Source organism: Iodobacter sp. CM08 (genome assembly GCF_033446605.1).
Classification (GTDB): domain Bacteria; phylum Pseudomonadota; class Gammaproteobacteria; order Burkholderiales; family Chitinibacteraceae; genus Iodobacter.
In genome coordinates this window covers 1-84,883 of the sequence record NZ_JAWQUO010000022.1, presented here as the reverse complement: position 1 = coordinate 84,883, position 84,883 = coordinate 1, and the positions used below count along the sequence as shown (strand labels likewise).

Annotated in this window: 67 protein-coding genes, 3 tRNA genes, 1 rRNA gene and 1 pseudogene; 30 read left to right on the top strand and 42 right to left on the bottom strand. The window is 48.7% G+C overall.

Annotated features, from left to right (window positions below; genetic code table 11):
* Nucleotides 1-69, bottom strand: a 16S ribosomal RNA gene (locus R6242_RS13955); the annotation flags it as partial.
* A 451-nt stretch (nt 70-520) separates the two neighbouring features.
* Between R6242_RS13955 and hutI the strand changes: the two genes are divergently transcribed.
* The 4 genes from hutI to hutH all read left to right on the top strand — a co-directional run bounded on the left by hutI (nt 521) and on the right by hutH (nt 6,574).
* Entirely contained in the window at nt 521-1,759 is a 1,239-nt protein-coding gene (hutI, locus tag R6242_RS13950; protein WP_318427752.1) for an imidazolonepropionase, read from the top strand.
* 206 nt (nt 1,760-1,965) lie between these two features.
* Nucleotides 1,966-2,901: a formimidoylglutamase gene (hutG, locus tag R6242_RS13945; RefSeq protein ID WP_318427750.1), complete on the top strand. Its 936-nt coding sequence runs from the start codon at nt 1,966-1,968 to the stop codon at nt 2,899-2,901.
* 252 nt (nt 2,902-3,153) lie between these two features.
* The gene (hutU, locus tag R6242_RS13940; protein WP_318427748.1) at nt 3,154-4,824 is read left to right on the top strand and encodes a urocanate hydratase; all 1,671 of its coding nucleotides are present in this window, start codon (nt 3,154-3,156) and stop codon (nt 4,822-4,824) included.
* A 214-nt stretch (nt 4,825-5,038) separates the two neighbouring features.
* Nucleotides 5,039-6,574, top strand: a complete 1,536-nt coding sequence (gene hutH, locus R6242_RS13935; protein WP_318427746.1) for a histidine ammonia-lyase — start codon at nt 5,039-5,041, stop codon at nt 6,572-6,574.
* Between the two features lie 78 nt (nt 6,575-6,652).
* Here the strand turns inward: hutH and R6242_RS13930 are convergent, their stop codons facing one another.
* Nucleotides 6,653-7,246: an OmpA family protein gene (locus tag R6242_RS13930; protein WP_318427744.1), complete on the bottom strand. Its 594-nt coding sequence runs from the start codon at nt 7,244-7,246 to the stop codon at nt 6,653-6,655.
* Nucleotides 7,247-7,249: 3 nt separating this feature from the next.
* Nucleotides 7,250-7,684: a FecR domain-containing protein gene (locus R6242_RS13925; protein ID WP_293930778.1), complete on the bottom strand. Its 435-nt coding sequence runs from the start codon at nt 7,682-7,684 to the stop codon at nt 7,250-7,252.
* A gap of 332 nt (nt 7,685-8,016) precedes the next feature.
* On the opposite strand from R6242_RS13925, the gene R6242_RS13920 reads away from it, so the two are divergent.
* The gene (locus R6242_RS13920) at nt 8,017-10,143 is read left to right on the top strand and encodes an adenylate/guanylate cyclase domain-containing protein (protein ID WP_318427741.1); all 2,127 of its coding nucleotides are present in this window, start codon (nt 8,017-8,019) and stop codon (nt 10,141-10,143) included.
* Between the two features lie 9 nt (nt 10,144-10,152).
* The gene (locus R6242_RS13915; protein ID WP_318427739.1) at nt 10,153-11,532 is read left to right on the top strand and encodes a hypothetical protein; all 1,380 of its coding nucleotides are present in this window, start codon (nt 10,153-10,155) and stop codon (nt 11,530-11,532) included.
* Nucleotides 11,533-11,746: 214 nt separating this feature from the next.
* Here R6242_RS13915 and R6242_RS13910 read toward each other — a convergent pair.
* Nucleotides 11,747-11,980, bottom strand: a pseudogene (locus R6242_RS13910) (IS5/IS1182 family transposase); the annotation flags it as partial.
* Nucleotides 11,981-12,667: 687 nt separating this feature from the next.
* Between R6242_RS13910 and R6242_RS13905 the strand changes: the two are divergent.
* The gene (locus R6242_RS13905) at nt 12,668-13,459 is read left to right on the top strand and encodes a transporter substrate-binding domain-containing protein (RefSeq protein ID WP_293930770.1); all 792 of its coding nucleotides are present in this window, start codon (nt 12,668-12,670) and stop codon (nt 13,457-13,459) included.
* 174 nt (nt 13,460-13,633) lie between these two features.
* Here R6242_RS13905 and R6242_RS13900 read toward each other — a convergent pair whose 3' ends face one another.
* Nucleotides 13,634-15,643, bottom strand: coding sequence for a M13 family metallopeptidase (locus tag R6242_RS13900; protein ID WP_318427736.1), 2,010 nt, complete (start codon nt 15,641-15,643; stop codon nt 13,634-13,636).
* Between the two features lie 248 nt (nt 15,644-15,891).
* On the opposite strand from R6242_RS13900, the gene flgM reads away from it, so the two are divergent.
* Entirely contained in the window at nt 15,892-16,179 is a 288-nt protein-coding gene (flgM, locus tag R6242_RS13895) for a flagellar biosynthesis anti-sigma factor FlgM (RefSeq protein WP_293930764.1), read from the top strand.
* Nucleotide 16,180: 1 nt separating this feature from the next.
* Nucleotides 16,181-16,660: a flagella synthesis protein FlgN gene (locus tag R6242_RS13890; RefSeq protein ID WP_293930762.1), complete on the top strand. Its 480-nt coding sequence runs from the start codon at nt 16,181-16,183 to the stop codon at nt 16,658-16,660.
* Between the two features lie 14 nt (nt 16,661-16,674).
* Here R6242_RS13890 and R6242_RS13885 read toward each other — a convergent pair whose 3' ends face one another.
* The 6 genes from R6242_RS13885 to leuC form a co-directional block, all read right to left on the bottom strand.
* Nucleotides 16,675-17,163 (bottom strand): C40 family peptidase, encoded by a 489-nt coding sequence (locus R6242_RS13885; protein ID WP_293930797.1) that lies wholly within the window; start codon nt 17,161-17,163, stop codon nt 16,675-16,677.
* A gap of 27 nt (nt 17,164-17,190) precedes the next feature.
* Nucleotides 17,191-17,712 (bottom strand): GNAT family N-acetyltransferase, encoded by a 522-nt coding sequence (locus R6242_RS13880; RefSeq protein ID WP_293930760.1) that lies wholly within the window; start codon nt 17,710-17,712, stop codon nt 17,191-17,193.
* 82 nt (nt 17,713-17,794) lie between these two features.
* Complete coding sequence (nagB, locus tag R6242_RS13875) at nt 17,795-18,529, bottom strand: glucosamine-6-phosphate deaminase (protein WP_293930758.1); 735 nt, start codon at nt 18,527-18,529, stop codon at nt 17,795-17,797.
* Nucleotides 18,530-18,621: 92 nt separating this feature from the next.
* Nucleotides 18,622-19,260 (bottom strand): 3-isopropylmalate dehydratase small subunit, encoded by a 639-nt coding sequence (leuD, locus tag R6242_RS13870; RefSeq protein ID WP_318427730.1) that lies wholly within the window; start codon nt 19,258-19,260, stop codon nt 18,622-18,624.
* Nucleotides 19,257-19,385, bottom strand: a complete 129-nt coding sequence (locus R6242_RS13865; protein ID WP_293930752.1) for an entericidin A/B family lipoprotein — start codon at nt 19,383-19,385, stop codon at nt 19,257-19,259. Before R6242_RS13865 ends, leuD begins: the two co-directional genes overlap by 4 nt.
* A gap of 11 nt (nt 19,386-19,396) precedes the next feature.
* Entirely contained in the window at nt 19,397-20,812 is a 1,416-nt protein-coding gene (leuC, locus tag R6242_RS13860; RefSeq protein WP_318427755.1) for a 3-isopropylmalate dehydratase large subunit, read from the bottom strand.
* Between the two features lie 121 nt (nt 20,813-20,933).
* Here leuC and R6242_RS13855 point away from each other — a divergent pair, with 121 nt between their 5' ends.
* Nucleotides 20,934-21,365 (top strand): ribonuclease domain-containing protein, encoded by a 432-nt coding sequence (locus R6242_RS13855; protein ID WP_318427727.1) that lies wholly within the window; start codon nt 20,934-20,936, stop codon nt 21,363-21,365.
* Nucleotides 21,356-21,637 (top strand): barstar family protein, encoded by a 282-nt coding sequence (locus R6242_RS13850; protein ID WP_318427724.1) that lies wholly within the window; start codon nt 21,356-21,358, stop codon nt 21,635-21,637. Before R6242_RS13855 ends, R6242_RS13850 begins: the two co-directional genes overlap by 10 nt.
* A 249-nt stretch (nt 21,638-21,886) precedes the next feature.
* On the opposite strand, the gene R6242_RS13845 is transcribed toward R6242_RS13850, so the two are convergent.
* The 9 genes from R6242_RS13845 to R6242_RS13805 form a co-directional block, all read right to left on the bottom strand.
* Nucleotides 21,887-25,705: a translocation/assembly module TamB domain-containing protein gene (locus tag R6242_RS13845; protein ID WP_318427721.1), complete on the bottom strand. Its 3,819-nt coding sequence runs from the start codon at nt 25,703-25,705 to the stop codon at nt 21,887-21,889.
* A gap of 60 nt (nt 25,706-25,765) precedes the next feature.
* The gene (locus R6242_RS13840) at nt 25,766-27,538 is read right to left on the bottom strand and encodes an autotransporter assembly complex family protein (protein ID WP_318427718.1); all 1,773 of its coding nucleotides are present in this window, start codon (nt 27,536-27,538) and stop codon (nt 25,766-25,768) included.
* 822 nt (nt 27,539-28,360) lie between these two features.
* Nucleotides 28,361-28,924, bottom strand: coding sequence for a chalcone isomerase family protein (locus R6242_RS13835; protein WP_293930739.1), 564 nt, complete (start codon nt 28,922-28,924; stop codon nt 28,361-28,363).
* Between the two features lie 71 nt (nt 28,925-28,995).
* On the bottom strand, nt 28,996-30,201 hold the full coding sequence (locus tag R6242_RS13830) for an acetyl-CoA C-acyltransferase (protein WP_318427714.1): 1,206 nt from the start codon (nt 30,199-30,201) through the stop codon (nt 28,996-28,998).
* Between the two features lie 110 nt (nt 30,202-30,311).
* The gene (locus tag R6242_RS13825) at nt 30,312-32,681 is read right to left on the bottom strand and encodes a 3-hydroxyacyl-CoA dehydrogenase/enoyl-CoA hydratase family protein (protein ID WP_318427712.1); all 2,370 of its coding nucleotides are present in this window, start codon (nt 32,679-32,681) and stop codon (nt 30,312-30,314) included.
* A 90-nt stretch (nt 32,682-32,771) separates the two neighbouring features.
* Complete coding sequence (locus R6242_RS13820) at nt 32,772-34,076, bottom strand: OmpP1/FadL family transporter (protein WP_318427709.1); 1,305 nt, start codon at nt 34,074-34,076, stop codon at nt 32,772-32,774.
* Between the two features lie 231 nt (nt 34,077-34,307).
* Entirely contained in the window at nt 34,308-36,857 is a 2,550-nt protein-coding gene (locus R6242_RS13815) for an acyl-CoA dehydrogenase (protein WP_318427707.1), read from the bottom strand.
* An 11-nt stretch (nt 36,858-36,868) separates the two neighbouring features.
* Nucleotides 36,869-37,516 (bottom strand): TetR/AcrR family transcriptional regulator, encoded by a 648-nt coding sequence (locus R6242_RS13810; RefSeq protein WP_130104945.1) that lies wholly within the window; start codon nt 37,514-37,516, stop codon nt 36,869-36,871.
* 498 nt (nt 37,517-38,014) lie between these two features.
* The gene (locus R6242_RS13805) at nt 38,015-38,395 is read right to left on the bottom strand and encodes a YchJ family protein (RefSeq protein WP_318427705.1); all 381 of its coding nucleotides are present in this window, start codon (nt 38,393-38,395) and stop codon (nt 38,015-38,017) included.
* 83 nt (nt 38,396-38,478) lie between these two features.
* Here R6242_RS13805 and R6242_RS13800 point away from each other — a divergent pair, with 83 nt between their 5' ends.
* From R6242_RS13800 to R6242_RS13755, 10 genes are all read left to right on the top strand, one after another.
* Nucleotides 38,479-39,210 carry an HAD family phosphatase gene (locus tag R6242_RS13800; RefSeq protein ID WP_318427703.1) on the top strand — a complete coding sequence of 244 codons (732 nt, stop codon included), beginning with the start codon at nt 38,479-38,481 and terminating at the stop codon, nt 39,208-39,210.
* A 366-nt stretch (nt 39,211-39,576) separates the two neighbouring features.
* Nucleotides 39,577-40,716: a methyl-accepting chemotaxis protein gene (locus R6242_RS13795; RefSeq protein WP_318427701.1), complete on the top strand. Its 1,140-nt coding sequence runs from the start codon at nt 39,577-39,579 to the stop codon at nt 40,714-40,716.
* A 320-nt stretch (nt 40,717-41,036) separates the two neighbouring features.
* Complete coding sequence (locus R6242_RS13790) at nt 41,037-41,408, top strand: response regulator (protein ID WP_318427699.1); 372 nt, start codon at nt 41,037-41,039, stop codon at nt 41,406-41,408.
* An 11-nt stretch (nt 41,409-41,419) separates the two neighbouring features.
* Nucleotides 41,420-41,740, top strand: coding sequence for an STAS domain-containing protein (locus tag R6242_RS13785; protein ID WP_293932701.1), 321 nt, complete (start codon nt 41,420-41,422; stop codon nt 41,738-41,740).
* Nucleotides 41,727-43,922 carry a chemotaxis protein CheA gene (locus R6242_RS13780; protein WP_318427696.1) on the top strand — a complete coding sequence of 732 codons (2,196 nt, stop codon included), beginning with the start codon at nt 41,727-41,729 and terminating at the stop codon, nt 43,920-43,922. The genes R6242_RS13785 and R6242_RS13780 overlap by 14 nt, the downstream gene beginning before the upstream one ends.
* Before the next feature lie 40 nt (nt 43,923-43,962).
* Entirely contained in the window at nt 43,963-45,618 is a 1,656-nt protein-coding gene (locus R6242_RS13775) for a methyl-accepting chemotaxis protein (RefSeq protein ID WP_318427694.1), read from the top strand.
* A 45-nt stretch (nt 45,619-45,663) separates the two neighbouring features.
* The gene (locus R6242_RS13770) at nt 45,664-46,200 is read left to right on the top strand and encodes a chemotaxis protein CheW (protein WP_293932697.1); all 537 of its coding nucleotides are present in this window, start codon (nt 45,664-45,666) and stop codon (nt 46,198-46,200) included.
* Nucleotides 46,200-47,075, top strand: coding sequence for a CheR family methyltransferase (locus R6242_RS13765; RefSeq protein WP_318427692.1), 876 nt, complete (start codon nt 46,200-46,202; stop codon nt 47,073-47,075). The genes R6242_RS13770 and R6242_RS13765 overlap by 1 nt, the downstream gene beginning before the upstream one ends.
* A gap of 4 nt (nt 47,076-47,079) precedes the next feature.
* Nucleotides 47,080-48,150, top strand: a complete 1,071-nt coding sequence (locus R6242_RS13760; protein WP_318427690.1) for a chemotaxis response regulator protein-glutamate methylesterase — start codon at nt 47,080-47,082, stop codon at nt 48,148-48,150.
* A gap of 8 nt (nt 48,151-48,158) precedes the next feature.
* Entirely contained in the window at nt 48,159-49,361 is a 1,203-nt protein-coding gene (locus R6242_RS13755) for an EAL domain-containing response regulator (protein ID WP_318427687.1), read from the top strand.
* Between the two features lie 6 nt (nt 49,362-49,367).
* On the opposite strand, the gene R6242_RS13750 is transcribed toward R6242_RS13755, so the two are convergent.
* The gene (locus R6242_RS13750) at nt 49,368-50,318 is read right to left on the bottom strand and encodes a D-2-hydroxyacid dehydrogenase (protein WP_318427685.1); all 951 of its coding nucleotides are present in this window, start codon (nt 50,316-50,318) and stop codon (nt 49,368-49,370) included.
* A gap of 77 nt (nt 50,319-50,395) precedes the next feature.
* Between R6242_RS13750 and R6242_RS13745 the strand changes: the two genes are divergently transcribed.
* Nucleotides 50,396-50,947: a DJ-1 family glyoxalase III gene (locus R6242_RS13745; RefSeq protein WP_318427683.1), complete on the top strand. Its 552-nt coding sequence runs from the start codon at nt 50,396-50,398 to the stop codon at nt 50,945-50,947.
* Nucleotides 50,948-51,223: 276 nt separating this feature from the next.
* Here R6242_RS13745 and R6242_RS13740 read toward each other — a convergent pair whose 3' ends face one another.
* From R6242_RS13740 to R6242_RS13720, 5 genes are read right to left on the bottom strand one after another with little or no spacing between them, the layout of a single operon-like run.
* Nucleotides 51,224-52,039 carry a CheR family methyltransferase gene (locus R6242_RS13740; RefSeq protein WP_318427681.1) on the bottom strand — a complete coding sequence of 272 codons (816 nt, stop codon included), beginning with the start codon at nt 52,037-52,039 and terminating at the stop codon, nt 51,224-51,226.
* 51 nt (nt 52,040-52,090) lie between these two features.
* Nucleotides 52,091-53,614: a 4-hydroxy-3-polyprenylbenzoate decarboxylase gene (gene ubiD, locus R6242_RS13735; protein WP_293932684.1), complete on the bottom strand. Its 1,524-nt coding sequence runs from the start codon at nt 53,612-53,614 to the stop codon at nt 52,091-52,093.
* A gap of 26 nt (nt 53,615-53,640) precedes the next feature.
* Nucleotides 53,641-54,537, bottom strand: a complete 897-nt coding sequence (locus R6242_RS13730; RefSeq protein ID WP_293932682.1) for a D-hexose-6-phosphate mutarotase — start codon at nt 54,535-54,537, stop codon at nt 53,641-53,643.
* A 40-nt stretch (nt 54,538-54,577) separates the two neighbouring features.
* Nucleotides 54,578-55,000, bottom strand: coding sequence for a MaoC family dehydratase (locus R6242_RS13725; protein WP_318427678.1), 423 nt, complete (start codon nt 54,998-55,000; stop codon nt 54,578-54,580).
* 42 nt (nt 55,001-55,042) lie between these two features.
* Nucleotides 55,043-55,885, bottom strand: a complete 843-nt coding sequence (locus R6242_RS13720) for a dienelactone hydrolase family protein (RefSeq protein ID WP_293932678.1) — start codon at nt 55,883-55,885, stop codon at nt 55,043-55,045.
* 436 nt (nt 55,886-56,321) lie between these two features.
* Between R6242_RS13720 and R6242_RS13715 the strand changes: the two genes are divergently transcribed.
* The gene (locus R6242_RS13715; protein ID WP_293932676.1) at nt 56,322-57,134 is read left to right on the top strand and encodes an enoyl-CoA hydratase-related protein; all 813 of its coding nucleotides are present in this window, start codon (nt 56,322-56,324) and stop codon (nt 57,132-57,134) included.
* Here R6242_RS13715 and R6242_RS13710 read toward each other — a convergent pair.
* The 10 genes from R6242_RS13710 to R6242_RS13665 form a co-directional block, all read right to left on the bottom strand.
* Nucleotides 57,115-57,282, bottom strand: a complete 168-nt coding sequence (locus R6242_RS13710) for a hypothetical protein (protein ID WP_318427674.1) — start codon at nt 57,280-57,282, stop codon at nt 57,115-57,117. The genes R6242_RS13715 and R6242_RS13710 overlap by 20 nt on opposite strands.
* A gap of 138 nt (nt 57,283-57,420) precedes the next feature.
* Complete coding sequence (locus R6242_RS13705; RefSeq protein WP_318427672.1) at nt 57,421-59,253, bottom strand: peptidylprolyl isomerase; 1,833 nt, start codon at nt 59,251-59,253, stop codon at nt 57,421-57,423.
* Nucleotides 59,254-59,523: 270 nt separating this feature from the next.
* Nucleotides 59,524-59,600, bottom strand: a tRNA-Asp gene (locus R6242_RS13700).
* Between the two features lie 29 nt (nt 59,601-59,629).
* Nucleotides 59,630-59,705: transfer RNA gene (locus R6242_RS13695), tRNA-Val, on the bottom strand.
* A gap of 48 nt (nt 59,706-59,753) precedes the next feature.
* Nucleotides 59,754-60,026 (bottom strand): HU family DNA-binding protein, encoded by a 273-nt coding sequence (locus R6242_RS13690; protein ID WP_130104966.1) that lies wholly within the window; start codon nt 60,024-60,026, stop codon nt 59,754-59,756.
* An 84-nt stretch (nt 60,027-60,110) separates the two neighbouring features.
* Nucleotides 60,111-62,525 carry an endopeptidase La gene (gene lon / locus R6242_RS13685; protein ID WP_293932669.1) on the bottom strand — a complete coding sequence of 805 codons (2,415 nt, stop codon included), beginning with the start codon at nt 62,523-62,525 and terminating at the stop codon, nt 60,111-60,113.
* A gap of 167 nt (nt 62,526-62,692) precedes the next feature.
* On the bottom strand, nt 62,693-63,949 hold the full coding sequence (gene clpX / locus R6242_RS13680) for an ATP-dependent Clp protease ATP-binding subunit ClpX (protein WP_293932667.1): 1,257 nt from the start codon (nt 63,947-63,949) through the stop codon (nt 62,693-62,695).
* An 82-nt stretch (nt 63,950-64,031) separates the two neighbouring features.
* Nucleotides 64,032-64,664, bottom strand: coding sequence for an ATP-dependent Clp endopeptidase proteolytic subunit ClpP (gene clpP, locus R6242_RS13675; protein WP_293932666.1), 633 nt, complete (start codon nt 64,662-64,664; stop codon nt 64,032-64,034).
* A gap of 133 nt (nt 64,665-64,797) precedes the next feature.
* Nucleotides 64,798-66,105 (bottom strand): trigger factor, encoded by a 1,308-nt coding sequence (gene tig / locus R6242_RS13670; RefSeq protein ID WP_318427666.1) that lies wholly within the window; start codon nt 66,103-66,105, stop codon nt 64,798-64,800.
* A 419-nt stretch (nt 66,106-66,524) separates the two neighbouring features.
* Nucleotides 66,525-66,609, bottom strand: a tRNA-Leu gene (locus R6242_RS13665).
* 230 nt (nt 66,610-66,839) lie between these two features.
* On the opposite strand from R6242_RS13665, the gene gspL reads away from it, so the two are divergent.
* From gspL to R6242_RS13645, 4 genes are read left to right on the top strand one after another with little or no spacing between them, the layout of a single operon-like run.
* Nucleotides 66,840-67,898 (top strand): type II secretion system protein GspL, encoded by a 1,059-nt coding sequence (gene gspL, locus R6242_RS13660; protein WP_318427664.1) that lies wholly within the window; start codon nt 66,840-66,842, stop codon nt 67,896-67,898.
* A gap of 7 nt (nt 67,899-67,905) precedes the next feature.
* Complete coding sequence (gene gspM / locus R6242_RS13655) at nt 67,906-68,373, top strand: type II secretion system protein GspM (RefSeq protein WP_293932660.1); 468 nt, start codon at nt 67,906-67,908, stop codon at nt 68,371-68,373.
* Complete coding sequence (gene gspN, locus R6242_RS13650) at nt 68,370-69,089, top strand: type II secretion system protein N (RefSeq protein ID WP_318427662.1); 720 nt, start codon at nt 68,370-68,372, stop codon at nt 69,087-69,089. The genes gspM and gspN overlap by 4 nt, the downstream gene beginning before the upstream one ends.
* A 53-nt stretch (nt 69,090-69,142) precedes the next feature.
* Entirely contained in the window at nt 69,143-69,481 is a 339-nt protein-coding gene (locus tag R6242_RS13645; RefSeq protein ID WP_293932656.1) for a P-II family nitrogen regulator, read from the top strand.
* A gap of 68 nt (nt 69,482-69,549) precedes the next feature.
* Here R6242_RS13645 and R6242_RS13640 read toward each other — a convergent pair whose 3' ends face one another.
* The 6 genes from R6242_RS13640 to R6242_RS13615 form a co-directional block, all read right to left on the bottom strand.
* Nucleotides 69,550-71,088, bottom strand: coding sequence for a M28 family metallopeptidase (locus R6242_RS13640; protein ID WP_318427659.1), 1,539 nt, complete (start codon nt 71,086-71,088; stop codon nt 69,550-69,552).
* Between the two features lie 80 nt (nt 71,089-71,168).
* Nucleotides 71,169-72,980: a M4 family metallopeptidase gene (locus tag R6242_RS13635; RefSeq protein WP_318427657.1), complete on the bottom strand. Its 1,812-nt coding sequence runs from the start codon at nt 72,978-72,980 to the stop codon at nt 71,169-71,171.
* Between the two features lie 535 nt (nt 72,981-73,515).
* Nucleotides 73,516-74,742 carry a glycoside hydrolase family 18 protein gene (locus tag R6242_RS13630; RefSeq protein ID WP_318427655.1) on the bottom strand — a complete coding sequence of 409 codons (1,227 nt, stop codon included), beginning with the start codon at nt 74,740-74,742 and terminating at the stop codon, nt 73,516-73,518.
* An 81-nt stretch (nt 74,743-74,823) separates the two neighbouring features.
* Nucleotides 74,824-75,303, bottom strand: coding sequence for a tRNA adenosine(34) deaminase TadA (tadA, locus tag R6242_RS13625; RefSeq protein ID WP_293932648.1), 480 nt, complete (start codon nt 75,301-75,303; stop codon nt 74,824-74,826).
* 190 nt (nt 75,304-75,493) lie between these two features.
* Nucleotides 75,494-77,155 (bottom strand): DNA repair protein RecN, encoded by a 1,662-nt coding sequence (gene recN, locus R6242_RS13620; RefSeq protein ID WP_318427652.1) that lies wholly within the window; start codon nt 77,153-77,155, stop codon nt 75,494-75,496.
* Between the two features lie 287 nt (nt 77,156-77,442).
* On the bottom strand, nt 77,443-78,318 hold the full coding sequence (locus R6242_RS13615; RefSeq protein ID WP_318427650.1) for an NAD kinase: 876 nt from the start codon (nt 78,316-78,318) through the stop codon (nt 77,443-77,445).
* A gap of 147 nt (nt 78,319-78,465) precedes the next feature.
* Between R6242_RS13615 and hrcA the strand changes: the two genes are divergently transcribed.
* The 3 genes from hrcA to R6242_RS13600 all read left to right on the top strand — a co-directional run bounded on the left by hrcA (nt 78,466) and on the right by R6242_RS13600 (nt 84,649).
* Entirely contained in the window at nt 78,466-79,479 is a 1,014-nt protein-coding gene (gene hrcA / locus R6242_RS13610; RefSeq protein ID WP_293932642.1) for a heat-inducible transcriptional repressor HrcA, read from the top strand.
* 46 nt (nt 79,480-79,525) lie between these two features.
* On the top strand, nt 79,526-80,554 hold the full coding sequence (mltB, locus tag R6242_RS13605; RefSeq protein ID WP_318427647.1) for a lytic murein transglycosylase B: 1,029 nt from the start codon (nt 79,526-79,528) through the stop codon (nt 80,552-80,554).
* 366 nt (nt 80,555-80,920) lie between these two features.
* Nucleotides 80,921-84,649 (top strand): DUF2339 domain-containing protein, encoded by a 3,729-nt coding sequence (locus R6242_RS13600; RefSeq protein ID WP_318427644.1) that lies wholly within the window; start codon nt 80,921-80,923, stop codon nt 84,647-84,649.
* Nucleotides 84,650-84,883: the final 234 nt, after the last annotated feature.

Genomic DNA, 84,883 nt, shown 5'->3' with positions numbered 1-84,883 from the left:
CCGTTCGACTTGCATGTGTAAAGCATGCCGCCAGCGTTCAATCTGAGCCAGGATCAAACTCTTTAGTTTAATCTCTAAGCTAGTACTTACTGGCTTACTTTATTCTGAGCATCCATCGCTGAATACTCAATACTAATGCAAGCACTTGTTTCGCTTCCGAACCAAGCACTCACACTCATCGACTGTATTTTGTTAAAGATCGTCTCGCTGTGACATCACCGTGTTGCTGTGTGTGCTGCAGCGAGAGGCCGAAATATACGGGGCATCACTGAATAGGTCAAGCAAGGCTTAAGAATAAAAGACTAACTAATAGATAAGTCGCTGTTTTATATAAAAATCAAACTTATGCACTCCAGCACAGCGCAAGCAAATCACTAGCTGCGGCCCGATATATCCCATGCCACGCTAAGCTATTTTGCTTTTTATACTTTAGTAAATAGCGCAAACACGGCTTTCCCTGCTTGACATCAAGTCTAGAATGAGTAAATGTATATACAATTACTCACCATACAGAGTCCACATGAGCCAGCCTACCGAATCGCTATGGATTAATGCCCGTCTTGCCACCATGGATCCGCAACAGCCAGCGGCTTATGGCGTTTTAAATGATCACGCACTATGGATTCGGGGCGAAGAGATCTATGCCATCTTGCCGCAGGCAGAGGCGCTAGCTGAATTTGGCTTACGTGGCGAAGTGATTGATGTGGCTGGTCTATGGATTACCCCTGGCCTAATCGATTGCCACACTCATCTGGTGTACGGCGGCAACCGCGCCGCAGAATGGGAAAAACGCCTAACCGGCGTGCCCTACCAGCAGATTGCAGCCGAAGGTGGCGGCATTGTTTCTACCGTTAATGCCACGCGTGATTTATCGCAGGCCGATTTATGCGCAGCTAGCCTGCCACGGCTGCAGGCTCTAATGGATGAGGGCGTCACTACGCTGGAAATTAAATCTGGCTATGGGCTGCGCCTATATGACGAGCTAAAACAACTACGAGTCGCAAGATCCTTTGCGGACAACTATCCAGTTGAAATTGCTACCACTCTACTCGCCGCGCACGCCCTGCCGCCCGAATTTGCGGGCCGCAGCGATGCATATATCGATGAAGTGATTTCGCGCATCCTGCCTGCCGCCGTCAGCGAGGATCTGGCCGAAGCGGTGGATGTATTTTGTGAAGGCGTTGGCTTTAGCCCCGCGCAAACTCGCCGCGTGTTTGAAGCCGCAAAGAAACACGGCTTAAAAATAAAAGGCCATGTAGAGCAACTATCCAATCTGCACGGTGCAGCGCTAGTAGCCGAGTTTAACGGCCTATCCGCCGACCATATCGAACACCTCGACGATGCAGGCATTGCTGCGATGCAAGCCGCTGGTACGGTGGCGGTGCTGCTACCCGGTGCATTTTACTTTTTACGCGAAACTCAGAAACCACCAGTTGCCGCACTGCGGGAAGCTGGCGTACCGATGGCGGTATCAACCGACCTGAATCCCGGCACCAGCCCTTTCGCCTCTATCCGCCTTGCCATGAATCAGGCCTGTGTGTTGTTTGCCCTTACCCCAGAAGAAGCCCTCACCGGCACCACTCGCCACGCAGCTCAAGCACTGGGGCGCGAAGCGACACACGGCCAGCTAGCCGCAGGATTTGTCGCAGACTTTTTAGTCTGGAATATCGAACACCCCGCCGAAATAATTTACAGCCTAGGCACGCCGCTACTCAAACAGCGAGTATTCAGAGGGATTAGAAATATGGTTAAACCCTGAACCACAGAGGTCACAGAGAGCACAGAGTTACACAGAGAAAATCTGACCTACTTAATCGTCAGAACTACGAGAGCGTGTAAACCACCCGTTTCATCTATCAATTAGCGGGTCAGCCGTCTTTGTAGTTCTCTGTGAAACTCTGTGTCCTCTGCGCTCTCTGTGGTTCAAGATTTAGCACTCTTAATATTTTTTAACAGGATAAAACCATGACCGTTTGGACTGGGCGTATTGATGCTGCTGAAGGCGATGCGGCGCGGCGCTGGCATCAAGTGGTGCAGCCCTTAGCTGTAAATCAGCCTGCAGGTATTGCACTACTTGGCTTTGCCTGTGATGAAGGCGTACGCCGCAATCAGGGGCGCGTGGGAGCCGTGGCTGGGCCAGTGGCTTTACGCAAGGCGCTGGCTAATCTGGCTTATCACCCCACTCTACCGCTTTACGACGCTGGCGATGTGGCCTGTGAAGAGGGTGATTTAGATGCCGCCCACCAACGCCTTGCCACTGCGGTGAGCCAACATATTCAGGCCGGTCATCTATCACTTGTGCTGGGTGGCGGACATGAAACGGCTTACGGCCACTGGCTAGGGATTGCTAACGCTTACCCAAACCAGCGCATCGGCATTGTGAATTTCGACGCGCATTTTGATCTGCGAGAAGCGGCGGAACCCACATCCGGCACGCCCTTCGCCCAAATCGCCGCCGCATGCGCCAAACGTGGACAAGATTTTCACTACCTATGTATGGGGGTGGCCGAAACGGCTAATACCCAAGCACTGTTTGCCACAGCAGAACGGCTCAAAGCCACATGGCGGCTCGATACCGACATGACACCGTGGCAGCTAGCTGCAACACAGGCGCAGCTGCAAAGCTTTATCGATCAAGTCGACGTGGTATATCTAACGATTGATTTAGACGTATTGCCCGCAGCACAAATGCCCGCCGTCTCTGCCCCAGCAGGCTTTGGCGTGGAAATCAGCGTGATCGAACACCTTAGCCGACTGCTTGCCGCCAGCGGAAAACTCGTCGCAGCAGACTTAGTGGAATTCAACCCCCTATTTGACACCGACAGCCACGGAGCAAAAGCCGCCGCCAGATTGGCATGGAGCATTTGCAGAAGCTTTAAACCATTCGTTTCAAAAAATTAAAGAACCCACACCTTAAAACACGGAGGACACAGAGAACACGGAGTCTCACGGAGAAAAGCAACAAGTGCTTGTAGGGCAGATAAAATCAGCCGATTAAGTGGCGCTTCATGCCAAGCACGGCGGGTTCCACCCTACAAAATAAGCTTTAACACCCAAGCTAACGCTTGATTTTCTCCGTGTAACTCCGTGTTCTCTGTGCACTCCGTGGTTCAAGATTTAGGTTTTGTATACACACCAACCGGAGCCATTACCATGACTGACCCACGCCATGATCCTTCCCGCGTTATTCGCGCGCCACGCGGTAGCGAGTTGACTTGTAAAAGCTGGCTGACTGAAGCCGCTTTTCGCATGATTCAAAATAACCTTGATGCCGAAGTGGCCGAGTATCCGCAATCCTTAGTCGTTTACGGCGGGATTGGCCGTGCGGCGCGTAATTGGGAATGCTACGACAAGATTCTGGAGGTGCTGACTCGGCTGGAAGACGATCAAACGCTGCTGATTCAATCCGGCAAGCCGGTGGGCGTGTTTCCATCGCACCCTGATGCGCCGCGCGTGCTGCTGGCAAACTCCAATCTGGTGCCTCACTGGGCCAATTGGGAGCACTTTAATGAGTTAGATAAAAAAGGCCTGATGATGTACGGCCAAATGACCGCAGGCAGCTGGATTTACATCGGCAGCCAAGGCATTGTGCAAGGCACTTACGAGACTTTTGTGGCCATGGCCAAGCAGCATTTTGGCGGCGTTGCGCAGGGGCGCTGGGTCTTGACCGGCGGCTTGGGTGGCATGGGCGGCGCTCAGCCACTGGCTGCCACCATGGCTGGCTTTTCGATGATTGCCGTGGAATGCGATGAAACCCGCATCGATTTCCGCCTAAAAACGCGCTATGTAGACCGCAAAGCCACCACCTTGGACGAAGCGCTGGCCATCGTGGCCGATGCAAAAGAAGCTGGCAAGCCTGTATCCGTTGGCCTATTAGGCAATGCCGCCGATGTGTTTGCCGAGCTGGTGGCCCGAGGCATTACTCCGGATGTTGTGACTGACCAGACTTCCGCTCACGACCCAGTACACGGCTATCTGCCGCAGGGCTGGAGCGTGACCGACTGGCGTGAAAAGCAAAAAATAGATCCAGCAGGCGTGACCAAGGCCGCCAAAAAATCCATGGCCAAGCAAGTGCAAGCGATGCTGGATTTACAAGCGCGTGGCGCGGCCACCGTTGATTACGGCAATAACATCCGCCAGATGGCGCTGGAAGAAGGCGTAACAAACGCATTCGACTTCCCCGGCTTTGTGCCCGCCTATGTACGCCCGCTGTTTTGCGAAGGCATCGGCCCTTTCCGCTGGGTAGCGCTGTCTGGCGATCCGGAAGACATCTATAAAACCGACGCAAAAGTCAAAGAGCTAATCCCAGATAACCCGCATCTGCACAATTGGCTAGATATGGCGCGTGAACGCATCGCCTTCCAAGGCTTGCCAGCACGTATTTGCTGGGTAGGCCTGAAAGATCGCGCCCGCCTTGCGCTGGCCTTTAATGAAATGGTTAAAAATGGCGAGTTAAAAGCGCCGATTGTGATTGGCCGTGATCACCTCGACTCTGGCTCTGTGGCATCCCCAAATCGCGAAACCGAAGCCATGCTGGATGGATCGGACGCCGTATCCGACTGGCCGCTCTTGAACGCGCTGCTCAATACCGCAGGCGGCGCAACTTGGGTGTCGCTCCACCACGGTGGCGGCGTCGGCATGGGCTTTTCGCAGCATTCTGGCGTGGTCATTGTGGCTGACGGTACAGACGCCGCAGCCAAGCGCTTGGGCCGCGTATTGTGGAACGACCCCGGCACCGGCGTCATGCGCCACGCCGACGCAGGCTACGATATCGCCAAAAATTGCGCCAAAGAGCAAGGATTAGATTTGCCGATGCTGAAGTAAAAGGCAGCGTTGCAAACCCTAAGATCTGTAGACACAGAGCACATAAAAAAATGTAGGGTGGGCACGATTTTGTGCCCACGCGTGGCGAGAATTCGTGATGACGCGTGCCATGGATTCATCTCCATAAGCGGCAAATTTTGCCACCGCCCCGTGGGCACAGGTGCCCACCCTACATACCCTTGCCACATAAAATACAAACACACTGGATAAAGAAATGAGCACATTCACCATCAAACCAGGTCAGCTAACGCTGGCGGACTTACGCAAAATTGCCCGTAATGACATCACCACCCTAGCGCTGGATGTATCGGCCCATACAGGCATTGATGCCGCCGCCGCTACCGTGGCACGCGTTCTGACTGAAGGGCGCACGGTTTATGGCATTAACACCGGCTTTGGTTTACTGGCTAGTACCAAAATCGCGACGGAAGAGCTGGAGCTGCTGCAACGCTCCATCGTGCTTTCGCATGCAGCGGGCATTGGCAAGCCGATGGAAAACGGCACGGTGCGCTTGCTGATGGCGCTGAAAATCAACTCGCTGGCGCGTGGTTTTTCTGGCATTCGCCGCTCAGTGATTGAAGCGCTGATCACCCTGTTCAACCATCAAATTTATCCAGTGATTCCACAAAAAGGCTCGGTGGGTGCATCGGGCGATTTAGCGCCGCTATCGCATATGAGCGCCGTGCTGATCGGCGAAGGCGAAGCGTTTGTTGATGGCAATCGTGTAACAGGCGCAGCCGCGATGCAAGCTGCTGGCCTTGCCCCCATTGTACTCGCCCCAAAAGAAGGCTTGGCGCTACTTAATGGCACACAAGCCTCCACCGCTTTTGCACTAGAAGGCTTGTTTGCTGCGGAAGATTTATTTATTGCCGCCTCGGTAGCCGGTGGCTTATCAGTCGAAGCAGCTATGGGGAGCCGCACCCCATTTGATGCACGCATTCATGCGGTGCGCGGCCATCAAGGCCAGATTGATTCTGCTGCACTCTATCGCGATTTACTTGGAAGCAGCAGCGAAATCGCCGAAGCCCACGCCAATTGCGGCAAGGTACAAGACCCGTATTCATTACGTTGCCAGCCTCAAGTGATGGGCGCATGCCTTACGCAAATCCGCAACTCAGCCGATACGCTGCTAACCGAAGCCAACGCCGTTTCAGATAACCCGCTGGTGTTTGCTGACGACAATGTGATTTTATCTGGCGGTAATTTCCACGCCGAGCCAGTGGCCTTTGCTGCAGATAATTTAGCCTTGGCCATTGCAGAAATTGGCGCACTGTCTGAGCGCCGCATGGCGCTGTTGATCGACAGCCACTTATCCAAGCTACCTGCCTTCTTAGTGAATAACGGCGGGGTAAATTCAGGCTTTATGATTGCTCAGGTCACCGGCGCGGCACTGGCTTCAGAAAACAAATCACTGGCCCATCCAGCCAGCGTGGACAGCCTGCCTACATCGGCCAACCAAGAAGACCATGTGTCTATGGCTACTTTTGCTGCGCGCCGCTTAAAAGACATGAGTGAAAATACCGCAGGTATTCTGGCGGTTGAATTACTAGCCGCCTGCCAAGGCGTGGATTTTAGAGCGCCAGCAAAAGCATCGGCCAAGCTAGAAGCCGCCAAGGCCATCTTGCGCGCCGAGGTGACTTTCTACGATAAAGACCGCTTCTTTGCGCCAGATATCGAAAAAGCCGCCGCCATGATCAGCCGTGCTGCGTTTAATCACTTCAGCCTGCCAAACTTGCTGCCATCGGTTTAAGCACCCACCCACAAAAAAGCCCACTTTATAAAAGTGGGCTTTTTTTCAATTAATGCTTATTATTACTACAACACACTCTTAACGCACAGAAACCTCAACTCGCCTATTTTTAGGCTCGTACACCTCATCCGGTGTAGGGACTAGCAAATTACGCTCACCGTGCGATTCGATAGTCATATCGTGATACTTCATCCCTTTTTCTTTTAACAAATTAGCCACTACTGTGGCCCGCACCAGCGCCAGTGCTGTATTATCATCTGCCTTGCCCATCGTATCCGTATGGCCAACTACAGAAACATCCACAACAGGGCGGCCAGCGGCTTCGGCGATAATTGCTGGCAACTGCCCTTCTGACTCTATCGTTAAAGTAGCATCAGACTGAAAATACAAAATAAAACGCTTAGGGATTTGGGGCCTTGCTGCCATGGCTTCACCAAAGTCTTTACGGATTTTATCTGCTGCAACTGGAGCTGGAGCCTGTGATCCATCCAGTAATGCGCCATCCCCTGCCGTTTTAATCAGCTGTTTACCTTTTGCGCCACTCACCGTTACCGCACCAGTATGCCCATCCGGGTTTTCTAGCAGCACAATATAAGATTCAGATGCGCAGGCCTGCAGCAATAATGCCAGCACGCTAGGGATAATCAATGAGCGAAAAATTCCAGCCACCATGCCTTACTCCTCAACTTTCAGCACAAATTGTGTGCCGCGCACGCCAATAATGCCAACCGGAGTGCTCACAGCAACGGCATCGGGCTGTAATTTAGCAATAATTCCGGACACATAATTCATTGTGCCCTTTGCTAGTTTGCCAACAAGGCTAAGCTGCCCCTGTGCTGGGGCATACAGGTATTCATCAACACTCATTTGTGTATTTGGGCCAAAAGACATAATGGTTTCATCTTTAAAAGTAATGCCCATGCTGCTTTTAGCACCAGTACGCAACACACTACCCTGCAAGACCGCTGTACCTGGCTCCGCCTTTATCAACACGCCATTGCTACTGACCGTAGCATCGCCCGTGACATTTTTCACCCATCCTATCGGCACCTCCCCAGCCCATAGCGCCGAAGAAAGTACGCAACTACTTAACACCACATACTTAAACATGATTTGCTCCCACTCAATCTACACCCGTGATTTTAAACTTAGCATACAATTGTAAGCAATCGTGTAGTGATTTCCCCCACCTCTGATAACTGTCTCACCGCAGCGCGGAGTGTTTGTATTGAGCAGTCTATGACCGTTTAACTATGCGGTCTACGGCGCTAACAAGCCTAGTTGCTCGATAGTAAAAAAACACACAAACAAAGCCCTGTCTGCTGGTTTTATTAGCAATGGCTGTTAAAATCGTCAAGCTACCAGCCAATATAGATTTTATTAAGCAACTCGGCTAAAAATCAATAGACCTATGTAAGGATAGACTTAGCTCCATTAAAGCTATGCACAAATTCTCAATTCAGTCTGCCAATGTTTTTCTGCCTATTGCCGCGCTCATGCTAGCTCTGGCAATACTTTGGGCTGATTTCACTCCCTTACAAACATTACGCAATCAATTATTTGATCAGTATCAGCACGGGTCTGCTCGCCATAGCACTGGCTTAGCAGTGCAAATTATCGATATTGATGATGAAAGCCTAGCCCGCCTTGGGCAATGGCCGTGGCCGCGAACTCGGCTGGCGGCCATTATCAATAAGTTGCAAGAGGCCAAGGTGGCAGCGATTGGCTTTGACGTGGTTTTTGCTGAGGCAGATCACAGCTCGCCACAAGCAATGGCTGAGCTTTGGTCGCTACAAGAGCCCTTGAAAAGCGCGCTCACCGCGCTACCCAATCACGATACTATTTTTGCGCAGAGCATCAAAACCGCGCCGGTGGTTTTAGGACTTACCGTCAGACGTGAAACTGGGCCGGAGCCGCAAAGTACACCACAATATCGTTATGTCTATGCAGGCCCAGAGCCCAGCCGCTGGCTGCATTCTTTTCAAAGCGCCATTGTTGCACTGCCCGCATTTGAGCATGCAGCCAGCGGCAATGGCGCACTCAACTTTATTCCAGACCAAGACGGGGTAGTGCGCCGCATTCCATTGCTACTTAGACTTGGCAATAAGCTGGTGCCCTCGCTGGATGCAGAAGTCTTACGCGTTGCCCAAGGCGGGCAAAACTATATTATAAAAACGCTAGCAAATGGCCAGCCAGATACGCTGCGTATTGGCTCCTTTACCATTCCGCTAACAGAACACGGCGAGGCTTGGATTCATTATGCCAAGCCAGATCCTGCCCGCTACCTAAGTGCATGGAAGCTGCTAGCAGGGCAAATCCCAGCCCCAACACTTAAAGGGAAAATGATTTTAATTGGCAGCTCGGCTCAGGGGCTGATGGATTTACGTTTTAGCCCACTGGGGCAAATTATTCCTGGTGTTGAAGTACATGCCCAGATGCTGGAACAAATTAGCAGCGGCAGCGTTTTACAGCGCCCTGGTTGGGCTAGATCCACAGAAAGTATCATTAGCCTATTGGGAGCGCTCGCCATTGGCCTACTCACAATGAGATTTCGGGCGCTATTTGCGGCAAGCATCACACTGATTGGCTTACTGATCCTTCAACTACTTGGCTGGTATACCTTTCGCCAACACGCTTTACTACTGGATACGGTAACTCCAGCCTTGATCTTCATTACAACATTTACTCTAGGCAGCTTGATTCACCACTGGCAGAGCGAGCGTAAACAGCGCTGGATTAAGCAAGCTTTTTCCCGCTATGTATCCCCAAACCGAGTCAGCCATCTGATCGCCAACCCCGATTCAATGGCGCTGGGTGGGCGACGACAAGAATGCAGTTTTATATTTACCGACCTCGCCAATTTCACCGCGTTAATGGAAAAACTCGACCCAGCCGATGCCGTGGCCCTGCTTAATGATTATCTGGATCAAATGATCGCCATTGCTTTTAAATATGAAGGCACACTAGATCGGATTGTGGGCGATGCATTGGCGATCATGTTTTCTGCCCCCGTAACGCAGGCCGATCACCGAAGCCGAGCGTTAAATTGCGCACTAGAAATGGATCTTTTTGCCAGCGATTATTCTGCCGCGCTCAATGCCAGAGGCACCCCCTTTGGCATAACACGCATTGGCATCCATTCTGGTGAAGTGATCGTGGGTAATTTTGGAGGGCGTACTTTATTTGACTACCGTGCACTGGGCGACGCCGTAAATACCGCGTCGAGACTTGAAAGCGTGAATAAGCACCTTGGCACCACCATCTGCCTTTCGCAGGCTACTCTAAGTGGCTGCTCGCATGCAGAAGTTCGCCCTATAGGCCGGCTCATACTTAAAGGAAAAAGCCAACCACTACAGGTTTTTGAGCCAGTCACCAGCCAGCGAGTAGCCAACTATGCGCCGCTAGAGCAATACTGCAAGCTGTATCAGGCTATGGTTGATGGGGCCGCTACAGCGAATGATTTTAATCAGCTGGCACAGCAATATCCTCAGGATCCGCTACTCACCTTGCACCTTGATCGGCTTAGTAAGGGTGAGCAGAGCGATTTAATTGTCATGACGCAAAAGTAAGAGGCCAGAATGAGTAATTCAAAAATCAACCGCATTATCCATATCTTCAGCGAATCTTTTAAGCAAATGTCAGTTGATGTGCCGATGCCAGATATTGAACGGCTGGCTATTTTAGTGCACCGTGCAATGGAAAACACCACCCGCAAATATCACACCGCCGACCATGTATTCCAGCTTTGCGAAGGCCTACGGCCACGGGCACAACTTGCCGCACTGTTTCATGACTTAGTTTACTACCAGCTAGACTGGGGCTTCCCTCAGAACACCGGCGCACTTTTAAACAATATCTGCCAACTCAAAAACAATGAATTTACGCTGCCAGACCCGCTCCCCAATCAACTGGTCAGTATGTGTGCGGCACTATTTAGCTTTACCCCCGGCGGAGTGCTCCCTCCTCATGGTGGCATGAATGAATTTTTAAGCGCCGTGGTTGCCGTCAGCCTGCTTAAACCTTGGTTACCGCTCAGCGATCTAATCGCTATTGCGGCCTGTATTGAAGCCACCATTCCATTTAGGGATGATGCCGCAACCCAGCAACTCGCGGCACAAATCCACCAGCAAAGCCGCCAGCTGCTCGGCATGCACGATGTAGAAACCTACGGCCCTTATGTTAATGAAGTCATGCAAGATGCCATTAGCCTTAGCAACCAAGACGTTATGGAATTTGCCCAGAGCCGCCCCAGAGTGTTTTTATCCTCTACTTGGCTGCTGATAGAAGAATCAAATGTCCCACTTAATGCTGTTGGCGCTTACACCCTACAAGACTATCGCGCGGCACTACTGCGTATGGAAATATTTTTACAAGGACTAAAAGAGAAAGCCATTTTCCATCAGTATGAGCAGCAGCCCTCAAACGAAAATCTACAGCACTTACAAGCCGCCGCACGCCGCAACATTTATTTTTCTTGCGATTTCTTGGCAGCCAAGCTCACCACCATTGCAATGCTTGAAGCGATTGCAATGGCAACAGGCGGAGATGGGCCAATATCGATGTTTCTGGGCGATATACGTCATAGCAATGGCAAACCAGCGCGTGCCGAAGACTACCTACCAGAAGCCAACACCGCAGCGGATATCAATCAAGAGCTATTGCAAATCTTTGATCAAGGACGATCAGAAGAAGCCGCGCTAGACCTAAACGCCTCCCCTGTTACCGCCTTTCTTTACCGCTGCCTAGGCCATCAAGGCACCTTGCAAGCATGGGGAGAGGCGCAAAAAATGTTTAAAGGCGAACTATCACCTCAAATGTTTCTTAAAAGCCTTGACCCAACACTCGTCACATCCATGATCACCGCCTGTATGCATATCGCCCTATCTAGGCAAACAGCCATGCAGGCGCTACAAAACCACCTATTTCACCCTGATGCCATACCACTTGGTAAACCATAAAGGAATGATTCCTTTAAGCCGTACGCCTTACTTACCAAGCTTACCCGCAAAAAAATCATCCCAGAACCACCATAGCAGCGCTGCTTGCTGCACCTTGTTCACTATTGAGCGCAGCAAGCAGCTACCCCTAGAATATTTTCCTTAGTATTTTTTATGCTCAGACTGGCATCAAATATTGAAAATGAGGGGCCCCAAACTAGGGCCTGCTAGCGCTTCACATTGGCAACCCTAAATACGCACATGCCATGGCGATAACGCTTTCCTCATTCAGTTTTAATTTATCGTATAGACATGCCGCTGCTTAGTAATGTTTCAGTCATGCAAATGCACTCTCGACCCAATGTCGGCAACAATATAATCCTCGATCTAAATCCGCATGGCCTTTGATTGAATTACCTTTGCTGGGAGTCACAGACCACGCTCCCTGTGCCTCAATCTGCTGCCGGATAGACTTACTGCCCGCTCTAAAGCTGGGATCCACCAATAAAGCTTTGAAAATATTAATTGAGCTAAAAATTGCTCACGCCCAGTATGCTTTTTCTCAAGCGCTTGCTCGCTATCAACAAAACTGAGTTGGCCTGACTTTTTTATAGGCGGCCCAGTGTTTGAAGCTTTAACTATTCTAGCCGCTGGCTTTGATCAGAGGCTTCTTAAACAAACAGTATTAATTAAGATCAATTATAAGGGGGATATCTCCTTATCAATATTAAAAAATTTATTTAAATATGCCATTTAAATAAATTTGGAGCAGCATGATGGAAGATGCATCCATTACGTGCCACACTAATCAATATTAACTATATATGTCGTTCATCATCACTGAATAGCTATACACTATTGCCCTAGGATGGATAAGTAGACAAAGGATAAACAAAACGTATTATTTATGTTTTACATATAAATAAGCGCAGCTAGATGGATTAAAAATAAAATGTGCATCAAAGAAAAAATATAAACCTTCATTTTTACGCCGGTTCACGTATAAAATGACTGAGTTCTCGGAGGATAAGCAAGCCGTCATTTCTAATGACTTGCTGTTTTTCTAAATAAATAAGGCCATTTTATCTGACATTGGCCCATTCAACTTTTGAAAAATATCATCGCTGATTCAAATAAACGGTGATCAAGGTTATTTATGCTACGTATATTTATCGCAAGTTTATTAAGCGCTATCAGTCTGATGGCCCATGCCGATGTACTCGACACCGTTAAAGCACGGGGAGTTTTGATCGTAGGTATATTACCTGACAACCCACCCTTTGCCAGACGAAATGACAATCAAACCTTTTCAGGTTACGACATTGATTATGCATCATTCATTGCAAAAAGAATGGGCGTTAAACTACAAGTGCTGGACTTACACCCTGGCGAACGTATTGCAAGCTTGAAAGCTGGCAAAGTTGACATTTTAGTCGCCGCTTTTACCAAAACCCCAGAGCGTGAGCGCGAAGTCAGCTGCAGCCTTGGCTATTTTGTTGCAGCACAAAAAGCATTAAGCCGTAAAGGCCGTTACCCAACGTCCGAATCCCTTGCCAATGCCCGCCTTGGTGCATCCAAAGGGACAACAGGCGAAAGCGCCTCTCGTAAGCTTTACCCTAAGGCCAGCATCACCACGTTTGCAGACATCCCTGATGCAACACGCGCACTGGATCAAGGCATTATCGACGCAGTCATGAATGACGAGCCAACTTTGGCTGCGGCATTGAACAAAATGCCAAACAAATCACAGTACGAGATTTCTAATTTCTCTAACACCACCGAAATTCTGGCCATCGCTACTAAATTAGGTGAAAAACGCCTAATGAACATCGTTAATGAATCATTAATTGAATCAGAAAAAACCGGTGAAGCAGAGCAAATATTTAATCGCTGGTTTGGGCCACAAACCAACACATCATTCCCACGCACCTTCCGTATTCAAGGCTGATCAATTGTAAAAAACCGCTGCCAGCACTAGCACACTAATGCACTGCACCTTTGCGAAAAACAATTGAAAACCAGCGGCAGACCATCTCTTTGAGGAATGATCTGCCGCCGCAATAACTATCTATGCCCCGAATAAATAAGGCATCTAAAACCCTGATGCCTTATTTCACCACGCTTACCAGATACGAATACGCTCCGAGCTTGGCTTATACATCGCGTCGCCTTCTTTTACACCAAAAGCCTCATAGAAAGCATCACTATTTACCGCCGCACCATTAGCCCTAAATTCACCAGGGCTATGTGGATCACTCAAGAGTAATTGCAAAGTCATCGGCTCGCGCATTTTGCTAGCCCAAACTTGGCTCCAGCCCAAGAAAAAGCGCTGCTCACCCGTACGCCCCTCAAGTTTAACTGCAGGCTTACCGCCCAAAGACAATTGATAAGCCTTATAAGCCACCGCCAAGCCAGATAGATCAGCGATATTTTCACCCAAGGTAAGTTGCCCATTCACATGCTTACCTGCAATAGGTTCATAGGCATCGTATTGAGCAACCAATTTACTTGTGAGTGCTTTAAAAGCTACGCCGTCTTGCTTACCCCACCAATTCACTAAATTACCATCGCCATCAAATTGGCTGCCTTGATCATCAAAACCATGTGAAATTTCATGACCAATTACGCCACCAATGGCACCGTAATTCACTGCATCATCGGCCAAAGGATTAAAAAATGGCGCTTGTAAAATAGCGGCAGGAAATACAATTTCATTCATGCTTGGATTGTAATAAGCATTCACCGTTTGCGGCGTCATTCCCCATTCTTTACGATCAATAGGCTTGCCTAGTTTTGCCACTTCACGCGCGAATTCAAAGCGCTGCGAGCGCTGTAAATTACCCAGCAAATCATCGGGTTTAATCTCTAGCGTAGAGTAATCGATCCATTTTTCTGGATAGCCAATTTTCACTGTAAATTTAGCCAATTTTTCCTGAGCCTTAACCTTTGTTTCTGGGCTCATCCAAGTTAGATCTTTAATGGAATGACGATAAGCAGCTAATAAATTATTAACCATCACATCCATTTTAACTTTGGCATCAGGTGTAAAGTATTTGGCGACGTATAGCTCCCCCACGGCCTCACCTAAACTACTATTGGTAGCCGCAATGGCTTTTTTCCAACGCGGCTTTTGCTCCGGCACACCTGACAATGCTTTGCCATGAAAATCAAAGGCCAAATCAGCATAAGCCTTTGGCAAGGCATTGGCATATTGATCTAAAGCCTTAAACTTTAACCAAGCCTTTAAAGTGGATATGGGTGTTTTAGCTAAAATATCACCCACCGCCTTAAGATAACTTGGCTGAGAAACAATGACGGGCTCCGCTTTATCTGCCAAACCCATCGCCTGCCAATAATCAGCCCATGCAAAATTAGGCGCAAGGAGATTTAATTCAAGCTGTGTTTTTTTATTATAGGTTTTATGCGGATCGCGATTATCAACCTTAGTCCATTGCACTTGCGCTAGTTCAGTTTCAAACGCCAGCAAGGCTGCGGCATCTACAGCGGATTCACCCGACAGTTTCAGCAGCTTCTCAAAATAAAGATTTAATGCCGCGCGTGCCGCAACAAACTTAGCATCTGGCTTTGAATAATAATCACGGTCTGGCAGGCTTAATCCAGACTGATGGATATTAACAATATAACTCGTTGAGTTTTTTTCATCTTGCCCAATATAGGCAGCAAAAGGAGTGTGAATACCTAAAGACGTAAATGACGCCAATACTGCCGCCAGCCCTTTATTATTTTTAACACCATCAACCATGGATAAGGTTGCTTGTAATGGGGCCAAGCCGCGCTGCTCGATAAGCCCTTCATTCATATAACTTTGATATAAATCGCCCACTTTTTTAACTGCAGAACCGGCTGCGCCCTTTTGGCCTGCTGCGGTTTCTACAATAGTGCGCACCTGTGATTCAGCAAGGTCTCTTAAAATTAAAAAAGAGCCGTGTGATGGTTTATCTGCAGGAATTTCAGTGTTTTTTAACCAATTACCATTTACGGCAAGATACAAATCATCTTGCACACGAACATTTTTATCAAAACGTTCAACATCCAAACCAGAACGAGATGCCGCGTGCGCCCCTAATGCCAAAGCAGCGCTAATAAGGGTTAAAACAAATTTTTGCTTCATTCAGAATCCCCATTGATGATTGCATCGCTTATTTAAAAGCGTTGCATGATAATTAGTTTAAGCAATCTGTGGCATATAATGCCCTAAGCCTGTCCGAGCGTGAAAGAAAATCAATAAAAAGCAATAAAAACACATCAGAGACGCCTTATATGCAGACAGATTGCTAAAGTTTTTACGATTTGCGTCGATACTTGGCATAATGACAGTAATAGCAAGTCACACTGGCCGGTGACGAAGGAAGACATACCATGAAAATCGACTCATCAAAACCACTCAACCCAACGCTCAGCCGCAACAATGATCGTGTTCCGAGCAACGGCGCGGCAAGTGCGGAGCGCAGCTCAAGCGTGGATAGCGTAACCATTAACCCACTGGCAGCTAAACTGAGCCAGCTAGAACAAAGTACTAAGCCCACTTTTGATGCGGAGCGTGTTGAATCGCTTAAAAAAGCAATTAGTGAAGGGCGTTTTACCGTGCGTACCGAGGCAATTGCTGGCAAAATCATCCAGAGCGCACAAGAACTACTAGGCAAGTAAAATGATATCAAGCACGGCACTGCCGTTGAGTACTTTGCCACCGCTACTGGATCAGGCAAAATGCAGCATGCAAAACTTACTCAGCTTACTCAAAGAAGAGCAAGAGTATTTAATTGCCAATCAGCTAGATCAGTTGGTAAGCATCACACAAAAGAAACAAAGCACCGCGTTAGATGCTGAACAAGCGGGCTTAGCACTAAGCCTCTTTTTTGCCGAACAAGGCCTTAGCCCAAATAGTGATATAAGCGCATGGTTTAGTGCAGAGCTGCCTAGCTCTCTCATTGAATGGCAAGCTTTGCTAGAAGCCTCACGCCAAGCTGCAGCATTTAATAGCAGCAATGGCAAGCTTATAGAAACCCGTCAGCATCTCATCAATGCCTTTATGCAGCAGCTGCTAGAGGCCAGCCACAACAGCCCGCTGTATGCACCAGATGGTAAGCTTACCGCCTTACCCCAAGGCCAACGGCGCGACACGGCGTAGTAGCCTTGCTAATGCTAGTTTTGCGCCAGCAAACTACGCCCACCTTCAAAGCGCTGAGCAAAATACGGGCTAGCTAAAGATTCCACTCTAATTTTCCCCTTGGATGATGGCGCATGAATAAAGCGCCCATCCCCCAAGTAAATCCCCATATGTGAAAAAGATTTTCCTAAGGTATTAAAAAACACCAAATCCCCTGCTTGCAATTGATCCATTGCAACTGGCCGCGCTAAATTAGCAATTTGCGCCGCATTATGGGGCAGTACGGCTCCCACGGCGTTTTTATACACAAAACTCACCATGCCACTGCAATCCAAGCCCGCTTCTGGATTATTCCCGCCAAATTGATAATTCACATCCAATAAGCCCAAGGCATACATCACCACTTCCAGCCCTGCGCCCTGCGCTTGGATATTATTCAATGATTTAGAGACGGGATAAGGCGTTTTATTTTTGGGTGGCGTGCTACTACACGCGCTTAAAAAGATAATCCCCAGCAATAGCATCTTTTTCAAACTCAACCCCTCCTTTGATTAACCATCAACAGGATATTCCGGTGTTGCCAAAATAAGTTGGTAAAATGCCAGATCTAGCCAACGACCAAACTTAAAACCTGATTCTTTAATCGTACCCGCATGGATAAAACCATGCTGCACATGCAGTGCAATGCTAGCGGTATTATCGCTATCGATTCCACCAATCAAAGTGTGATATCCCTGAGCCTTAGCTTGTTCAATAATAAGCAGCAATAGTTTTTTGCCTAGGCCTTGGCCTCTATGCTCTGGGTGGATATAAATAGAATGCTCAACCGAGTATTTATAGGCAGGACGCACACGAAATGCTCCATAAGATGCGAATCCAACTAAAACACCCGCATCATTTTCAATTCCCACCACGGGCAATTGATTGCTTTGTTTATCCTCAAACCAAGCCACCATGCTGGCCAATGGCCTTGGCGTGTAATCATACAGCGCCGTAGAGTTTGCAATAGCCTCGTTAAAAATATAAAGAATTTGCTCTGCATGTTGAGCAAAAGTGCAAGAAACGACCCGCATATTTTATTCCAATCACTATTTAATCAAAAAAAAACACCTCGGGCCTAAACCTTTGGTGTTTTTATACCAGACTACAATAAAATTAAGAATGTGAACGCTTATAATCCACGTCGCAATCCGTTAATACGATCACCCTTGGGTGCGTCTGCAAAAATGAAGCAGGCACTTGGGTAGTAATTGGGCCATTTAATGTGCGATCAAGGATCTCCGCTTTTTCAGCACCTTTTACAACGAGTAGAATTGATTTAGCGTGCAAAATAGAGCCCATACCCATCGTTAATGCGTGAGTTGGCACTTCATCAATGCTGTTGAAAAAGCGTTTATTTGCTTCGCGAGTTTCAGGCTTTAAAGTCACTTTATGGGTAAAACGGGATAGGGCTTCATCTGGCTCATTAAAGCCAATATGCCCATTATGCCCAATACCCAAGATTTGCATATCAACCAAGCCTTTTTGATAAATCAGCTCATCATAACGACGGCCTTCTTCATCTAAATCTTCGGCATTCCCATTAGGCACATAGGTGTTTTCTGGCTTAATGTCGATATGATTAAATAAATGGCTTTGCATAAAACTGCGATATGACTCTGGATGCGTCACTGGCAAACCAGCATATTCATCCAGATTAAAGGTTGTCACTTCCTTAAAACTAACCAAGCCTTGCTGGTAGCTTTTTACCATTTCCTGATAAATACCTACTGGCGTGCTGCCCGTTGCCATTCCCAAAATAGCATTGGGTTTTGAGCGCACAATAGAGAGTAATAAATCTGCACCAACGCGGTTTAATTCATTTTGATTTTTAAATTTATGCAAAATCATGATTGTAGGCATTCCGAAATAAGTAAAACAACCTAGATACTATACGCAGATTGATGACAGTTGTTGATGTAAAGCATGCCAAAGACAAAAAATCAGGAAAACAACCAAGGCTGATCAATGCGGCGCTGATTTTCAAAGGCTTTAATTTCATCAGCGTGGTGTAAAGTCAGGCCAATTTCATCTAAGCCATTCAGCAGGCAATGCTTACGATGGCCGGTAACATCAAAACTAAACACCTGCCCAGATGGCGTGGTAACAGTTTGAGCATGTAAATCCACATTTAAGCGGTAGCCAACGCTGACTTCACTTTCCGCAAATAACTGATCCACCACAGCGCCGTCCAGCACAATCGGCAGCAGACCGTTTTTGTAGCAGTTATTAAAGAAAATATCAGCAAAGCTAGGTGCAATCACCACACGAAAACCGTAATCATCGATCGCCCACGGCGCATGCTCACGGCTTGATCCGCAACCAAAGTTATCTCTGGCCAGCAGCACTTCTGCCCCCTGATAGCGCGGGTAGTTCAGCACAAACTCTGGATTAGGTGCACGCTGACTGTTATCCATACCTGGCTCACCGTGATCCAGATAGCGCCATTCATCGAATAAATTTGGGCCAAAGCCTGAGCGCTTGATCGATTTTAAAAACTGCTTAGGGATAATCGCGTCGGTATCAACATTAGCGCGATCCAGCGGGCAGACCAAACCATTAATTTGAGTAAATGCTTTCATTTATTGGCCGCCTTTTCGATGGCTTCACCACCTTTTTTAATATCTTTACCCACGCCCGACATGGTGTTACAAGCAGTCAGCCCTAGCATAAGAAACATGAGCAGCAGCGTTGCGATTCGTTTCATGGTGTTTCCCCTTAAGCCAGCTGACGCACGTCAACAAAATGACCGGCAATCGCCGCCGCTGCAGCCATTTCAGGGCTCAGCAAATGCGTACGTCCACCTTGGCCCTGACGGCCTTCAAAATTACGGTTGCTAGTGGATGCACAGCGCTCACCAGGCTCTAGGCGATCGGCATTCATGGCAAGACACATCGAGCAGCCTGGCTCACGCCACTCAAAACCTGCCGCAATAAAAATCTTATCCAACCCTTCGGCCTCAGCCTGCGCTTTTACCAAGCCCGAACCCGGCACCACCAGCACCAGTTTTACATTGGCAGCCTTAGTTTTACCCTTAGCTACGCCTGCTGCGGCGCGTAAATCCTCGATACGTGAGTTAGTACAGGAGCCGATAAATACTTTATCGATCTGAATATCGATTAGCAGGGTATTAGCAGCTAGGCCCATATATTGCAGCGCGCGTTCATAGCTGCCGCGTTTTACTAAATCAGCTTCGCTGGCTGGATCTGGCACACGGCCAGAAATCCCCAAGACTTGCTCTGGGGAGGTTCCCCATGTGAGCTGTGGCTCGATTGCGGCAGCATCTAGCGTAACGAGCGCATCAAACACTGCGCCTTCGTCCGATACCAGCGTTTTCCAGTGCGCTACAGCCGCATCCCACTGCTGGGCATTCGGCGAATAAGGACGGCCCTTTAGGTAATCGATGGTTTTTTCATCCACTGCCACCATACCCGCACGCGCACCGGCTTCAATCGCCATATTGCATAGCGTCATCCGACCCTCTACCGACAAGGAGCGGATCGCTTCACCGCCAAACTCAATCGCATAGCCAGTGCCGCCAGCCGTACCCACCTTACCGATAATTGCCAAAGCCACGTCTTTTGCCGTAACACCACGGCCCAGCGCGCCATCCACACGGATCAGCATGGCTTTAGATTTTTTAGCCACCAGCGTTTGAGTGGCCATTACATGCTCCACTTCAGAAGTACCAATACCGTGGGCAAGCGCGGCAAATGCGCCGTGGGTAGAGGTATGGCTATCACCACACACCACGGTCATGCCTGGCAGGGTTGCGCCAACTTCTGGGCCAACCACGTGCACAATGCCTTGTTTCTGGTCTTTAAACGGGTAATAAGCCAGCGCGCCAAATTCTTTGATATTGGCGTCCAGCGTTTCCACCTGCAAACGTGAGATAGGATCTTGAATCCCCTTATCCCAATCATTAGTTGGCGTATTATGATCGGCCGTCGAGACAATTGAAGACTTGCGCCATAGGCCGCGACCCGCTAACTTTAGGCCCTCAAAAGCCTGTGGGCTGGTGACTTCATGCACCAGGTGACGATCTATATAGATAAGGCAAGTACCGTCGTCTTCAGTGCGAACGACATGCGAGTGCCAAAGTTTGTCATAAAGTGTCTGAGCCATGGCGATCATCAAAAAAAGTCAGGGTCTAAGAAACTAGCATAGAAGGCACTTTGCCACAACCGCGCAAGCAAGACTTATGCCGATGTAGTTTAAATAAACACATTACACATAACCCTGAAAAGGAAACTCAATGCACCGATCATTAATGGCCTTACTGCTGATGAGCTGTGGCCTGGCTAACGCGGCCTCTTGCCAAAGCGTGGCAGAAAACTTAAATCGCCAGTTGCGCCCAGCAACTAATGCTAGCGAGCTTACCGACATCCTAAAAAGCCTAAATCAAACCGGCCAGCTGCCCGCCAAATTTGTTACAAAACGAGAGGCTCAAGCCGCTGGCTGGCGACCTGGCTCTTCGCTCTGGCAAAGCCTGCCGGGAAAATCGATCGGTGGGGATCGCTTTGGCAACCGTGAAAACCGCCTGCCACGTAACCAGTACCAAGAAGCCGATTTAGACTATCAGGGCAACAAACGCGGCGCTAAGCGGATTGTCTTCAACAAAAACGGCCCGCGTTATATTACCGTCGATCACTATCAAACCTTTACCGAGGTGGCAGCATGTCAATAACTCACAAAGTAGTACTCAAGCACCTCAGCAAACAAGCAGATGTTTACCAGCAGTTGGCAGAACAGCTTGATTTCTCCACTGATTTTGTGAACAACCTTGATGCGCTTTACGACGAGCTAAGCGGCAATCTAGAAGGCCCGATCCAAATCACTTGGCAAGATGGCGATGAAGCAAAAGCCGCGCTAGGAAGAGAAGATTACGAAGCGCTGCTAGCGGTATTTAACGACACAATACTAGAGCGGGACGACTTCACTTTTATCCTTAAACCATAAGTCACACCCCAAGCTCTGGTGATTTGGAATTCACTAAGGCGAATATAACGTTCACAGAACCTGCTATTTTGCACTGCAGCAAAACACCTCGCATCACGCAGATCGTTTTCCTATGCAGAATATTGGAGCGCCACCTTAAATTGACATAAAAAATAGGGATGGGTCTTAATTTAAGCCGCAATAAGCCCAAGGCCACTTGCATTTAACAATGTAAGTGGCCTTGGGCTTAGATAAAACAAGGTTTAAAACTCAGTCAAAAGTAAAAGTGTAATAGGCATCACCGGTTGTTTCATCCGTTCCCACCCTAGATACCAAAGACCAGCCTTTAGTGAGCTGCCAAGTAAACTTCACCGCATCGCGCAGGCCGTTTACGCTCTTTTCTAGCGAGACTCTCACATTTTTGCCAAGCTGTTTGCCTACAGATACCACTTGGGTAGAGGTGCCGTCTTTTTCTTTTTGGCTGCTAAAGCCCACATCATCTAAGCCAACCTGCCCCAAAATCCCTTCGGTAAAGCCAGGGCCACCGTCACCTGAGGTGAGTAAGGCATTGGCAACTTGCAGCATGAGGGCACTGTCTGATTTCTCCATGCTATCTGAGCCATGCCCAAACAAGAGCCAGCTTAGCTTTTCATTATCTGGCATGCCAGGCTCCGAATAGAGCTGTACCCGCGGCCTTAGCGCTGAGCCTGATACTTGCACCCCTGCGGCAACCTCCTGCGCACGGCGCATGGCGAGAATATCTAGGGAGGGGTTATCGATTGGCCCCTGAAACGCGAGAATACCGCGTTCAATCTCTAGCTTCTGCCCATAGGCACTGTAAGTACTACGCACATTGCCGCTATTTTCGGCCACTTGTACCACGCCAGTGGCCGTTGGTGCTTGATTCGCTTGGGCGCGCAAGCGGAGCAAGCCTGTTAGGCGAGCATCCAAGCCATAGGCACGGAAGCGGAAATTATTTCCTAGATCAACATCCATCTGCAGAGAAAGCTTCGGCCCTGCATCAACCAATGATTTTGCCCTACCCTTGATCACTACATCATCAGATAACCGTGGCACATCGTTGGATTGAAAGCGAATATCGCCTTCATCCGCTCTCAGCCTACCACTCACGCTCAGCGCTTTGTCTTTAAGGCTAATATCACCTTGGCCCGACATCACCACTAGCATATCGGCCTTGCTAATCAAGGTGAGTTTATTGGCAATCACTTGCGCCGTGGCGCTTGGACTAGGGCCGGCCAGATCGAAACTACCTTTTGCCTCTAAGCTGCCCTGCCCCCCTTTAAATTGAAATTGTTGCAAAACAACCTGCCGCTTATCTAGAGCGATTCTCACTTTACCATCCTGTAAGGCAAGACCCGTTGCCCCATCACGAATCGATAAATTATCACCATTCACAAAACCCACCCACTGCTGATCTGCTAGCAAGCCGGAGTGACGTACTTCAAAGTTGCCCTTACCGCCTAAGCTTAAGTCAGGCCCAAGTAAAGGGCCAAGCATGGCGAGCTTAGGCAAATCACCTTTCACAGAAATATCCACGGGGGCGTGTTCGGCCAAGCGCCAATTCACAGCATCCACTAAAGCTTTGCCACTGGCCTGCATCTGCCCAAAGCGGCCAGAGCTAAGATTGCCTTCCAGATTTATCATGGATTGCTTGGCATTGATTTGTAGTTTTAAATCTTGCAAATCAAATTTTTGTGGCGCGGCGCTCGCGTTTACGTATTTTAGATCGCCCGATTGCCGATGAATTTCCAGCATGCCATTAAGGCCCCCCTTGGATTGCAAATTCCAGCGGCCACCCAACATCAAATTGCCGATCAGGTCTTTTCGCCCAAGCAGTGGTAGCCATTGCCCCACAGAAAGCTGCTCAAGATCACCTGCCGTATCCAAAGCGCCATCGTTCCAAGAGAAGTGCTTCAGGTGCAAGCGGGTGTCACCCATCAGCAAGCGTGTATCACCAAGGCGTAGTAAACCTGCGCCCGCTTCTAAGGCAACAGGGCTGGCTAAATTTAAAGCCAGCGGTTGCTTAACTTGCAAAGCCTGCAGCACGCCACGCCATGCCCATTGCTCGTTTAAGCCCCCATCTAAAGTGGCGGAGAGATCAATCGGCGGCTCCTCTTTTTTGCCCTGTACCAGCAAGCTGGCATGGTGCTTAGCGCGGCTACCATCTACCTTAAAACTGAGCTTTTGCAGCAACACGCCCGCAGCTTTGGCATCACTGACTTCGGCACGAAGCTGAAATGGGCCTTTTAGATCAGATTGCAATTGAGCATCAATCTGAGCTTGATTCACCGATACCCCAAACGGCGTTTGTAAGCTATTAAGCGACAACTGCGCGGCAATCTGCGGATTAAGCAGCTCGCCTTTTAACTGCGCGTCGCCACTGGCCTTACCTGCAAAGCCAGGGCCTAGCAGCTGGAGTTGCGGTAAATTAAGTTTAAGTTTTAAAGTGTCATTAGCACTCCCCAAAGCCCCATCGACATCCACTCGATTTGTGCCCAGTGCTAGCCATAAATCGGCATTGGATACGCGGGTTTCTTCTAGCCTTAACTGCCCTTTACCACTCAGTGCCTCACCGTTAAAACGGCTATTTTGCAAGTTGTAATCCACATCCGCCCGCATTACCGGCAGCAAAGCCCCCGCTAGTTTAAATTGCCCGGTGATCACGCCTTTAGGACTATTTACAAATTCGGCCGGATTAATTCCAGTAAATTCACCATTAAGTTTAAAATCGTTTCTGGCTACGCCCTTGCTATCTAATAAACCAAACTCGCCCTGCAAAGACACGCTGCTATTAGCACGGGATAATTTAGCGCTACGCAGCGTAATACGGCGCTCGTGCTTAGGATTTAGCCAGCCCATATCCAGATCAAATGCCACTTTGCGCTGCTGATCTTCCAATTTAGCCAGCACATCAGGAGCCAACCAAGGCCCGTGTAGCTGAATTGTTCCGCCTAGAGACGCAGGTGGCTGGTGCGACCATAGCTTGGCTGGATCTATCTTCGCCAGCTCAAACTGCAGCTTCATTTGCCCTTGGCTCACCTGCCCAGCACCCTTAATCTGCCCTTGCCCAAGCAGGCTAAGCACTGCAGATTGAATCGTAAGCGTTTCTTTTAAATAGCTCAGCTTGCTGCTGATTTGAGTAAAAGGAAGCCCACCTTGATCGATCGTCAAAGGCATGGCGTTTTTGACTTCCAGCACGCCACTGCCCGCCTGATCGCCCAGCGGAATCATCGTCAAGGTCACATCCAACAGTGCCTTAGGCAAGCTAGGCATGAGCGCCGCAGGGTTAAGCTGCTGCAACTCAATTTTGCCCTCGCTCAATAGTTGATAGGTGTAAGGGGCAAACACATCTAAACGCGCATTAATCAGTGCTTTAAGTTGCTCACTTTTAATATCACCCTGCAATTGCAATTTACGCAGCTCACCGCTCAGTTTTACTTGCGAATTCAAAGGTTTATTTTCAACCTTACCCTGCAGCGTTAATTGCCCTGATGTCGTAAAAGGCTGTGCCCCTGCTAAGGCTAAATCACCTTTTAGAGTGACATCAGCTTGTGGCAGTTTTAGCCGTAGCTGATCCAAGAACAACTGATGAAAGCTGCCATTACTTGCGAGTTTTAAACGGATTGATTCGATATCAGGCGAACCCTTGATACTTAAACGTTTAATACTGGCCCGATCAATATGCACGCCGATCGGCAGAGTAATACTCTCTGGCGGTGGCGAGGGCAGTTTATCCGGCGGGCTAGGTTTGATATCCAGCTCTAAATGCCCAATGGTTAAATCATCTAACGATAAATCCCGTGCCAATAAGCTATATGGGCTCCATGCTAGGCTTACCTTATCAATCGCCAGCTTCATAGCAGGGGTATCAACCACCAAACCACGCAGGGCAAAACTAGACCACAAAGAGCCATCAATGGCGTGCAATTTAGCCACACTACTGTGGTTCACTTGCTTAACCAGCCAATCACGCCCTATTTGTGAGTCAAAAAAAGCCAAAGTGCTCGTTAAGACAAACACCGGCACAATGAGTACAAATAACAGCAGGCCTATCAATCGGCGTAACAATGAGTATCTAGGTTTTGGTATTACAGCTGCAACAGTCGGCTCAAGGCTATTGGGCTCCATTTAGAAAGTGACCCCCATCGTAAAATGAACTCTAAATTGCTTGGCCTCAATACCACGCGCCACATCTATCCCAATCATGCCAACTGGGCTCACCCAGCGCGCGCCCACGCCCACACCTGTTGAGCCTTCCCAATCTTTCCACTGATCCGCCACCCCACCATGATCCACAAACACCGCTCCTAACCAATCTTTGTAAACAGGCTGCTGATACTCTAAAGAACTCACGGCCAACACCCGTCCAGGCACCGTGGAGCCGCCCAAAGAAATACCTAAACTTTGATAATCGTAACCCCGCACCGACGACGAACCACCGGTACGAAACAACCAATCTGTGGGCACATTAGTCACGTCTTTAGTAAATGTTTGCCCTAGCTCTAAGCGGCCAACAAACACGCTTTTTTTACCAATCGGAAAATATTGCACGCCCCGCCCATAAAGCTGAGCAAAGGTTTCATCAGATAAAACCCCTTTAATTGCTCCGCCCCCCTCCAAGGTAATCACATTACCTGAACGTGGGTTTCTGAGGCGATCAACATTGCGTCTAACCCATTGATATTTAGCGGTTAAAGACTGTGGATCAAACACCGTGCCATCATTAAGTTCACTGCGCTCGATTTGGTATTCCAACCTAATTAAACGGTCGATATTTTCTGAGGTACTGCTTCTAGAAACCCCTGTTTTCCATTTATCAATGGCTAAACTTTGAATATCTTCACGGGTATAGCTGGCATAAACCCTATGCTCATAACCCGAGGCAAAACGAGGGAAGGTAATCCCAGCACTTAGAGCCTGCTCTTTTTGTTCTAAGCGCAAACTACTGTCAAAAACCCATGCCCTATCCATTAAATTTAAGTAGCGATAGCTAAATGAGCCGCGTACACCGGTATTGGTGCTATAACCCAAACCCGTGCTAATTTTGCTTAATGGGGCTTCTTGCACCGTGACTTTTACCGGCGCAATAAAGGGTGGATTTTCAGGTAAATCTACATCCACCAAAACCAAGGAAAAATGTGGAAGGTTTTGTAAATCGGTTTGCAGATCCACTAAATCTTTACGGCGATACTCTTCGCCTTCATGAAATTCAACATTATTGCGAATCAGTTTTTCTGGGAAGCGGGATAATCCACTCACTTCCAAAGGCCCATAGGTATAAGCAGGGCCACTATCTAAATCAATACTTAAATCCACCGTTAAAGCCTGCGGATCTACACTGGCTTCAGAGCGGATCATTTTAGCGGCGGGATAACGGCGATTAATTAATGAGCTTAATGCACGGCGCTTGCTATCATTCCAAGCACTTTGCTTGAATATACTGCCCACTGGTAAAGACCACGTTTGCTCACGCCGCTCAAATAGCCGCTGTACCCGCACCTCGTCCTCATCAATAGCGCCCATATAATTCACATCAATATCACGCACGCGGCTGGGCTCACCCGCTTTAACATCTAAGCTCACCACGGCAGGCTGCACAGATTCATCTAACTTGGCATTCACCACCGGCGAAAAATACCCTTCTGTGGCGAGCAAACCCGACACCGATTCCGTAACCGAATCCAAAAGCCGCGCAAGCTGCTCCCGCGTGACGCGCCTTTCACGCTGCCAACGTGCTAAATCTAAGTTTTTTTCCAGCAGCTCATGAAAATTATCAGTGGCGGTGATTTTTAAGACGTAGGGAAATTGGACGTTTTGCTCTGCTTCTGCAGGCGCTTCCACGTCGGCATACACCACAGCGGGAAAAACAAGAGTTAAAGCACACAGTGAACGAGCAAACATAAGCACAATATTCAATAAGATCAAGGCCACTACTTTACCGCATGGCAAGCGATGGTGGCATTTGTTTCATGCATAAGATCAAGCAAAAAAATACCTAGGGCTATTCTTACAAGTAAAAAAAGCCCAAATCGTAGGCAAAAAAATAGCCCAGTCTGCTGCGCAAAAACGCAGAACAGAACTGGGCAAAAAGAAGACTAGATGAAGAGTCAAAACACACTACACACACAACAACTTACTACCACAACAACTACATACTACTAAACCAGTAGATCAACGAATCAAACCTTGCGACTTCATCAACAAGTTTTGAGCGGCTTCGATGTTCTTAAAAATAATTTGCAAGGTACGCATAACGAGCTCCTTAGTGACTTGGGCCAGACATCTGTTCCCAATCAAGCAATGGAGCTACTTTAACAAAACTACAGATCGCACGCAAGTATTTTTGTAGTAAAACTACCTATTAAACGTCAAAAAAATATATTTTAAACTACATATTTAAACATAAAACACAATAAAATCAATAAATTGAACGGTAATTATTAATAAAATAAAAAACACAAAATGGTAGTATTACTACATATATTCGCTTCTTAAATACAAAAAATGCCTTGGTTAACGGCTTCGCTCAACAGGCTTAAACTCTAATCTTTTTCCTCTAAAAGTACGTCATCCCCATGTGTTTTTATCGGCAATCCAGAGGCTCTTGTACCAAACGCCAAGCGCAAAAAAGGACAAGCCATAAACCATGCATAAGGCACTCTAAACAACCAAGGCCCATCTACGCACTGCTTATGACTTGTCCTAAAAACTTTAAAAGACTGCTTACTTACCGAGTAGAGCCGCTTTCAAACCATCATTCACTGGCGCACGCCCCAGCCAGATCGATAACATCGCCGCAGCAAAGTCATCCCCTGTAATCATTGCATAGGTCTTGCCACGCACAGTAACCCGCGTTCCTTGGCCAGGCATAAAATCAAGCTGAATCACATCGCCCTTGGCGGCGGTTTTAACCTGTTTAAATACCTGCTCCAGCTCGGCAATTTTTGGTGCTAGTGTGGCTAAAACAGCCTCGCTTTGGTTAGCTTTCAAGCCATCCACAAAACCCTCGTGCATGGTGGCGGCAGAAACTTCACGCAGCATACGCAGCTCCATACGGCGTGGTGATGCGGCATTGACGACGGCGGAGGCATCTTGCGTTTTGCTCGGCACATACAGCGCGGCTAAATACACATCAAAGAACACTTTTTTACGTACGCCTGCACCGTTTAGCGCCAAAGACTGGCTGGCTAATTCGGCATGATCGGCCAGATTAATCCCTGCCACTTCCAAAGCCATACTGCTTTGAGTAGCAAGTACAAATGAAGCGGTCATTAAGAGCTTTTTCATTTTCTTTTACTTCCTTGCAAAAAAACCCACAGATTTTACGCCGTGGGTTTAAGGAGAGATGATTTATTGGCTTACAGCGACTGAATAATCCCAGCAGCGCCCATACCGGTACCAATACACATCGAGATCATGCCGTACTTACCAGCCATACCGTGACGGCGCATACCGTGCACGATGGTTGCAGCACGAATCGCACCGGTTGCACCCAGCGGATGGCCTAAAGCAATCGCGCCACCCAGTGGGTTTACTTTGCTCATATCCAGATTCAAATCTCGCGCCACAGCCAGTGCTTGCGCCGCAAACGCTTCGTTCAGCTCAATCCAGCCCAAGTCATCCAGCGTCAGGCCAGCTAGCTTCAGCGCGGCAGGAATCGCTTCTTTCGGGCCAATCCCCATAATATGGGCGGGCACGCCTTTTACCGCAAACGTCACGTAGCGCGCTAATGGCACTAAGTTAAATTGCTTAAGAATGCGCTCAGAAACCAAGATCACCGCACCAGCACCGTCCGACATTTGCGAGCTATTACCCGCAGTGACCGAGCCTTTAGCCGCGAATACGGTTTTAAGCTTAGCCAAGCCTTCCATAGTGGTACCAGCGCGTGGGCCTTCGTCGGTATCGCAAATCTTGCTAGTGACTTCAACTTCACCAGTCGCCAAATTTGGCGTGCGCGCGAAGACTTCTAGCGGGCTGATTTCGTCTTTGAATTCGCCGGTAGCAATCGCGTGCAGGGCGCGGCGGTTAGATTCCACCGCAAATGCGTCTTGATCTTCACGGGAAACATTCCACTGCTCGGCTACCTTTTCTGCCGTCAAGCCCATGCCGAAAGCAATACCCAGATTTTCGTTTTTAGTGAAAATCTCAGGATTCAGGGAGATTTTATTTCCCATCATCGGCACTTGCGACATGCTTTCCGTACCCGCCGCAATCATCACATCGGCTTCGCCCAAACGGATTTTATCCGCAGCCATGGCAATCGCATTCACGCCTGATGAGCAGAAACGATTGATGGTGACACCACCCACCGTATCCGGCAAACCGGCCAGTAGCACAGCCATACGAGCAATATTCATCCCCTGCTCGGCTTCTGGCATGGCGCAGCCTACGATCACGTCTTCGATCAGCTTAGGATCAAGCTGAGGCACTTGCGCCAGCGCGCTTCTTAATACATGGGCTAGCAAATCATCCGGGCGTACATTGCGCAACATACCGCGCGGTGCTTTACCAACCGGGCTGCGCGTGGCAGCAACGATATAAGCTTCTTGAATCTGTCTGCTCATTTTGAGCTCCTAAATAGGGGGTATTCTGAGTAGGGTGGGCTCCGCCTTATCGAGCCCACGCTGGGCACGCGTGGGCAAAAAACCTTGCCCACCCTACTCCGATGAATTGCTTAGTTACGCAGCGGCTTGTTGTTTTCCAGCATGTACATGATGCGTTCTTGCGTTTTGCCGGTTTTTAGCAGCTTCATAAAGCGCTCACGTTCCAGCTTCAAGATCCACTCTTCATCCACCAGCGTGCCCGCATCCACGTCACCTCCCGTCATGATTTCGGCGATATGGCCGGCAATCAGGTAATCATGCTTGGAGATAAAGCCGCCTTCTAGCATATTGATCAGCTGGCCCTTGATCGTGGCTGCGCCTGCACGGCCCGCAACAGCGAAGGATTTAGGCTTCACCGGTGCTTTGTAGCCTGATTCGCTCATGGCGCGTACTTGCGCTTTAGCCACGTAGAGCAATTCATTCGGGTTAAACACAATAATGTCGGAGCTACGCAGATAGCCAATTTGCTGGCCTTCTTCTGCACTGGTGCCCACTTTCGCCATCGCCACAGACAAGTAGTAGTCTTTTAGCGCGCCAACGATATCGCCCTTCGCTTCTTGCGAAGCGCGTAGTGCAAATTCTTTACAACCGCCACCAGCCGGCAAGAGGCCCACGCCGACTTCAACTAAGCCGATATAGGTTTCAAGACTGGCCACAACGCGTGAGCAGTGCATTAGAAATTCGCAACCGCCGCCAAAGGCATAACCCTGAGCTGCGCCAACCACCGGCACTGCTGCATATTTGATGCGCATGCTGGCTTTTTGGAATTCGGCCACCATGTTTTCGATCGAAGCAAAGTCGCCGGTCATAAAGGCCGGGCCCATGCTCATCAAATCTGCACCCACCGAGAACGGAGCTTCCGGGTGCCAAACCACTAAACCTGCGTAACGCTCTTCAGCGATCGTTACCGCTTGATTTACACCGGCCAATACATCTGGGCCGATGCAATGCGCCTTGGTTTTAAAGCTTAAAACCGCGACATCTTCACCAGCTTGCGCCCAGAGACGAACGCCGTCATTTTCAAAAATAGTTTCGCCATACACTGGTGCTGCATCACCCACCACGGTTGGCGGGTAAAGCTGACGCTTATAAACCGGCAAGTTGGAGCGTTGTTTCAGGGCATTATCTGCCGCGCTGTATGAGCCTTCTGCGGTATGCACCGCATCACGTGCCGATACCCAAGCTGGCAACGCCACATCGCTCATGGCTTGGCCAGCGGCTGAATCCGCAGCAATTGCCGCAGCGATCTCTTGCCAGCCAGCAGCTTGCCACTGTTCAAACGGGCCTTGATTCCAGCCGAAACCCCAGCGAATCGCAAAATCCACATCGCGAGCGTTATCGGCAATAGTATCAAGATGATAGCTGATGTAATGCCATACATCGCGCATGCAGGCCCAGAGGAATTGCGCTTCAGGATGAGCGGATTCGCGTAATGCTTTAAAGCGTGCAGCTGGATCAGTGATTTTGAGCAGCGCTTTCACTTCATCGCTACCCTTTTGTCCACCGGCAATATATTCGCCTGTAGCAGGGTCAAGCATCAATACATCACGGCCCACTTTCTTAAATACGCCAGCCTTGGTTTTTTGGCCCAAAGCGCCGTTTTCAATCAGCTTTTGCATCCATGCCGGAACTGTGAAGTATTTGTGCCAAGGATCTGACGCCAACTGCTCAGTCATGGTTTTAACCACATGAGCAAAGGTATCCAGCCCAACCACGTCGGCAGTACGGAAAGTCGCTGATTTCGGACGACCAAGACGCGGGCCAGTCAGGTCATCAACCACATCAAAACGGATGCCGAGGCGTTCGGCGTGATAAATCGTCGCCAGCATGGAGAACACACCAATGCGGTTGGCAACAAAGTTAGGCGTGTCTTTAGCGCGTACTACGCCCTTGCCCATGCGGGTAGCAAGGAAGCTTTCCAGCGCATCCATCATTGCAGGATCAGTCTGGGAGTCCGCAATCAGCTCAACCAGATACATATAGCGTGGTGGGTTAAAGAAGTGAATCCCGCAGAAACGGCTGCGTAATTGCTCAGGTACACCACCTGCTAAGGAATTAATCGACAAGCCCGATGTATTGGAAGCCAGAATAGCGTGAGGGGCTACAAAAGGTGCAATCTTGGCATAAAGATCGAGTTTCCAATCAAGGCGTTCAGCAATGGCCTCGATAATTAAATCGCAATCTTTTAGTTTTTCTAAATCAGAGCCGTAATTAGCAGGCTCAATATGATCCGCGCGCATCGCTGAGGCTAATGGCGACGGTTTCATTTTTTTAAGATTGGCAATTGCTTTAGTTGCAATGCCATTTGCATCACCTTCTTTGGCAGGCAAATCAAATAAAACGGTTTTAATTCCCGCATTGGCAAGATGGGCAGCAATTTGCGCTCCCATTACGCCCGCGCCGAGAACGGCAACCTGACGGATATGCACGGTATTGGCCATGTTTAGCCTCGCTAAAAGGAAAGGAAGAGCGGCGAGAGCCGCCCAGAGTCAAACGAAACCTCCCCCGCTAAGGGGAGGGATAAACAAAAATCAGAAGCGGTAGTTCAATTGCGCACCAAATACATTGGCATAGGCAGAAATATCTGCATTCGTTGTTACGGCATTGCTGCTATCAATATTCGCCATGCTTGAGTCTTTAAACTTCACATAGGTATAAGCCACATCGACTGACATATTTTTATCTATTGCGTAGTTAAACCCTGTTGAGAACCAATAGCGATCGCTGTCTGGCAAGTTAGCAATACGATATTTCGCCTGATCTGCTGGCGATTGATCGTAAGCCAAACCAAAGCGTAATTTCAAAGGATCGTTATATTGATAACTCAGACCCAAAGAAAAGCGATCCGTATCGCGCCACTTTTGTTCAATATCTGCATTAAAGCCAGCGTCCGTTTTCAGAATTAAATCTTGAAATTTAGAGTGCCAGGTATGTGTCCAATCACCGGTTAATGCAAATTGGCTATTTAATTTTTTATAAAAGTTAATCGCAAATGAATCTGGTGTTTCTAAATCAACCGTACCATTTGAATTAAGCAATTTTCCAGCCACCGCAATACCAGGAGGGAAAACAGACGGCACGGTAAACTTAGTATCACCTTGCAGGCTATGGCTTAGGCTAGATCGATAAGCCGCACCAAAGCGCAAACTATCATCTACCTTCCAAGTGACACCCAGATTAAAGCCATAAGCCCAGTTATCGCCTTCGTAATCCATCGATCCATCAAGAGCCGGACTAGGATTTCCGCCTACGGTTAGCTTGCCTAAATCAATCATTTTCTTAAAGCGTGCTTTCATGTATTGGGCCGTGACACCTGCACCAACAGAAAACTGCTCGTTAACCTTGTAGGCAATCGAAGGATTAAGCGCTAACGTCATTAGCTCAAGGTCGGTGCCGTTATAACGACCGATCCATTTTTCATCAAAATTTGTTTTATCACCAAATGGCACAAACATGGCCAAACCAACAAACAACTGATCATTAATCTGATGTGTCATATAGGTTTGCGGAACATAGACTGGCGCGGTTGGAGAGCCACCATCATTTCCAGTAACAGTTTTTTTGCGGCTATTGGTCGCATTCAGATTAGAAAAGCTGATATGTGGATCAACTACGACCAAAGCACCAGAGATATTGGTGCCTGGTAAACGCGTCATCCCTGCTGGGTTGTAAAACAAGACAGTAGCGTCTTCTGCCTCAGCAGCGTTTGAATTGGCAACGCCTTGCGAGCTGACGCTTTGCACACCAAAGTGATAACCAGAAGCAAGGGCGTTGCCTGCAATGAATAAGCTTGCCACACCTAAAGTACGAATTGCCATACGAATAGTCTCAGACATCGTCTATCTCCAACGGCGGCCAATTGGCCTGTGATTTTATCCTAAGCAATAAAATTGCAACAAACCCCAAGTACTCTTTGGCACTTTCGCAGATGGTAAGCTGCCCTTACTCATCTCGCGCATTTGGGCTTTATCGATTTTAGGACACTAAGTGGGTGCAAGCTTATTTTTATTCAAACAACTGTTTCAGCGCATTAGGGATTTCATCACGCCGATGAAATCCCTCTTTTTTTATGACACTGGACGAGTTTCTGTTGCTATTTTTACACTTTCCACCGCATTCACCTTAGGCGATGCCGCAATATCTAAGCCTTTAGGCTGGTTTAAAATATCGCGATGAATGGCATTGTCATCAGAGAATGTCAAAGTGGCATCAAAATCATCCACCATAATCACTTCACGGCGTAAGCGACGAGCGCGCTCTACAGCAGCAAATTCAGCCGTTGTAATCAAACCTGTGCTCAGTGCCTCAGCCAAACGCTCACCTGAAGTGATGCTCTTTAAAGTACCTTTGCGATGCGCGTTGCGCAGCTTACCTTCCAACGCTTCAGTCTCGATCACCGCTTTCAATGCATGCTCTAGCACGCCAACAGGATCGTTTTCGTCTTTTGAGCGATACATGTATTGCGTCAGGCGATCACGGGCTACTGATGGCTCCATCAACAGACGTGCAATCTTAGTGCCATCACTATCTGTTGCTGCTTTTAAGCTCAAGCCCAATGGGAACACCAGCACGCGCATCAGCAATGCCAGCGCACGGCTTGGATGATTAGCCATAAAGCCATCCATCGCGACCTGACAATCATATAGCGCCGAATCAACCGCCCAAGCTACCAGTGGCAAGTCTTCTTTGGGTGCGCCATCATCATTGAATTTTTTCAATGCGGCAGTCGCAATATAAAGACCCGACAACATATCGCCCAAACGCGCCGATAATTTTTCGCGGAACTTCAAGCTACCACCAAGGGAGGCCATACCCATATCAGCAAGGAATGCAAAAGCTGAAGAGAAACGCACTACATTGCGATAACGCTGCGCCATTGCACCGGATTTTGGTGAGCCAACTAATTTTGCGCCCGTCAAACCCATCACAAAAGCGCGTACTGCATTGGATACCGCAAAGCCGATATGGCCAATTACTGCGGTATCAAAAGCAGGTAAATCTTTATTCATTGCCGCGCGTAATTCAGTTAGTACAAACGGATGGCAACGAATTGCACCCTGACCAAAGATAATCATGCTGCGGGTTAAGATGTTTGCGCCTTCAACCGTAATGGCCACCGGAATTGCACCATAAGCACCTGCAAGGTAATTACGTGGGCCGGTACATACCGCTTTGCCACCGTGCACATCCATTGCATCGTTAATCACCTTACGCATGCGCTCGGTGTTGTGATACTTCAGAATACCTGACAGCACGGATGGTTTTTCGCCCATATCAAGGCCAGCCAACGCAAGGCGTTGTGCCGCATCCATCTGATAAGTCATACCACCGATACGGCCCAGCGCTTCGTCCACGCCTTCAAAGCGGCCAATCGATAAACCAAACTGATTACGAATCCGTGAGTAAGCACCGGTGGTGTAAGAGGACACCATGCCTGACGCTACCGACATGGCAGGTAGAGAAATACAACGCCCTACCGATAAGCACTCAACCAGCATGCGCCAGCCTTGGCCAACGTACTCTGCGCCACCAATCACCCAATCCATAGGGATAAATACGTCTTTACCCCAGTTCGGGCCGTTCTGGAATACCGCTGTGCCAGGGTAATGGCGACGGCCAATATGTACGCCTTCGTGCTCAGTAGGAATCAGCGCGCAGGTAATACCGATATCTTCTTTTTCGCTTAATAAATGCTCTGGGTCATACAGCTTGAACGCCATACCCAGCACCGTAGCGATTGGGCCCAGTGTGATATAACGCTTTTCCCAAGAAAGGCGAATACCCAACACATTTTCATGGTAAGCACCGGTACGTGGATCGGTGTAGCTACCACGACAAACCTTACCAAAGTCAGGAATACCACCCGCATCTGAACCGGCATCAGGGCTAGTCAGTGCAAAGCAAGGGATATCAATACCCTTGGCTAAACGTGGCAGGTAGTAGTTCTTTTGCTCATCGGTACCATAATGCTGCAGCAATTCGCCTGGCCCGAGGGAGTTTGGCACCATCACGGATACAGCCGCCGAGCCAGAGCGCGTTGCAATCTTGGTTACAACACGGGCATGCGCCGTATTGCTGAATTCTTTACCACCGTATTGCTTCTTGATGATCATGCCCAAGAAACCGTTATCTTTAATAAACTGCCAAGCTTCAGGCGGCAAATCTTTATGCTGGGTGGAGATTTTCCAATCATCCAGCATCGCGCACAGCTGCTCAGTTGGGCCATCTAAGAAGGCTTGCTCTTCAGCCGTTAAGGTGGCTTGCGGAATAGCATGCAGGCGATCGAAATCAGGCTTGCCTGAGAATAAATCGCGATCCCACCATACCGTGCCCGCATCCACCGCTTCTTGCTCAGTTTGCGACATGGCAGGGGTGATTTTGCGGAAGACACCAAAAATAGGGCCCGTTAACAATGCGCGGCGTATCGGTTTGATATTGATCAGCGCTACAACAACGCCAACAACAATCAGAGAATACATCGGCATACCGCCGATTTGTACACCAGCAGCAGTTGCACCTAAAAACAGCACAGAGCTGAGCCAGAGCGGAGCACGCCAGTAAGCCAGAAGCATAAATGCTCCTAGAATGACAAATACATGCAGCAACAAGTTAGTCATGACAGTTTCCTTTATTGGGCTGCTGGCGCATTGAGGCCAGCACGGATAAATGGCATTAACATTCGAACCACCAATGCAGGATCACGGGCATTGACGAGTGAGCTTTCGGTAAATAAACGTAAAACATTATTACCAGCGAATGCATTAAACATAGCACTAGATAAAAAATGGAAACGCCATTGCACTTCTAATTCAGACAGATGCGGTAAAGCCCGCCCTAATGCCGCTAAATACCGCCGCGTTAATTCACCATATCGCTGTGGCATAGTCGCTTTTAATTCTGGATGCGGCTCAACAAATGTACGAGCCACTAAGCGAACAAACAATAAACCACCGTATTCTGGATTTCTTCCCATTTCTAAAGAAGCCATTACAAATGCTTCTGCGACTTGATCTGCCGTTGGCTGAGCGACGCTTTGCTCTAATTCCTCTAGCTTGCCTAATAGCAATCTGGCAAATGGCTCAGCGCGGCGTTCAAATACCGCGCGAAATAAACCATCTTTAGAGTGGTAATAATAATTAACTGCCGCAATATTGACTCGGGCCGATTGCGTAATCATGCGCATTGAAGTGGCATCAAAGCCGTGTTCTACAAAAAGAGGCTCGGCTGCATCTAAAATGCGGTTTGCTGTATCTTGCGCCTTGACCGATTCGACCACGTTACGACTCCTGCTGGGTGTAGTTGATTTAAAACAATTTCAAACGACCGTTTGAAATTATAAGAAGTTGACTTTATTGTCAAGCCAAGACGTAAAAATAGCGGAAAACCCCTAGATCTTCCGCCTCACAATGCAACACTTCAGCGCTTTTTTTGCTCTGCAGTGTCTAAAAAATACCATCTACAAATACTTGAAAAACCACAAATAGCTAGGGTCTGTTGCCTTGTTCAGCCCCAAAACTGCAGCCAACGCAGCCGTGAATGAAACGTCAACAGACCCTAGAGGCGCTGCTTGCTTGCGCCCCTAAGCATCAACGCAGATGAATGCCATGATTCAATACTATTTTTCAAAGAGGTTTGTTTTTCGTTGGGCGGGTGCAAGCCGCGTTTTTTTCAGCATCAATCAAAGGTTGCACCCGCCCCGCATGGTTTTTTGCATGGCAATAGCACAATCCAAACCCCGTAGATCACGCAGTGCGTTTGCCTAAATTAGCCTCTATTAAGTATTCAGCATCTCGCCATCTAGGTAATACCAACGGCCCTCTTCATAAACAAAGCGGCTGCGCTCATGCAATTTCCAAGCCTTGCCCGCAATTTTGTAACGCGCAATAAATTCCACCTCGCCATTTACACCATTAACATGCGCTTGCTTAATTTTTAAACCTAGCCAGCGCACCGGCTCTTCATCTACCAGGGTTTCTGGCCGAGTTGTAGCGTGCCAAGTTGCCAATAAATAATCATGTAAGCCCAAAACAAAAGCACTATAACGCGAACGCATTAATTGCTCAGGTGTAGTGGCTGCTGTGCCCTGATGCCAAGGCGCACAGCAATCAGCGTATACGCGCCCGCTTTCACAAGGGCAGCCATTCTCTTTCAGCATTCATACTCCCGTACCAAGCGCGATTAAAATAGCTGCACATCATACTTGAAGATTAGCTAATCCATGTTCTGACTAGCGTAATAATGCAGCGGTCAAGACTTAGCAACTGGCGTAAAATAAGCGTTTTCAGCTCTTCTATCGGCCACCGCATGTATTTAACTTCTAAACCACTTGCCGCCCTTTTTGATATGGATGGGCTGATGTTAGACACGGAAAGCATCGGTATTGAATGCTGGATGGAAGCAGCCACTGCGCTAAGCGTGGATATGCCGCGTGCCTTAGCCATTGGCATGATTGGTATGCATTACAGCAAAACCGATGCTTATTTACTTGAGCATCTTGGCTCCACAGCGCCCATAGATGAATTACGCGCGGCTTGCCATAAGCTGTATATGGAACGCACCCAAGAGCCGATTGCTCACCGGCCAGGATTGAATGATATTTTAAGCTGGCTAGAAGAAAACAATATTCCTAAAGCCGTTTGCACCTCCACACGGCGCAGCATTGCAGAGCATCATTTACGTGCAGCGGGCCTTTGGTCGCGCTTTCACTTTGCCATTTGTGGGGATGAAGTCACCCACCCTAAGCCCGCGCCTGAAATTTACCAAAAAGCCGCCGCCGCATTTAATTTTCCTACTGAATCGTGCGTCGTATTAGAGGACTCCGATTTTGGCGTGCAAGCGGCCCACCAGGCTGGCTGCAAAGTCATTATGATCCCCGACTTACGCCCCCCTTCGCGTCACTCTTTAGCGCTCAACATCCCCATCTTAAGTTCCTTAAGCGAAGCAAGAGATTTGCTAACACAAGCTCGCTAAGCAAAAGCTTGCCGCGTCAAACCGGCAGGCTGTTAAGCACAGATCCAGCTAAGCAGTTTAATGTGTAAGTACTACGTCATAAGTTATCGTGTATTACTCACATCAGCAGCGTCACACCCACGTAGGTGGGAATGACGCGACTGGCTCCCCGGCAAAAGCACTCGGGGGTGACGTTTTTAGCCCGTTTAAAATTTATGAAAACTTGTTATTCACTACGTATAAGTCGCCCTCGGCCTCACTCCCCTTCCTCAGTCCCCCCGTAAACACTCTTATATAAATCTGCAAGCAAGCGCTCTTTTTTGTTTTATCTAAATCACCGCCCTATATTGAGTTTTTAAGACACATCAATATCAAGGCTATTCACAAATGAAAATGCACAGATATTTATGGAACGGGTGCAATCTGCTCAGTGCAACATTAGCCATTGTGATTGCTGGAATACTCAATTTGCCATGGCTAGCGGCCCTTTATCTGCCCATCGGCATACTCCTTACTCGCCTCGCCCAAGCCCAACCAAACCGCGCCATTGAGCCAGCCGTAGATAGGCGCAGTACCGAACCAGCGCCACTTCCCCATCTACTCACCGCCGTGGCACCCATATGGCGGGGCAATATCGAACTAGCCCGACGGCAATCTGAAGACGCAGGAAATCAACTTGGCCTCACCCTTAGAGACATTGCAGTCGACTTGCGCGCCACCATTCGTGAGTCACGTGGCGAATCTGATGATAAGCACAGCAGCCAGCCCAAACTGAGCCAATTGATTGAGCATGTGCGTGAACGCACCAGCAGTCTTGCTCATATCCTTGCTCAAACATCCACCCACCGCGAAGAGCTGATTAATCAAGTGACCAGCCTTGCCAATTTCTCCACCGAGCTAGACTCCATGGCAAAAGGCGTGGCGGCTATTGCCAATCAAACCAATTTACTTGCACTCAATGCTGCCATTGAAGCCGCGCGGGCGGGTGAAGCAGGCCGAGGCTTTGCCGTAGTGGCCGATGAAGTTCGCAAACTCTCGACACTTTCGGCGGAGACCGGCAAGCAGATGTCGATCAAAGTAGCCGCCATCGATCACGCCTTGCGGGACGCAGGTACAAAAGCCGCCAGCATCAATGCCAGTGAATCCCAGCAAATAGGAGAGGCCTTGCATTTACTCGACGCATCTCTTTCTGACTTCACCATTGCTACGCAAAAAATGGCGCAGGTCAATAGCAACTTGCAAGCTCAGGGCAATAAAGTTGAACAAGAGCTGAACCAAACCTTAGTCGCACTACAGTTCCAAGATAGGGTGTGCCAGATGATGGCTCATGTTGAGCAAGACTTAAGCCACTTAGAAGATTACTTAGCCGCCCTACTCAGTGCCCCTGCAGATTCCCCCCCCCCGCTATCCGTCACAGACTGGCTGGCCCGATTACGCAGTACTTACTCCACCCAAGAGCAAGCTGCATTGCACGGTGGCTCGTCAGCCCAGCCGAGCACCGCCGCTGGGGAACCCGAATTCTTTTAAGTCCATAGGGATTGCAACTTGCGGTTTGGTTTGATGGCAGCCCCTTAACACGCAAAACCCCACACATATTGGGGTGTGGCTTGCTGCGCCTCTACGCGGAGGGCAACAGGTTTGGTGGTGGTTTTCGTGGCGCAAAACGCTCTTGCCAAGGTAGTGGCTTAACATCGGCTATTGAATTCTGATTGACACTGACACAGGGAGTGCTAAACCTAACTAATGTAATTATTGCCTAAGCACACACACCATTTAGCTCAAAAAACGCTTACAAAAAACCACTCTTATCTTGTCTACCCGCTTTTTATAACGATGGCTTAACTACCATGGCAAAAAAAACGATTTTGATACTAGATGACTCAGCCAGCATGCGAGCAACCGTTTCCATTACCCTAAACGGGGCGGGCTATGAGGTGATTGAAGCCAAAGATGGTAATGAGGGGCTAAGTAAGCTAACAGGGCAGCGCGTTAATCTGATTATTTCTGATGTAAATATGCCGGGCATGGATGGCATCACCTTTCTAAAAAAACTAAAAGAGCAAGCGGCGCATCGCTATGTGCCAGTGATTATGCTGACCACCGAATCAGCCGATGATAAAAAGCAACAAGGCAAAGAGGCAGGTGCCAAAGCTTGGATTGTTAAACCTTTTGAGCCCGCTAAATTACTCGATGCGGTATCCAAGCTGATTCAACCCTAAGCGAGCGCACCATGTCACTACTGCTAGAGCACCAAAATGGCCAGACCTTGGCCCGACTACAAGGCGAGCTTACGATATTTAATGCAGCCGATGTCCAAGATGATTTACTCAGCTTACTCAATCACGAAGAAGTCATGCTTGATCTGTCTGAAGTCAGTGAACTAGATGGCTGCGGCGCGCAATTGCTGGCTATTTTGCAGGCTGAAGCGATGAACGCAGGCAAGAGCATTGCACTCTTCACCCTAGACCCTGCCATGAAGCACACCCTGCAATACCTAGGCGTAACGGTGTGCTCAAGCCTGCCCACAGAGGCCAGCCATGATGGATCTTAGTAAAGCAAGGCTGATCTTTTTTGAAGAAGCTGACGAGCTATGCGATGCGCTTGAAACCGCCCTGCTTGATCCTATTGCCTACCCGCCCTGCACTGAAACTTACAACTTACTATTTCGTACCGCCCATACCATTAAAGGCTCTGGCGGCATTTTTGGGCTAGAGGCCTTGGTTAGATTTGCCCACGTCGTCGAAAACGTATTAGAACGCTTGCGTAGCAATCAACTGGCCTTAAGCGATGAGTTAGTTTCGCTGCTACTCGCCAGCAATGATCACTTACGCCGCTTGCTCTTAACCAGCGCAGGCAGCGAAGCACTGGCCTTAGATGATCTGCCCGAAGGGATACCGCTACTAGAAAGCCTACATCAATATCAAGCCGTTCAAACTGGGGTAGCGCTTCCAAAAGCAGTAAGCACTCCACAGATCGAAGCCGAACCGCTTGCCCCACAAACTTCGCCCCATGCCGTCTCACCGCTCTGGCAGCTTTCTTTACGTTTTCATCCCGACACCTTTCGCTTTGGATTCGATCCGCTTTCTTTCCTACATTACTTACAAGGTTTTTGTTCCATTAAGCATATTGAAACGGTCTGGCGTACTTGGCCCGCCATGCAGCTTTTTGACCCTACTGAATGCTTTATTGGTTTTGAAATTAGCATGGAGTCAGATGCCTCGGCGGATAAAATCAATGGCACTTTTGATTTTGTTAAAGAAGATAGCCTTATCGGCATCCTCCCTCCCCACGCCCCATTAGCACTTTATCGTGAGCTGGCCGAGCAGCTACACGCACAAAGAGGCGAAGAAATCGCCGATCAGCTCTCCCGCTGGTGCGAAAGGCAAGCCTTAAGTAACCAAGAAGCAATGCAAGTAAAAAGCGGCAGCTTCACCCTTGCCGAAGACCCCATCGCTAAAAGTGCCAGCACCACAGAGCAAGCCCCAGCCAGCACAGAGCAAGCCAGCACCAGCAGCAAAATGGCAAAAGCCCCTAGAACCGAAAGCCAATCCATCCGCATTGAAACCGCCAAGCTCGATCGGCTGATTAATCGCGTAGGGGAGCTGGTGATTGCCGCATCGGGCACCAAGCTGATTGCACAGCAACGCGGCGATGCCGAGCTGATTGAATCCGTCGCCATCATCAATACCTTGGTAGAAAGCATCCGTGATGATGCGCTGACCTTACGCATGGTGCCGGTAGACGAAATTTTCAGCCGCTTCCCACGCATGGTGCGCGAAACCTCTAAGCAACTCGGCAAAGCCATCCACCTTGAGATCAAAGGGGCAGACACCGAAGTCGATAAATCAATGGTAGAAAAGCTTACCGATCCACTGATGCATATTATCCGCAATGCGGTAGACCATGGCTTAGAATCCGCAGCGCAACGCCTAGCGGCCAATAAGCCAGAAGTAGGCACCGTTACGCTGAATGCCTATCACGATGCGGGCTCGGTAGTGGTGGAAGTCAGTGATGATGGCGCGGGGATTAATCGTGAAAAAGTGCTCGGCAAAGCCATAGAGCGATCCCTGATCAACGATGAGCGCCAGCTTTCTGATCAAGAAATCTTGCAGCTGATTTTTCTGCCTGGTTTTTCAACCGCCGATGCCGTCAGTGATTTATCTGGCCGTGGCGTGGGCATGGATGTGGTAAAGCGCAATATCGAATCTTTGCGCGGCGAAATAGAAATCCATTCCCGCCCAGGAATAGGCTCTACCTTCCGGCTACGGCTGCCGCTTACCTTAGCAATTATCGATGGCTTCCACGTTGAGGTAGAGAACTCAGCGCTGGTGATGCCGCTAGATATGATGATTGAGTGCGTCGATTTGCCGCCAGAAGCCATGAATCACAACACTAGGCAAATTAATTTACGTGGTGACTGGCTGCCGTTTATCTCGCTACGTGAGCTGTTTGGCTTACCCGCAGCGCACAGCCCAGAATTTATCGTGATTGTGCATTACGGCGAAAACCGTGCGGGCATTGTGGTGGATCGTCTGATCGGCGAATTACAAGCCGTGATCAAGCCCTTAGGGGATATTTTTAAATCGCTACGTGGTATCAGTGGCTCCACCATTTTGGGCAGTGGCAAGCCCGCGCTGGTACTGGATATCCCACAACTTATTCAACACGCATGGCGACGAGAGCGGCGCTTTATTCGCCAGCACACCGATGCCGCCGTTTTGGAAAAACACTAAGGCCCGCCCCCACGCTATTTAATCTCGCTAGGAGATAGTCATGAACTGGTTTCATAGTTGGAAAGTAAGCAGCAAGCTGATTGTTTCATTTATTACCGTGCTGGCACTACTACTGGGGGTGGCATTTCTAGGTTATTCCTCCACCAGTAAAACCAATGATTTGATTGGCGATATGCACGCCAATCAACTTACCCCCGTAAAAGACCTTGCCAATGCCAATATTCTTGCGGTGTATCACAACCGCGCCTTCTATCGCTACGTATTGGAAAACAACCGCAGCGAGATGGATGCCACCGAAGCACGCATGGTGAAGTATGAAGCGGAGATGGGTCGGCTGATCGACAAATACCGCAAAACCGAACTTACCCCGCCAGAAACCGAAGCACTCAAGCGTTTTGATGCCTCATGGATTCCCTATAAAGAAGCCGCCAAAGAAGTCATGCAACACTCCTATGCGGATAACGGGGACGGCAAAGAAAACAAAATCGCAACCGAAATGCTCTCCAAAAAAGCAAGGCCCATATTTGATAAATCAGATGACATCCTCACCGAGCTAGTAGATATCAATAGCAAACTAGCGGACGAAGCACTCAGCCAAAGTAAAAAAACCTTTGAAGGCACGGTAAAGGAAATCGCCTTTGTATCTAGCGTAGCCATTTTGCTTGGGATATTTCTAGCACTCTTAGTCACCCGTAGCATCCAGCGCCAATTGGGGGGCGATCCATCCTACGCCATGAGCATTGTGGCCCGTGTTTCTGATGGTGATTTAGCCGTGCCGATCCGCCTAAGCGCCAATGATGATTCCAGCCTGCTGGCCTCCATCAAGGGCATGACCCACCGCCTATCTGGCACGCTTACAGAAATTGGCTCGATGGCCAATGCCATTACCAGCGCCTCAGAGCAGGTTTCCTCCTCGGCAAATTCCCTATCGCAAACCTCATCCGAGCTTGCCGCTAGCGTAGAAGAAACCAGCGCTTCAATCGAAGAAATGACCGCTACAGTGACCCAAAATGCAGATAACGCGCGGGTCACGGAAAGCATTGCTTCTAAATCTGCGGGTAGCGCCACCGAAGGCGGCAAAGCGGTCAGCGATATGGTGCACGCCATGAAAGAAATCGCCTCGCGCATCACCGTCATCAATGATATTGCTAACAAAACCGATTTACTCGCCATCAATGCCGCCATTGAAGCCGCCCGCGCAGGCGAGCATGGCAAGGGCTTTGCCACCGTAGCGGTTGAAGTGCGTAAATTGGCCGAGCGCTCCCAAGTGGCCGCTAAGGAAATCGGCGATTTAGCCGGTAGATCTGTTGGGGTTGCCGAGCGTGCCGGCACTTTGCTGCAAGAAATGCTGCCTGGTATCGATCAAACGGCAACCTTAGTGCAAGAAATCTCCGCCGCATCGCGTGAGCAGCGCACTGGTATTGATCAGATTAATGGTGCGGTTACCCAAATCAATGGGGGAATGCAATCCTCTGCTGCTTCTGCTGAAGAGCTAAGCTCCACCTCAGAAGAGCTCAGCGCCACGGCCATGCAACTGCAAGAGTTACTGCAGCAATTCAATCTGCGTGGTAGCAAAAGTAGCCGTCGCAGCAGTGCCTATTCGCCCATACGCAAGGTGATCGCAGCGGCCCCTTCCACGCACTACGATGAAGACCTCGATGATGATGTAGATGACGATAAGTTCAGCAAGTACTAGGACTGGCGCAGCGGTGAGTAACGGCAGGCCTAAGGAGAAAAAATCATGAAAGAGCGTCTTGATCCTAGCGATGCAAAGCACGCAAACAAGTTTCACTGCGTTACCTTTATTTTGGGCGAAGATTTATTTGGCATCCAGATTAACTTCATCCGAGAAATCATCGAATTTGAAGGCATTACCCACGTCCCCATGATGCCCAATTTTGTACGGGGCATTATTAATCTGCGCGGCTCGGTGGTGCCAGTGATTGATCTCTCTGTGCGGTTTGGCCGCGAACTAACGGTGCTTAAGCCATCCACCTGCGTGGCAATTCTCTCGCTCCCCGGGCTAGAAGGATATTCTGAGGTGGGCATCTTGCTGGATGCCGTGTGCGAGGTATTAGAAATTCCCATGGAGGATATTGACCCCACCCCCACCTTTGGCGCGCGGATTCGTGGCGATTTTATCCAAGGCATCGCCACCATTGAGGACCGTTTTGCCATTTTACTGAATGTGCAACGCGCGCTATCGGTGGCCGAACTCAGTGCCATGGCCGAATCCGTGATGCAGCTGCATTTTGCCGATGACACCGAGGTGGCTTAATGACAGAAGCGGCTTCAAAAGCAGAGCACAATCAATTTGATGCAGCCCCCACCCTTAACACAGCGGAGTTCGAGCAGTTTCGCCATTTTATTTTTTCCGAAGCAGGCATTGATATGCCGCCAAGCAAGCGGGCATTGATTCAATCCAGATTATCGGTTCGATTACGCGAGCTGGAGCTAAATAGCTTCAGTGATTATTGGCGACGATTGCAACAACCCAATGGGGCCGCAGAGCGGCAAAGAGCCATTAACCTGCTTTCTACCAATGAAACCTATTTTTTCCGTGAACCCGATCATTTTACTTGGCTACAGCACCACGCCATTGAGCTAGCCAAGCATGGCAAGCGCCACCTCAAAATATGGTCTGCCGCCTGCTCCACAGGGGAAGAAGCCTATACGATTGCGATAGTGCTAGCCGAAGCGCTAGGCATCGATGGCAATTGGCAGCTATTTGCCTCTGATATCAACACACGCGTCACCGCATTTGCCAAACGAGGCATTTACCCAGTAGAGCGCGCTAAAAAAACCCCGCCTCATTTATGGCAAAAATACTTTTTGCGTGGCCGTGATGAGTACAGCGGCCAAGTTCGCATGGTTCCCCAATTAATCAAGCGCATTAACTTTTTTAATTTAAATTTGCTGCAGAGCGATACGTTTCAACAAGCAGGTTTTGATATTATTTTTTTACGTAATGTGCTTATTTATTTTAATGAAGACACTAAATTAAAAGTACTTGCCAATTTATGCCCTAAGATTATCAATGGCGGGCATTTATTAATTAGCCATGCCGAAACAATCCGTAATAAAGAACTACCCTTGGTTATGGAAGGGCCTTCACGCTATCGCGTAAACCCACCATTTAACCCACGCCGGTGACCCTATGGCCATTAATGTTTTAATTGTTGATGATTCTGCTGTAGTGAGGGAGATCCTGACTCAGGTGCTTGGCGCCGCCCGTGATATTAAGGTGCTTGCCGCTGTACCAGATCCCATTTTTGCCATGCAAAGAATGAAAATGCATTGGCCTGATGTAATTGTGTTAGATATTGAAATGCCCCGCATGGATGGTCTCACCTTTCTACGCCGCATTATGGCCGAGCGCCCCACTCCTGTTGTTATCTGCTCATCCCTTACCGAAAAAGGAGCCGATATCACCATGGATGCCATGTCGGCTGGCGCGGTGTCTATCGTGACCAAACCCACCATTAATCTCAAAGCCTTTTTGCAAGACATAGGCAATGATTTAGTCCAGGAAGTGCGCGCCGCTGCCGCTGCAAAAATGGGGGCCATGCGGCCAGTATCAAATAGCACTCACGTGCCCGCGCCTAAGCTCACCGCCGACGCCATGCTGGGCGCGCCATCAGGCAAGGCAATGTTTCGCACAACCGATAAACTCATTGCACTGGGCACCTCTACTGGCGGCACCCAAGCACTGGAGTTTCTACTGCCTAAATTACCCACCAACTGCCCTGCGGTGGTGGTGGTACAGCATATGCCTGAGCAATTTACCCGCGCCTTTGCCGAGCGCTTAAACCGTATATCGGCAGTAGAGGTGCTTGAAGCAAAAAATGGCGACAGGCTGATGCCAGGCCTTGTGTTGATTGCACCTGGCGGGCGGCATTTGCTGGTCAAACGCAGCGGAGCTCAATATATCGCCGAGGTAAAAGACGGCCCACTGGTTTCTCGGCACCGCCCATCGGTGGATGTATTGTTTCGCTCAGTCGCCATCAGCGCGGGTAGTAATGCATTGGGCGTCATCATGACCGGAATGGGCGATGATGGCGCACGCGGCATGCGTGAAATGCACGATGCAGGCGCACGCACCTTGGCCCAAGATGAAAAAAGTTGCGTGGTATTTGGCATGCCCAAAGAAGCCATCGTCCATGGCGGCGTGGATGAAGTTGTTTCGCTGACACAGATTGGGCAAACACTGGCATCACTACGGAGTTAAAACTCACCATGTCTCATTTAGAAAAATGGCGAAATCGCATTGCACTGGTGGTTGATGACTCCCAAATCCATCGCTTCGTTGCCGTTGAATATCTCAAGGAAGTTGGCTTTGCCCAAGTCTATGAGGCGCAAGACGGTAAAGAGGCACTGGATATTTTGCAAACACTAGAGCAGGTTGATTTTATTCTGACCGACCTCAGCATGCCCGGCATGGATGGCATTGAATTACTCGGCTGCTTAGCCAAGGCATCAAAACAATATTTTATTTCCGTGATGAGCGCAGTGCCACGAGATGTACTCGATGCCGTACAGGGCATTGCAGATGCCTCTAGTCTAGAATTATTAGCCGTGATGCCCAAACCGCTCACGCTTGAGTCTATCTGTAAACTACTAGAAAAGTCCGATCCAGACTTACACGCCAGCAGTACCGCGTGGCCACTCTTTAACTTTAGCGCCGATGACGTCGCTATTGCCATGGAAGCACGCGAATTACGTCTTTACTTTCAACCCAAAGTGACGATTGTCGATAAAAAACTCATAGGATTTGAAGCGCTGGCGCGTTGGCTACATCCTATACACGGCGTGCTGCCCCCGATTGCCTTTATTCATCATGTGGAGCACGGAGAATTAGCCCTGCGCTTTTTTTATGAGCTACTCAGCGCAAGCTGCGATATGTTAAAAACCCTGCATACCGTGGCCAGTGGTATTCATTGCTCCATTAATTTACCCGTGCCTTTGTTAGACCGTGCCGAGCTGGTAGATGCTATGCAGGCTATCGTTGAAGCAAAAGGCCTTGATAGCAGGTTTATTATCGTAGAAGTTACGGAAACCACTTTGATGTCGAATCTCGCCACCTTTTTAGGGGCTTTAGCAAGATTAAGGATCAAAGGCTTTGGCGTGGCGATGGATGATTACGGTACGGGGTATTCTTCAATGAAGCAGTTATCCCGCTGCCCCTTTACCGAAATCAAAATTGATAAGGAATTTGTACATGGCGCAGTGCATAGCCAAAAAAAATTGGCCATTTTGACTTCTGCTATTTCTATGAGCCAACGCCTTAATCTAAAAGTGGTCGCAGAAGGCGTTGAAACAGAAGAAGATTGGAATCAATTATCAGCCTTGGGCTGCGATATTGCCCAAGGCTATTTTATTAGCAGGCCTATTCCTGAAGAAAAAGTTTTAGCCTGGATTGCCTCGTGGCAATCTCAGTAGCTCCAATCAAACCAAAATATTTTTAGCCTCACCCGCTAAAAACGCATCAATATTAGCCATCAGCTGATCTGCCAATTGCTGCATGGTAAAGCGCCCTGCCCATGCAATATGCGGGGTAATTATTAAATTGGGTAATTCAATATCCAATAAAATATTGCCGTTTCGTGGAGGCTCCTCAATCAACACATCTAAGCCTGCCCCGCCTAAACGCCCAGCCTGTAAAGCACTTAATAACGCCGCCTCATCCACCAAGCCACCTCTTGCCGTATTAATTAACACCGCATCGCTTTTCATTAAGGCTAATTCAGCCTCAGCAATTAAATGGCGGGTGTCTGCATTCAGCGGGCAATGCAGGCTAACAATATCAGCCAGTGCCAAAGCTTGATTAAATGCCACATAACCTTCTCGTGTTTCGCTCGCGTTTTTTCTATCAGCAAATAACACTTGCATACCTAAAGCCCTTGCCAAGCCCGCCATCGCTTGCCCTAATGCGCCGGAACCAATGATCACCAAGGTGCTGCCAGCTAAATCATGGATAGGCGCGGCAAAATGGCAAAAGCTTTGCGCTTGTTGCCATTTGCCTGCCAGTACATCCAAGCGATAAGCGAGTAATTGTCGGCGCAAGGCCAGCATCAGCATTAAGGCATGCTCAGGAACACCTGATAAAGCATAATCACGAATATTACAAACGCGTATTCCCCGCGCTTTACACGCCGCTAAATCAATTTGGTTATAGCCTGTTGCGGCAACGGCAATCAGTTTTAAATTTGGGCAAGCTGCAATAGTGGCCGCATTAATCGGCACTTTATTGCTAATCGCAATCTCTGCATTGTGTAATCGCCCTGCCACATCTGCTGCTGCCGTATTGGCATATTCCTGCCATTGATGTTTGGCTTTTAAGGGGAGTAAAGTAAGGGGTAATGAATCCCGATCTAAAAATACAATTCGTGGCAGCATAAATAATCCCATATAAAAACGTGCGCAAGAGGCATAAATAGCAGAATACTTACATTTTCTATAAAGGTAAAAAAACCATGCATCAAGTCGATATCTTTCTTGCCCAAGGTTTTGAAGAAATAGAATTAGTAACCGTGGTTGATATTCTGCGTAGAGCAAATATCAATACCCGCCTGATTGCTGTGGCCGACCATACCGCAGTAACGGGTGCACATCAAATCACCATAGAGGCCGATTTAATCCTTCAACAAGCAGGCAGTGAAGCACAGATGTTAGTGCTACCTGGTGGGGGGCCAGGCACACAGGCAATGATGGCCTCTGCAGAGCTTATCAGCCGGCTCAAAGCGCATTTTGCCGCAGGCCGCCCCATTGCCGCCATTTGCGCGGCCCCGATGGTGTTAGCCAAAGCAGACCTCCTGAGAGAAAACAAAGCCACCTGTTTTCCTGGTTGCGAAGCCCCATTACTGACGGCAGGTGCAATTATCAGTGGCGGTGATGTGGTTGTAGATGGACTCATCACCACATCTAGAGGGCCGGGCACGGCAGCGGCATTTGCTTTTGAGCTAGTCCGCCAAATCAAAGGAGAGGCCATTGCCCAAGCATTACGCACAGAAATGCTATTTGATTAAAAATGGATTGATACATCCAGATTAAACCCTATATACGCATCAACTTGTCTGATTATGTCTTTTGCTCAATTTCATTATAAATATCGTAGGGCGGGTGAAACCCGCGTATTTCTTCAGCATCGCTCGCGGGTTTCACCCGCCCTACGCCGAGATTAGGCCCTGCTATTTCATTTTTTCGTGTGCTGAGTGGTTTTCGTGGACGAGAGCCGTAGTGAGTCAACCGCCCTAAATTAAAAACCCACAATATGCTTGTGGGTTTTTAATTGCTTTAGCTCATTAAGCCAATTCATACACCGTTTTACCGCGTAATTTAAACAACTGTGCAGCGTGGTATAGGTTTTCTGAATGGCCGACCACTAATAAACCTGAAGATTTCATTTGCGGCGCAAAGCGCTCTAAGATTTTAAGCTGGGTTGGCTTATCAAAATAAATCATCACATTGCGGCAAAAGATCACATCATAGGGGCCACGAATGGTCCAAGTTGCTTCAACTAAATTTAGCCGCTTAAACGAAATCATATCGCGTAATTCTTGTTTGGCTTGATAGCGGCCATCCGCCAACTTATCAAAAAAGCGTTTTACCCTTTGCGGCCCCATCCGCTCGACTTCTTCTCCGGCATAAATCCCTAAGCGGCCGGTTTCCAGCACATTGGTATCTAAATCGGTGGCCGTGACTTTCACGGGGGGACGCATGCTATCAAACGCTTCACAAGCCGTCATTGCGATACTGTATGGCTCTTCCCCCGTGCTAGAGGCCGAGGACCAAACATTTAATGTGCCTGCAGAGCGGTGCGCCAGCAAATGCTCAGCCAAAATAGGGAAATGATGCGCTTCCCTAAAAAACGAGGTGAGATTAGTGGTTAAAGAATTAGTAAACAACTCAAATTCTTTACTATTGCCACGCTCTAAAAGCTGCAAATAATCATTAAATGAATGTAAGCCCAACGCGCGCAAACGCTTAGCTAAACGGCCATAAACCATATCTTGCTTGGCAGGAGATAAGGCAATACCTGCGTAGTTATAAATTAACTTACGCACCTTTTCGAAGTCTTGCTCCGTAAATTGAAATTCACGAGAAGGTGTCGGCAGCATGGTCATCCTTTATGCTTAATTTCTTTAAAAACAATAAATACAATACTAGCGTTATAGCCCCAAATCAGACCAAATAGCATCAATACGTGATTTAACTGCATCATCCATCGAAATGGTTCGGCCCCACTCACGATCGGTTTCGCCAGGCCATTTATTGGTGGCGTCTAGGCCCATTTTTCCGCCCAGCCCCGATATAGGCGAGGCAAAGTCTAGATAATCAATGGGCGTACTTTCTACTAAGGTGGTGTCCCTTACCGGATCCATCCGAGTGGTAATAGCCCAAATGACTTCTTTCCAATCCCGAATATCAATATCGTCATCCACCACCACAATAAACTTGGTGTACATAAACTGCCGCAAAAATGACCATACCCCAAACATCACTCGTTTAGCGTGCCCAGGATAGGATTTTTTGATCGAAACAATCGCCATCCGATAACTGCAGCCTTCGGGCGGCAAATAGAAATCGGCAATTTCACTAAATTGCTTTTGCAAGATTGGCACAAATACTTCATTTAAAGCCACGCCAAGCACGGCCGGCTCGTCTGGTGGCTTGCCGGTATAGGTACTGTGATAAATAGGATTTTTACGCGTGGTGATGCGCTCTAGGCTAAATACAGGAAACCAATCCTTTTCATTGTAGTAACCGGTGTGATCGCCATATGGGCCTTCCAACGCGTATAAATAGCCGCCTACTTCTTTGAGCGGAATACCCGCTTCGCTCACACCGCTAAAGCCTAGTTCTGCGGGCTGAATATGCCCTTCTAAGATAATTTCTGCCCGTGCAGGTACTTGCAAATCTGAGCCTATGCATTGCACCAGCTCGGTTTTTGAACCCCGCAGTAAGCCAGCAAACTGATATTCCGACAAGGTATCAGGCACAGGCGTGACCGCACCAAGAATCGTGGCCGGATCGCAGCCTAATACCACCGCAATCGGAAACGGCTGGCCAGGCTTTTGCAGTGCATGCTCACGAAAATCCAAAGCACCGCCGCGATGCGCTAACCAACGCATAATCACTTGATTGCGGCTAATCACCTGCTGGCGATAAATCCCTAAGTTTTGGCGTTTTTTATTGGGGCCACGCGTAACCACCAAGCCCCAAGTAATCAGCGGGGCGGCGTCTTCTGGCCAGCAGTGTTGGATGGGAATGCGTGCTAAATCAACCTCAGCCCCTTCCCAAACCACTTCTTGGCATGGGCCGTGTTTGACTTCCTTGGGTGACATATTAAGGACTTGCTTTAACAGCGGCAGCTTATCCCAAGCATCGCGTAAGCCCTTAGGTGGCTCCGGCTCTTTTAGATAGGCCAAGGTTTTGCCAATCTCACGCAGGGCGCTAATATCTGCCGCCCCCATACCATTAGCCACCCGAGTAGGCGTACCAAATAAATTGGCCAATACCGGCATGCTATGGCCAGGTACATTTTCAAACAGTATTGCAGGGCCTTCGCTGCGCAAAGTGCGATCACAAATTTCTGTCATTTCTAGGTAGGGAGAAACAGGCACGGTAACCCGCTTTAATTCGCCTTTTTGTTCCAGCTGAGCAATAAAATCACGCAAATCACGGTATTGCATAAAGAAAACCTATAAAAAAACTGCCACTACTCGGATAAGGTCATTGAGGCACGGTAAACACCGCCCGCAGCAATGGATACGGCATTGTCTAAAACATCGCCACGTTCAACACAGACAAAGCCATGGTAATGCTCAGCCCCTACATCCGCCATTTTGGCAGCACCTTCCCAAGGATTCCAAACAATGGCTGAGCGCGTATCGCTCACTATCTTAATCTGCCCAGCGCTATGCTTAATCACTTGTTCAGTAGGCACATTTAGATATACCCGATCAGTCAGTGCTTGCACGCTTAAATCACCTACTTGCAGTAAGCGTGGTCGGCCATCCAGCAAGGTATCCACGTAGGTGCACTGATCTAAGCCACTAATGGTGACTTCCTGCACATCTGGCACGGCTAAGTAACTATGGAAGGCCTGCGAGAATGCGGCGGCAGTTTCACTACGATTTTCAACACTTAACTGCAAGTTAAGCTCATGGCCAACGCTGACTTCTAAGCGAAACAAACAAGCATGTGGCCAAAGCGCACGCGTTGCGGCAGTGTCAGCTAGCTCCAGCGCAATTTTAATCGCTCCATCGCTGAGGATTTCCACCTCTAGTACATCCCAATTAGACACCCGCGCAAAGCCATGTGATGGCAAGCCTGCAGGATGAGCGCCAAACCAAGGCATACACAGTGGAATACCGCCCCTGATCGCCTTCCCCTGTGCAAATACCGCATTGGGTGAGCGCCATAGCAGCTCACGCCCGCCCTTAGGGATAAAAGACAGCAAGTGCGCGCCTTGCAAAGCAATCACTGCCGAGCCTAATTCACCTTCAATTTGCAGCAGGGGTAAACCTGGCTCTGCTCCGCCATATAAATCGACCGAGGAACACAAACTTATTTCAGGGATAGCGGCCAGCAAGGTAGCCAGATTTGCTTGCATAGAAAAACTCCTTGTTATTCAGTACGCCCAAAGCAAGTGATTACTCTTGCAGGCGACGCGGCACCCAAACCAAAGCATCGCCATCAATTACTTTTTCACCACGGACCCAGCATTCAGTCAGTAAACGCACCCGTTGTTTTTCTTGCAACAGCTCTAAAACGGTGACTAAAGCCGTTACCGTGTCGCCGATTTTAACTGGCTTTAAAAACTTTAAATTTTGGCCCATATAAATGGCACCTGCACCTGGCAAGCGCGTGCCAATCACGGTAGAAATCAAACTAGCACTCAGCATGCCGTGGGCAATTCGGCCTTCAAAGCGGGTTTTTGCCGCGTATTCCTCATCAATATGCATAGGATTATTGTCGCCAGAAATACCCGCGAACAAAATCACATCCGTTTCAGTAATCGTCTTACGATATTCAGCGCTTAAACCTAAAGCTAAGTCTTCCATAAAGTAATTCATATTTATCCCTGTAAATTAAAATACTTTGAAATCATTGAATATCTAGGGCCCAGTGTTTTTCCCTAAACCCGCACCCGCATGACGAAATGACGAAGGCGTGACCACCGGCATACGATTTAGATCTAGCCAAGGCGATAACCACTTAAATGTGCGCCGATAAGCATCCGAGCTAGCATCAGGATTAAACGCGATCGCCACCGTTGATGCCCCCACCGCCATCCGTTTTACCACATCAGGCTTTAAGCTAGCGTTATCGAAATCATGAAAAGCATCTGGATAAGTGATTAAACGAAAGGTCGGTTGATCTGCTTTGGCCACCAAAGCACGACAAGGCTCGGCAGGAGTCCAATCATCCTCTTCACCCACCAACATCAGTAGTGGTGCAGTCACTTGATATTTATCACGCAGCAAATAAGAGCTGCATGAGGGGAAAAAAGCCACGCCAACACGAACCGATGGCAATTTTTGCCCAAGCAAGGATAAAACCGCGGTTGCACCGTGCGACCAGCCAATTACACCTAAGCGATCGCCATCAATTTCCTTGCGCGTTTTTAACCATTCCAACGCATGCCGTGCATCTTCTGCACGCATTTTAGGGCTTAAGGTGCGCTTACTGAGCGGCACGCTACAAAGCTCCTGCAGATCCCGCCCACCAAAGCTATCTAGCATCAAAACAGCGTAGCCTTTTTCCTGCAAAAGACTTGCCATCCGCTCAGGCCTTGGATTAAGCCCTGTTGTTTGCCCCATACCGTTGCAGCCATGCAATAACACCACCGCTGCGGCAGGCCCAGCATCAGAAACAGGAGGAGGAAGGTATTTTGCAGACAAGGTGATTTCTGCACCGGGAATGAGTACGCGCTCAGCCCGTACAGGCAAAGCCATCATACCCAACAAACAAGACCAGAAAATAATTCGCATCGGACCAAGGAATCAAAGAACCTAACAATAAAATTTGCCTTAATTGGTGCCATAGCACCCAAAGAAAATCAGCAAGGCAAAACACCATATCAGTACAGCTACTTTATCACTGATGCAAAAAAAGAATTAAGCCACCTTTTACTCTTAGCAAACAAACAAAGAAAGTAAAAAACTCGCCTTAATTCATTAATCAATGTAGAAAAATTACTGGAAACTGGGCTAAGAAACGCAATATGAGCCATCCCCACATCCCATAACCTCCTGTCAGCTCAGAGTGGCGCGCACTCTACCACATGCAACTGAACTTGACTAAGCTGACTCGCCTTAGCTCTTGCCTCAGCAGTCTGCCTTAGTTTGTTTACGAATCATCAGCCAAACAACGCAATTTCATTAGGGAGTCGGCATGAGCGATACAATACACACCCATTTCAGCCACGGCATCGCTACTATTACGCTCGCACGACCAGCGCTTTGTAATGCATTTGATGACATATTAATTGCAGAGCTCACCGCCACTCTTGCCGCATTCGGGCAAAACTCAAATTTACGCGTAGTTGTGTTGTCAGCAGAAGGCAGTACATTTAGTGCTGGCGCAGACTTAAGCTGGATTCACCATTCCACCCAATTTGATCAGCATCGCAATTTTGAAGATGCGCTCAAACTAGCCCGTCTTATGCAAACCCTAGAGCGCTTACCCGTGCCCACCATCGCTCGAATCCAAGGGCCGGCCTTTGGTGGCGGCGTTGGCTTGATTGCTTGCTGTGATTTAGCCGTTGCCACCAGCGATAGTTGGTTTCGCATTAATGAAGTACGGCTAGGCTTAATCCCTGCCGTCATTGGCCCCTACATCATTGGCAAAATTGGTATCAGTGCAGCCAGACGTTACATGCTAACCGCTGAACGCTTTGACTGCCATACGGCACAACAATTGGGATTAGTACACGAGGTAAAACAGAATATTGAGGACATGGATATACAAGTACAAACGTGGATTAACGAGCTACTACAAAACAGCCCACATGCACTCACCGCAGCAAAACGGCTGATTACTTCAGTCGTACACCGGCCTATCGATGACGCAATGATTTCTGATACCGCACACCGTATTGCACACATCAGAACCCATGAAGAAGCACGCGAAGGCGTGGCGGCCTATTTGGGTAAACGCGCCCCTTCATGGCATATCAATCGAAACGCTAAGCTAAATGGCGAGTAGCTGAAACCCTAGCACACTCAGATTCAGTAACACTTAGCAGTTGCAAACTGGGTAGATCAAAAGGGCGGAAAAACTCATCTCTAGTTGCGAGGATATCCACGGTTTCTAGCTCTACGCTTCCGTCTTCCATCTTGAATACGGTGATCATGGCAATATCTCCTCAGGTAATCAGCAAGAATCTAAAGCCCCTGCTTATTAGTAATATCGGCATGTCAGTAAGAAAATACAATCCTAATTAACAAAAAACGGCAAGATAAAATTTCTCTTGCCGTTTTTTACCACTTTTTTACTCAAGCGAGCTAGGTTTAAGCTTGTAATCTACTTTAATTTGCGATTTAAGCGCTTGTAAATAGCTAGCCACTTCAACCTGGCCATACATCTGCCCAATGTTTTCACTCATGCGGCGACGCAATTCATCGTCTAGTGCAGGGGCAGCAGTTGATTTCAGCACTTTAAATAATGCAAAACCTTGGCCTTTCACCTCTGCTCCCACATATGCAGGTAGCTTATCTGCAGAAGCACTAAAAATTTCTTTCAGCTGAGCTTCTGGCACCGCAGATTGCCCCATGCGCAACATCTCTTGTGCTGCAGACCAAGTAAGCGTATCCGCCCCGCCTTTTTTAAGCTCGGCTAATTTCTTAGTACCCTCAGCAAGTGCCAATTTAAGCGCTTTCTCTTGCTTAAGCTTCGCCAAAATGCCCGCATTTACAGCCTCTAACTTCTGCACTTGCGCGGGTTTTGCTTCAATAACACGCACTGAAACCAAAGTACCTGGAGCCACTTCAATCGCTTCTGAATTGTGTTTCTTTTTTAACACATCATCGCTAAACACGGCCTCACGCAGCTTCGCGTTATTGAGCAGTTCATCAGTAGCCGCTGCACGCGTTACCCAAGCACTTTGCTGCACAGCCAATTTAAAGGCCTCTGCCGCTGGCTTTAAACTATCTGCTTGCTGATAAACCAGCTCATTAAATTTCTCAGCTTGGTTTTGAAAACTTTGCTGCACTTTTTCAAGCTTCAGCTTGTGCTCTACTTCAGGCTGTACTTCCGCCAAAGTTTTGCTACGAATATCATCAAGACGAATAATGTGCAGGCCAAAATCACTGGCAACTACCGCGCTGATTTCACCTTTTTTAAGTTTAAACGCCGCATCATCAAACGGCTTTACCATAGCGCCATGAGCAAAAAAGCCTAAATCACCACCATTCGCAGCCGAGCCTGGATCTTGCGATTCTTTTTTAGCCAGCTCAGCAAAACGCGCTGGGTTCGCTTTTAGCTCTTTCAAAATGGCATCAGCCTTCGCCTGTGCTACCTTCTTAACTTCTGGCTTAGCGTCTTTAGCAAGCGTAATTAAGATATGGCTGGCTTTACGCTCTTCACCCGTGAGCTGCGCTTTATGTGCTTCAAAATATTTCTGCACCTCGGCGGATGTCACCAAAACGCTCTTAGCTAATTCTTGCTGAGAAAAAACGATATATTCCAAGCGAGCCATTTCTGGCGATTTAAATTCCTCGCTGTGTGTATCGTAATATTTTTTAACGTCGGCATCAGACACAACAACTTGTGACATAAAAGCAGCGGGCGAAATTTGCACCATCGCCACTTCTCTTTTCTCACCCAATAGCTTCGCCATATATTCAGTCATGGCCGTTGATTGAATGCCATTGGCAAACCCAGCCAATAGATGACGGCTAGATAAATCATCACGCACACGCTGCTGAAAGGCTAATGGCGTCATTTGCTGAGCAGCCAGTAAGTCTTGATAGCGCTGAGGACTAAATTTGCCATTTTCTTGGAAATCTGGAATAGCAGCAATTGCATCACGGACCTGATCATCCGAGACCTTTAGGTGCAATAGAGCGGCTTGCTCAAGTAAAAGCTGCTTTTTAACCAGCTGCTCAAGCACCATCGGTTTCATTTCATTTGCAATAGGCTGGTTGCCAATGGCTTGAGCAAGCTCACGAGGGGTAATAAGTGTCTGGCCAACCTTAGCCAGATACGATTCGCCATCTTCCATAGCGCTGTAGCCTGTAAGGCCAACACCAACAACTAGACCCAAAGAAACGAGGCCAAGTACCACCTGAACGGCGGTCTTGTTTTTTTCAACAAAAGAAAACATGGGACAAGCAACTCCGCGAGTGATTCGCAACATACAATCTGAAATGGCGGAGGGCCAATCGATTTATGCCACGAAGGCGTGTATTTTTTATGTTTAAACTGGCAACCGCAATCACCATCAAAAGTGGGCACCACGATCGAGCGTATAAAATCCACTCTGTCGAATAAATAGCCCCTCGGATAATGCCAGATTGACGCCTGCCTGTCTTGCAAACGCAAATAATAGACAAATAAAAAGCCAAGCATTTCTGCTTGGCTTTTTATTTTAATCTGGCGGAGCGGACGGGACTCGAACCCGCGACCCCCGGCGTGACAGGCCGGTATTCTAACCAACTGAACTACCACTCCTCAATGCAACTAAATCTTCGACAGTTAAATGGTGGGTGATGACGGGGTCGAACCGCCGACATTCTGCGTGTAAGGCAGACGCTCTACCAACTGAGCTAATCACCCAAGCCAAATTACTGCACTAATAAAGATTTAGTCAGCAAAGTAAGTCGATTATTGTACTGCATCTTTCAAAGATTTACCAGCCCTAAATTTAGGCTGTTTTGCAGCAGCAATCGCGATAGTCTCGCCAGTGCGTGGATTACGGCCGCTGCGCTCAGCGCGCTCAGACACGTAAAAAGAACCAAAGCCGACCAACGTTACTTCGTCGCCTGATTTCAGGGCTTGGGTTACTGCTTCTACTGTTGCATCCAGTGCTTTACCTGCATCAGCCTTGGAGAGACCAGCGGATTCTGCGATGGCGTTGATGAGTTCCGATTTATTCACTTACGTCCCCTTTCAATTCTGATTGGATTGATACGATTAACTAATTACTGAAGCTTTATAGCAAGCCACAAAATCTCGTGTCAACTAATGTTTAGTAAGCTGTCCAGTTACTTCCACCCCTGCTTGCGGCAAAACAGCTTCTGAACTCGCCACCTCTTCCGGCAAAACCTCCGGCAACCGCTCTAAGGCAAGCCCCAACACCTGATCGATCCACTTGACTGGGTGTATGGTTAGCCCGCGCTTTACATTGTCTGGTATCTCAGCGAGATCCTTGACATTGCCCTCAGGAATCAATACCTGCTTGATGCCACCACGGTGAGCAGCAAGCAGTTTCTCCTTTAAACCGCCAATTGGCAATACTTCACCACGCAGCGTGATCTCTCCTGTCATTGCAACATCGCAACGAACCGGGATTCCAGACAACACAGAGACCATTGCAGTTGCAATACCAATCCCTGCTGAAGGGCCATCTTTTGGCGTAGCTCCTTCTGGAAAATGGATGTGCATATCAATTTTCTGATAAAAATCAGGGTCTATGCCTAAGGCCTTAGCGCGACTACGCACCACCGACAACGCCGCTTGGATGGATTCTTGCATCACATCACCAAGCTTACCGGTTTGAATCATTTTTCCTTTGCCTGGGAATTTTACCGCTTCGATAGTGAGTAATTCACCACCGACTTCGGTCCAAGCAAGGCCAGTTACCTGCCCAATCTGATTCGTTTGCTCTGCAACACCGTAATCAAAACGATGTACACCCAAGTACTTTTCCAAGTTTTTCGGGGTAATGGTGATCTTTTTATCGCTTGGCTTCATGATCAAGCTCTTCACCACCTTGCGGCAGATACGAGCGATTTCTCGATCTAAGCTGCGCACCCCTGCTTCACGGGTGTAGAAACGCACTACATCACGCACAGCAGCGTCGGAAATCACCAATTCACCCTCAGCTACACCATTAGCCTTGGTTTGTTTTGGCACAAGGTACTTAAGTGCAATATTTACTTTTTCGTCTTCGGTATAACCCGACAAACGAATCACTTCCATTCGATCCAATAATGCAGGCGGAATATTGAGTGAGTTAGCCGTCGCCACAAACATCACATCCGACAAATCAAAATCCACTTCTAGATAATGATCGCTAAATGCGTGGTTTTGCTCAGGATCTAATACTTCCAGCAAAGCAGAAGAAGGATCACCTCGGAAATCCGAGCCCATCTTATCGACTTCATCGAGTAAAAAGAGTGGATTTTTTACACCAATTTTAGTCATCGACTGCAAAATTTTACCCGGCATCGAGCCGATATAAGTGCGGCGATGTCCACGAATCTCCGATTCATCACGCACGCCACCTAAGGCCATACGGACAAATTTACGATTAGTGGCACGCGCAATCGATTCGCCCAAGGAAGTTTTACCCACACCAGGCGGCCCTACAAGGCACAAAATAGGCGCTTTGAGCTTTTCAACACGGCTTTGTACCGCAAGGTACTCAACAATGCGCTCTTTGACCTTCTCAAGGCCGTAGTGATCGGTATCCAGCACCAATTCTGCGGCAGGTAATTCCTTGCTGATTTTGGTTTTCTTTTTCCACGGCAAATCAAGCAAAGTATCGATGTAATTACGCACTACGGTTGCTTCAGCAGACATCGGCGACATCATGCGTAATTTTTTCAGCTCAGACTCGGCTTTGTCGCGCGCTTCTTTGCTCATACCGGCGTTTTTGATTTTTTTATCAAGCTCGTCGATATCGGCGTTTTCATCTAGCTCACCCAGCTCTTTCTGAATGGCCTTAACCTGCTCATTCAGATAATACTCGCGCTGACTTTTTTCCATTTGGCGCTTCACACGGCCACGGATACGCTTTTCTACCTGCAAGATATCCAGCTCGGATTCAAGCTGTTTTAACAGCTGCTCCATGCGGCGACGCAGGTCGAACATCTCTAAGATGGATTGTTTTTGCTCAAGCTTTAAAGGCAGATGCGCGGCAATAGTATCTGCCAAGCGATGCGCGTCTTCGATCCCAGCCAAAGAGGTCAAGATTTCTGGCGGAATTTTTTTATTGAGCTTAACAAATTGATCAAATTGGGTTAGCAAGGCACGGCGCATCGCCTCTACTTCATGCCCCTGCTCGCCACTGGCATCAATCGGATGAGCGATCGCGCTATAAAAGCCGGCCTCTTCATCAATATCGGTGACGGTTGCACGCTGGCCACCTTCAACCAGCACTTTAACCGTACCGTCAGGAAGCTTCAGCATCTGTAAGATGCTGGCAATCGTACCTACTGGATAAATGTCAGCCAAGCCTGGCTCATCTTTCTGGGCGTTCTTTTGCGCAACCAGCAAGATATGGCGGCCATCTTCCATCGCGGCTTCTAGCGCGCGAATCGACTTTGGGCGACCCACAAATAGCGGGATAACCATATGCGGAAACACCACCACATCTCGTAGCGGCAGCAGCGGCAAATGGACATCGTCGGCAAACGCAACAGTTTGGGACATCAACAAAGGGCCTCGAAAGTGGATTTACCCCATAGAGCTGGGGGCTTGGGCAAGAAATTACAATGCCCTAGAAGTAACTCTGAGCTGAAAATTTCAGCCCAGAGCTTAAGTAATATATTTTTGCCTACATAAAGGCACCAGCAAACAGTCACTGGCGCCTCTGTGTCTTACTTAGCCACAACAGGATCAGCGTATACAACCGTTGGCGCAGTTGCATTTTTAATCACCGACTCATCCACCACCACACGACTCACGCCTTGCATAGAAGGCAGCTCGTACATGATATCTAGCAAGGATGATTCAACAATCGAGCGCAGGCCACGTGCACCAATTTTACGCTCCATCGCCTTGTGTGCAATCGATGCCAAGGCTTCTTTTCCGACTTCCAGCTCAACACCTTCCAAAGAAAACAGTTTTTGATACTGTTTAATCAGGGCGTTTTTAGGCTCTGTCAGAATAGAAACCAGCGCGGCTTCATCCAGCTCTTCCAGCGTTGCAGTCACTGGTAAGCGGCCCACAAACTCAGGAATCAAGCCAAAGCGAATCAAATCATCTGGCTCTACCGTGTGCAGCATTTTGCCAACACTGGTGTTTTCGTCCTTGCTCATCACTTCGGCGCCAAAACCAATGCCGCTTTTTACTGAGCGATTGCGGATGATTTTATCCAAGCCTTCAAACGCACCACCACAAATAAACAAGATATTAGTGGTATCAACCTGCGGCATATCTTGGTTTGGATGCTTACGGCCGCCTTGTGGAGGAACTGATGCAACCGTCCCCTCTACCAGCTTCAATAACGCCTGCTGCACACCCTCACCCGATACATCACGGGTAATCGATGGGTTTTCGGATTTACGCGCAATTTTATCGATCTCATCGATATAGATAATGCCACGCTGGGCTTTTTCTACATCGTAATCGCACTGAGCCAACAGCTTAGCAATGATGTGCTCAACGTCTTCACCCACATAACCCGCTTCAGTCAGCGTTGTAGCGTCGGCAATAACAAAGGGCACATCCAAAAGCTTAGCCATGGTTTGCGCTAATAATGTTTTACCTGAGCCTGTTGGCCCAATCAGCAAGATATTGGATTTAGCCAATTCCACATCATTATCTGCAGACTTATTGCTGCTTAAGCGCTTGTAATGGTTATAAACCGCAACCGCAAGAATCTTTTTGGCGCGCTCTTGGCCAATCACATAAGAATCCAGAGTGGTGCGAATTTCAACTGGCGTAGGTACGCGCTTGCCTTCCCCCGCCTGCGCTGCCTCACCAACCACCGCCGCAGCGGCTTCGTCTTTTAATACATCACGGCAAAGCTCAATGCATTCGTTGCAAATAAACACTTGCGGGCCAGCAATCAGCTTAACCACTTCGTGCTGGCTTTTACCGCAAAAAGAACAATAAAGGAGTTTTTCTGACATCGCCTAACCTACACCCCAACAACGGGCCCTAGAATAAAAAACCGCCAGGCTCGCTGGCGGCATTGTCACGATCGGCACAGCCTTATTTAGCTGCGGCCACGCTACGAGACTGCAATACATCATCAATCAAACCGTAGTCTTTTGATTCTGCAGCACTCATGAAATTATCACGATCGGTATCGCGCTCTACGGCTTCGATACTTTGACCGGTATGCTTCGCCAGCATTTCATTTAAAGAACGCTTGGTTTTAATTAATTCACGCGCATGAATTTCAACATCAGAAGCCTGGCCAGAAAGGCCGCCAATCAAAGGCTGATGAATCATAATGCGTGAATTAGGTAGCGCATAACGCTTACCCTTGGCGCCACTTGATAACAAGAATGCACCCATACTTGCCGCCATACCCACACACATGGTGGATACGTCAGGCTTAATAAAATTCATCGTGTCGTAAATCGCCAAACCTGCGGTTACAGAGCCACCAGGAGAGTTGATATACAAGTGAATATCTTTATCTGGATTTTCGGACTCTAAAAACAACATCTGCGCAATAATCAGATTTGCGCTTTGATCGTTAACGGGGCCAACCAAGAAAATAACACGCTCTTTTAATAGACGCGAATAGATATCGTAAGAGCGCTCGCCACGGCCGCTTTGCTCAACGACCATTGGGATATACCCCAGATTTTGTGGGTCAAATTCTTGTCTTGACATCTTTTTCTCTCAGAAATAAAGGCTCAACTGACTGTTTGTTTGCAAACACATCAATAGATCCCATAGGGTCATTTAAACGATAAAGTGCCACCTTGATGGCACTTTATCGTAGCACCTCATTTGCCGAGATTGATTAGCCTTGTTGGCCCATCAATTCTTCAAAGGACATGCCTTTTTCGGTTACTTGCGCCTTAGCCAATACAAACTCAACCACATTGTCTTCCAATGCCATTGATTCTGGGCCAGCTAGACGTTCGCGGTCTTCAAAGTACCAAGCCACTACTTCGCTTGGATCTTCGTAATTTTGTGCCAAGTCTTCAACTACAGCCTTCACTTGTTCTAGCTTAGCTTCTAGCGCATTGCCTTTTACCAGTTCAGCCAAAGCTAAACCAAGGTGAACACGGCGCTGAGCTTGCGCTTCGAACATTTCTGGCGAGAACGGAACATACTTTGGGTCGATACCACGTGCTTTCAAGTCCGCCAGCGCGCCTTCAGCCAAACGACCGATTTCTAACTGCACTAAAGCCTTAGGCAAATCAGTCGGTGCGGCAGCGATCAGCGCAGTCATGACGTTTTCTTTAGCGCGGGCTTTCAGACGGAAGCGTACTTCGCGCTCCAGATTGCCACGGACTTCAGCACGCATTTTCTCTACATCACCATCGACGATACCGAGGCTTTTTGCAAATTCTGCGTCAACTTCTGGCAAGATTGCAGCCGCTACGTTTTTAACTGTGATTTCGAATACAGCAGTCTTACCTGCTACATCTGCACCGTGGTAGTCAGCAGGGAAATCAACGCTCACCGATTTGGTTTCGTCTTCTTTCATGCCAATCACGCCGGCTTCAAAGCCTGGCAACATTTGACCCTTGCCCAGCAAGAAAGCGTGGTTTTCAGCAGAGCCGCCATCAAACAATACGCCGTCGATCGAGCCTTTAAAGTCAACGATCACGCGATCGCCATCAGCCGCTTCACGTTCTACACGCTCAAAACGAGTACGCTGGCGACGCAGGATATCAACGGTTTTTTCTACTTCGGCATCAGATAAATCCAAGACTGGCTTTTCAATTTGCGCCGCAGCCAAATCGCCAATCACCACTTCTGGATAGACTTCAAATGTAGCTGCAAATTGGAAATCGCCAGTTTCGGTCGCCGCATCTTTTGGCTCGAAACGTGGGTAGCCCGCTACGCGCAGTTTTTGCTCTTGAACCGCTTGGCCAAAACTTGCCTCAACCGTTTCACCCAATACTTCTTCTTGGATGCGAAAGCCATAGTTTTGCGCAACGATTTTCATCGGAGCCTTGCCTGGGCGGAAACCTGCAATTCTTGCAGTCTTTGCTACGTGCTTCAAACGCGCGTTAACTTGTTCAGTAATTTCTGAGCGTGGCACAGAAATAGACAGGCGACGTTCGAGTTGATTCAGGGTTTCTAGTTGTACTTGCATTTCAAACCATTCCTATGGGGGATCAACGCGCGTACACGCATCTTAATAAATAGGGGATAAAGCCAGCTCATCTGCAAAAAACACTACGCCAAGGCCGTAACAGCCAAACGCTTTAAGGTTTTCACCCATTGGAAAAGGTGAAAACCTCAACTTTACGCGCAGCACTCACCGCGATTTACCAACAAAGTCGGTAAGTTTAGCGCACATCAGGGCGCAAATCCAAACAGAATTATTAACCAGCAACAAGGCAGCGGCAAACATAGCGGCGATAAGGCTTCAGCCGCGCAATCAGCCGCAATAGAGATAGAGTAATAAATAAGAAAAAATCGAGCTACTTTAAACCACAGAACCAAGCTCAAAAAATAGCAAACATGAAAAAGGCCGCAAGAGCATTGCTCTTGCGGCCTTTTCAGAATATTTGGTGGGGGATAAGAGACTCGAACTCTTACACCTTACGGCGCTGGAACCTAAATCCAGTGCGTCTACCAATTCCGCCAACCCCCCACTTCACTTCGTTGCGTTGTGCACCGAAGGAAGACCCGCATTCTAGTTGAAGAGTTTCACTTTGCCAAGCCTTATTTGTAAAATATTTCAAAATACTTTTGTAGGCGGCCTCGCAAACACGATTTTGTTTAATATATCAGTAAGATAATCGCAATCTACACAGCCGATAAAAAGTTTATGTCATACTCCGCACAGATTTTCCCCTTATATACTCTTACGTCACTGCGCCCGTGAACGATCATACATACACACTCCTACGCATTCTTCCTGCCAGCGATCTGGCAATAAATGAAGTCCGCTGGTTTGCAGACCAAGCATCTGGCTCTGCTCCCCTTAGCGCGCTTCCCCTGGCCCAACGCATTGAGCTGATTATTCCTGCGGCGCTCAGCAATCTATATATTGCTGAGTTACCCAAGCAATCTTTAGCCAAGCGACTCAAACTATTACCCCACCTATTAGAGGATCGCTTACTTAGCCCTGCGGCCACGCTCCACTTTGGCCTATCGGACAGCAGCAACAAAGTGATTGCCGTAGAGCGTCAATGGCTAGCAGTTTACCTAGCCCAACTGAGCGAACATCAACTCACCCCCAGCGCGGTATGGAGCCTTTATGACTTACTCCCCGAGGGCACAGATTGCTATGTGGTTCGGGATGGCCAAGCGGGATTGCTACGGACTTCTGAAGGACAGTACAGCCATTTTGACGATGCCAGCATTATAGAAGCGTTGATTGGCGATGCACCGCGCCAAGACTTGGCCTTAGCGGATTTAATCCGCAATGCAGCCCCAAGCACGAACCTGCTGCAAGGTGATTTTGCGCAGCGCAGCCAATGGCGCTTTGATTGGAAAATCCTCCGAACACCCGCACTCCTTCTTGCCAGTATTTTTGCGGCGATTCTACTAGGGCAAATGGGCGATTGGTGGCAATTACGCAGCACTAAAACAGCCTTGCAACGTGAGATGCGCCAAACCTACGCCGCTGCTTTTCCTGGCGAGCCTGTGTTTGACCCCGTATTGCAAATCCAAAGCAAAATGCGCGAGCGCGGCGGGCTAAGCGCCAGCAGCAATGGCGACAGCTTAGATCTACTGCTAAAAGTAGCCAGCATTGCGGGCAATGGCTTGCAGCTGGAGCAGCTGGACTACGCCAATGGGCAGCTCAGTATGCAGCTACCCGATTCACAAGCCAGCAGCCTGCAAACGCAGCTCAAGAACGCGGGGCTCTTTGCCGAAACCCAGCCCGCCTCAACGGGGCGAATGAAAATTCTTATTCACACCCAAGCAGCAAAATGAGCATTAAATGAACAAATTTAAAGAATTCTGGCAACAAAGAAACCCACGTGAGCGCATTTACCTCAGTGCTTGCGCGGGCTTTGCTGCTTTTGCCATTCTCTACGCAGGTATTTGGCAGCCAATTAGCACATCTCGAGCATTACTAAGCCGACAAGTTCCGCAAATGCAACTGCAACTTGCCGAGCTACAAAGACAACTATCTGCCATCAAAGCCACGCCTGCGGGGCCCAGCCGTAGCGGGGATTTACGCGCCAGTGTACAAGCCAGCCTAGATGCTAAAAACACCAGCGCTGATATCCAAGCGCTATCCGCAGATAAATTACAAATTAAAATTGCACAAATTCGCTTTGCCGATGCCCTACCTTTACTCGCCGCTCTGCGTAATGAAACAGGCTCGCGCATTCATGCACTCAATATCAGTGGTACAACGCACAATGGCTTAGTGCAATTAACGGCTACGGTAGAACGCCAATGAAACAGTTTATTTATCATCGCAGCAAATTCCTCATCCCCCTGTTTATTGTCTTTTTAATTTTGCAATTCCCAGCCGCGTTTATCTTAAGGTTTGTGCCTGCGCCGCTACAATTAGGCGGCATCACGGGCACTATTTGGTCTGGACGGCTGACCCCTCTTGGCATTAGCGGCCAGCAACTATTGGACGAAGTGCGCTGGCAATGGCTGCCCGCTAAGCTATTTACAGGGCAATTGGCTTGGCAACTAGAAACCCGCCACGGCAGCCATAGCGGCAACGCTCAGCTACTACTAGGCCTAGGTGGAAATCGCCTAGAAGCAGTGAAGATCGCCCTACCTGCCGCGCCGCTATTTGCCTTAGATAAAAAACTAGCACCCTTTCAGCTAGCCGGTCTATTAGAAATAGAAGCCAGCAAAATATCCGCCAAACAATCGGGAGAGATCGGTATTGCTTGGCAAAATGCCAGCTCCTTAGTTACGCCTCAGGCCAATCCTTTTGGTAGCTACCAAATAAAACTACAGCCTAATCTAGACTGGACTATCGCCTCACAGGCAAACCCACTCCTCGCCATTCATGGGCAAGGTAACATCGACCCGCAGCGTGGCCCACAAGGCGCATTGCTGCTCAAACCCGCCAGTGGCAAAGAAAGCTTATTTGCCCCGCTGCTTGATCGCATGCCGTTAAACGGTGAGCAACGCGAACTCAAGCTAGGCGTATAAACGAGCCGCTCTATAATCTGGCAGCGACCCACCGATAGCAAAGGATAAACAAGATGAAAAAAATCGAAGCAATCATTAAGCCTTTTAAACTCGACGAAGTGCGTGAAGCCTTGTCCGAGCTAGGCATTTCTGGCTTAACCGTCACCGAAGTAAAAGGCTTTGGCAGGCAAAAAGGCCATACCGAGCTTTACCGTGGCGCTGAATATGTGGTCGATTTTTTGCCTAAAGCTAAGATTGAAGTGGTATTAGAAGACGATAAAGTCGATACCGCCATTGAAGCGATCATTAAAGCCGCCAACACCGGCAAGATTGGCGATGGCAAAATCTTTGTAACGCCGGTTGAACACGTCGTACGTATTCGTACTGGCGAAATTAACGAGCAAGCGATTTAACCCTCGCACTAAACACAAAAATGCCGCTCAGTTCAGCTCTGAGCGGCATTTTTTTAGCTAAATCATATTTACTGCGCGCGATAAGTGACCTTTAAGGTGTAATTCGCGGCAGCATAGCCATTAAGCAGCAAGTAAACATCAGCATTGGCACTGATATTTAGTGCGCAATTTTCTGTGCTATTGGGGCCATCTGATTTGCAATCAAAAGTGCTGGTTGTTGGGGCGCTGCCTTTTTTAAGGTATAGATCTGCATCGCCCGTGCCGCTCAGTGTCGCGCTGATATTGCCACCAGCGCCCACTTTAAATGGGCCATAGCTTTGCTGTTGCCCCAGCGCTAGCTTGCCAGAGAAATTCTCCACCTTATCCACCGGCCCTGGGCCAGCGGGGCCATCGCTACCTAGCTCAACCATAAAGGCCAGCGCCATTTTAGAGAATTTCAGCGCGTGCTGCGCCTGATTGCCGCTATTGGCATAGGTATCGTTGGCGGTATGAATATAGGGATTATCTTGGGTAAATGAAGATTCAAAAGGCATTGACGCAAAATAACCTTGCCCACTCCATGAAGCATGATCTGAGCAAGCATAGCCGCATTTATCGTAGCCAATTTGCACGCTTGGCAGATAAGTAGTCAGCAAATTAGCCACAAACTGATTCTGGGCATTGTCGGTGTAATCGGTATACAGATAGATATCTTTATCTGAGCCTTTGTAATTGGTCATGTCCAGCTGCATCACCCCAACCACATTCACATTGGCGGCTTTAAAGCTTTTAGCGATCTCTTGCGAGCCACGCAAACCCACCTCTTCTGCCGCGTAGCCCATTATCTTAATGGTGCGACGGGGTTTATAGCCACTCGCCACAATCACCCGCAGCGCCTCGCTTAAGCTGGCAATGCCCGACGCATCATCATCCGCCCCAGGCGCACGGGTGTTTTCTGTGGTGCCTTGGCCATTGATCGAATCCAGATGGCCGCCCAGCACCACCACTTCACCGCCATTATCCGTGCCTTTAATCGTCAGAATCACCGACTTTTGCGGCCAGCCTGCATGGCTAAATTGCTCCACGCTTATATCACTGCGCCCTGCACTCATTTGCTGCCAGCGCGTTTTGAGCCAGTTAGAGGCATTCACACCGTTATTGGTGGTGTAGTAGCGATTAGCAAAGGCCGACATATCGACAATGGTTTGCGCGATATTGCTGTCTTGCATTTGGGGCAGCAGTGCATTTACCACCGACTGGTTATCCAGCACATAAGAAGGCCGAAGAGTCGCGAGCAAAGTAACTGGGGCCTGCAAAGCCTGCCGCCCTGCCGCCTCGCTACTGTGAAACATAAAACCACCGCAGCGATGCAGCTCATGGTGTACCGCCGCCGATAGACCCAGCAGCTGCTGCTCATCCACCTCCACCAAGTGCACGCGCTCTGCAGCGATTAAGCCTTCATTGGCCAGCAGCGCCTTGCTTTCTTTGGCAATGGTGGCAGGGGCTAACTTTTGCAGCTGTAAGAAGGCCGCATCACCTAGGGTAATCCAGACTTTTTTTGGTGCCGCTTCAGCGGTAGAGGCGGCAAATAAGCCGCACAGCATTAATGCTAATAGCTTCCGGTTCATCACAGTTCCTTATTAAAACGGGGATCAAATCCAAAAAAAAAAGCCCCACTCTGCAAAGAGCGGGGCTGTTATCGGCTTAATTACTGATAGTTTGCGACCAGCGATACACCCGTTACAGAGGAGTAGCCATTAAGCAGTAGGTAGTAAGTGCCTGCTTTTGGCGCTGCAACGGTGATGGTTTCTGTATTAGTGCCACCATCAGATTTAGCATCAAAAGTGGTGGTTGAAGCTGCTGCACCAAATTTGGCGTAAATATCTGCATCCCCTGTACCGCCAGATGTTTTGAAGGTCAGGTTTTTAGCACCTGCAGGGATCGCGATGGTGTAAGTGATACTGGCATTGGTTGCCAAATTAATGCCAGTTACAGGTACAGCTTTAACCAATACTTTAGTCACCGGTGGTGTGGTCAAGCAGCTCACCCCAACCCCACTAAAGGCAGAAGTCACATCAGCCACCACATAACCACGGCTAGCCGCAGCTTTTTCCACGCCACAAGCGCCCTGATTAAAGGTGCTGTTGGCTATCCAATACAGATGGTTAGCGTCGGCCATCACTTCAAAAGCCTTGCGAGTGTTCCAACCTGGCTTGGTTGATAGCAAATAAAACGCTTTGTTGTACACCCCACTACTTAAGTGCACATCGAGGCTATCGTTGTATTGGCTAGCATGGCCGATCGAGCGGCCGTCTTTAGTTGGATCATCCATATAGCGCAGTGCGCCGTTGGCTTTAAAAATTTCTGCGCCAACTTGGAAGTCATTTTTGCCTTTCATATACAGCTCAGCAGCTTCACCGGCCATATCCGAAAACGCTTCGTTCATACCCCCTGATTGCTTGGAATACACCAAGCCTGAGTTTTGCTCTGTAAAGCCATGGCTAATTTCATGCCCTGAAACATCGATCGAAACCAGAGGATAGAAAGTATTGGCACCATCACCATAATTCATGGCAGAGCCATCCCAGAAAGCATTTTCGTAGCTAGTACCGTAATGCACTTTCATCGTTAGGATTTGGCTAATGGGACGTAGATTGAGCCAGTCTTTATACATATTGAAAACCACATTACCAAAATAATGGGCATCATTCAGCGGTGAAAAAGCGCCATTCACAGCAATGCCAGGGTTATTTGGGCAAGTAAACTGATAAGGCGTAGAGCCTGTTGTTCCATGATTTAAATTAACCGTGATCACATTAGTGCTCACCATTTTGCAATCATCGCTGACCACTAAAGGGCCATAGTTTGTACCATAGAGATACTTGCCGGTTTTGGTATTACCGCCTGGGCCGGTGGCGTCTTTATGGGTAATTCCTTCCCAGCGATCCAGCACCACGCCAGTATTAGCATCAATAATAAAGTGTGGGCGGCTTGGCTTATTAGCGCTGCCATTGATAAATGACACCACATAGATCAGTTGTGCCACATTATTTGCACCCAACTTGACATACAGCTTGGCTTGTTCGTTTTCAGTTTTAATTGCCCGTGCCTGTGTTTTGGCAAGGCTTAGAATTTGCGCTTGCGAGTACAGTGGCTTAGCGCTTGGAATATCATTGCTTAGATTACGCAGCATGGCGCCAGACAAAGCAGGCTGAGCGAGGCCAGCAGCACGGTTTTCAACCACGCCCTCCCCCCAAACTGGCACGCCTTGGTGAAATTGTTGATAGCGAGTGACCACTTTACCATCAGGATAAGTTTGACTACGCGCGGCTTTTAATTCATCAGCTTGTAAGCCCAGTAAGCTGTGTACGCCATCATCAGCTAAGCCACGAGCTGTAATTCCAGCAGGGGCCACAAACCCCTCCAAATCGACGCGTTCAGCAGCCATGGCATTGAATGCTCCACCTAATAAAACAGACATCAGTAGAGGACGAGCTACGCGATTTAATGCTTTCTTCATTATTAGCAACCCTTTAAAATTAAACGGGGATTTACCCCTAGGAGAATGACTAAATAAAAACAAACAAGCACAGGCAATCCTCAATATAAATATTGAGCACAAGCCATTTGGATTAAGTCAACGCTAGATAAATGCGCCCCATGGTATCGACATTACTTGCCACTTATATTTATGCGGCATTGTTTTACAATCATTAGCTAAAACTTGACCAACATCAAGGATTTATTTTAATTTGGTATGTTTTTTAAAAACCCGTATTTATTAGTGAATAACGGCGCAACAAAATGCCAACAATGATGATCAAGAAAATTTTTAAGCAGACAAAATACTAGGGATTACTCCAATGGCATTACCTGCATTTTTACAGCGATTAAGCAATTCAGCTCATTTAAAACAAAGCGTAATGAGGTATATCACTTTTTTAATGTTTACTAATCGATTCATTAGCAACTTAGTTGCAAATGAATCGGCTAGTTTTCTTAAAATAACAATAAAAAAAGGCTACTCGAAAGTAGCCTTTTTTTATTAAGGTAGGTTACATCAATGATTCATTAATCACTTTTGGCAGCTCGCTATCCATATCATGGCCATACTCCCAAACCATGATTCCACCAAGGTGCTTGCTTTTAATATACTGCGCTTTGTACTTCAAGCTTTCTTGATCTTCGTAGGTAATCATTAAATTACCATCGTACAACCAAGGCGCTTTAGCCACAGGATCCCAATAGCGCGTTGCACCCTTTGCCTTCAACGCTTTGATGTCTTGCCAAGTGATGCCATCATCAAAGGCCCCTTTCTTGAAGGCGTTATATAGGCCATTATTATTAGCGGCAACACCTTGCCAAGCGCGGCCATAAAAGGCACTACCTAATAATAATTTGCTTGGCGAAACACCCGCGTCAATATACAAATTCATCGCTTGATCGGCACTCCAGCCGCCACCATCAGGATCTAATTTATTTTGATATAGATTAGTATGATGGCTAGTATTTTTACTCCAAGATCCGGCAAAGTCATAAGCCATCACTTTCATAAAATCAACAGATTTAGCCACACGCACTACATCAATATTTTTTAGAAACCATGCGGCAGCGGGTACAGCTACCGACAATTGATAGCTCTTGCCCATTTTAGCGCCATATTCATTTAAAGCGCTGCGGGTTTCTTCTAAAAGCTTAGGGTAGTTTTCTTTATCGCTTGGGTCTTTTGCAATAGGCAGCCAATCTGGGCCAACGGGGTATTCCCAATCGTAGTCAATCCCTACTAATTTGTGTTCATCTATTAATTTAATCACATTAGCAATAAATTTAGCCCGCGACTCTGGTGTTCTAGATAATTGAGAAAAACCATCCGCTCCCCAGCCACCAATAGAGACATTTACTTTTAAATGGGGATATTTAGTTTGTAGCTTTGCCACCTCATCCCACATATTGGCAAATGGGGCAATGGTAGCGGTTTTATCTGAATTAGGCTGTGGTTCTAGGTCTTTAATATACACATCAGTTTCATTACGAATCAAACCAAAGCTTAAATTTAAAGTGGTGAGTTGATCACCTTGAATATCATTAGCACTCCAGCGGCGGCCCTTATCCATATCAAGCGGTGTAGAGCCAATAGGCCAAGTGCGGATATAAGCCACCACTTGTTTATTATGTGATTTAACCGAAGGAATGGCGGTTGGCACTGCCGCCAGTGGTGCGGGCGGAGTCGCGCATCCACCAAGTAAAGCTGCCATTGCAACAGCGAGTAATAATTTTTTCATCCCCACATCCCCATTAAGAGTGAAGATGTAGTTTACGGCCACTACCGAGTCAAGTGTAAATATTAAACAATATAGTGAAATTTATACGACAGTTTTCTTGCGATCTTTTTCAGCTTGCCGACGCTCACGAAAAAACGCCCTGAGTAAGTCAGCAGACTCCTGCGCCATCACCCCATCCACCACTTGCGTTTGATGATTTAATCGGCAATCGGCAAAAGGATTAATCACACTGCCCGCCGCCCCCGTTTTAGGATCGGTTGCCGCATATACAACACGGGCAATCCGTGAATGCAAGATCGCGCCAGCGCACATAATGCATGGCTCTAAAGTCACAAATAACTCGCACTCTGGCAGGCGATAATTGCCCAGATGACGTGCCGCTTGGCGAATCGCCATCATCTCTGCGTGTGCGCTTGGATCATGGCGCAAGATGGGTTGGTTGCAGCCACGGCCGATAATCTGGCCCTGATGCACCACAATCGCCCCTACCGGCACCTCGCCCAACTCTTTGGCGCGCTGCGCCTCTTGCAGGGCCTCATTCATAAAATCTAAATCATTCATAAAAACCCAAAATAACAAAAACATTAAACCCAAATCTTAAACCACGGCGTTAAAGAGAACACGGAGGGCCACGGAGAAAACCTTTAAAAAACCATTATCCAACCACGAGCCTTAAATGATGGTTTTCTCCGTGAAACTCCGTGCTCTCCGTGGTCCAGGACTTGGGTTTATATTTGAAATACAACTGCAACTAAACCGCGGCCACTCCCAACATTTCTGCTGCATGCTGGCGGGTAGTGCCGGTGATTTCTACTCCGCCTAGCATGCGGGCGATTTCTTCGATGCGCTCTTCGATGCTTAGCATGCGGATAGTGCTCAGTACGCCAGTTGCGGATTGGGTTTTGCTCACTTGTAGCTGTTGAAACCCACACGCTGCAACTTGAGGTAAATGGGTAATACACAGCACTTGTCGCGCCGCGCCTAAATCGGCCAACATGCGGCCAACAATCTCGGCCACGCGCCCGCCAATCCCCACATCCACCTCATCAAAAATCAAAGTAGGCACATTAGCAACTTGGCTGGTAATCACTTGCAAGGCCAAGCTAATCCGAGACAACTCACCACCGGAAGCCACTTTTGCCATCGCTCTGGCTGGGGTGGTTGGGTGATTGGCCACCATAAATTCAATAGTTTCTAAGCCAAAACTGGCTGGGGCTTCGTGAGCATGTAGGGCAATTTCAAAACGGCTGCCCACCAAGGCCAACAGTTGTAATTCTGCAGTAACCAATTTACCTAGCTTAGCTGCCGCTGCTTTACGTTTATTTGAAAGCGTTGCAGCTTGCTTGCGGTATTCTGCTTCTAATTTTTGTGCTCGGCGGCGTACGGCTTCTAGGCCTTGCGCTCCGCCTAATTCGGCCAAGCGCTCTTGCCAGCTGGCGAGTTTTTCTGGTAAATCCGCAGGTTCGACACGGTATTTACGCGCCATACGAAAGATAGCGTCTAGGCGGCCCTCGACATCGGCAAGGCGCGCCGGATCTAGCTCGAGATGATCAGCGTAACGGCGTAGCGCGTACACCGACTCGGTCATCTGCGCTTCAGTGCTGGCTAGTAATTCAAGCGTCTCAGAAATACCCGCATCAAAATCGGCCAAGGCACTGAGCTTAGTCGCCACGGCTCCTAGCCAAGATTGGCAATTTTCATCGCCATCAGCCAGCATCAATAGGCTGCTTTGCACCCCATCAATCAGGCTAGCTGCGTGGTGTAAGCGCTTATGCTCGGCTTGTAGCTCGGGCCATTCTGCCGCAGTAAATTGCAAGGCCGCGACTTCTTCGACCTGCCATTGCAGGCGTTCGCGTTCTGCTTCAAAAGCCTCGGCATTATTGCTGGCTGTAGCTAATTCATCGGTGGCGATTTTCCAATCTTTAAATAGCCCCGCCACATCTCGCGCCAGCGCAGTTGAGCCCGCATAGCCATCGACTAAATCACGCTGCACATCGGGGCGCAATAAGGATTGCGGCGCATGCTGGCCGTGGATATCCACCAACTGCTCACCCAGTGTTTTTAGCTGGGCCAAGGTGGCAGAAATCCCGTTGATCCAAGCACGGGACTTACCATGGCTATCTATATTGCGCCGGATCAGCAGCTCCCCACCTTCATCCCCTTGCAAGGCCTCGGCCTCTAGCCATGCCAAGGTTGTGTGGGGGACGACAAACCGCGCTTGCAACTCAGCCTTATCTGCCCCGTGGCGCACGACCGCACTTTCTGCCCTCCCCCCTAAAAGCAAGCCCAAAGCATCAATCACAATGGATTTACCCGCGCCCGTTTCCCCCGTTAAGGTGGTTAAGCCAGAGGCAAAATCGAGGACAAGCTCGTCGACGATAACAAATGATTTAAGTGAGATAGAAAGCAGCATGCGCTTTGTTTACACCTTGGTTACAGTTACCACGAAAGAAAATAAACCCAAACCTTAAACCACGAAGTTAAGGAGAACACGGAGGATCACAGAGAAAACCATTTATTAAGCAATACATCAGCGATTTCTGTCTAAAACTGCACGTTTAATATTTTTAAGCACAGCGGCAAAAAACAGATGAGATGGATGACGCCATAAAGCGATATGTCCTCGTTTTTCTCTGTGTAACTCCGTGTCCTGCGTGCTCTCTCTGGTTCAAGATTTGGGTTTTGAATTAAATTACCCCCTTACAAACGCTCGCCCCAGCGTAGTTTCTCTCTTAGGGTGTCGTAATAGTGATAGCTATTAGGGTGCAGCACTCTTAAAGTGTTGCGGTAGCGGCTAATCAATACGCGGTCTTTTTCGTGCAGATCACAGTGCGATTGATTATCAAAATAAACCCGTGCATCTTGCGAGCGCGTCAGTAAGAACTCCACCGCACAGGTATCATTCACCACAATCGGGCGATTAGATAAAGATTGTGGGCAGATGGGCACAAGCGCAATAGCAGGTAAGCTTGGATGCAAAATCGGCCCACCCGAGGCCAGCGCATAGGCCGTGGAGCCGGTAGGCGTAGAAACAATCAGGCCATCCGAGCGCTGGCTATAGACAAAGCGCCCATCGATAAAGATTTCGAACTCGATCATGGCGCCGGTATTACCACGGCTAAACACCACGTCATTAAACGCCAGTGCGTTATCGATTTCATGGCCATCACGCACTACGGTGGTTTCAAGCAGGATGCGCTCTTCGGGGATAAACTCACCGTACAGCATTGCAATCACCAGCTCGTCCATCTCATCCACCGAAATATCAGTCATAAAGCCCAAACGGCCTTGATTGATACCTACAAGGGGGATGCGGTAAGGAGCCAATAAGCGAGCAACGCCTAGCATCGTGCCATCACCACCCAGCACAATCACCAGATCAGCCACTTTGCCGATATTATCGCGGCTAACCGTCTGATGTTCGGTGATACCATGCTCATCCGCAGTGGCTTGATCTAAGAAAACCTTGACGCCTGCGCGAGCCAGTAGTGCGGCAAGACGGCGAATCGGCTCGTCTAAGGTCGGTGTGCCCGTACGGCCAACCACGGCAATGGTTTTGAACAGTAGACTATGCATAAGCTTATTAGACCCGAAATTTAATAAAAAAACACCCGCGCGCTTTGCTTTAAACTCACTAAAACAACACAGCACATCTTGCTTGGATGCAAAAGTCCTTGTAAAACAAAGTAAGATTCGCCATAAACTCTAGCGCCATTAGCCAATATGCTGAACGATCGTTCTCAAATTCTACTTAAAACCCTCGTCGAGCGCTACATTGCCGACGGGCAACCTATTGGCTCTAAAGCGCTGCAGCACTTTTCTGGGCTAGATATTAGCTCGGCAACCATTCGCAATACTATGGTTGATTTAGAAGCGCTGGGCTTTGTTGCCAGCCCACATACCTCGGCAGGCCGAGTTCCTACCGCGCTAGCTTACCGTGTATTTGTTGATTCATTGCTTACAGTACAAGCTTTAGATCAACCCACTATTACCGAACTCACCGAGCAGCTCCCCATCGATAGCCCTCAGCGCAGCGTGGCGGCTGCATCGCAGATTTTATCGCAGCTCACCCAATTTGCCGGCATGGTACAAAGCCCTAAGCGCCACGATATTTTGCTCAAGCAAATCGAATTTATGCAGCTATCAGAGCGTCGTGTGCTGCTGATTTTAGTCACCAGCGATGGCGATGTACAAAACCGTATTTTACAAACCGAGCGGCTGTTTAGCGCCAGCGAGCTGATTGAAGCTGCCAATGTTTTGAATGAATATTGCTCAGGCAAAACCCTTTCGGCACTCACTCATCTAGTACAAAACGAGTTAGTTCGGCTTAAAAGCGATATTGTCGGCCTGATGAATGCCGCCGTAGCTGTTGGCGCTTCTTTGGCACAACATAGTGATTCCATGGTGATTGCAGGCGAGCACCAGCTCTTAGGCTTTGGTGATTTATCCTCAAATGTCATCAGAATGCGCCAGCTGTTTGCGCTATTCGAGCAAAAAACGGCGCTACTGCAGTTGTTAGATCTAGGCAATCACGCGGATGGCGTTAAAATTTATATCGGCGATGAATCTGGCTTGGCTCCCCTAGATGAATGCTCAGTAATTACTGCGCCCTATCGCGTCAACGGCGAAATTGTTGGCACACTGGGTGTGATAGGCCCAAGCAGAATGGATTATCAGCGCGTGATTCCGATTGTAGATATCACTGCACAATTACTTTCTACGGCGCTCTCCCAATAGGGGCACAGCATAGCCCACCCTTCCACACATTATGTAAGTGAAAACAATGCGTAAATTTCTTCCCCTGTTATTAGTTAGCCTGATGGGTTTCGCCCACGCCGATGAAGCCCTCGTTGCCCGTGAAGATGTGCAGGCCTATATCAAAGCCACCGCAGCCGCTTACCAATTTAGCGAAGAAGAGCTAGTACAAACGCTGAGCCGCGCCACGCCCAAAAGCAATGTTTTAGATATTTTAGATCGCCCTTCTACCGCTAGACCTTGGTATACCTTTCGGGTGAACTTTGTAAACCCAGCGCGCAGCTTGGCGGGGGCTAAATTCTGGCGTGAACACGCCATTGCCATCAAAGAAATCAGCGAGCGCTACGGGGTAGAGCCAGAAGTCATCGTAGCGATTTTGGGCGCAGAAACTAATTATGGTAAAAACACCGGCAGCTTTCATATTTTAGACGTACTCACCACCATTGCCTTTGATTACCCACGCCGAGCTGAATTCTTTCAAAAAGAGCTCACCGAATTCTTACTATTAGCACGTGAAGAAAACGAAGACCCACTCAGCTTTAAAGGCTCTTACGCAGGGGCCATGGGCTGGCCGCAATTTATGCCCTCATCGTTTCGACAATACGCCGTGGATTACGACCAAAACGGCCACCGCGATATCTGGAACCACCCTAATGACGCCATCGCCAGCGTCGCCCACTATTTAAAAGAGCATGGTTGGCAGCAGGGTAAAACCGCCTACACCGCAGTCAACATCAACGCTGATTTAAGTGATGTTTTCGCTGATAAATTTAATCTGCATTACAGCGTGGGCGAGCTCATGCAAAAAGGCGTCGTGCCGATCAACGAGCTGGATACGGCAGAAAAAGCCGTACTGTTCTCGCTAGAAACCGAGCCAGGTTTTACCAGCCACTTTTTAGGCTTTAATAATTTTTATGTGATTACCCGCTACAACAAAAGCACGCTCTACGCGACGGCCGTGCTGCAGCTTTCTGAAAGCATTTTAAAAAGCTATCAAGAAGGTGATGATTTAAGGCCAGCTAAAACCACAGGCAAGCCAGCCAAGAAAAAATGGTAGGGGCAATACTCTGCTTTAACAACATTATTTAACTGATGTTATCTATCTATTGCAAGGAAACATCGTAGGGCGGGTGAAACCCGCGTTTTTTTAGCATGACTCGCGGGTTGCACCCGCCCTACGAATGGCATATTGCTTAAGTTGATAGGATTGGCTTACCCCACCTTGAAGCACGCATCCGATTCAGCGGGGAGAGCGCAGCAAAATCAACGTGCCGAAGGCACTAAAAAATGAATACTGCATAACATCAGTTATTTAAATCAAGCAGGTAAATTTCACCGTAATCCACGCTAAAAAACCATCCTCTTATTCAGATGCGTAAATGGGTGCGTCGTACCCATGAATGCATGCACAGCAAGGGCGCACATGAAAGCCAGTATCTTTATTTTGATCGCTATGATTTGGGGTGGATTTCAATTTGGTGTGGAAGGCGCATTTGGCTGCGGCCTATTGGGTTTTGTGATTTACATTTTTATAAGTAAGCAATCCACCAGCCCAGCTCAGGCAAGTAAGCAGGAGCAAACACCACCTGTAGCTAACGCCAGCGTGCTTAGCTTAAGGCAAAGGGTGGATCAACTAGAGCAATCACTGGCGTTTTTGCAGGCAGAAGTAGCGCAAATGAAAGCCACGGCCCGCGAAGCCAACAACATTGAGCCAGCCAAGCTAATCATCCCTAAGCCTGAAGCGTTAACACCTGAGCCAAGCATTACCCTCGCAGCTGAAGAGCTAGCACCAGAGCCAAGCCTTACCCTCGCCACTGACGCACTCACTCCAGAACAAAATATTACCTCGGCACCTGCAGCACTTACGCCTGAGCCTAGCCTTGCTGCTATGCCCGAAGCCGTCACGCCTATTTTACCAAGCATTGCAATTAGCCCATCTCAGCCAGATACCACGCCGCTCTCCCAAGCCGCCGAGCCGCCCCAAGCCCTTAGCCCTCGCCCACAGGCAGAGCCAAGCTGGCTAGACACCCAATTTAATAATGCTTATCAAATGGCCAAAAATTGGCTATTGGGCGGCAATACCGTGGTGCGGGTTGGGATCTTAATTCTCTTTTTTGGTGTGGCGTTTTTACTGAAATTTGCCGCCGACAACAGCATGCTGCCGGTAGAGCTGCGCTTTGCTGGCACGGCGCTCGGTGCCGTTGCCCTCTTAGTGATTGGCTGGCGATTACGTGATAAACGCCGCGAATACGCGCTGATTATGCAAGGCGGTGGTGTGGGCGTGCTTTATCTTACCGCCTTTACCGCGCTCAAGTTTGCCGTGATTCCTGCTGGCTTTGCACTGGCGTTTTTAGTGCTGATCGCCGTGTTCTCCGCCATTCTGGCGATTAAACAAGACGCCAGATCGCTGGCAGTAATGGGGATTACGGGCGGTTTTTTAGCCCCGATCTTGACCTCCACCGGTAGCGGCAGCCATATCGCGCTGTTTGGTTATTTTGCGCTGCTGAATGCCGGTATTTTCGCCATGGCTTGGTATAAAACGTGGCGACCACTGAATTTACTCGGCTTTGTCTTTACCTTTGGGATTGCCACAAGCTGGGGAGCGCTTAAATACCGGCCTGAACTCTTAACCAGTACCGAGCCATTTTTAATTTTATTTTTCTTGTTTTATGTCGGTATTGCCCTGCTCTATGCCCTGCGGCAGCAAATCGCGCTTAAAAGCTATGTAGACGGCACGCTGATTTTTGGCACACCGCTGGCGGCCTTTGGCCTGCAGGCTGCTCTGGTGCATGAGATTCAATTTGCACTGGCGGGCAGCGCCGTTGCCCTATCCACTTTTTATATCGGCATTGCCCAATATCTGTGGCAACGTAAACGAGACGAGCTGCGCCTATTATTTGAGGCCCTATTAGCGCTGGGTGTGTTGTTTGCCACGCTAGCCATTCCACTGGCCTTTGATGCCCGCACCACCGCCGCCAGCTGGGCAGTTGAAGCGGCGGCGATTATTTGGGTGAGCTTACGTCAGCAAAGACTACGCTCCCTGCTTTGTGCACTGGTCTTGCAAGCCATTGCTGGCATCGCCTTCTTTAATCAGGCTGGCCCGCTCAATGAAAACGCCATTGCCATCCTCAATAGCGGCTATATCGGCGGCCTGATGCTGGCTTTATCTGGCTTATTTAGCGGCTATTTATTGCAAAAAAAAGCGGCGCTGGAATGGTTTAAACCTGGGATTACCCTCTCGCCCTTACTGGCAGCATGGGGATTAACCTGGTGGCTGGGTGCTGGCCTCTATGAGATTGAAGCCTTTGTCCTCGGCTCAGAGCAATACTCTGCCGAGGTGATTTTTATTGGCTTTAGCGCGCTACTGACCAGCTTAGCTTGCAAAAAATGGGCATGGCCGCTGCTGCGCCTGCCTGCGCTCGCCCTCTTTCCAGTGCTTGGCTTGATGTTATTGCAAGTACTGATTCATCACAGCCATGCGATGACGGGGCTGGGCATGCTGGCATGGCCGCTGGCCTTAGCATTGGCGCTGTGGCTACTTCATAGGCATGAAGAAGATCATCCCGCCATCGAAATATTGCATGCGATAGGCATATGGCTCATTAGTATTTTGCTAGCCACCGAGCTGGCCTGGCTAATACGCCAAGCCGTGCCAGAAGGAGTATGGCGCAATGTGGCTTGGCCTATCATCAGCGCCGCCGTGCTTTGGCTGCTGGCCGAATATGGCAGCAAAATCAGCTGGCCCATTGCACGCTTCCCCCGCGCTTATTTTGTGGCAGGTGCCGCACCGATTGCGGCAGGATTAGTGATCTGGGCGCTATTGGCACTTGGCAGTGATGGCAATGCCGAGCCACTGCCTTATGTACCGCTACTCAATCCGCTAGATATCGCCTTTGGCTTTGGGCTAGTGGGGCTGCTGGCTTGGATCAGGCGCTTACGCAAGCTGGATTTGCTTGATCTCACACCATGGCTGGCTCCTAGTTTACTTGGGCTGGGGTTTCTGTGGCTAAACGCCATCCTGCTGCGCGTGTTTGCCCATTGGGGAGGCGAGGATTACAGCCTCACTACCCTGATTAACTCGCTGAAAGTGCAGGCGGTCTTTGCGCTATTTTGGAGCGCGACATCGGTCTTGGCCGTGCTGGCGGCTAAACGCCTAGGTGGGCTACTGGCAACCCGCATCAGCGTGTGTGCTTTACTTACCGTGCTATGGGCTTGGCTGCTGATCGCCAACTTTAACGATGGCAGCCTCTTGGCCATCCGCTATTTGCCGCTCTTTAATCTACTAGAGCTGGCACAGCTGGCGGTATTTGGCGCGCTGTATATGGCGTGGCGCGATCAGAAAGCTAGCCTATTTCGCGATCAGACTGCTTTACCCAATTGGCTAGCCTATACCCTGCTTGCCACCTTATTTATTTGGTTTAACGGCGCTTTATTGCGCGGCCTGCACCACGGCCTTGCCTTACCTTTCTCGGTATTAGAAGCCATTCGCTCCAGCAATATGCAGCAAATCTTTATGCTAGCTTGGGGATTATTTGCACTGGCCGCCATGCAGCTTACCCGCCGTGGCAGCATGCTGCGCCTATGCGCTATTGCCTCGGCCCCCGTGATGCTTATCATGTGGCTGTGGACTTTTTACGCCAACCTTAGCCAAAGCGGCAGCCGCTGGCCGCTACTTAATCCGCTCGATCTGATCCAAATCGGCATCTTTGCCTTAATCGGCTTATGGCTGTATCGCGTGGATAAGCTGCGCGGCGGTTTACCACAGCAGTGGCTAAAGATCGGGGTTGGGTTCACGGCCTTTGTCTGGCTCAATGGCGTCTTACTGCGCACCCTGCACCATTGGGGCGATGTGCCGTATGTGGCCAGTGCGCTGCTGCATTCCACCCTAGTGCAAGCCTCACTATCCATTTTCTGGACGCTACTGGCCTTTGGCATCATGCTGTTTTCTGCCCGTAAACTGGATAGATCGCTCTGGTTTAGTGGTGCGGCCCTCTTAGTGGTGGTGGTAGCCAAACTCTTTATTATCGATTTATCCAGAATCAGCGGCATAGAGCGCATCGTCAGCTTTATTGGCGTGGGGATTTTACTGCTCATCATCGGCTATTTATCACCCCTGCCACCCAAGCAGGAATCAAGCGGGGCGGAGGGATAAGCCATTATTTTCCCTGATGAGCGGGATAGCTCAGCAAAAACCACCCTGATGATGTCTCTTGCTCATTTTTTGTCGTTTATCTGAGAAGATCAACGCAATAGTGCTAGCTCGTAGATACCGTCTTGCCGGTCAAGCATTTTGATACTCAGCTTGATATTTTTTTTGTGTTTTCAGGACGCCGAAGCACAGGTGAACCAATTTGCGCATGCAAGCACCAAGCGCCGACATTTTGCT

What these genes read in the sequence shown, in the direction of transcription:
- hutI (WP_318427752.1), top strand. Translation starts at nt 521, where the DNA reads ATGAGCCAGCCTACCGAATCGCTATGGATTAATGCCCGTCTTGCCACC.
- hutG (WP_318427750.1), top strand. Translation starts at nt 1,966, where the DNA reads ATGACCGTTTGGACTGGGCGTATTGATGCTGCTGAAGGCGATGCGGCG.
- hutU (WP_318427748.1), top strand. Translation starts at nt 3,154, where the DNA reads ATGACTGACCCACGCCATGATCCTTCCCGCGTTATTCGCGCGCCACGC.
- hutH (WP_318427746.1), top strand. Translation starts at nt 5,039, where the DNA reads ATGAGCACATTCACCATCAAACCAGGTCAGCTAACGCTGGCGGACTTA.
- R6242_RS13930 (WP_318427744.1), bottom strand. Translation starts at nt 7,246, where the DNA reads ATGGTGGCTGGAATTTTTCGCTCATTGATTATCCCTAGCGTGCTGGCA.
- R6242_RS13925 (WP_293930778.1), bottom strand. Translation starts at nt 7,684, where the DNA reads ATGTTTAAGTATGTGGTGTTAAGTAGTTGCGTACTTTCTTCGGCGCTA.
- R6242_RS13920 (WP_318427741.1), top strand. Translation starts at nt 8,017, where the DNA reads ATGCACAAATTCTCAATTCAGTCTGCCAATGTTTTTCTGCCTATTGCC.
- R6242_RS13915 (WP_318427739.1), top strand. Translation starts at nt 10,153, where the DNA reads ATGAGTAATTCAAAAATCAACCGCATTATCCATATCTTCAGCGAATCT.
- R6242_RS13905 (WP_293930770.1), top strand. Translation starts at nt 12,668, where the DNA reads ATGCTACGTATATTTATCGCAAGTTTATTAAGCGCTATCAGTCTGATG.
- R6242_RS13900 (WP_318427736.1), bottom strand. Translation starts at nt 15,643, where the DNA reads ATGAAGCAAAAATTTGTTTTAACCCTTATTAGCGCTGCTTTGGCATTA.
- flgM (WP_293930764.1), top strand. Translation starts at nt 15,892, where the DNA reads ATGAAAATCGACTCATCAAAACCACTCAACCCAACGCTCAGCCGCAAC.
- R6242_RS13890 (WP_293930762.1), top strand. Translation starts at nt 16,181, where the DNA reads ATGATATCAAGCACGGCACTGCCGTTGAGTACTTTGCCACCGCTACTG.
- R6242_RS13885 (WP_293930797.1), bottom strand. Translation starts at nt 17,163, where the DNA reads ATGCTATTGCTGGGGATTATCTTTTTAAGCGCGTGTAGTAGCACGCCA.
- R6242_RS13880 (WP_293930760.1), bottom strand. Translation starts at nt 17,712, where the DNA reads ATGCGGGTCGTTTCTTGCACTTTTGCTCAACATGCAGAGCAAATTCTT.
- nagB (WP_293930758.1), bottom strand. Translation starts at nt 18,529, where the DNA reads ATGATTTTGCATAAATTTAAAAATCAAAATGAATTAAACCGCGTTGGT.
- leuD (WP_318427730.1), bottom strand. Translation starts at nt 19,260, where the DNA reads ATGAAAGCATTTACTCAAATTAATGGTTTGGTCTGCCCGCTGGATCGC.
- R6242_RS13865 (WP_293930752.1), bottom strand. Translation starts at nt 19,385, where the DNA reads ATGAAACGAATCGCAACGCTGCTGCTCATGTTTCTTATGCTAGGGCTG.
- leuC (WP_318427755.1), bottom strand. Translation starts at nt 20,812, where the DNA reads ATGATCGCCATGGCTCAGACACTTTATGACAAACTTTGGCACTCGCAT.
- R6242_RS13855 (WP_318427727.1), top strand. Translation starts at nt 20,934, where the DNA reads ATGCACCGATCATTAATGGCCTTACTGCTGATGAGCTGTGGCCTGGCT.
- R6242_RS13850 (WP_318427724.1), top strand. Translation starts at nt 21,356, where the DNA reads ATGTCAATAACTCACAAAGTAGTACTCAAGCACCTCAGCAAACAAGCA.
- R6242_RS13840 (WP_318427718.1), bottom strand. Translation starts at nt 27,538, where the DNA reads ATGTTTGCTCGTTCACTGTGTGCTTTAACTCTTGTTTTTCCCGCTGTG.
- R6242_RS13835 (WP_293930739.1), bottom strand. Translation starts at nt 28,924, where the DNA reads ATGAAAAAGCTCTTAATGACCGCTTCATTTGTACTTGCTACTCAAAGC.
- R6242_RS13830 (WP_318427714.1), bottom strand. Translation starts at nt 30,201, where the DNA reads ATGAGCAGACAGATTCAAGAAGCTTATATCGTTGCTGCCACGCGCAGC.
- R6242_RS13825 (WP_318427712.1), bottom strand. Translation starts at nt 32,681, where the DNA reads ATGGCCAATACCGTGCATATCCGTCAGGTTGCCGTTCTCGGCGCGGGC.
- R6242_RS13820 (WP_318427709.1), bottom strand. Translation starts at nt 34,076, where the DNA reads ATGTCTGAGACTATTCGTATGGCAATTCGTACTTTAGGTGTGGCAAGC.
- R6242_RS13815 (WP_318427707.1), bottom strand. Translation starts at nt 36,857, where the DNA reads ATGACTAACTTGTTGCTGCATGTATTTGTCATTCTAGGAGCATTTATG.
- R6242_RS13805 (WP_318427705.1), bottom strand. Translation starts at nt 38,395, where the DNA reads ATGCTGAAAGAGAATGGCTGCCCTTGTGAAAGCGGGCGCGTATACGCT.
- R6242_RS13800 (WP_318427703.1), top strand. Translation starts at nt 38,479, where the DNA reads ATGCAGCGGTCAAGACTTAGCAACTGGCGTAAAATAAGCGTTTTCAGC.
- R6242_RS13795 (WP_318427701.1), top strand. Translation starts at nt 39,577, where the DNA reads ATGAAAATGCACAGATATTTATGGAACGGGTGCAATCTGCTCAGTGCA.
- R6242_RS13790 (WP_318427699.1), top strand. Translation starts at nt 41,037, where the DNA reads ATGGCAAAAAAAACGATTTTGATACTAGATGACTCAGCCAGCATGCGA.
- R6242_RS13785 (WP_293932701.1), top strand. Translation starts at nt 41,420, where the DNA reads ATGTCACTACTGCTAGAGCACCAAAATGGCCAGACCTTGGCCCGACTA.
- R6242_RS13780 (WP_318427696.1), top strand. Translation starts at nt 41,727, where the DNA reads ATGATGGATCTTAGTAAAGCAAGGCTGATCTTTTTTGAAGAAGCTGAC.
- R6242_RS13775 (WP_318427694.1), top strand. Translation starts at nt 43,963, where the DNA reads ATGAACTGGTTTCATAGTTGGAAAGTAAGCAGCAAGCTGATTGTTTCA.
- R6242_RS13770 (WP_293932697.1), top strand. Translation starts at nt 45,664, where the DNA reads ATGAAAGAGCGTCTTGATCCTAGCGATGCAAAGCACGCAAACAAGTTT.
- R6242_RS13765 (WP_318427692.1), top strand. Translation starts at nt 46,200, where the DNA reads ATGACAGAAGCGGCTTCAAAAGCAGAGCACAATCAATTTGATGCAGCC.
- R6242_RS13760 (WP_318427690.1), top strand. Translation starts at nt 47,080, where the DNA reads ATGGCCATTAATGTTTTAATTGTTGATGATTCTGCTGTAGTGAGGGAG.
- R6242_RS13755 (WP_318427687.1), top strand. Translation starts at nt 48,159, where the DNA reads ATGTCTCATTTAGAAAAATGGCGAAATCGCATTGCACTGGTGGTTGAT.
- R6242_RS13750 (WP_318427685.1), bottom strand. Translation starts at nt 50,318, where the DNA reads ATGCTGCCACGAATTGTATTTTTAGATCGGGATTCATTACCCCTTACT.
- R6242_RS13745 (WP_318427683.1), top strand. Translation starts at nt 50,396, where the DNA reads ATGCATCAAGTCGATATCTTTCTTGCCCAAGGTTTTGAAGAAATAGAA.
- R6242_RS13740 (WP_318427681.1), bottom strand. Translation starts at nt 52,039, where the DNA reads ATGCTGCCGACACCTTCTCGTGAATTTCAATTTACGGAGCAAGACTTC.
- ubiD (WP_293932684.1), bottom strand. Translation starts at nt 53,614, where the DNA reads ATGCAATACCGTGATTTGCGTGATTTTATTGCTCAGCTGGAACAAAAA.
- R6242_RS13730 (WP_293932682.1), bottom strand. Translation starts at nt 54,537, where the DNA reads ATGCAAGCAAATCTGGCTACCTTGCTGGCCGCTATCCCTGAAATAAGT.
- R6242_RS13725 (WP_318427678.1), bottom strand. Translation starts at nt 55,000, where the DNA reads ATGAATTACTTTATGGAAGACTTAGCTTTAGGTTTAAGCGCTGAATAT.
- R6242_RS13720 (WP_293932678.1), bottom strand. Translation starts at nt 55,885, where the DNA reads ATGATGGCTTTGCCTGTACGGGCTGAGCGCGTACTCATTCCCGGTGCA.
- R6242_RS13715 (WP_293932676.1), top strand. Translation starts at nt 56,322, where the DNA reads ATGAGCGATACAATACACACCCATTTCAGCCACGGCATCGCTACTATT.
- R6242_RS13710 (WP_318427674.1), bottom strand. Translation starts at nt 57,282, where the DNA reads ATGATCACCGTATTCAAGATGGAAGACGGAAGCGTAGAGCTAGAAACC.
- R6242_RS13705 (WP_318427672.1), bottom strand. Translation starts at nt 59,253, where the DNA reads ATGTTTTCTTTTGTTGAAAAAAACAAGACCGCCGTTCAGGTGGTACTT.
- lon (WP_293932669.1), bottom strand. Translation starts at nt 62,525, where the DNA reads ATGTCCCAAACTGTTGCGTTTGCCGACGATGTCCATTTGCCGCTGCTG.
- clpX (WP_293932667.1), bottom strand. Translation starts at nt 63,949, where the DNA reads ATGTCAGAAAAACTCCTTTATTGTTCTTTTTGCGGTAAAAGCCAGCAC.
- clpP (WP_293932666.1), bottom strand. Translation starts at nt 64,664, where the DNA reads ATGTCAAGACAAGAATTTGACCCACAAAATCTGGGGTATATCCCAATG.
- tig (WP_318427666.1), bottom strand. Translation starts at nt 66,105, where the DNA reads ATGCAAGTACAACTAGAAACCCTGAATCAACTCGAACGTCGCCTGTCT.
- gspM (WP_293932660.1), top strand. Translation starts at nt 67,906, where the DNA reads ATGAACAAATTTAAAGAATTCTGGCAACAAAGAAACCCACGTGAGCGC.
- gspN (WP_318427662.1), top strand. Translation starts at nt 68,370, where the DNA reads ATGAAACAGTTTATTTATCATCGCAGCAAATTCCTCATCCCCCTGTTT.
- R6242_RS13645 (WP_293932656.1), top strand. Translation starts at nt 69,143, where the DNA reads ATGAAAAAAATCGAAGCAATCATTAAGCCTTTTAAACTCGACGAAGTG.
- R6242_RS13640 (WP_318427659.1), bottom strand. Translation starts at nt 71,088, where the DNA reads ATGAACCGGAAGCTATTAGCATTAATGCTGTGCGGCTTATTTGCCGCC.
- R6242_RS13635 (WP_318427657.1), bottom strand. Translation starts at nt 72,980, where the DNA reads ATGAAGAAAGCATTAAATCGCGTAGCTCGTCCTCTACTGATGTCTGTT.
- R6242_RS13630 (WP_318427655.1), bottom strand. Translation starts at nt 74,742, where the DNA reads ATGAAAAAATTATTACTCGCTGTTGCAATGGCAGCTTTACTTGGTGGA.
- tadA (WP_293932648.1), bottom strand. Translation starts at nt 75,303, where the DNA reads ATGAATGATTTAGATTTTATGAATGAGGCCCTGCAAGAGGCGCAGCGC.
- recN (WP_318427652.1), bottom strand. Translation starts at nt 77,155, where the DNA reads ATGCTGCTTTCTATCTCACTTAAATCATTTGTTATCGTCGACGAGCTT.
- R6242_RS13615 (WP_318427650.1), bottom strand. Translation starts at nt 78,318, where the DNA reads ATGCATAGTCTACTGTTCAAAACCATTGCCGTGGTTGGCCGTACGGGC.
- hrcA (WP_293932642.1), top strand. Translation starts at nt 78,466, where the DNA reads ATGCTGAACGATCGTTCTCAAATTCTACTTAAAACCCTCGTCGAGCGC.
- mltB (WP_318427647.1), top strand. Translation starts at nt 79,526, where the DNA reads ATGCGTAAATTTCTTCCCCTGTTATTAGTTAGCCTGATGGGTTTCGCC.
- R6242_RS13600 (WP_318427644.1), top strand. Translation starts at nt 80,921, where the DNA reads ATGAAAGCCAGTATCTTTATTTTGATCGCTATGATTTGGGGTGGATTT.